The 109,682-nt window shown below is 70.7% G+C and carries 114 protein-coding genes and 2 tRNA genes (2 of these 116 only partly in view); 65 read left to right on the top strand and 51 right to left on the bottom strand.

The window, feature by feature from the left end:
• Nucleotides 1-839, top strand: partial view of a PP2C family protein-serine/threonine phosphatase gene (locus ABIA36_RS06735; RefSeq protein WP_369961511.1) — the 3' portion only. Its footprint begins 337 nt before the window's first position; 839 of the gene's 1,176 nt are visible here — the last part of the coding sequence; the start codon falls outside the window, past its left edge; the stop codon is at nt 837-839.
• Between the two features lie 25 nt (nt 840-864).
• Here ABIA36_RS06735 and pgm read toward each other — a convergent pair whose 3' ends face one another.
• Complete coding sequence (gene pgm, locus ABIA36_RS06730) at nt 865-2,484, bottom strand: phosphoglucomutase (alpha-D-glucose-1,6-bisphosphate-dependent) (RefSeq protein WP_369961510.1); 1,620 nt, start codon at nt 2,482-2,484, stop codon at nt 865-867.
• Between the two features lie 89 nt (nt 2,485-2,573).
• Here pgm and pheA point away from each other — a divergent pair, with 89 nt between their 5' ends.
• Complete coding sequence (gene pheA, locus ABIA36_RS06725; protein WP_369961509.1) at nt 2,574-3,566, top strand: prephenate dehydratase; 993 nt, start codon at nt 2,574-2,576, stop codon at nt 3,564-3,566.
• 28 nt (nt 3,567-3,594) lie between these two features.
• Nucleotides 3,595-4,263 (top strand): hypothetical protein, encoded by a 669-nt coding sequence (locus tag ABIA36_RS06720; RefSeq protein ID WP_369961508.1) that lies wholly within the window; start codon nt 3,595-3,597, stop codon nt 4,261-4,263.
• 34 nt (nt 4,264-4,297) lie between these two features.
• Here ABIA36_RS06720 and ABIA36_RS06715 read toward each other — a convergent pair whose 3' ends face one another.
• Nucleotides 4,298-5,284 (bottom strand): diacylglycerol kinase family protein, encoded by a 987-nt coding sequence (locus ABIA36_RS06715; RefSeq protein ID WP_369961507.1) that lies wholly within the window; start codon nt 5,282-5,284, stop codon nt 4,298-4,300.
• 35 nt (nt 5,285-5,319) lie between these two features.
• Between ABIA36_RS06715 and serS the strand changes: the two genes are divergently transcribed.
• From serS to ABIA36_RS06680, 7 genes are all read left to right on the top strand, one after another.
• A complete protein-coding gene (gene serS / locus ABIA36_RS06710; protein WP_369961506.1) occupies nt 5,320-6,585 on the top strand; it encodes a serine--tRNA ligase in 1,266 nt (421 codons plus the stop codon).
• Nucleotides 6,582-7,394, top strand: a complete 813-nt coding sequence (locus ABIA36_RS06705; RefSeq protein WP_369961505.1) for an HAD family hydrolase — start codon at nt 6,582-6,584, stop codon at nt 7,392-7,394. The genes serS and ABIA36_RS06705 overlap by 4 nt, the downstream gene beginning before the upstream one ends.
• A gap of 106 nt (nt 7,395-7,500) precedes the next feature.
• Nucleotides 7,501-8,790 carry an LCP family protein gene (locus ABIA36_RS06700; protein WP_369961504.1) on the top strand — a complete coding sequence of 430 codons (1,290 nt, stop codon included), beginning with the start codon at nt 7,501-7,503 and terminating at the stop codon, nt 8,788-8,790.
• Nucleotides 8,791-8,977: 187 nt separating this feature from the next.
• A complete protein-coding gene (locus tag ABIA36_RS06695) occupies nt 8,978-10,249 on the top strand; it encodes an MFS transporter (RefSeq protein WP_369961503.1) in 1,272 nt (423 codons plus the stop codon).
• Nucleotides 10,250-10,514: 265 nt separating this feature from the next.
• On the top strand, nt 10,515-11,096 hold the full coding sequence (locus tag ABIA36_RS06690) for a hypothetical protein (RefSeq protein ID WP_369961502.1): 582 nt from the start codon (nt 10,515-10,517) through the stop codon (nt 11,094-11,096).
• Between the two features lie 76 nt (nt 11,097-11,172).
• On the top strand, nt 11,173-11,613 hold the full coding sequence (locus tag ABIA36_RS06685; protein WP_369961501.1) for an HTH domain-containing protein: 441 nt from the start codon (nt 11,173-11,175) through the stop codon (nt 11,611-11,613).
• A 112-nt stretch (nt 11,614-11,725) separates the two neighbouring features.
• Nucleotides 11,726-11,810: transfer RNA gene (locus tag ABIA36_RS06680), tRNA-Ser, on the top strand.
• A 50-nt stretch (nt 11,811-11,860) separates the two neighbouring features.
• Here the strand turns inward: ABIA36_RS06680 and ABIA36_RS06675 are convergent.
• Nucleotides 11,861-13,138 (bottom strand): PucR family transcriptional regulator, encoded by a 1,278-nt coding sequence (locus ABIA36_RS06675; protein ID WP_369961500.1) that lies wholly within the window; start codon nt 13,136-13,138, stop codon nt 11,861-11,863.
• Nucleotides 13,139-13,298: 160 nt separating this feature from the next.
• Here ABIA36_RS06675 and ABIA36_RS06670 point away from each other — a divergent pair, with 160 nt between their 5' ends.
• Nucleotides 13,299-13,904 (top strand): DUF1269 domain-containing protein, encoded by a 606-nt coding sequence (locus ABIA36_RS06670; protein ID WP_369961499.1) that lies wholly within the window; start codon nt 13,299-13,301, stop codon nt 13,902-13,904.
• Between the two features lie 53 nt (nt 13,905-13,957).
• On the opposite strand, the gene ABIA36_RS06665 is transcribed toward ABIA36_RS06670, so the two are convergent.
• Complete coding sequence (locus tag ABIA36_RS06665) at nt 13,958-14,665, bottom strand: GntR family transcriptional regulator (RefSeq protein WP_369961498.1); 708 nt, start codon at nt 14,663-14,665, stop codon at nt 13,958-13,960.
• 133 nt (nt 14,666-14,798) lie between these two features.
• Between ABIA36_RS06665 and ABIA36_RS06660 the strand changes: the two genes are divergently transcribed.
• The 5 genes from ABIA36_RS06660 to ABIA36_RS06640 are packed head-to-tail and all read left to right on the top strand — an operon-like array spanning nt 14,799 to nt 20,422.
• A complete protein-coding gene (locus ABIA36_RS06660; protein WP_369961497.1) occupies nt 14,799-15,515 on the top strand; it encodes a VOC family protein in 717 nt (238 codons plus the stop codon).
• A gap of 3 nt (nt 15,516-15,518) precedes the next feature.
• Entirely contained in the window at nt 15,519-16,364 is an 846-nt protein-coding gene (locus ABIA36_RS06655) for a fumarylacetoacetate hydrolase family protein (RefSeq protein WP_369961496.1), read from the top strand.
• Nucleotides 16,361-18,274 (top strand): acyl-CoA synthetase, encoded by a 1,914-nt coding sequence (locus ABIA36_RS06650; protein WP_369961495.1) that lies wholly within the window; start codon nt 16,361-16,363, stop codon nt 18,272-18,274. Before ABIA36_RS06655 ends, ABIA36_RS06650 begins: the two co-directional genes overlap by 4 nt.
• Complete coding sequence (locus tag ABIA36_RS06645; RefSeq protein ID WP_369961494.1) at nt 18,274-19,836, top strand: bifunctional 3-(3-hydroxy-phenyl)propionate/3-hydroxycinnamic acid hydroxylase; 1,563 nt, start codon at nt 18,274-18,276, stop codon at nt 19,834-19,836. Before ABIA36_RS06650 ends, ABIA36_RS06645 begins: the two co-directional genes overlap by 1 nt.
• Nucleotides 19,829-20,422: an NADPH-dependent FMN reductase gene (locus tag ABIA36_RS06640; RefSeq protein WP_369961493.1), complete on the top strand. Its 594-nt coding sequence runs from the start codon at nt 19,829-19,831 to the stop codon at nt 20,420-20,422. The genes ABIA36_RS06645 and ABIA36_RS06640 overlap by 8 nt, the downstream gene beginning before the upstream one ends.
• A 15-nt stretch (nt 20,423-20,437) precedes the next feature.
• On the opposite strand, the gene ABIA36_RS06635 is transcribed toward ABIA36_RS06640, so the two are convergent.
• The 3 genes from ABIA36_RS06635 to ABIA36_RS06625 form a co-directional block, all read right to left on the bottom strand.
• A complete protein-coding gene (locus ABIA36_RS06635) occupies nt 20,438-21,811 on the bottom strand; it encodes an FAD-binding oxidoreductase (protein WP_369961492.1) in 1,374 nt (457 codons plus the stop codon).
• Nucleotides 21,812-21,940: 129 nt separating this feature from the next.
• Nucleotides 21,941-22,819, bottom strand: a complete 879-nt coding sequence (locus ABIA36_RS06630; protein WP_369961491.1) for an aldo/keto reductase — start codon at nt 22,817-22,819, stop codon at nt 21,941-21,943.
• Between the two features lie 58 nt (nt 22,820-22,877).
• Nucleotides 22,878-24,110 carry an MFS transporter gene (locus ABIA36_RS06625; protein ID WP_369961490.1) on the bottom strand — a complete coding sequence of 411 codons (1,233 nt, stop codon included), beginning with the start codon at nt 24,108-24,110 and terminating at the stop codon, nt 22,878-22,880.
• A gap of 94 nt (nt 24,111-24,204) precedes the next feature.
• On the opposite strand from ABIA36_RS06625, the gene ABIA36_RS06620 reads away from it, so the two are divergent.
• The 3 genes from ABIA36_RS06620 to ABIA36_RS06610 all read left to right on the top strand — a co-directional run bounded on the left by ABIA36_RS06620 (nt 24,205) and on the right by ABIA36_RS06610 (nt 26,312).
• Nucleotides 24,205-24,774 carry a TetR/AcrR family transcriptional regulator gene (locus ABIA36_RS06620; RefSeq protein WP_369961489.1) on the top strand — a complete coding sequence of 190 codons (570 nt, stop codon included), beginning with the start codon at nt 24,205-24,207 and terminating at the stop codon, nt 24,772-24,774.
• Between the two features lie 205 nt (nt 24,775-24,979).
• Nucleotides 24,980-25,135 (top strand): hypothetical protein, encoded by a 156-nt coding sequence (locus ABIA36_RS06615; protein ID WP_369961488.1) that lies wholly within the window; start codon nt 24,980-24,982, stop codon nt 25,133-25,135.
• A gap of 64 nt (nt 25,136-25,199) precedes the next feature.
• Complete coding sequence (locus tag ABIA36_RS06610; RefSeq protein ID WP_369961487.1) at nt 25,200-26,312, top strand: 5-methyltetrahydropteroyltriglutamate--homocysteine S-methyltransferase; 1,113 nt, start codon at nt 25,200-25,202, stop codon at nt 26,310-26,312.
• Nucleotides 26,313-26,450: 138 nt separating this feature from the next.
• On the opposite strand, the gene ABIA36_RS06605 is transcribed toward ABIA36_RS06610, so the two are convergent.
• A complete protein-coding gene (locus ABIA36_RS06605; RefSeq protein ID WP_369961485.1) occupies nt 26,451-26,876 on the bottom strand; it encodes an Hsp20/alpha crystallin family protein in 426 nt (141 codons plus the stop codon).
• 410 nt (nt 26,877-27,286) lie between these two features.
• On the opposite strand from ABIA36_RS06605, the gene ABIA36_RS06600 reads away from it, so the two are divergent.
• The 8 genes from ABIA36_RS06600 (at nt 27,287) to ABIA36_RS06565 (ending at nt 35,540) form a co-directional block, all read left to right on the top strand.
• Nucleotides 27,287-27,574 carry a MerR family transcriptional regulator gene (locus ABIA36_RS06600; RefSeq protein WP_369961484.1) on the top strand — a complete coding sequence of 96 codons (288 nt, stop codon included), beginning with the start codon at nt 27,287-27,289 and terminating at the stop codon, nt 27,572-27,574.
• Between the two features lie 89 nt (nt 27,575-27,663).
• On the top strand, nt 27,664-28,671 hold the full coding sequence (locus ABIA36_RS06595) for a LacI family DNA-binding transcriptional regulator (protein WP_369961483.1): 1,008 nt from the start codon (nt 27,664-27,666) through the stop codon (nt 28,669-28,671).
• A 267-nt stretch (nt 28,672-28,938) separates the two neighbouring features.
• Nucleotides 28,939-30,093 (top strand): substrate-binding domain-containing protein, encoded by a 1,155-nt coding sequence (locus ABIA36_RS06590; RefSeq protein ID WP_369961482.1) that lies wholly within the window; start codon nt 28,939-28,941, stop codon nt 30,091-30,093.
• A gap of 53 nt (nt 30,094-30,146) precedes the next feature.
• Nucleotides 30,147-31,661: a sugar ABC transporter ATP-binding protein gene (locus ABIA36_RS06585; RefSeq protein WP_369961481.1), complete on the top strand. Its 1,515-nt coding sequence runs from the start codon at nt 30,147-30,149 to the stop codon at nt 31,659-31,661.
• On the top strand, nt 31,658-32,638 hold the full coding sequence (locus ABIA36_RS06580; RefSeq protein WP_369961480.1) for an ABC transporter permease: 981 nt from the start codon (nt 31,658-31,660) through the stop codon (nt 32,636-32,638). The genes ABIA36_RS06585 and ABIA36_RS06580 overlap by 4 nt, the downstream gene beginning before the upstream one ends.
• 26 nt (nt 32,639-32,664) lie before the next feature.
• Nucleotides 32,665-33,486, top strand: coding sequence for a sugar phosphate isomerase/epimerase family protein (locus ABIA36_RS06575; RefSeq protein ID WP_369961479.1), 822 nt, complete (start codon nt 32,665-32,667; stop codon nt 33,484-33,486).
• 42 nt (nt 33,487-33,528) lie between these two features.
• Nucleotides 33,529-34,698, top strand: a complete 1,170-nt coding sequence (locus ABIA36_RS06570) for a Gfo/Idh/MocA family protein (RefSeq protein ID WP_369961478.1) — start codon at nt 33,529-33,531, stop codon at nt 34,696-34,698.
• Between the two features lie 89 nt (nt 34,699-34,787).
• Nucleotides 34,788-35,540, top strand: a complete 753-nt coding sequence (locus ABIA36_RS06565) for an NAD(P)-dependent oxidoreductase (protein WP_369961477.1) — start codon at nt 34,788-34,790, stop codon at nt 35,538-35,540.
• 3 nt (nt 35,541-35,543) lie between these two features.
• Here the strand turns inward: ABIA36_RS06565 and ABIA36_RS06560 are convergent, their stop codons facing one another.
• The gene (locus ABIA36_RS06560; RefSeq protein WP_369962088.1) at nt 35,544-36,518 is read right to left on the bottom strand and encodes an RNA polymerase subunit sigma-70; all 975 of its coding nucleotides are present in this window, start codon (nt 36,516-36,518) and stop codon (nt 35,544-35,546) included.
• A gap of 175 nt (nt 36,519-36,693) precedes the next feature.
• Here ABIA36_RS06560 and ABIA36_RS06555 point away from each other — a divergent pair, with 175 nt between their 5' ends.
• Entirely contained in the window at nt 36,694-37,140 is a 447-nt protein-coding gene (locus tag ABIA36_RS06555; RefSeq protein WP_369961476.1) for an SRPBCC domain-containing protein, read from the top strand.
• 13 nt (nt 37,141-37,153) lie between these two features.
• On the opposite strand, the gene ABIA36_RS06550 is transcribed toward ABIA36_RS06555, so the two are convergent.
• Nucleotides 37,154-38,002, bottom strand: coding sequence for a lipase family alpha/beta hydrolase (locus ABIA36_RS06550; RefSeq protein ID WP_369961475.1), 849 nt, complete (start codon nt 38,000-38,002; stop codon nt 37,154-37,156).
• A 217-nt stretch (nt 38,003-38,219) separates the two neighbouring features.
• Here ABIA36_RS06550 and ABIA36_RS06545 point away from each other — a divergent pair, with 217 nt between their 5' ends.
• Both ABIA36_RS06545 and ABIA36_RS06540 read left to right on the top strand, forming a co-directional pair.
• Nucleotides 38,220-38,588 carry an ArsR/SmtB family transcription factor gene (locus ABIA36_RS06545; RefSeq protein ID WP_369961474.1) on the top strand — a complete coding sequence of 123 codons (369 nt, stop codon included), beginning with the start codon at nt 38,220-38,222 and terminating at the stop codon, nt 38,586-38,588.
• Nucleotides 38,585-39,085 (top strand): SRPBCC domain-containing protein, encoded by a 501-nt coding sequence (locus ABIA36_RS06540; protein ID WP_369961473.1) that lies wholly within the window; start codon nt 38,585-38,587, stop codon nt 39,083-39,085. The genes ABIA36_RS06545 and ABIA36_RS06540 overlap by 4 nt, the downstream gene beginning before the upstream one ends.
• A 59-nt stretch (nt 39,086-39,144) precedes the next feature.
• On the opposite strand, the gene ABIA36_RS06535 is transcribed toward ABIA36_RS06540, so the two are convergent.
• The 5 genes from ABIA36_RS06535 to ABIA36_RS06515 all read right to left on the bottom strand — a co-directional run bounded on the left by ABIA36_RS06535 (nt 39,145) and on the right by ABIA36_RS06515 (nt 43,661).
• Nucleotides 39,145-40,278, bottom strand: coding sequence for an alkaline phosphatase family protein (locus ABIA36_RS06535; protein ID WP_369961472.1), 1,134 nt, complete (start codon nt 40,276-40,278; stop codon nt 39,145-39,147).
• On the bottom strand, nt 40,275-41,546 hold the full coding sequence (locus tag ABIA36_RS06530; RefSeq protein WP_369961471.1) for an alkaline phosphatase family protein: 1,272 nt from the start codon (nt 41,544-41,546) through the stop codon (nt 40,275-40,277). Before ABIA36_RS06530 ends, ABIA36_RS06535 begins: the two co-directional genes overlap by 4 nt.
• Nucleotides 41,547-41,668: 122 nt before the next feature.
• Nucleotides 41,669-41,875 carry a hypothetical protein gene (locus ABIA36_RS06525; protein WP_369961470.1) on the bottom strand — a complete coding sequence of 69 codons (207 nt, stop codon included), beginning with the start codon at nt 41,873-41,875 and terminating at the stop codon, nt 41,669-41,671.
• Between the two features lie 64 nt (nt 41,876-41,939).
• The gene (gene ligD, locus ABIA36_RS06520; protein WP_369961469.1) at nt 41,940-43,178 is read right to left on the bottom strand and encodes a non-homologous end-joining DNA ligase; all 1,239 of its coding nucleotides are present in this window, start codon (nt 43,176-43,178) and stop codon (nt 41,940-41,942) included.
• Between the two features lie 51 nt (nt 43,179-43,229).
• Nucleotides 43,230-43,661: a VOC family protein gene (locus ABIA36_RS06515; protein WP_369961468.1), complete on the bottom strand. Its 432-nt coding sequence runs from the start codon at nt 43,659-43,661 to the stop codon at nt 43,230-43,232.
• Nucleotides 43,662-43,753: 92 nt separating this feature from the next.
• Here ABIA36_RS06515 and ABIA36_RS06510 point away from each other — a divergent pair, with 92 nt between their 5' ends.
• The 5 genes from ABIA36_RS06510 to ABIA36_RS06490 all read left to right on the top strand — a co-directional run bounded on the left by ABIA36_RS06510 (nt 43,754) and on the right by ABIA36_RS06490 (nt 48,308).
• Nucleotides 43,754-44,353: a class I SAM-dependent methyltransferase gene (locus ABIA36_RS06510; protein WP_369961467.1), complete on the top strand. Its 600-nt coding sequence runs from the start codon at nt 43,754-43,756 to the stop codon at nt 44,351-44,353.
• Between the two features lie 137 nt (nt 44,354-44,490).
• Nucleotides 44,491-46,122 carry a Re/Si-specific NAD(P)(+) transhydrogenase subunit alpha gene (locus ABIA36_RS06505; RefSeq protein ID WP_369961466.1) on the top strand — a complete coding sequence of 544 codons (1,632 nt, stop codon included), beginning with the start codon at nt 44,491-44,493 and terminating at the stop codon, nt 46,120-46,122.
• A 50-nt stretch (nt 46,123-46,172) separates the two neighbouring features.
• Nucleotides 46,173-47,495: a Re/Si-specific NAD(P)(+) transhydrogenase subunit beta gene (gene pntB, locus ABIA36_RS06500; protein ID WP_369962087.1), complete on the top strand. Its 1,323-nt coding sequence runs from the start codon at nt 46,173-46,175 to the stop codon at nt 47,493-47,495.
• Nucleotides 47,496-47,519: 24 nt separating this feature from the next.
• Complete coding sequence (locus ABIA36_RS06495) at nt 47,520-48,146, top strand: DUF2510 domain-containing protein (RefSeq protein ID WP_369961465.1); 627 nt, start codon at nt 47,520-47,522, stop codon at nt 48,144-48,146.
• A gap of 70 nt (nt 48,147-48,216) precedes the next feature.
• A tRNA-Ser gene (locus tag ABIA36_RS06490) sits at nt 48,217-48,308 on the top strand.
• A 49-nt stretch (nt 48,309-48,357) separates the two neighbouring features.
• On the opposite strand, the gene ABIA36_RS06485 is transcribed toward ABIA36_RS06490, so the two are convergent.
• Nucleotides 48,358-49,713 (bottom strand): DUF1214 domain-containing protein, encoded by a 1,356-nt coding sequence (locus ABIA36_RS06485; protein WP_369961464.1) that lies wholly within the window; start codon nt 49,711-49,713, stop codon nt 48,358-48,360.
• 208 nt (nt 49,714-49,921) lie between these two features.
• Between ABIA36_RS06485 and ABIA36_RS06480 the strand changes: the two genes are divergently transcribed.
• Both ABIA36_RS06480 and ABIA36_RS06475 read left to right on the top strand, forming a co-directional pair.
• Complete coding sequence (locus ABIA36_RS06480) at nt 49,922-50,905, top strand: MBL fold metallo-hydrolase (RefSeq protein ID WP_369961463.1); 984 nt, start codon at nt 49,922-49,924, stop codon at nt 50,903-50,905.
• Nucleotides 50,902-52,299: a GH1 family beta-glucosidase gene (locus ABIA36_RS06475; protein ID WP_369961462.1), complete on the top strand. Its 1,398-nt coding sequence runs from the start codon at nt 50,902-50,904 to the stop codon at nt 52,297-52,299. Before ABIA36_RS06480 ends, ABIA36_RS06475 begins: the two co-directional genes overlap by 4 nt.
• A 181-nt stretch (nt 52,300-52,480) precedes the next feature.
• Here ABIA36_RS06475 and ABIA36_RS06470 read toward each other — a convergent pair whose 3' ends face one another.
• Together ABIA36_RS06470 and ABIA36_RS06465 are read right to left on the bottom strand one after the other, a co-directional pair.
• On the bottom strand, nt 52,481-53,596 hold the full coding sequence (locus ABIA36_RS06470; RefSeq protein WP_369961461.1) for a chitinase: 1,116 nt from the start codon (nt 53,594-53,596) through the stop codon (nt 52,481-52,483).
• A gap of 162 nt (nt 53,597-53,758) precedes the next feature.
• On the bottom strand, nt 53,759-54,586 hold the full coding sequence (locus ABIA36_RS06465; RefSeq protein ID WP_369961460.1) for an SDR family oxidoreductase: 828 nt from the start codon (nt 54,584-54,586) through the stop codon (nt 53,759-53,761).
• 109 nt (nt 54,587-54,695) lie between these two features.
• Here ABIA36_RS06465 and ABIA36_RS06460 point away from each other — a divergent pair, with 109 nt between their 5' ends.
• Entirely contained in the window at nt 54,696-54,989 is a 294-nt protein-coding gene (locus ABIA36_RS06460; RefSeq protein ID WP_369961459.1) for a putative quinol monooxygenase, read from the top strand.
• A gap of 33 nt (nt 54,990-55,022) precedes the next feature.
• On the opposite strand, the gene ABIA36_RS06455 is transcribed toward ABIA36_RS06460, so the two are convergent.
• Entirely contained in the window at nt 55,023-55,733 is a 711-nt protein-coding gene (locus ABIA36_RS06455; protein ID WP_369961458.1) for an SDR family NAD(P)-dependent oxidoreductase, read from the bottom strand.
• Nucleotides 55,734-55,763: 30 nt separating this feature from the next.
• Nucleotides 55,764-57,158, bottom strand: coding sequence for an NAD(P)-binding protein (locus ABIA36_RS06450; protein WP_369961457.1), 1,395 nt, complete (start codon nt 57,156-57,158; stop codon nt 55,764-55,766).
• Between the two features lie 213 nt (nt 57,159-57,371).
• Between ABIA36_RS06450 and ABIA36_RS06445 the strand changes: the two genes are divergently transcribed.
• Nucleotides 57,372-58,757, top strand: a complete 1,386-nt coding sequence (locus ABIA36_RS06445) for an Nramp family divalent metal transporter (RefSeq protein ID WP_369961456.1) — start codon at nt 57,372-57,374, stop codon at nt 58,755-58,757.
• Nucleotides 58,758-58,811: 54 nt separating this feature from the next.
• Here the strand turns inward: ABIA36_RS06445 and ABIA36_RS06440 are convergent, their stop codons facing one another.
• Nucleotides 58,812-59,408 (bottom strand): TetR family transcriptional regulator, encoded by a 597-nt coding sequence (locus ABIA36_RS06440; protein WP_369961455.1) that lies wholly within the window; start codon nt 59,406-59,408, stop codon nt 58,812-58,814.
• 270 nt (nt 59,409-59,678) lie between these two features.
• On the opposite strand from ABIA36_RS06440, the gene ABIA36_RS06435 reads away from it, so the two are divergent.
• Complete coding sequence (locus ABIA36_RS06435; protein WP_369961454.1) at nt 59,679-60,107, top strand: hypothetical protein; 429 nt, start codon at nt 59,679-59,681, stop codon at nt 60,105-60,107.
• Nucleotides 60,104-60,874: a hypothetical protein gene (locus ABIA36_RS06430; protein ID WP_369961453.1), complete on the top strand. Its 771-nt coding sequence runs from the start codon at nt 60,104-60,106 to the stop codon at nt 60,872-60,874. Before ABIA36_RS06435 ends, ABIA36_RS06430 begins: the two co-directional genes overlap by 4 nt.
• Nucleotides 60,875-60,933: 59 nt before the next feature.
• Here the strand turns inward: ABIA36_RS06430 and ABIA36_RS06425 are convergent, their stop codons facing one another.
• The 4 genes from ABIA36_RS06425 to ABIA36_RS06410 all read right to left on the bottom strand — a co-directional run bounded on the left by ABIA36_RS06425 (nt 60,934) and on the right by ABIA36_RS06410 (nt 63,087).
• The gene (locus ABIA36_RS06425) at nt 60,934-61,254 is read right to left on the bottom strand and encodes an ATP-dependent DNA ligase (protein ID WP_369961451.1); all 321 of its coding nucleotides are present in this window, start codon (nt 61,252-61,254) and stop codon (nt 60,934-60,936) included.
• A gap of 130 nt (nt 61,255-61,384) precedes the next feature.
• The gene (locus ABIA36_RS06420; RefSeq protein ID WP_369961450.1) at nt 61,385-61,531 is read right to left on the bottom strand and encodes a hypothetical protein; all 147 of its coding nucleotides are present in this window, start codon (nt 61,529-61,531) and stop codon (nt 61,385-61,387) included.
• Nucleotides 61,532-61,602: 71 nt separating this feature from the next.
• Complete coding sequence (locus ABIA36_RS06415) at nt 61,603-62,697, bottom strand: fatty acid desaturase (protein ID WP_369961449.1); 1,095 nt, start codon at nt 62,695-62,697, stop codon at nt 61,603-61,605.
• Nucleotides 62,698-62,880: 183 nt separating this feature from the next.
• Nucleotides 62,881-63,087, bottom strand: coding sequence for a cold-shock protein (locus ABIA36_RS06410; protein WP_369961448.1), 207 nt, complete (start codon nt 63,085-63,087; stop codon nt 62,881-62,883).
• Nucleotides 63,088-63,760: 673 nt separating this feature from the next.
• Here ABIA36_RS06410 and ABIA36_RS06405 point away from each other — a divergent pair.
• The gene (locus tag ABIA36_RS06405; protein ID WP_369961447.1) at nt 63,761-64,009 is read left to right on the top strand and encodes a hypothetical protein; all 249 of its coding nucleotides are present in this window, start codon (nt 63,761-63,763) and stop codon (nt 64,007-64,009) included.
• 23 nt (nt 64,010-64,032) lie between these two features.
• On the opposite strand, the gene ABIA36_RS06400 is transcribed toward ABIA36_RS06405, so the two are convergent.
• The gene (locus tag ABIA36_RS06400; protein ID WP_369961446.1) at nt 64,033-65,511 is read right to left on the bottom strand and encodes a PQQ-binding-like beta-propeller repeat protein; all 1,479 of its coding nucleotides are present in this window, start codon (nt 65,509-65,511) and stop codon (nt 64,033-64,035) included.
• Nucleotides 65,512-65,565: 54 nt separating this feature from the next.
• Between ABIA36_RS06400 and ABIA36_RS06395 the strand changes: the two genes are divergently transcribed.
• Nucleotides 65,566-66,207, top strand: coding sequence for an NADPH-dependent F420 reductase (locus ABIA36_RS06395; RefSeq protein WP_369961445.1), 642 nt, complete (start codon nt 65,566-65,568; stop codon nt 66,205-66,207).
• Between the two features lie 22 nt (nt 66,208-66,229).
• Here the strand turns inward: ABIA36_RS06395 and ABIA36_RS06390 are convergent, their stop codons facing one another.
• The 3 genes from ABIA36_RS06390 to ABIA36_RS06380 form a co-directional block, all read right to left on the bottom strand.
• Nucleotides 66,230-66,523: a DUF2277 domain-containing protein gene (locus tag ABIA36_RS06390; RefSeq protein WP_369961444.1), complete on the bottom strand. Its 294-nt coding sequence runs from the start codon at nt 66,521-66,523 to the stop codon at nt 66,230-66,232.
• Between the two features lie 244 nt (nt 66,524-66,767).
• Entirely contained in the window at nt 66,768-67,253 is a 486-nt protein-coding gene (locus ABIA36_RS06385; RefSeq protein ID WP_369961443.1) for an FBP domain-containing protein, read from the bottom strand.
• A gap of 434 nt (nt 67,254-67,687) precedes the next feature.
• A complete protein-coding gene (locus ABIA36_RS06380; protein WP_369961442.1) occupies nt 67,688-68,134 on the bottom strand; it encodes a hypothetical protein in 447 nt (148 codons plus the stop codon).
• A gap of 107 nt (nt 68,135-68,241) precedes the next feature.
• Here ABIA36_RS06380 and ABIA36_RS06375 point away from each other — a divergent pair, with 107 nt between their 5' ends.
• The 3 genes from ABIA36_RS06375 to ABIA36_RS06365 are packed head-to-tail and all read left to right on the top strand — an operon-like array spanning nt 68,242 to nt 70,965.
• The gene (locus ABIA36_RS06375) at nt 68,242-69,801 is read left to right on the top strand and encodes a phospholipase D family protein (protein ID WP_369961441.1); all 1,560 of its coding nucleotides are present in this window, start codon (nt 68,242-68,244) and stop codon (nt 69,799-69,801) included.
• 56 nt (nt 69,802-69,857) lie between these two features.
• On the top strand, nt 69,858-70,373 hold the full coding sequence (locus ABIA36_RS06370) for a GNAT family N-acetyltransferase (RefSeq protein ID WP_369961440.1): 516 nt from the start codon (nt 69,858-69,860) through the stop codon (nt 70,371-70,373).
• Between the two features lie 31 nt (nt 70,374-70,404).
• Nucleotides 70,405-70,965: a GNAT family N-acetyltransferase gene (locus ABIA36_RS06365; protein WP_369961439.1), complete on the top strand. Its 561-nt coding sequence runs from the start codon at nt 70,405-70,407 to the stop codon at nt 70,963-70,965.
• A gap of 40 nt (nt 70,966-71,005) precedes the next feature.
• Here ABIA36_RS06365 and ABIA36_RS06360 read toward each other — a convergent pair whose 3' ends face one another.
• From ABIA36_RS06360 to ABIA36_RS06340, 5 genes are all read right to left on the bottom strand, one after another.
• Nucleotides 71,006-71,737, bottom strand: coding sequence for a hypothetical protein (locus tag ABIA36_RS06360; RefSeq protein ID WP_369961438.1), 732 nt, complete (start codon nt 71,735-71,737; stop codon nt 71,006-71,008).
• Nucleotides 71,738-71,842: 105 nt separating this feature from the next.
• On the bottom strand, nt 71,843-72,529 hold the full coding sequence (locus tag ABIA36_RS06355) for an SDR family oxidoreductase (RefSeq protein ID WP_369961437.1): 687 nt from the start codon (nt 72,527-72,529) through the stop codon (nt 71,843-71,845).
• A 9-nt stretch (nt 72,530-72,538) separates the two neighbouring features.
• Nucleotides 72,539-73,231: a GntR family transcriptional regulator gene (locus ABIA36_RS06350; protein ID WP_369961436.1), complete on the bottom strand. Its 693-nt coding sequence runs from the start codon at nt 73,229-73,231 to the stop codon at nt 72,539-72,541.
• Nucleotides 73,231-73,923 (bottom strand): GntR family transcriptional regulator, encoded by a 693-nt coding sequence (locus ABIA36_RS06345; protein WP_369961435.1) that lies wholly within the window; start codon nt 73,921-73,923, stop codon nt 73,231-73,233. Before ABIA36_RS06345 ends, ABIA36_RS06350 begins: the two co-directional genes overlap by 1 nt.
• A 339-nt stretch (nt 73,924-74,262) precedes the next feature.
• Nucleotides 74,263-74,406: a hypothetical protein gene (locus ABIA36_RS06340; protein ID WP_369961434.1), complete on the bottom strand. Its 144-nt coding sequence runs from the start codon at nt 74,404-74,406 to the stop codon at nt 74,263-74,265.
• A gap of 48 nt (nt 74,407-74,454) precedes the next feature.
• Here ABIA36_RS06340 and ABIA36_RS06335 point away from each other — a divergent pair, with 48 nt between their 5' ends.
• Nucleotides 74,455-75,258 (top strand): thioesterase family protein, encoded by an 804-nt coding sequence (locus ABIA36_RS06335; protein WP_369961433.1) that lies wholly within the window; start codon nt 74,455-74,457, stop codon nt 75,256-75,258.
• Between the two features lie 7 nt (nt 75,259-75,265).
• On the opposite strand, the gene ABIA36_RS06330 is transcribed toward ABIA36_RS06335, so the two are convergent.
• Nucleotides 75,266-75,952, bottom strand: a complete 687-nt coding sequence (locus ABIA36_RS06330; protein WP_369961432.1) for a hypothetical protein — start codon at nt 75,950-75,952, stop codon at nt 75,266-75,268.
• Nucleotides 75,953-76,148: 196 nt separating this feature from the next.
• Here ABIA36_RS06330 and ABIA36_RS06325 point away from each other — a divergent pair, with 196 nt between their 5' ends.
• Together ABIA36_RS06325 and ABIA36_RS06320 are read left to right on the top strand one after the other, a co-directional pair.
• On the top strand, nt 76,149-76,583 hold the full coding sequence (locus tag ABIA36_RS06325) for a VOC family protein (protein ID WP_369961431.1): 435 nt from the start codon (nt 76,149-76,151) through the stop codon (nt 76,581-76,583).
• A 6-nt stretch (nt 76,584-76,589) separates the two neighbouring features.
• A complete protein-coding gene (locus ABIA36_RS06320) occupies nt 76,590-77,231 on the top strand; it encodes a winged helix-turn-helix transcriptional regulator (RefSeq protein WP_369961430.1) in 642 nt (213 codons plus the stop codon).
• Nucleotides 77,232-77,253: 22 nt separating this feature from the next.
• Here the strand turns inward: ABIA36_RS06320 and ABIA36_RS06315 are convergent, their stop codons facing one another.
• From ABIA36_RS06315 to ABIA36_RS06300, 4 genes are all read right to left on the bottom strand, one after another.
• Nucleotides 77,254-77,790 carry a dihydrofolate reductase family protein gene (locus tag ABIA36_RS06315; RefSeq protein ID WP_369961429.1) on the bottom strand — a complete coding sequence of 179 codons (537 nt, stop codon included), beginning with the start codon at nt 77,788-77,790 and terminating at the stop codon, nt 77,254-77,256.
• A gap of 73 nt (nt 77,791-77,863) precedes the next feature.
• The gene (locus tag ABIA36_RS06310) at nt 77,864-78,025 is read right to left on the bottom strand and encodes a hypothetical protein (RefSeq protein ID WP_369961428.1); all 162 of its coding nucleotides are present in this window, start codon (nt 78,023-78,025) and stop codon (nt 77,864-77,866) included.
• A gap of 87 nt (nt 78,026-78,112) precedes the next feature.
• A complete protein-coding gene (locus ABIA36_RS06305) occupies nt 78,113-78,895 on the bottom strand; it encodes an alpha/beta fold hydrolase (protein ID WP_369961427.1) in 783 nt (260 codons plus the stop codon).
• A 96-nt stretch (nt 78,896-78,991) separates the two neighbouring features.
• Complete coding sequence (locus ABIA36_RS06300) at nt 78,992-79,354, bottom strand: hypothetical protein (RefSeq protein WP_369961426.1); 363 nt, start codon at nt 79,352-79,354, stop codon at nt 78,992-78,994.
• 173 nt (nt 79,355-79,527) lie between these two features.
• Here ABIA36_RS06300 and ABIA36_RS06295 point away from each other — a divergent pair, with 173 nt between their 5' ends.
• Entirely contained in the window at nt 79,528-80,733 is a 1,206-nt protein-coding gene (locus tag ABIA36_RS06295) for an MFS transporter (protein WP_369961425.1), read from the top strand.
• 8 nt (nt 80,734-80,741) lie between these two features.
• Here ABIA36_RS06295 and ABIA36_RS06290 read toward each other — a convergent pair whose 3' ends face one another.
• The 7 genes from ABIA36_RS06290 to ABIA36_RS06260 are packed head-to-tail and all read right to left on the bottom strand — an operon-like array spanning nt 80,742 to nt 87,341.
• Nucleotides 80,742-82,370, bottom strand: a complete 1,629-nt coding sequence (locus ABIA36_RS06290) for a CDP-alcohol phosphatidyltransferase (protein WP_369961424.1) — start codon at nt 82,368-82,370, stop codon at nt 80,742-80,744.
• Complete coding sequence (locus tag ABIA36_RS06285; protein WP_369961423.1) at nt 82,367-83,062, bottom strand: RibD family protein; 696 nt, start codon at nt 83,060-83,062, stop codon at nt 82,367-82,369. Before ABIA36_RS06285 ends, ABIA36_RS06290 begins: the two co-directional genes overlap by 4 nt.
• Complete coding sequence (locus ABIA36_RS06280) at nt 83,059-84,048, bottom strand: lysylphosphatidylglycerol synthase transmembrane domain-containing protein (RefSeq protein ID WP_369962086.1); 990 nt, start codon at nt 84,046-84,048, stop codon at nt 83,059-83,061. The genes ABIA36_RS06285 and ABIA36_RS06280 overlap by 4 nt, the downstream gene beginning before the upstream one ends.
• Nucleotides 84,045-84,905: an SAM-dependent methyltransferase gene (locus ABIA36_RS06275; protein ID WP_369961422.1), complete on the bottom strand. Its 861-nt coding sequence runs from the start codon at nt 84,903-84,905 to the stop codon at nt 84,045-84,047. The genes ABIA36_RS06280 and ABIA36_RS06275 overlap by 4 nt, the downstream gene beginning before the upstream one ends.
• The gene (locus tag ABIA36_RS06270; protein ID WP_369961421.1) at nt 84,902-85,993 is read right to left on the bottom strand and encodes a glycosyltransferase family 4 protein; all 1,092 of its coding nucleotides are present in this window, start codon (nt 85,991-85,993) and stop codon (nt 84,902-84,904) included. The genes ABIA36_RS06275 and ABIA36_RS06270 overlap by 4 nt, the downstream gene beginning before the upstream one ends.
• Nucleotides 85,966-86,364, bottom strand: a complete 399-nt coding sequence (locus tag ABIA36_RS06265; protein ID WP_369961420.1) for a 6-pyruvoyl tetrahydropterin synthase family protein — start codon at nt 86,362-86,364, stop codon at nt 85,966-85,968. The genes ABIA36_RS06270 and ABIA36_RS06265 overlap by 28 nt, the downstream gene beginning before the upstream one ends.
• A complete protein-coding gene (locus tag ABIA36_RS06260) occupies nt 86,364-87,341 on the bottom strand; it encodes a zinc-binding alcohol dehydrogenase (RefSeq protein WP_369961419.1) in 978 nt (325 codons plus the stop codon). The genes ABIA36_RS06265 and ABIA36_RS06260 overlap by 1 nt, the downstream gene beginning before the upstream one ends.
• A 124-nt stretch (nt 87,342-87,465) precedes the next feature.
• On the opposite strand from ABIA36_RS06260, the gene ABIA36_RS06255 reads away from it, so the two are divergent.
• The 4 genes from ABIA36_RS06255 to ABIA36_RS06240 all read left to right on the top strand — a co-directional run bounded on the left by ABIA36_RS06255 (nt 87,466) and on the right by ABIA36_RS06240 (nt 91,009).
• A complete protein-coding gene (locus ABIA36_RS06255; protein WP_369961418.1) occupies nt 87,466-88,188 on the top strand; it encodes a CDP-alcohol phosphatidyltransferase family protein in 723 nt (240 codons plus the stop codon).
• 135 nt (nt 88,189-88,323) lie between these two features.
• Complete coding sequence (locus ABIA36_RS06250; protein WP_369961417.1) at nt 88,324-89,577, top strand: ATP-binding protein; 1,254 nt, start codon at nt 88,324-88,326, stop codon at nt 89,575-89,577.
• 30 nt (nt 89,578-89,607) lie between these two features.
• Nucleotides 89,608-90,387, top strand: coding sequence for an MBL fold metallo-hydrolase (locus tag ABIA36_RS06245; protein ID WP_369961416.1), 780 nt, complete (start codon nt 89,608-89,610; stop codon nt 90,385-90,387).
• Nucleotides 90,388-90,445: 58 nt separating this feature from the next.
• The gene (locus tag ABIA36_RS06240) at nt 90,446-91,009 is read left to right on the top strand and encodes a YbhB/YbcL family Raf kinase inhibitor-like protein (RefSeq protein WP_369961415.1); all 564 of its coding nucleotides are present in this window, start codon (nt 90,446-90,448) and stop codon (nt 91,007-91,009) included.
• Nucleotides 91,010-91,058: 49 nt separating this feature from the next.
• Here the strand turns inward: ABIA36_RS06240 and ABIA36_RS06235 are convergent, their stop codons facing one another.
• Nucleotides 91,059-93,938 (bottom strand): alkaline phosphatase family protein, encoded by a 2,880-nt coding sequence (locus ABIA36_RS06235; protein WP_369961414.1) that lies wholly within the window; start codon nt 93,936-93,938, stop codon nt 91,059-91,061.
• 273 nt (nt 93,939-94,211) lie between these two features.
• Here ABIA36_RS06235 and ABIA36_RS06230 point away from each other — a divergent pair, with 273 nt between their 5' ends.
• Nucleotides 94,212-94,427 (top strand): hypothetical protein, encoded by a 216-nt coding sequence (locus ABIA36_RS06230; protein ID WP_369961413.1) that lies wholly within the window; start codon nt 94,212-94,214, stop codon nt 94,425-94,427.
• Between the two features lie 18 nt (nt 94,428-94,445).
• Here the strand turns inward: ABIA36_RS06230 and ABIA36_RS06225 are convergent, their stop codons facing one another.
• Nucleotides 94,446-95,000 carry a hypothetical protein gene (locus tag ABIA36_RS06225; protein ID WP_369961412.1) on the bottom strand — a complete coding sequence of 185 codons (555 nt, stop codon included), beginning with the start codon at nt 94,998-95,000 and terminating at the stop codon, nt 94,446-94,448.
• Between the two features lie 189 nt (nt 95,001-95,189).
• Here ABIA36_RS06225 and ABIA36_RS06220 point away from each other — a divergent pair, with 189 nt between their 5' ends.
• From ABIA36_RS06220 to ABIA36_RS06210, 3 genes are all read left to right on the top strand, one after another.
• On the top strand, nt 95,190-98,210 hold the full coding sequence (locus tag ABIA36_RS06220; RefSeq protein WP_369961411.1) for an FAD-binding and (Fe-S)-binding domain-containing protein: 3,021 nt from the start codon (nt 95,190-95,192) through the stop codon (nt 98,208-98,210).
• An 85-nt stretch (nt 98,211-98,295) separates the two neighbouring features.
• The gene (locus ABIA36_RS06215) at nt 98,296-99,213 is read left to right on the top strand and encodes an ABC transporter ATP-binding protein (protein WP_369961410.1); all 918 of its coding nucleotides are present in this window, start codon (nt 98,296-98,298) and stop codon (nt 99,211-99,213) included.
• Nucleotides 99,210-100,022 (top strand): ABC transporter permease, encoded by an 813-nt coding sequence (locus ABIA36_RS06210; RefSeq protein ID WP_369961409.1) that lies wholly within the window; start codon nt 99,210-99,212, stop codon nt 100,020-100,022. The genes ABIA36_RS06215 and ABIA36_RS06210 overlap by 4 nt, the downstream gene beginning before the upstream one ends.
• Before the next feature lie 9 nt (nt 100,023-100,031).
• Here the strand turns inward: ABIA36_RS06210 and ABIA36_RS06205 are convergent, their stop codons facing one another.
• Nucleotides 100,032-100,889 carry a sulfurtransferase gene (locus ABIA36_RS06205; protein ID WP_369961408.1) on the bottom strand — a complete coding sequence of 286 codons (858 nt, stop codon included), beginning with the start codon at nt 100,887-100,889 and terminating at the stop codon, nt 100,032-100,034.
• A gap of 17 nt (nt 100,890-100,906) precedes the next feature.
• Complete coding sequence (locus tag ABIA36_RS06200) at nt 100,907-101,065, bottom strand: DUF1059 domain-containing protein (RefSeq protein WP_369961407.1); 159 nt, start codon at nt 101,063-101,065, stop codon at nt 100,907-100,909.
• Between the two features lie 49 nt (nt 101,066-101,114).
• On the opposite strand from ABIA36_RS06200, the gene ABIA36_RS06195 reads away from it, so the two are divergent.
• Complete coding sequence (locus ABIA36_RS06195) at nt 101,115-101,870, top strand: BTAD domain-containing putative transcriptional regulator (RefSeq protein ID WP_369961406.1); 756 nt, start codon at nt 101,115-101,117, stop codon at nt 101,868-101,870.
• A gap of 12 nt (nt 101,871-101,882) precedes the next feature.
• Here the strand turns inward: ABIA36_RS06195 and ABIA36_RS06190 are convergent, their stop codons facing one another.
• Nucleotides 101,883-102,914, bottom strand: coding sequence for an NAD-dependent epimerase/dehydratase family protein (locus ABIA36_RS06190; RefSeq protein WP_369961405.1), 1,032 nt, complete (start codon nt 102,912-102,914; stop codon nt 101,883-101,885).
• A 134-nt stretch (nt 102,915-103,048) separates the two neighbouring features.
• Between ABIA36_RS06190 and ABIA36_RS06185 the strand changes: the two genes are divergently transcribed.
• The 6 genes from ABIA36_RS06185 to iolD all read left to right on the top strand — a co-directional run.
• Complete coding sequence (locus ABIA36_RS06185; protein WP_369961404.1) at nt 103,049-103,924, top strand: helix-turn-helix domain-containing protein; 876 nt, start codon at nt 103,049-103,051, stop codon at nt 103,922-103,924.
• A 253-nt stretch (nt 103,925-104,177) separates the two neighbouring features.
• Nucleotides 104,178-105,140: a 5-dehydro-2-deoxygluconokinase gene (gene iolC, locus ABIA36_RS06180; protein WP_369962085.1), complete on the top strand. Its 963-nt coding sequence runs from the start codon at nt 104,178-104,180 to the stop codon at nt 105,138-105,140.
• Complete coding sequence (locus ABIA36_RS06175; protein ID WP_369961403.1) at nt 105,127-106,047, top strand: class I fructose-bisphosphate aldolase; 921 nt, start codon at nt 105,127-105,129, stop codon at nt 106,045-106,047. Before iolC ends, ABIA36_RS06175 begins: the two co-directional genes overlap by 14 nt.
• 43 nt (nt 106,048-106,090) lie before the next feature.
• The gene (locus ABIA36_RS06170; RefSeq protein WP_369961402.1) at nt 106,091-107,656 is read left to right on the top strand and encodes a CoA-acylating methylmalonate-semialdehyde dehydrogenase; all 1,566 of its coding nucleotides are present in this window, start codon (nt 106,091-106,093) and stop codon (nt 107,654-107,656) included.
• Between the two features lie 12 nt (nt 107,657-107,668).
• Nucleotides 107,669-108,676, top strand: a complete 1,008-nt coding sequence (gene iolB / locus ABIA36_RS06165) for a 5-deoxy-glucuronate isomerase (protein ID WP_369961401.1) — start codon at nt 107,669-107,671, stop codon at nt 108,674-108,676.
• An 11-nt stretch (nt 108,677-108,687) separates the two neighbouring features.
• A protein-coding gene (iolD, locus tag ABIA36_RS06160) for a 3D-(3,5/4)-trihydroxycyclohexane-1,2-dione acylhydrolase (decyclizing) (protein ID WP_369962084.1) crosses the window boundary here: on the top strand, nt 108,688-109,682 show its 5' portion. The gene runs 925 nt beyond the window's last position; only the first 995 of its 1,920 coding nucleotides appear in the window; the start codon lies at nt 108,688-108,690; its stop codon lies off the right edge, out of view.

Raw genomic sequence — 109,682 nt, 5'->3', positions numbered from 1 at the left:
TCTACGCGGGCGAACCGCTGCACGCCCCGGGCGGGGAGGCCGTGGGCACCCTGTGCGTGCTCGACACCGAGCCGCGCACCCTCAGTCCCGAGCAGGAGCGCGTGCTGCGCGACCTCGCCGACTGGGTGCAGGACGAGCTCAACCGCGACGACGAGCTCGACCGGGCGGCGATCGCGCAGAAGGGCCTCCTCCCGCGCCGCAAGCCCCGGGCGCCCGGGTTCGACGTCGCGGCGGCCTGCGAGCCGTCGCACGGGGTGTCCGGCGACTTCTACGACTGGTACGACGTCGGCGACGACTTCTGCGTCACGGTCGGCGACGTGATGGGCAAGGGGCTGGCCGCGGCGATCGTCGGCGCGTCCGTGCGCACGGCCCTGCGCAGCGCGATGGACTTCGCCGACCTCCAGGACTCGGTCGACGCCGCGTCGCGTCTGGTCGAGGAGGACCTCGACCAGCTCGCCACCGTCGTCACCCTCTTCCACGCCAAGGTGCACGCGGACGGCGCGGTCGACTACGTCGACGCCGGTCACGGCCTCGCGGTGATCGTCCGGGACCGGGGGTCACTCGAACGGCTGCAGGGCGGCGCCGTCCCGCTCGGCCTTCCGACGCCGGAGCCGCGGCTCCCCGAGCGTGTGATGCTCGGCCCCGGCGACGCCCTGGTCTGCGTGAGCGACGGCGTCGTGGACGCGCTCGGCGGCGACAGGGCCTTCCCGGTGCTGGAGGCGATCGTGCGGGGCAACGCCACTCCGGGCGGCGCGGTCTCCCGCATCCTCAGCGCCGCGCGCCGCGGAGTGCCGATCGACGACCTGACCGCGGTGATCGTCCGCCGCAGCCAGCGGTGAGCCGCGTGCCCGTGGGCGGCGCGGGTCAGCCGCCGAGGGCGTCGCCCACGATGCGCTTGGCCTCCTCCTGCACCTCGCGGAGGTTCTCCTCGCCGGCGAAGCTCTCCGCGTAGATCTTGTAGACGTTCTCGGTGCCGCTCGGGCGGGCCGCGAACCAGGCGGTGGCCGTCTGCACCTTCACGCCGCCGAGGGCTGCGTCGTTGCCGGGCGCGCGGCTCAGCTTGGCGATGATCGGCTCGCCGGCGAGCTCGGTCGCCGCGATCGCGTCGCCGTCGAGCTTGCCGAGGGCGGCCTTCTGCTCGGGGCTGGCCGGGGCGTCCACCCGCTGGTAGACCGGGTCGCCGAACCGCTCGGTCAGCTCGCGGTAGAGCTGGGAGGGCGACTTGCCGGTCACGGCGCGGATCTCGCTGGCGAGCAGGGCCAGCAGGATGCCGTCCTTGTCGGTCGTCCAGGCCGAGCCGTCGAAACGTAGGAAGCTCGCGCCGGCGCTCTCCTCGCCGCCGAAGCCGACCGAGCCGTCGATCAGGCCGGGGACGAACCACTTGAAGCCGACCGGGACCTCCCACAGCCGCCGGCCGAGCGACTCCGCCACCCGGTCGATGATGGAGGACGACACGAGCGTCTTGCCGACCGCGGCGTCCTTCCGCCAGCCGGTGCGCGTGGTGAACAGGTAGTCGATGGCCACCGCGAGGTAGTGGTTCGGGTTCATCAGACCGCCGTCGGGCGTCACGATGCCGTGGCGGTCGGCGTCGGCGTCGTTGCCGGTGAGGATGTCGAAGTCGCCGCTGCGCGCCACGACCGAGGCCATCGCGGACGGGCTCGACGGGTCCATCCGGATCTTGCCGTCCCAGTCGAGCGTCATGAAGCCCCAGGCCGGGTCGACCTCCGGGTTCACCACCGTCAGGTCGAGGTCGTACCGGTCGGCGATCGCCTGCCAGTAGTGCACGCTCGCGCCGCCGAGCGGGTCGGCGCCGATGCGGATGCCGCTCTCCTTGATCGCCTTCACGTCGATGATGTTCTCGAGGTCCGCGACGTAGTTTCCGCGGAAGTCGTAGGTTTCGACGCCGCTCGGCTCGGACATCCGCACGTCGCGCAGGCCGTCCGCGATGATCTCGTTGGCGCGCTTGGCGATCCAGCTCGTCGCGTCGGTGTCCGCGGGGCCGCCGTGCGGCGGGTTGTACTTGAAGCCGCCGTCGCGCGGCGGGTTGTGGCTCGGAGTGACGACGATGCCGTCGGCCTGGTCGGGGTGACCGGCCTTGTTGTAGGCGATGATCGCGTGCGAGACGGCGGGTGTCGGCACCCAGTCGTCGAACTCGTCCACGAGCACGCGCACCTCGTTGCCGACCAGCACGGCCAGCGCGGTGGTGGTGGCGAACTCGCTGAGCAGGTGGGTGTCGGCGCCGATGAACAGCGGGCCGGTGATGCCCTGCGCGTTGCGGTACTCCACGATCGCCTGCGTGGTCGCCGCGATGTGGTCCTCGTTGAAGGCGGTGTCGAGCGCCGACCCGCGGTGCCCGGAGGTGCCGAACACCACGCGCTGCTCCGGGATGCTCACGTCGGGCTTCAGCTCGTAGTACGCGCGCCGCAGGGCGTCGACGTCGATGAGGTCGGAGGGCTGCGCGGGGGTGCCTGCTCGTTCGTCCATGCGACTACTCTTCCACGACGGCGGGGAACGGGCGAGGGCCGGGCCTCCGGCTCGCCGGTGGGCTCGTGCGCCTCTATAAGCTAAGGGCCATGTCCTCCGCCCCTGCCGACCCCACCGCCGAGCTGCCCGCGTCCGTGGACGAGGTCTACAGCTTCCTCGGGCCGTCCGGCACGTTCACGGAGGCCGCGCTCGCGCAGGTCCCCGAGGCCCGCGGCAAGAGCTGGCGGGCCGTCAACAACGTGGGGGAGGCGCTCGCCGACGTGGTCGCCGGCCGCAGCGTCGCCGCGATGATCGCGATCGAGAACTCCATCGAGGGCGGAGTCTCCGTCGCCCAGGACGCGCTCGCGACCGTCCCGGGCCTCCGGATCGTGGGCGAGTACCTCGTGCCCGTGAACTTCGTGCTCGTCGCCCGGCCCGGGACGACCCTGGCGGACGTGCGCACGATCAACGCGCACCCCGTCGCCTACGCGCAGTGCCACCAGTGGCTGGACGCGAACCTCCCGGCGCACGGCCACCTGCCCGCGTCCAGCAACGTCGCCGCCGCTGCCTCCCTGTTCGACGGGAGCACGGCGGACGCCGCCATCGCGCCTCCCGGGATCGTCGACCACCACGACGTGGCCGTGCTCGCCGAGAACATCGGCGACAACCCGAACGCCGTCACCCGGTTCGTCCTGGTCAGCACCTCCCGCAGCGTGCCGGAGCCGACCGGGGCGGACAAGACCAGCCTGATCGCCGAGCTGCCAGACGACCGACCCGGATCGCTGCTCGACCTGCTGGAGCAGTTCTCCACCCGCGGGATCAACCTGAGCCTCATCGAGTCGCGGCCCATCGGCGACGCCCTCGGCCGCTACCGGTTCGTCATCGACGCGGACGGCCACATCCACGACGAGCGGGTCGCGGACGCCCTGCTCGGCCTCCGCCGTTTCAGCCCGTCGGTGATCTTCCTCGGCTCGTACCCGCGGGCGGACGGGGTGCGCGTCGACTTCGACCAGCGCTACCGCGACGAGGTGTTCACCGAGGCGCGCGAATGGCTCGACACCCTGGTGGACGACCACGGTGCCGCTCTGAGCGACCGCGGGTAAGCTGCGCAGCAGGGAGCGCTCCCATCCGATGCCGCTCCCATCCGATGCGCGGGAGGTCGGGATGATCGTGGACGACGACCAGAAGGACGCCGCGCGCGGCATCGACCCCCGCTACGACCCGCAGTTCCAGCGCGGCTACCGTCCGCAGCCCGGCGAGCGGGCCAAGACGCGCCTGCGCGCCGCGCCGGCGCCGTCGGTCGCGACCGACGAGGGCGACGACGAGCGCGACGACGAGCGGCGGAGGCCGGTCGAGGCGGCCTCGCTGAGCATCGCGCCGGTCGACGTGCCGCGGGTGACCCCGGCGGCGGAGCCTCCCGTGCAGGCCGAGCCCGGCGTCGACCGCGCGTACGCGGTCCCCGCGTCCGCTTCTGCCGCGAGCATCCTCGACCGGCTCGACCTCTCACCCAGGCGCAACCCGGTGATACTCGCCCTCTGGCTGGTGTCCGGCGGCTTCGTGGTGCTGGGCGTCGTGCTCTACTCGGTCTCGGTGAGCCTGTCGTACACCGGCTCGACGCCGTCGACCGACGTCGGCTCGCTCGTGATCTCGCAGCTCGGCTGGATGCTCGCCGGCCCGCTGATCACGGTCGGGCTGCTCACGCTGGTGGCGCTGCTGTTCCTCACGGCGCTCGCCGGACGCGGCTCGAAGCGGGCATACTCGGAGCCCACCAGCGACCTCCCCGACGAACGCACCCGCTGAGCCTCGTCTTTCGTCACGAATGTCGCGCGGGCCGTTACCGCGGGACGCGGACGCGCAGGCCCTGCGGGTCGAGCCCGATCTCGAGCGCGATGACCTCGCCGAAGCCGTCGCCGTCCAGCTCGAACGGCTCCGGCTCGTCCAGCACGACCGTCACCGTCGCGCCGCGCAGGTAGCTGAGCCGGGTGCGGATCGCCTTGTCGGTGAAGCGGATGATCCGCCTCCCGAGCGCGCTTCGGTGCAGCACGCGGTTCTCCCAGGTGACCTTGCGCCAGATCGTCAGCCAGCCGAACACCGTCACGGGCTGCAGGATCGCGATGTCGATCAGGCCGTCGTCCACCTCGCTGTCGGGGATGAGCTGCATGTTCCCCGGGAGGCTGCCGCAGTTCGCGAACAGGATGGTGCTGACGTGCGCGGTGCGCTCCGGATCGTCGTCGATCCCGAACCGGAGCCGGACCTTGCGCGAGCGCGGCCACGACCGGAAGGCCGACTCCACGTAGGCGAGCCAGCCGAACCGGCGCTTGAGCTCCGGGCGGGTGGTCTCGATCATCCGAGCGTCGAAGCCCACGCCTGCCATGACGAGGAAGGCGTGCTCACTGCGGCTCCCGTCGTGCCGCTCTGCGGTGACCAGCCCGATGTCGATGCGGCGGGTGACACCGTCGAACGCGACGGCGACCGCCTCCTCCACGCCGGTGAACGGGACGCCGATGTTGCGGGCGAGGAGGTTGCCGGTGCCGCCGGGGAGCAGACCGAGCGTCGCGTCCTGGTCGCGCAGCGCCTCCGCGACCGCGCGGACCGTGCCGTCGCCTCCCGCGGCGAGCACGAGGGTCGCGCCGCGTTCCAGCGCCTGCCGGGTCTGGCCCTGGCCGCCGTCCTCCGGAGTCGTCTCCAGCCAGAGCAACTCGATGTCGCCCTCCTGGGCCGCGCGCGCCTCCACCGCCGCCCGCACCCGCGGCACGTCCACCCGCACGGGGTTGTAGACGACGGCGACCGTCGTGCCGCTCGTCCCCTCCCGATCGTCCACGGGTTCACGCTACTGGACGGCGATAAGCTGGGGCAGTGATCGATCCCGTCCTTCTGCGCGAGAACCCCGATGTCGTCCGACGTTCCCAGGAGGCCCGCGGCGACTCCGTCCAGCTCGTCGATGAGGCCCTGCAGGCCGACATCGAGCGCCGGGCTGCGATCACGGCGTTCGAGGAACTGCGCGCGGAGCAGAACGCGTTCGGCAAGCAGGTCGCGCAGGCGCCGAAGGACGAGAAGCAGGCGCTCGTCGCCCAGGCGCAGGCGCTCGCCGGCCGGGTGAAGGAGGCGCAGCAGGCCGCCAACACCGCCGAGGCGCACTTCAATGCGGTGCTGCGGCGCATCGGCAACCCGATCGTGGACGGCGTCCCGAGCGGCGGCGAGGACGACTTCATCGTGCTGAAGGAGGTCGGCGGCGTCCCGGAGTTCGACTTCGAGCCGCGCGACCACCTGGAGCTCGGCGAACTGCTCGGCGCGATCGACATGGCCCGCGGCGCCAAGGTCGCCGGGGCCCGGTTCTCGTTCCTGCGCGGCATCGGCGCGCGGCTCGAGATCGCGCTGATGAACATGGCGCTCGACAAGGCGTTGGCCAACGGCTTCGTGCCGATGATCACGCCCACCTTGGTGAAGCCGGAGGTGATGCAGGGCACCGGCTTCCTGGGCTCGCACGCCGACGAGGTGTACCACCTGGCCGACGACGACCTCTACCTCACCGGCACCAGCGAGGTCGCGCTCGCCGGCTACCACTCCGACGAGATCCTCGACGTGTCCGAGCCGCTGCGCTACGCCGGCTGGTCCACCTGCTACCGGCGCGAGGCCGGCTCGGCGGGCAAGGACACCCGCGGCATCATCCGGGTGCACCAGTTCAACAAGCTGGAGATGTTCGTCTACACCCTCCCGGAGAACGCCGAGGCCGAGCACGCCCGGCTGCTCGCCTGGCAGGAGGAGATGATGCAGGCCCTCGGGCTCAGCTACCGCGTCATCGACACCGCCGCGGGCGACCTCGGGTCGAGCGCCGCGCGCAAGTACGACGTGGAGGCGTGGATCCCGACGCAGGGCCGCTACCGCGAGCTGACGTCGACCTCCAACTGCACGACCTTCCAGGCCCGCCGCCTGGAGATCCGCTACCGCACCGAGTCGGGCAAGACCGCGCCGGTCGCGACCCTGAACGGCACGCTCGCGACGACCCGCTGGCTGGTCGCCATCCTGGAGACCCACCAGCGTGCCGACGGGTCGGTGCTGGTCCCGGAGGCGCTGCGGCCCTACCTGGGCGGCCTCGAGGTCCTGGAGCCGATCGCCCAGTGAGCACCGTGGCCGGGAGCGACCGCCTGCTGATCGCGCTCGACGTGGACGGCACCCTCATCCATGAGGACGAGTCCGTCGGCGACGCCGTGCTGGCCGCCGTCACGCGCGTCCGGGAGGCCGGGCACGAGGTGATGCTGGCCACCGGCCGGAGCTGGGAGACCGCGCGGCCGATCCACGAGAAGTTCGGGTTGACCAGCAAGTTCGTGGTGTGCGCCAACGGCGCGCTGACGATGATGCGGGACGAAACCGTCGAGGGCGGTTACCGGCGCGAGTTCATCGAGACCTTCGACCCGACCGAGGTGCTGCGCACCATCCGGCCGCACCTGCCGTCCGGCAGCTTCATGGTCGAGGATCCGACCGGCTTCCGCCGCTACACCGAGGGCATGACCGATTGGGAGCTGGTGAACGCCGAGCAGGTCGACTTCGACGAGCTCACCGAGCATCCCGCGACCCGCGTCGTCGTCGTGTCGCCGCAGCACGACGAGGAGGAGTTCCTCGCCATCGTGGAGCGGATGGGCCTCCAGCGGGTGAGCTACTCGATCGGCTGGACCGCGTGGCTGGACATCTCACCGGACGGCGTGAACAAGGCGACGGCGATGGAGCGGGTGCGGCACGCGCTCGACATCCCGGCGGCCCGGCTGGTCGCCGTGGGCGACGGCCGCAACGACCTCGAACTGCTGGAGTGGGCCGGGGCCGAGGGGCGGAGCGCCGCGATGGGGCAGGCCCCGGACGAGGTCAAGGCCGTCGCGACCGAGGTCACCGGAACGGTGTCAGACGACGGCCTCGCGGCGCTGCTCGACTCGCTCTGACCGGGCCTTTCTCCGCCCAGAGCATTTCCAGCCGGCTGTGTCAGACTTGGGAATGGTGTGTGCCCTCTCAGGCGCCGCCCTGACGACGTCCGACGAGAGGGAGTGAATGGACGAGTTGCCCACCCGCGCCCAGACGCGAGCACAGGAGAAGTCGGCCGGCCCTTCGGTGGCACGGCACGGACGCCTCAAGCGGCATAACCCGTTCACGACCATTGCGGCCCTCCTCGTCGGCCTGCTCGCCGTCGTGGGCGTCAGCACGGCCGGCGTCGCGGCGTACGCGACGTACGACGTGGCCTCCAGCCTCAAGCCCGCGGTCAAGCTCGTGGACGCGAAGGGCAAGGTCGTCACGCCCGGCATCGGCGCGATGGACGGTGCGTTCAACGTCCTCCTCGCCGGCTCCGACTCCGGCGGCGGCAACAAGACCTACGGCGACCGCGGCGAGAACCTCAACGACGTGACGATGCTGCTGCACGTGTCGGCCGACCACAAGAACGCCACCGTCGTCAGCTTCCCGCGCGACATGTACGTCCCCATCCCGTCCTGCCCGGACGGCAAGGGCGGCAGCTACGACGCGATGAGCCGCCAGAAGATCAACAACACGCTCAGCTACGGCGGGCTGGCCTGCACCGTGCTCACGGTCGAGAAGCTGACCGGACTGGACATCCCGTACGCGGGTGTCATCCAGTTCGACGGCGTGATCGAGATGTCCAACGCCGTCGGAGGCGTGAACGTCTGCGTCGCGGGCGACATCAAGGACCCGTACACCGGCCTCGACGTGAAGGCCGGCGAGAACACCCTCCAGGGCGCGCCGGCGCTGGCGTTCCTCCGCACCCGGCACGGCGTGGGCGACGGATCGGACCTCGGCCGGATCAGCAACCAGCAGGTCTTCCTCTCCTCGCTCGTCCGCACCATCAAGAGCGCCGACACGCTCGCGAACCCGGTGAAGGTGTACGCGCTGGCCAAGGCCGCGACGAGCAACATCTCGCTGTCGGAGAGCCTCAACAACCCGACCACCATCGCCTCGATGGCCATGGCGCTGAAGAACGTCGACGTCCCGAAGGTCGTCTTCGTGCAGTACCCGAACCACTACGAGGGCGACGGTGTGGCTCCGACCAAGGATGCCGCAAGCACCCTGATGACGGCCCTCCAGAACGACAAGCCCGTCACCCTGACCGGTGACACCGGCGTCGGCTCGGAGGCGGCGCCCGGCACGGCGACGCAGGCCCCGGCGGCGCCCTCCGCGCCGGCGACGCAGGCTCCCGCGGCTCCGGCAGCTCCGGCTCCGACCGGCACCTCGAGCGCGGCCCCGGGCGACGGCTCGTCCGTGCAGCTCCCGTCCGACGTGCACGGCCAGACGGCCGCGCAGGTCACCTGCTCGAAGCCGTTCCAGGACTGACCAGGGACACGGCAGCGCTCGCGTGCGCCTGGCGGGAATGATCCGCCGTGGTGCACACTTGAATCCGGCGGAGGCTCGCCCCTCCGCTCACAGTTCCATCGTGTAACTACCTCGCGCCGGCTCGCCCGGCGGACCAAGGCGGCACTTGAAGCCCGCGGTCCGCCGCGGTGATGACAGAAGGCCAGGCATGACACGACCAGACACGACGTCGTCGGACGTCGCCCGCGAGCCCGAACGCGCGACCACCTTGCTGCGCGCCGCCGGCTTCTCCTACTTCCCCGTCGCGCTGCTGGCGCGCCTCCCGTACGCCATGATGGTCGTCGGCGTGCTGACCCTCGTCGTCTCCGCCCGCGGCGAACTGTCGCTCGGCGGCCTGACCTCCGCGATGGTGGGCCTCGGCACCGCCATCTTCGGCCCGCTGATCGGCGCCGCGGCGGATCGGATCGGCCAGCGCGGCGTCGTGCTGGTCGCCGGCATCGCGAACAGCATCGCGCTGCTCGCGATCGCGTGGGTGGTCTTCAGCCCGGCGCCGGACGCGCTCGTGCTGCTCGTCGCGTTCCTGATCGGCGCGACCGCCCCGCAGGTGTCGCCGATGTCGCGCAGCCGCCTGGTCGGGATCATCGCCAGCCGCCTCCCCGGCGACCGTCACGCCGCGGTGCTCAACGGGACGATGGCGTACGAGTCGGCCGCCGACGAGGTCGTGTTCGTCTTCGGCCCGTTCATCGTCGGCCTCCTCGCGACCACGCTGAACCCGGCCGCCCCGATCATCGGCGCCGCCGTGCTCACCGTGCTCTTCGTGACCGCGTTCGCCCTGCACCGCAGCGGCTCCTTCCGCCCGACCGCGGCGGACGGCCTCCCGGTGCGGCAGGCTCCCGCGCGCGAGCTGTTCCGTCCCGGCCTGGCCGCCGTCACTGTCGGCGTGCTCGGGATGGGCCTGTTCTTCGGCTCGATGCTGACCGCGCTGACCTCGTTCCTGTCGGACTTCGGCCACCCAGAGCAGGCCGGCCTGGTCTACGGCGTGATGGGCGTCGGCTCAGCCGCTCTCGCGCTCGGCGTGGCCTGGTTCCCGCTCCGGTTCGCGCTGCGCTGGCGCTGGCTGACGTTCGCCGGCATCCTGGTGCTGTCGACGGCCGCGCTGCCGTTCGCGACCACGGTGCCCGGGATGATCCTGGTACTGCTGGTCGCGGGCTTCGGCGTCGGCCCCACCCTCGTGACGCAATACAGCTTCGGCGCCGAACGCAGCCCGGTCGGCCGCTCGGCGACGGTGATGACGATCCTCGGCTCCGCCGTGATCGTCGGCCAGTCGGCGTCCTCGGCGCTGGTCGGCGCGCTGGCGCAGAGCGCGGGGACGCACGCGGCGATGCTCGCGCCGGTCGCGTCGGCCCTGGTGGTGTTGGCGGCGGGGGTGGCGAACGTGTTCATCACCGGCCGCCGACCGTCGCCCGCCCGCGTTCGCTAGGCCTCACGTTGAGGAACTGACGGCAATCGATCGGGAGCTGCGCTAACAAGTCCGAGCTTCCTTCGGGCCGCGTTTGCAATCGGGCCTCCCTCGGCAATGGGGCTCGCCGCGAAGACGACGCATGACCGCCGGGGTGATCTTCGCGCGGTTGTCGATTGCTCTATTCGTGCGTTCTCGAACTCCAGTTGCGCGCAAAGCGAAGTGCAGACGTGAGGCGTTTGATATAACGCTTCAGATGACAACGAGGTCAGAAAGGTGGCTGCACATGCGCTTCAAAAAGATCATTGAGTTTGTCGGAGAGTGGAATCGCCCGATCGACCGGGCCAAGCCAAAGAAGCTGCGTTCAAGGCTGGCGGCAGGGGTTGCGTTCGCGCTCCTGGCTTCCTGCCTCTCGTTGGGGGCTGCAGCGCCCGCAGCCACCGCGGCCACCTCAGAAGCGGACGCGTACGAGCTCACTGTCGACGGCCACGTGACGACGATCGCCGAGGGTGAGACTGTGGTCTACGGTATGGAGGCCGTCAACTCGCCGACGCTCAGCCAGCGCTCTCCCCGGACGGTCTATCCGGGGAATGCGGGGACTCTCACTGTCACGGCCTCCGCCGGGGTCTACTACTTCAGTGTTGCGATGTCCGTCCCCGCCACCAACTTCGTCGGGAACTTCAGCATCACCGACCTCACCAGCGGGTTCAGTGGCGGATCGACCCTCGAGCTGGTGTTCTCAGGAAGCGTTCCAACGAGCAAGCTTCGCGGCCACCGGTACTCCGGTACTCTCTCGGGAACGGCCTTCTTCATGGGAGCCGCCGTTGCCAAGACAGTTCCGAACAACACGCTTTACACGTATCCCTGAGGTCGCTTCCGCATGACGGCTGGACGGCTTCAGCGCCGCCGGCCTTCATGCGTGGAAAAACAAGAAAGCCACTGGAATGACATCTCAGCCATTCGATGTCGCGGACGAGCTGCGGTCTCTTATCGCCCAGGGCTCGATCTCCGTCGACGCATTGCACGCTGTCACGGGGATCCGACCAGATGATTTGCAGTCGTTCCTCGGCGAGAACGGGGGAACTGGACTCACGACGGACCCGCAATCGCTCACGGTTGATCAGGGTGCCCGTCTGGCTCTGCTCGCAGCACAGTTGACAGAGGGCATGCGAATCGGAAGCAATGAACGTCTCAAGGCGATATTCGAGTCTTTGACAGTCGAGTGCCGCCTCTCCCCGCAGAACCTCACGCAGTTGACGGGAGTTCCTGTCGAGGACATCGAGAGTGTTCTCCGCGATCCACGGACAGTTCCCGTCGAGAAGCGCTACGCGCTCGCGATCACGGGAGCGTACCTTGTCAACGCGTTCAACCAGGCTCGCGGATAGGGGCGGCTGGGTGGTCTAAAGGATGGTTGTGGCGGCGCGTGTTCATCACCGGCCGCCGACCGGCGCCCGCCCGCGTTCGCTAGAATCGGTCGACGCCGGTACGCCGGCGCCGGGAGGGCTGTCCGAGCGGCCGATGGAGCCAGTCTTGAAAACTGGTGGGCAGAAATGTCTCGTGGGTTCGAATCCCACGCCCTCCGCCGTGATCAAGGTCGCTGGACCCTGGTGAATTACCGGTCCGCCCGGGCGACTACGTCGCCGCAGACCCGAGCGACGATCCCAGGTCGGCGAGCATCAGCGCCGCCTGGGTTTCGGCGGACCGCTCGGTGATGGGGTGCCCGAGAAGCGTCTGGATGCGTTCCAGTCGGTGGATCAGTGTGTTGCGGTGCAGGTACAGGCGCTCGGCAGCCGGAGCGATCCGCATCTTCGTGTCGAAGAAGGCGCGGAGCGTAGCGCGCATGTCCGCCATCTCCGGGGTGTCGCCGGCGAGTTCGCCGAGCGCGTGCTCGACGAACCAGCGGGCGCGCTCCTCGTTCCGGCTGAGGAGGATCGCGAGCGCCGCATCGCCGTAGCAGAGGCCGCCGGGCGCGCCCACGCGGGCGGCGAGGTCCAGCGCGTCGGACGCCTCCAGGAAGGTCCGGCGGAAGCCGGCGGTTCCCGGATGCGGTTCGCCGACGCCCACCAGCAGTGGTGCCGGAACGTGCAGATCCTCCACCGCCGGCCTCCGCGGCGGACGCTCGGCGGTGACCCAGATGTGGACGGTGCCGGCGGTCGTCTCGTAGCGGAGCATCCGGTCGGTGCCGGCGAAGCGGGCGAACCCCTGGATCACGCCTTCCAGTACGCGCCGTTCGACGGTGCCCCCGGGAGGTGAACCGATCGCGCACCCGAGGTGCCAGCCGAGCAGCCGGATGCGCAGCAGCCGCGTCGCCGACTCCACGTCCACCGGCGCGGCCGCCACCAGCGATTCGACCGTGCTCCGGATGCGCACCTGCTCGGCCTGGTAGACGCGGCGGCGCTCCTCGACGATTGCCTCGGTCGCGGCGCCGATCCAGGCGTCCATCGTGGCGCCCACCGACGTCGCGAGTTCCGGGACGACGCCGACGCCCTCCTGGCCGAGGCGGACGGCGGCGTCGATGAGCAGCGACAGCCACTCGTGCTGCACGGTGCGCAGCGCCTCCGTGATGTCGGACAACGGGACGTCCCGGCTGACGACGTCTTCGGCGAGGTCGTGATGGATCGCCTCCCTCGCGGCGGGAAGCTCCTCGTGGCCGGCGAGCCCGAGCAGCGTGGCGATCAGGACGTGCTGCGCGAACGACCGGATGACCGGCCAGGGTGCGAGGGCGTCCTGGATCTGCGCGTGGAGCGCGGATAGGGACTTCTCCGTCGCGCCGGCCACCCACCGGGCCGCCCCGTCACCCAGGCGCGTCCGCAGGCGATCCGCCTCGGGTCCGGCGAGCGGCGCAGGCCCGGGATCGCCCTCCCAGTCCAGCGACGCGATGACGCGCGCCACGGAGTCTGCAGCGGACACGCGGTCAGCTTAAGCCCGGGAGGGCACAGTGCACAGCGGCGTCCCGAACGCTGCGACAGACCGCACGATGACCCGGGAGCGCCGCCGGCGGAGTCTTGATGTGTCGGGCGAACGCCCGCGAATCCATACGAATATCGATGTGATCTGGAGGTCACTTTTCATGCAGGAGAACAATGTCATCGCCGTCTCGTTCGAGGACCCGCGCAACGCGTATCAGGCACTCAGCGAGCTGAAGGCAGCGGCCCTCGAGGGACGCGTCGACGTGCTCGCCGCGAGCATCGTCACGCGCGACGGGCAGGGCCGACTGGCCACCGTGGACGGAGAAGACATCGCGGGCGGCGCGGCCACCGTGGGCGGCAGCCTCGTGGGGCTGACCATCGGCGTCATCGGCGGTCCGATCGGGATGCTGTTCGGCTGGACCACCGGTCTGCTGGTCGGCGGGGCGTACGACGTCCGCCGGACGGACGATTCGGAGAGCGTCCTCGGCGAGATCAGCCGCTTCATCCCGGTGGGCGGCACGGCCATCGTCGCGCAGGTCAAGGAGTACGCCGTCGAGGTCGTCGACGAGCTGATGAAGCGGCTGGGCGGCACCGTTTACCGCCGCTCCACCGAGGTCGTGCAGGCCGAGCTCGACGCTGCTCGGGACGCGTACCGCGAGGCGCAGAAGGCCGCCGACCGGGTGGTGCGCGAGGAGCGCAAGGCCGCCCGTCACGAGAAGGCCGAGGAGCGCAAGGCGCACGTCAAGGAGAAGCTGCACGTCGGCTGACCCGCAGGCAGATCGGGCCACCGAGCCGCCTTCCGGCGCGCGCGGTGGCCCGATCACCGCGGGCCCGGCGCCGGCGCCCCGTCGATCTCGAGGCGCTCGACGATCGGCTGGATCAGTTCGGCCGTCGTGCGCAGGTGCGTCTCGAGTAGCGCGACCGCAGCATCCGCGTCCCTCGCCAGCGCGAGTTCGAGCATGCGACGGTGCTCGCCGGGCACATCCCGTGCGCCGCCGATCGATGCTTCGGTCGAGAGCTGCCGGTAGAGCTCGGCGCTGTCCCGGAGCGAGCCGGCGATGCCGATCAGCCGTGGACTGCCGCACGCCGCGATCAGCGCGGCGTGGAAGCGGGCATGCGCCGCGCTCCATTCTTCGGACGTGCCCCGTTCGCCCTCATCGAGGACGGGCGCTCGCTCGAGCAGGTGGTGGGCGGCGAGCACCCCGGCCTCCCACTCGGCGTCGCCCTCGGCGATGGCGCGACGGAGGGCTTCGCATTCGATCATGACCCGGAGATCGGTGAGGTCGTCGAGGTCGGACTTCGAAACGGCCTGAACACGGAACCCGGCGTTGGGAGTCAGCGTGACCAGACCCTGCTCCGAGAGTCGGAGCAGCGCCTCCCGCACCACTGAGACGCTGGTGCCGAACTGCTGAGAGAGAGCGACCAGGCGCAACGGCGAACCCGGCGGGAAACGGCCGGCCAGCAGATCCCTGCGCAAGACCTCGATCAGCTGGACGCCGAGCGTCTCCGTATTCGTCTGCCGTGGCATGGATCCTCCCGGCAAGTATCCTCGCACACTTCAGGCATATGCGATCAAAACCAAATTTACGACAATTCTTGACATTTCGAAAATAGCGATGAAGGATGCATCCATCACTTCACCGTCGAAGAGGAGAAACACCATGACTGAGATCCGCGCGACTGATCCCTCCAGCTGGAAGACCGGTCCGATCACCCCGCCGCTCCTGCACCACGCGACGTTCATGACGCTGGACGTGAACGCGATGGTCGAGTTCTACGAGCTCGTGTGCGGGATGCACCCCGTCTACTACGGCCACGATGCCGCGTGGCTCACCAACGACCTCGCGAACCACCGGATCGCTCTTCTCAAGCTGCCCGGCACGGTCCCGCCGATCAACAAGCCGCACAGCGCAGGCCTTCATCACACGGCCTTCGAGTACGCGACCTTCGATCAGTGGCTGGACAACTATGAGCGACTGGCCGCGATCGGACTCGAGCCGCACATCTGCTTCGATCACGGGATGACGATGTCGATGTACTACGCGGATCCTGACGGCAACGGCGTCGAGATCCAGGTCGACAACTTCCGTGACTGGGGGATGTCGAAGGAGTGGATGTGGGCCTCCCAGGAGTTCGCCGCCGACTACATCGGCGCCCCGTTCGACCCCGCCAAGCTGGTGGAGGCGCGCAGGGCCGGGCTCAGCCCCGACGAGATCCACGAGCGCACCTATGCTCGCCAGTACGTCCCGGAAGGCTACGTCCCTGTCCTGACGTTCCCCGACCCGTGGCCGGATCGGATCGCCGCCGACCCGACCCTCCTCGACGGGGTGCCGGCGCCCGACGCCGCACCGGAGCACGTCCTCGAACCGCAGGGCTGAACCATGCGTATCGCAAACCGCCTCGGCCGCGCGGTGCTGCTGCGCGACGGCCTCGCCTTCGACCTCGCCACCGTCAGTGACGGGGCGTTCGGACCGGACCCCATGACGCCGTATCGCGATTGGGAGGCCTTCGTCGCGGCCGCCCCGTCGTTCGCGCTGACCGACGGTGAGCCGTTCCTGCCGGAGGAGCTGGGGCCGCCCGTTCCGGCCCCGTCGCAGGTCTTCGCCATCGGACTGAACTATCGCGATCACGCGGCGGAGGCGAACCTCGACCTCCCCTCCGACCTGATCGTCTTCACCAAGTTCGCGTCCAGTCTGGCCGGCCCGAACGCTGCCGTCGCGCTGCCGTCGGAGCACGTCGACTACGAGACGGAACTGGTGGTCGTCATCGGACGGCGCGCCCACCGGATCGCAGCTACCGAGGGGTGGGATGCGGTGGCCGGCCTCTGCGTCGGACAGGACTTCAGCGATCGCGGCGTTCAACTGCGGGGGCCTGCGCCGCAGTTCAGCCTGGGCAAGTCCTTCCCGGGATTCGGACCGTTCGGGCCGGCGGTCGTGACTCTCGACGAGGTGTCCGACCGCGACTCGCTCGGTGTCCGTGCGACGCTGTCCCGCAGCGGTGCCGACCCGATCCCCCTGCAGGACGGCAACACACGGGACCTCATCTTCGACGTCCCGCGCATCATCGCCGACCTCTCGCAGGTGGTCGAACTCGCGCCGGGGGACCTGATCTTCACGGGGACGCCGGCCGGGGTCGGTGCAACGCGGGGCCTCTTCCTCCGTGAGGGCGACGTCGTCCACAGCGAGATCGACGGTCTCGGGCGCCTCGAGAACAGCTTCACGTCATGACCACGACCGAGTCCCTCCCTCGCCTGGCCGACGCCGCCGACCTGGCGGCCATCGAGGCCATCCCCCTGGCCGAGCGGAACATCCCGGCGACGACGTGGGAGATCGTGACGGAGGCCGCCGCACGGTTCCCCGCAGCGGCGGCGTCCACCTGGGTGCCCGATCCGTCCCGGTTCACGGAGGCCGTCACCGTCAGCTTCGAGGAACTGCGGAGTCAGGCGATCCGGTCTGCGAACGTGTTCGTCGGCCTGGGGGTCGGCCGCACGGATGCGGTCACCTTCCTCTCTCCGAACGTCAGCACGCTGCTGTCTGCGATGCTCGGCGCCCAGGCGGCCGGGATCGCCGCCCCGGTGAACGCGGCTTTCGACGTTCACCGGATCGCCCGACTCACGGGGCTGACCGAGTCGCGTGTGCTCGTCGCCGCGGGGCCGGAACTCGACGCCGACCGGTGGGAGACGACGCTGCAGTCGGCGCAGCGGTTGGGCGTGCGCACGATCCTCGCGCTGCGGCCCGACGGTGTCTCCGCATCCCGTCCCGTTCTGGGGTCGCGGCGCGGCGTCTCGGTCTCGTACCTCGAAGAGGCCATGACCTGGGTCCACGACGACGACCTCGCCTGCCCCCCTCCTGCGCCGACGGATCTCAGCGCCTACTTCCACACGGGCGGCACCACGGGCGCGCCGAAGATCGCCGCGCACACTCACGCGAACGAGGCCGTGATGGCGTGGAGCATCGCGACAGCGGGCGCTCTCGGCACCGATTCGAGCATCCTCGCCGGTTTGCCGTTGTTCCACGTGAACGCGCTTCTCGTCACGGGCCTGGCCCCGATCGTCGCCGGCGCACGAAGCGTCTGGCCGAGCCCGCTGGGCTGGCGCGACCCCGCACTGTACGCGGTTTTCTGGCGGCTGGTCGAGCGCTACGGGGTCACCGCGATGAGTGCGGTGCCCACCGTGTACGCGACCCTCGCGGACATGCCTGTGAATGCCGACATCTCGTCGCTGCGCACCCCGATCGTCGGTGCGGCACCGCTGCCTCCCCTGGTCGCCGCGGGGTTCGCCGCGCGCACGGGGCTCGAGCTGCGCGAAGGATACGGGTTGACGGAGGCGGGCTGCGCCTCATCGCTGACCCTGCCGGAACGCGCGCGACCGGGCTCGGTCGGTCAGCGGCTCCCTTACCAGCGGGTTGCCGCCGCACGAGTCGTGCGGGAGGCGCCCGGCGGAGGTGCGGACGAATCCTGCGCGGACGGCGCGCTGGAGCTGCTTCCGCCGGGATCGCCGGGGGAACTGGTCATCGCCGGCCCGACGGTCTTCGCGGGCTACCTGAGGAAGTCCGCCGGCGTCCGCTCGCTCGACACCACGTCGATCGTCGACGGCTGGCTGCGCACCGGCGATCTCGGTTCGGTCGCGGAGGACGGCACGATCAGCATCCAGGGTCGCAGCAAGGACCTCATCATCCGGGGCGGCCACAACATCGACCCCCGCGTCATCGAGGATGCGCTTCTGGCGCATCCGGCCGTGACCGCGGCGGCCGCGATCGGACGACCGGACCGCCGCAGCGGCGAAGTGCCCGTCGCCTTCGTCTCGCTTGCCGAGGGCGCCGACGTCGACGGGGACGCGCTCCGCGAATGGGCGACGGCCCGCATCGACGAGCCCGCCGCGCGACCCCGGAACGTCACCGTCCTTCCGCGACTCCCGCTCACCGCGGTCGGGAAGCCGTCGAAGGTCGAACTCCGCGCGGTCGTCGTCGCCGAGGTCGCGCACGAGGAGCTCGAACGCGCCGGCCGCACGGATGTGCGCGTCGCAGTCAGGCAGACCGACGCCGGGCTGGTCGTGGAGTTGGGCGGATCACCCGCCTCCATCGCCGCCGCGCGGACGATCCTGGGCGGCTACGCCCTCGCTCTGACCGAGGCCGGCTGATGGTCGCCGGGCGCGACTACGACGTGGTGGTGGTCGGCGGCGGCCCCACGGGGCTGGCCCTCGCCATCCTGCTCGCCGGCCAGGGCGTCAGCACCGCCGTCGTCGAAGCGCATCAGTCGATCTACCCGCTCCCGCGGGCGGTCCATCTCGACGCCGAGGTCTACCGCATTCTGCACTCCCTGGGGGTCGGGACGGGCTTCGCCGCCATCAGCCGCCCCGCCGCCGGCCTGCGGCTGGTGGACGGGCGTCACCGGCGGCTCGCGCAGTTCGATCGGCTCGACGTGGCCGGCGCGCTTCCGGAGGCCAACCTGTTCGACCAGCCGGACCTCGAGGCACTGCTGCGTGCGCGCGCGGAGGCCGTGGAACTGATCGACCTGATGCTCGGCGTCGCCGTCTGCGACCTCGCCTCCGGGCCCGCCGGTGTGACCGTCATGACCACCGACCGGCGCACCGGCGAGGAGGCGACCCTGCGTGCCCTCTACGTCGTCGGAGCCGACGGAGCCAACAGCACCGTGCGGGACCTGCTCGAGATCCCCGTCGACAACCTGGGCTTCGCGCAGCGCTGGCTGGTCGTCGATGTGCGCGTCGACCGCGAGCTGGACGCGTGGGGCGGTGTGCACCAGATCTGCGACGTCGACCGGCCGGGCACCTTCATGCGGGTCGGCGCCGACCGCTACCGCTGGGAGTTCCGGCTTCTCGACGGTGAATCCGCCGCCCGGTTCTCGTCGATCCCTGCGCTCCGCGAGCTCGTCGACCGCTGGCTCCGCGACCTCCCCGACAGCGAGGTGCACGTCGTTCGCATCGCCGAGTACATGTTCAAGGCACAAGTGGCACGGCAGTGGAGGGAGGGCCGCGTGCTGCTCGCCGGCGACGCCGCCCACCTGACACCGCCCTTCATCGGTCAAGGGCTCGGGTCCGGGCTGCGCGACTCGATGAACCTCGCGTGGAAGCTGGCGCGGGTCGTCACGGGTCGAAGCGAGGACTCCCTGCTCAGCACCTATGAGACCGAGCGCAAACCGCACGCCGTGGCCCTCATCCGGAAGGCCATGATGATCGGCCGGGTTATGACCGGACGTGAGCCGTCGTCCGTGCTCGGCCGTCGCGTCGCCATGCCGATCGCCTCACGTATCCCGTCCCTCGAGCAGCGCCTCCTCAGCAGTACCTCGCCGGCACTGGCAGCCGGGGACGCGATCGACGCGACCACGCCGAAGCGGCTGCGCGGCACCATCCTCCCGCCCGTGCGGGTGAGGGACCCGCGGACGGGCGAAGTCCGGTCGATCGACGAGGTGCTCCCCTCGGACTTCGCCGTCATCTCGCGCGTCGATCTCGTCTCCGGGGTCGAGGCGGGCGCGGTGAACCTGCGTGTCGACCAGTCCAGCTCTGTCGCCGGTGAGCGCGAGCTCGCGGCATGGCTGTCGAAGAGCCGGTGCGACTGGGCGGTCGTCCGGCCGGACCGGGTGATCTCGAGGGCGGCCCGGGGAAACCATCCCGGTCAGGTCGGCGTCGAGGCGTCTGACCGCAGCGTGTCGGCCGAAACCGAAGAGGAGAAAGACCATGCCTGACATCAAGATCGCCGTAATTCTCGGCAGCACTCGCCCCGGTCGCAACGGAGCCGGCGTAGCCCGGTGGGTGATGGAGCAGTCGGCGGATCGCGAGGCGATCTACGAGCTCGTCGATCTTGCCGACTACCCGCTTCCGCACCTGGATGAACCGGCATTGCCGAGTTCGGGGGCTTACGCGAACGACCACACCAAGGAGTGGGCGCGGAAGATCGCCGACTACGACGGCTACATCTTCGTCAGCCCGGAGTACAACCACTCCACTTCCGGCGTGCTCAAGAACGCCCTCGACTACCTCTACGCGGAGTGGAACAACAAGGCCGCCGCGTTCGTCAGCTATGGCAGCCTCGGGGGCGCCCGCGCCATCGAGCACCTGCGCGGGGTGGCGAGTGCCCTTCAGCTCGCGCATGTGCGCCAGCAGTTGAGCTTCAGCCTGTTCTCCGACTTCGAGAACTTCCGAACCTTCAAGCCCGGTCCGCAGCACGCGAAGGCCGTCCAGACACTGTTCGACGAACTCGAGGCATGGACCGCCGGCTTGCAGTATGTCCGTACGCAACTGCTCCACAAGTACGAGGAAGCCGCAGCGTAACGCACGTGCGGAGGGTCAGCCCGGTTTGATGTTCTGGTTCACGTGGAAGAGGTTTCCGGGGTCGTACTTCTTCTTGACGGCGACCAACCGGTCGTAGTTGACCCCGTAGTTTTCCCGGATCCTGTCCTGGTCGTCACCGTCCATGAAGTTGATGTAGCCGCCCGGCGCGGAGTACGGGCGCAACGCCGCCGCGTAGTCCCGGACCCAGCCGACGTTCGCCGCGTTGTCTGCCGGGTCGTTCCACATGCAGGCGATCACCGGAGCGAAATTGACGTCGCGGTAGACGAACGCGGTGTCCGTCTTCCCGACGCGGTGCACAGCGCCGTCGATCGGGTACAGGTGGACGGAGGTCTGCACGCTGGGCACCTTGCTGCCGTACTCGAGGTGGACGGCGATGACGTCGTCGGTGAGCTCGGCGAGGAAGTTCGCTTTCCAGTAGGCCTGCATCCCTTTGGGCAGGAGCGGGTCGAACGCGCCGTTGAGGGCCGGGTACGGCATGGGGCCGACCAGCGAGCCCGCCACGGGGGCGACGTCGAGGAACGGCTGCCAGCGGGCCTCGCCTTCGGCAGGGTCACCGGTCCACATGCCTATGACCACGCAGACCGGTTTGCCGTGCCATTCCTCGGGAAGGAAGGGCACGGGCGGTCCCTGGTGGAAACCGAGGAAGGCTCCGAACTCCTCGGGGGCCGAGGCGATGTAGTCGCGGTAGAACTTGGCCACGGTCTCGGCATGCTCGATGCCGTAGATGATGATCGCGGCATGGACCATGTCCACGGGATGAAGCCGGTACTCGAGCGATGTCACCACCCCGAAGTTGCCGCCGCCTCCCCTCAACGCCCAGAAGAGGTCCTCGTTCTGGGCCTCGCTCGCCTTCACGAACGAGCCGTCGGCGAGGACGACGTCTGCGGACAGCAGGTTGTCGCAGGACAGCCCGTATTTGCGGGAGAGGTAGCCGATGCCGCCACCGAGAGTCAGACCGGAGATCCCGGTGGACCCGACGATGCCGCCCGTGGTGGCCAGACCGAACGCGTGGGTCGCGTGGTTGAAGTCCGCCCAGGTGGTCCCTGCCTCGGCGCGGGCCGTGCCGGCTTCCGGGTCGACGCGGACACCGGTGCGGTCGACGAAGTCGATGACCAGGGCGCGGTCCCAGGTGCCGAAGCCGGGGGCGCTGTGGCCGCCGCCGCGGATCGCCAGGGGGAGGGAGTTGTCGCGCGCGAAGTTCACGCTGGCGATGACGTCCGCGACCTGCGCCACACGGACGACACCGGCCGGGTGTCTGTCGATCATCCCGTTGTACACGGCCCTGGCGGAGTCGTAGTCGGGATCACTGGGTGTGATGAGTTGCCCGCGGAGCTGTTCACGCAGTCCGTCGAGCGGTGTTCCGTTCATGGGTGTACCGCCGATTCTTTCGCAAGACCGGATCCGCCCCCCCGTCACGCCCCCACGTATCCGACGGCTGGGCGTTATGGCATCAGGCCTACACCCGGGCCTACGGCAGGGGCAAGAGGATGCGAGGGGTCAGGTCGAGGCCGGCCAGGCCGAGCCCGCGGCGCGCCATGCTGCGTCGATCGCCGCGAGCGTCGGCGGGTCGAGGGGGCCCTGTGCGGCAGCCGCGATGTTCTCCCGCAGGTGGGCCAGCTTGGCGGTGCCGGCGATGGCGGTGTGCACGCCGGGCGCGTACGCGGTGAACCGGAGGGCGAGGTCGGCCCACGGCGTGGTGCCGGGGTCGAGGTCGAGGGCCTGGAGGCGCTCCCAGTAGAGCTCCGCGTAGTGGCCGGTCGGCCGGTCGGGGAACCTCCACGGCGCGTTCGCGATCGGGCGCTTGGCGATGACGCCCTGTTCGAGGTGCCGGCCGAGGACGTTCCGGAGGTTCCACTGATCGACGATGTTGACGCTGGCCTCGATGGCGCCGAAGCGTCCGGACCCCACCGCGAACGCGAGGGCCTCGTTGTCGCCGCTGTACCCCGCGACGCCGACCTTGCCGGCCGCGACGGCCTGGTCGAGGGTGTCCTGCAGGTCTCCGCGCTGGAGGACGTCGAGGGGGCACGAGTGCAGGAAGAAGATGTCGAGTCGCTCGGAACGGGTCAGCTCCAGTGACCGTTCGATGCTCCGGAGGATGCTGCCCGGCGACCAGTCCCGATGCCCGTCGATCTTCGCCCCGCCCTTGGTGGAGAGGACGAATTCGTCCCGGCGGTGCCCGAGGTGCCGTCCGATGCGTTCCTCGCTCAGGCCGTAGCTCGCGGCGGTGTCGATGAGTGTCACACCGAGATCGAGGGCTCCGTTGAGCACCTCGGCCGCGTCGTGTTCTGTGACGTCGCTCTCGCCGATCTGACCGGCGCCGAGCCCCACGATCGACACCTCGAACCCGGTGCTCCCGAACGGGCGTTGCTCCACCACTTCTGTGCTCCTCGCGTTGGCGTCGACCCGCACCAGCCTAGACCGCAGCCACCTGCCGTCAGGAGGAGGTCGACCCGAGCACGGCCCGCAGCGAGCCGGTCGAGGTGGCGACAGCAACGCGGCGCGTTCGGGCCGGTCGGAGGTTGGCGATGAGCGCGGGGATCGCTGCCGCCACGAGCGCCGCGCCGTAGACGAGGGTCGTCGTCTTCAGTCCGACGACGGTCGTGAGCGCGCCTGCGGCGACGGCCGGGACGCTGAACCCGAGGTAGCAGATGACGTAGACCGCCGAGAACATGCCGGCGCGCTCGTGGGGTTCGGCGAGCGGGAGGGTGACCCGCAGCGCTCCGGAGTAGCCGCTGCCGAAACCGCAGCCGGCCACCATCGTCCCGGCGAAGTAGAGGAGCACCGAGCCGGAGACCACCGCGAGTGCGGTGACCGAGACGCCGGTGACGAGGCAGGTGACCCCGACGAGCATGGTCGTCCGGTCGGACCACCGTCGCGCTGCGAAGACGGCGATCGCGGCCGGGAAGAACAGGGCGAACAGCGCGAGACCGCCGATGATGACCGCCGGATCGTGGGTGAGGGAACGAACGATCGACGGTCCGAGGGACAGGTAGAACCCGCCGAGCGCCCACGTCGCGGCGCCGACCGGCATCGCCGTGGCGACCGTCTTCACCGCAGCGGCAGGGATCCGGAGTCGCGGGACGAGCGATCGGGGCGTCCACGGCAGCGTTCCCCCGGTCTGCGGATGGAGGGCGAGCGGGATCCCCAGCACCACCAGCAGCGCTGCGATCGTCAGATAGACGACCTGCGCGGGTGCGGGGGCGAACCCGACCAGCAGGGACGATCCGATCGCCCCGCTCGAGAGTCCGATCGGTGAGGCGAGGCTGTTGAGCAGCGATCCGGCCGGACGATCCGGGTTCTCGAACGCCATGAGTGCGGCCCCGGCAGCGCTCATGGTCGCCCCGGTCGCCACCCCCTGGATCACCCGGGCGGCGATGAGGGCCGCGGGGGAGGCTGCGCCTGCGAAGAAGAGCATCGCAGCGATCTCGAGGACGATCGCCGCGATGAGCACCGGCCGCGTGCCGAGGTGATCGGCGAGGGAACCCGTGATCAGCAGGGTGACGAGGATGGCGGCCGCATAGACGGCGAAGACCGCGGTGACGGCGATCGGCCCGAGCCCCCACTCGTGGGCGTACCGCGCGTACAGCGGGGAGGGGGCTGCGGAGCCCCCGATGAAGACGACCAGCACCGCAGCGTGCAACCAGAATGCCGCGTGACGGCGTCTCATCGGGACCTCGATTCCTTAAAGCGAAAAGTATGCTTTAACACTACTCCCTTAACGCATACTTTGCGCGTTAGGGCGCGAACTCTAGAATCGACGCATGGCCACCGCACCGACAGCCCGCCCGGGAGGCCGCAGCGCGCGCATCCAACTGGCGGTGCACTCGGCCGTGACCGAGCTCCTCGAGGAGAACGGCGGGGACCGGACCGCCCTCTCCATTCCGGAGATCGCCAAGCGGGCCGGCGTCAACACGAGCACCATCTATCGCCGGTGGCGCGACCTGCAGGGACTGCTGGCCGCGGTCGCGTCGAACTCCCTCGCCCTCGAGCAGGTGGAGGACACCGGAACGCTCGAGGGAGACCTCCTCGCCTGGTTCGTGCCGTACGTCGAGGAGTTCTCCACCGAACTCGGGCGGCAGGTCCTGCGCGACATGGTCGCCGACAAGGACGTGACCACCGACTACTTCGAGATCCTGCGGCGGCACATCGAGGAGATCCGGTCGCGGGCGATCGAGCGAGGCGAGGCGCCTCCGGCGACCGAGCGGGTCGTCGATGTGGTCGTGGCCCCGGTGATCTACCGGATCCTCTTCACGCACGCGGACGAGGAGCAGCTCGACGTCCGGGACAAGATCGATCGGCTCATCGGAGAGATCGCCGACTCGGGGGAGTGAGTGCAGCATTCGTGGCGACGACGACCAACGCATCGGGGCGCGTCGCCAACCGACGCGGCTGAGCCGGCGGCGACCCCACATCGGGCGCCACCAGTTCTAGGTATTTCGGGCGCCCTTCGCCGGACCGGATACTGATTCTGTTCCAAACGCATTGAAACGAAGACGCCAAACGCGCCGACCCCCGTCGCAGAAAGCCGACCCCGAAATGCCGACCACAGAGACCATCGTCGCCGACCCGTCCCCGAACCTCGTCACAGACTGTTGCGGGTTCTTCGAGGCCCCGCACGCTCACGTCTGGGAGTACACGAACGGGCACCTGGTGTGCGCGTTCTGCGACGAGAAGCGGGCATTCACGCCGTAAGACGACCCCGCTGCCGCGTTCGGGACCGACGCCCGAGCGGGAACCGATCGGCTAGCCTCGTGCCATGCCAACTCTGCCGTTCCGCGCCGACATCGTCGGCAGCTTCCTCCGTCCGCCCGAGCTCGCCAGGGCTCGAAATGAGTTCGCCTCCGGCGCGATCGATCGGGACGGGCTGCGTGCGGTCGAGGACGCGGCGATCCGGGAGCTCGTGCTCAGTGAGGCGGAGGCGGGCCTCCCGGTCGCGACGGACGGCGAGTTCCGTCGCGCCTGGTGGCACTTCGACTTCTTCGGGCTGCTCGACGGCGTCGAGGTCGTCGAGCTCGATCACGGCATCCAGTTCCAGGGCGTGCAGACCAAGCCCCGCGGCCTCGAAGTGACGGGGAGGATCGGGTTCGGCGACGACCATCCGTTCCTGGAGCACTTCCGGTCGCTGAAAGCGCTCGTCGAAGGCACCACAGGGGCCGTCCCCAAGTTCACCATCCCGGCTCCCACCGTCCTCGACTTCCGGCTGGAGCCCGGCCACATCTCGCCGTCGGCGTACGGCGGGCGCGACGAGCTCGTGGACGACCTCGTCGGCGCCTACCGCGACGCCCTCCGGGCGTTCTACGACGCCGGCGCACGGTACCTGCAGTTCGACGACACCGCCTGGGCGTACCTCTGCTCGGACGCGGAACTCGCCAAGGCGCGCGAGCGGGGCATCGAGACGGACGGCATCGCCGAACGGTACTCGGCGATGCTGAACCGGATCCTCGACGGCAAACCGGACGACCTGACGGTCACCACGCACGTCTGCCGCGGAAACTTCCGGTCGACGTGGATCTCGTCCGGCGGCTACGAGCCGGTCGCGGAGCAACTCCTCGGCAACACGCACTTCGACGGGTACTTCCTCGAATACGACAGCGAGCGCGCGGGTGGATTCGAGCCGCTCCGCTTCCTGCCCGAGGGGGACAAGCGGGTCGTGCTCGGCCTCATCACGTCGAAGACCGGCGCGCTGGAGGACCCGGACGTGATCAAGCGACGGATCGACCAGGCGGCCGAGTTCGCGCCCCTCGACCAGCTCGCGCTCAGCCCGCAGTGCGGCTTCGCCTCCACCGAGGAGGGGAACCTGCTGACCCGGGACGAGCAGTGGGCGAAGGTGCGCGAGGTCGTGGACATCGCCGCCGAAGTCTGGGGCTGAGCCCAGGCTCGCACACACGCGAAAGGGCGGTCGCCGAATGGGCGACCGCCCAGTGTGTTTGTGGGCGAGCGAGGCGCGCCGCCCGCATCATGCGGTCCGGCCTGCACCGGCGTGGAGCCCGCTCGCCGGGCCGCCCGTTCAGGCGGTGACGGCCTTGTGGTGCTCCGAAGCGGATCCCACGCTGACCTTGCGCGGCTTCGCCCGCTCGGCGATCGGGATCAGGACGCTGAGCACGCCGTTGTCGTAGCTCGCGCTGATGCCGTCGGTGTCGACGTCGTCGCCGATCGTGAACTGGCGCAGGTAGCTGCCGAACGGCCGCTCCTGGAGGAGCCACCGGCTGTTCTGGCGCTCGCCCGCGGACCGCTGGGCGCGGATGCTGAGCAGGTGGCCGTCGAGGTCGATGTCGATGGATCCGGGGTCGATGCCCGGGAGGTCCGCGTTGAGCAGGTACTTGTCGCCCTCACGCGACAGGTCCACCGGCATCATGCGGGGCTGGCGGCTCGTGTCGAAGACGCTCTGCGCGATCCTGTCGAGCTGGCTGAAAGGATCGAACGACATGGCCATGGGTGTGAACTCCTTTCATCGTGGTGTGCGTATCCGTGTGCGTTCCCGCCGGTCGCGCGCCGGCGGGTCCCGGGCGACCGCCCGGAGGTGCGCGGCGGGCTCGCTCCGTAGCGGGCGCGGGAGTCGACGCGTCCCGCGGGGCCACGCGGATGTCGAGGCGCGGGGTCCCGAGGCGCCGACGCGGACGGGAGGCTCCAAGCCGGTACGGGCGACGAGCGCGGCGAATTCGGCCTCGAGCCATTCCGTGTCGGAGCAGATCAGGTCTGCGAACCCTGCCGTCGCCGTCTCGATCGCCGTCTGCATCTCGGAGCCTCCCATCCTGCTAGCCAATGAGATTACCTACAGCGCCTGATGTAGATTTAATACACCCATCGCTTGACAAATCTTCCGATTAACAGGAAACTTTGAGGATGACGGACCGGTCCGGGAGCCTTCCCCTCTACAGCATCGCTGTGGCGGCGCAGCTCGCGGAGCTCCCGGCGGCGACGCTCCGTCTGTACGAGGAGAAGGGTCTGGTCACCCCCGCCCGTACCGAGGGCGGGACCCGCCGCTACAGCGACGACGACATCGCCGCGATCCGTCAGGTGGCCGTGCTGCAGGGCGACGGGATCAACCTCGCCGGTGTCGGGCGGGTGCTCGAACTGCAGGCCGAGAACGCCGAGCTCCGCCGCCGCCTCGACCCGGACGACCTCGGCTAGCCACGAAGCCGACCGTCGCGATCGATCCGGCGTCCACGGCCGCGGCGGGGATAGAGTCCCTGTGAACCCCGCCCGACGATTGGAGCCCTGTGCCGACGCGAAAGCCCTCCATCACGGATGTCGCGCGGCTCGCCGGGGTCTCGTACCAGACCGTCTCGCGGGTGATCAACGACGCCCCCGATGTGAATGCGGAGACGCGGGCGCGGATCCGGGAGATCATCGTCGAGATCGGCTACCGGCGCAACCGCTCGGCGGCCGCCCTCGTCACCAACCGGTCGACCTCCATCGGGATCGTGACCGACGGCTCGCCGCGGTTCGGTCCGGTCGGGACGCTGCTCTCGCTGGAGCGCGAGGCCCGAGCGCGCGGCTACGTCGTCACGGTCGTCGCCGCCGACGAACCGTACGAGCTCTCGATCCAGGCGGCGTTCGACACCCTCGATGAGATCGGCGTCGACGGGATCATCGTCATCGCTCCGCGGCTGTCGATGGCCGAAGCGACGCGGACGGCTGCCGTCCGGGTCCCCGTCGAGATGATCGCCGCGGGCGCGTCCGGCACGCCGAAGGTCTTCACCTATTCCGAAGACCAGGAGCTGGGGGCCCGCATGGCGACCCAGCACTTGATCGACCTCGGCCACACCGACATCGCGCACATCGCCGGCTCGATGGACTGGTTCGACGGGCGCGTGCGCAAGCGCGGCTGGGAGGCCGCGCTGGCCGGCGCGGGCCTGCGCCCCGGGCTCTGCCTGGAGGGCGACTGGAGCCCCAAGTGGGCGTACGAGGTGGGCCTGCGTCTCATCGAGGAGGGACGGGTCCCGTCCGCCGTCTTCGCCGTGAGCGACCACACGGCGCTCGGGCTGATCCGCGCGTTCTCCGAGAACGGGGTTCGCGTGCCGGAGGACGTGAGCATCGTCGGCTTCGACGACCTGGAGGGGTCGGACTACTTCCTGCCGCCGTTGACCACGGTCCGGCAGGACTTCCCTGCGCTCGCGCGCGGCACGATGGAGGTCCTCCTCGGCGCCGTCGAGGGCCGCGACGTGGACCGCACGCCGAGTGTCCCGACCCTGGTGGTGCGCGACAGCGCGATCCGCGCGTCCTGACGGGCGTTACGCTCCTCGATTCCTAGCTTGACAAATAGTTCCGTGAACGTTCACGATAGAGGCGCCGACGGAGTTCGACGGACCGACGCCGGCGAAGTCCAGGAGATCGACCAGCCCCGACGTCAGTGACGACTGTCCAGGGGGCGCACCACGACCTCCGGACGAAGCTCGCCACCGGCGTGCGCTCGATCGCGGCCCCCACTGCGCGCGCGGACGCTGGCCATCGATGCACCACATCCATCGCAATCCAGAAAGGACTGGAGAAGCATGCTCCGAAAAACAGCATTGATCGCAGCGGCAGCCGCACTCGTATTCGCGGTCGCCGGTTGCAGCTCCACGACGAGTTCCAGCGGCAGCCAGGACTCCGCCGCCTCCCAGAAGGCCGAGAAGGCGCTTGAGAAAGTGGCCGGCCAGGTCTTCAGCAAGGGCCCGAACGGCGAGGACCCGTCGCCGGCCTCCTCTGCCGACCTGTCCGCCGACGAGATCGCCAAGGTGAAGGGGCTCGGCGCGACGGCGGCGATCGTCATGCACTACGGCGGCAACGACTGGGCGACCGCGCAGATCGCCGGCCTCAAGAGCGAGTTCGGCAAGCTCGGCATCAAGGTCATCGCGACCACGGACGCCGACTTCAAGCCGGACAAGCAGGTCTCCGACCTCGAGACCGTCCTCGCGCAGAAGCCGAGCATCATCGTCTCCATCCCGACCGACCCGGTGGCGACCGCCTCCGCGTACAAGGCCGCGGCGGCGTCGGGCGCGAAGCTCGTGTTCATGGACAACGTCCCGCAGGGCCTCACGGCCGGCAAGGACTACGTCTCGGTCGTCTCCGCCGACAACTACGGCAACGGCGTCGTGTCGGCGCACGAACTGGCGAAGGCGCTCGGAGGCAAAGGCACCATCGGCACGATCTTCCACCAGGCCGACTTCTTCGTGACCAAGCAGCGCTACCAGGGCTTCAAGGACACGATCACCAAGGACTACCCGGGCATCAAGATCGTCGAGGAGAAGGGCATCGCCGGTCCCGACTTCGCCGGAGACGCCCAGGCCGCGGCCAACGCCATGCTCAGCAAGCACCCGGACCTCTCCGGCATCTGGGGCGTCTGGGACGTCCCCGCCGAGGGCGTGATGGCAGCGGCCCGCGCGTCCGGCCGCACCGACCTCAAGATCGCGACGGAGGACCTCGGCAAGAACGTCGCCATCGCCCTCGCGAAGAACCAGCTCATCGTCGGGCTCGGTGCGCAGGTGCCGTTCGACCAGGGAGTGACGGAAGCGCGGCTCGGCGCCGGAGCCCTGATCGGCAAGAGCGCCCCGGCCTACATCGCCCTGAGCGCCCTGCCGGTCGACCACTCCAACGTGCTCGACGCGTGGAAGAAGGTCTACCACCAGGACCCGCCGCAGGACCTGAAGGACTCGTACAAGAAGTAGGCGAGCCGGCCGGGAGCGCCCACCGCGCTCCCGGCCGATCGAAAGGCGCATCCATGACCACACCGAACAACGCGGTTCAGCTGCAGGGCATCTCGAAAGCCTTCAGCGGGGTCGTCGTCCTCGACGATGTCGACTTCGACGTGCGGCCCGGCGAGGTGCACGCGCTCGCCGGCGGCAACGGGGCCGGCAAGTCGACGCTGATGAAGATCCTGCAGGGCGTGTACCAGGCCGATGCCGGCGACATCCTCATCGACGGCGTCCCGGCCTCGATCGACTCCATCCACGCCGCGAAGGCCGCCGGTATCGGCATGGTCTTCCAGGAGTTCAGCCTGGTTCCCAGCCTGACCGTCGCACGCAACATGCTGCTGGGCGCCGAGCCGCTGACCCGGCTGGGGTTCATCGACGAACGCGCCCTCGTCCGGAAGGCGGAGGAGGTCTTCGCCGGGATGGGCGTCGACATCGACCCGCGGGCCGAGGTGGGGCGGCTGGGAACCGCGTACTGGCAGCTCACCGAGATCGCCAAGGCGCTGTCGCAGAACGCGCGCGTCCTCATCATGGACGAGCCCACCGCGAGCCTCGCCCGCCACGAGACGGAGGCGCTGTTCGAGCTGATCGGGCGGCTGAAGGCCCGTGGCATCTCGATCATCTACATCTCGCACCGGATGGACGAGGTCTACCGCATCGCGGATCGCATCACCGTGCTCCGGGATGGGCGGCGCCTGTTCACCCAGCGGCTGAGCGACGTCAGCCCGGAGGACATCGTCGAAGGCATCGTCGGCCGCCGGATGGAGGGCCAGCTCGCCTACCGGGAGCGGGAGGCCGTCGCGCAGGACGGTCCGCCGCTGCTGGAGGTGCGCGGACTCACCGCGGGCGACCGGGTGCGCGAGGCCTCCTTCACCCTCCGGCGCGGAGAGATCCTCGGACTCGCCGGCCTGATGGGCAGCGGGAGGACCGAGCTCGCCCGCGCGCTGTTCGGCATCGACCGCGCCACCGGCGGCGAGGTGCTGGTGAAGGGCAAGCGGGTCGCCCTCTCCTCGCCGAAGCGGGCCATCGCCGCGGGCCTGGCCCTCGTCCCGGAGGATCGCCGCGAGCAAGGTCTCGTCCTCGACCACTCGGTGCGGGAGAACCTCCTGCTGCCGCTGCTCGACGAGGTGCGCCGGGGTCCGCTCCTCAGCACGGCGGAGAGCCGGAGCCTGTCCACCTCCCTCATCGAGCGGCTGCGGATCAAGGTCGCCCACCCGAACCGGCCGGTCCGGCTGCTCTCGGGAGGCAACCAGCAGAAGGTGGTGATCGCCAAGTGGCTCGGAACCGACCCCGACGTGCTCATCCTCGACGAGCCCACCGCCGGTGTCGACATCGGCACGAAGAGCGAGATCCTCGACCGCGTGCGCGACCTGGCCGCGGCCGGCAAGGCCGTGATCGTCATCTCGTCCGAATACCCCGAACTCCTCGCGGTCAGCGACCGCATCCTGATCATCCGGGAGGGGGCGATCGTCCGCGAGCTCCCGCGCCGGGACATCCCCGACGAGGAGACCCTCGAACTCGCAGTACAAGGAGTCCAGAAATGAACCAACCGGCAACGCTCGACGCCCCCACCCGGCGCACCGCTTTGGCAGCGGCCGTCAAGAGCTGGGACTGGCGGCGCTACGTCATCTACATCGGCTTCGTGGTCGTCTTCCTCTTCTTCGCGGTCCTGCTCCACGACCAGGGGTTCCTCTCGCCGAACAACCTGCTCAACATCTTCCGGCAGACCTCGACCATCACGATCATCGCCGTCGGCATGACCTACGTCATCGCCGCCGCCCAGATCGACCTCAGCGTCGGGTCGACCGCCGGCCTCGCCAGCGTCGTCACGGCGCTGGGCATCTCGGCCTGGGGCCCGGTGCCCGGCATCCTGTGCGGTCTCGCCGTGGGCGCGGTCGTCGGCTCCATCAACGGCGCGCTCGTGAGCATGCTGGGCATCCCGTCGTTCCTGGTCACGCTCGGGATGCTGGGGATCGCCGTCGGCACGGCGCAGTGGATTACCGCCTCCGCGCCCATCCCGATCCTCGACGACACCTACAACACGATCTTCGGCTCTGGGAACATCGGACCGATACCGGGGCTGATCCTGTGGTCGGGCGTCTTCGTCGCGGTCGGAGCGGTCGTGCTCGCGCGGACCAAGTTCGGCCGGCAGGTGCTGGCGACCGGCGGCAACCGCATCGCCGCCGACTTCACCGGCATCAACACGAAGCGGATCACCTTCCAGGTGCTGCTCCTCTCTGGCCTGGTGGCCAGCGTCGCCGGAATGCTCTACGCCGGCCGCCTGCAGTCGGGGCGGTTCCAGTGGGGGACCGGCGACGAGCTCTCGGCCATCGCCGCGGTGATCCTCGGCGGCACCAGCCTGTTCGGCGGCAGCGGCACCGTGATCGGCACGCTGTTCGGCTCGCTGCTGATCGGCCTGATCAACAACGGGCTCATCCTCGCCGGCCTCGACAGCAGTCAGCAGCAGGTCGTCCGCGGCGGGATCATCATCCTCGCCGTCGCCCTGGCCCGCAAGAAGTAACGAACACCCACCAGAAAGGGCACACAATGCGACTCGGTTACTGCTCCATCACCTGGGGCGGCGTCGTCGGCCATCCGACCGGCGTGACCAGCGTCAAAGACCTCTTCTACCTCACCCACGGCGACATGCGCCGGGCGATCGAGGACATCGGAGCGGCGGGATACGAGGGCGTCGAGATGTTCGACGGCAACCTCGTCGAGTTCGCCGACCGGCCGGGGGAGCTCACCGGGCACCTCCGCGAGGCCGGCCTGGAGCTCGTCAGCGTCTACAGCGGGGCCAACTTCATCTACCCGGACATCCTGCCGGACGAGCTCGACCGGATCCGGCGCTCGGCGGAGCTCGCCGCGCGCTTCGGCGCCGAACGGCTTGTCATCGGCGGCGGCGCGCGCCGGGCGGCCGGGACGACCGACGACGACTACGCGCGGCTGGCCGACGCGCTCGACCAGGTCGCGGACATCGCGGAGAGCCGCGGGCTCGCCGCCAGTTACCACCCCCACCTGTCGACCATCGTGGAGAGCCCGGCCGAGCTCGACCGGCTGCTGCCGAACACGCGCATCGGCTTCTGCCCCGATGTCGCGCACCTCGCGGCCGGCGGAGGCGACCCGGCCGCGATCATCCGCGCCTACGGCGACCGCATCAATCACGTCCATCTCAAGGACCTGACCCGCGCGTCGGTGGCCTTCCAGCCGCTGGGCCGCGGGGAACTCGACCTGGCCGGCATCGTCGCCGCGCTGCGGGAGACCGGCTACGACGGCTGGCTGATGGTCGAGCTGGACGACTTCGACGGCGACCCGAAGGACGCCGCCCGACTGAGCAGACAGGCCCTGCGCGGCATTCTCGCCGCCTGACCCCCGCAGCATCCGACCACCTTGGAAAGGAAACACAACACAATGCAGCAGCTCAACGTGGGATTGATCGGCGGCGGCTTCATGGGCAAGGCCCACTCGCTCGCGTACGCGGCGATGCCGATGTTCTTCTGGCCGGCGCCCGCCCTCCCCATCCGGCACACCATCGCCGAAGCGACCGACGAACTGGCCGCCGAAGCCGCACGCCGATTCGGCTTCGAGCGCTCGACCTCCGACTGGAGGAGCGTCGTCGACGACCCGGACATCCACGTGGTCGACATCGCCACGCCCAACCACCTTCACGCCGAGATCGCGATCGCCGCGGCGCAGGCCGGCAAGCACATCATCAGTGAGAAGCCGCTCGCCCGCACCTCCGGTGAGGCCAAGGCGATGTACGACGCGGTCACCGCCGCCGGGGTGGTCAACATGGTCGCCTTCAACTACCGCCGCACGCCGGCTATCGCGCTGGCGAGGAAGTTCATCGAGGAGGGTGCGATCGGCCGCATCCTCAGCTTCCGCGGCACCTACCTCCAGGACTGGAGCGCCGACCCCGACTCGCCGCTGTCGTGGCGATTCCAGAAGTCGATCGCCGGCTCCGGCGCGCTCGGCGACATCGCCACGCATGTCATCGACATCGCCCGGTACCTCGTGGGCGAGTTCGGTTCGGTCAGCGCGATGATGGAGACCTGGATCCCCGAGCGCCCCCTCCAGACCGGAGGCGCCGACAGCTTAGGGACCTCCCGCGGCGGTGCGGGGCCCCGCGGCGCCGTCGACGTGGACGACCAGGTGATGACCATGATCCGCTTCCAGAACGGCGCGATCGGCTCTATCGAGGCGACTCGCAACGGGTACGGGCGGAACAACTACATCACGTTCGAGATCCACGGGACCGAGGGCAGCATCGTCTTCAACTACGAGCGCCGCGACGAACTGCAGGTCTGCTTCGCCTCCGATGGGGGAGACCGTCGCGGTTTCCGCACCATCTACACCGGTCCGGCCCACCCCAACGGCGAAGCGCTGTGGCCGATCCCGGCCCTGGGAATCGGCTACGGCGAGACGAAGATCATCGAGGCCCACGACTTCTTCACCGCGATCGCCACCGGCACGGCCGTCAGCCCGAACTTCGCCGACGGCTACACGACGGCGCTCATCGACGACGCGATCGTGCAGTCGGCCGAGACCGGGCTGTGGGTGGAGGTGCCGGGGATCGGCTGAAGCGTCCTCCGCGCGCCCGGCCGCGATCGACCAGGGAGGCGACCTCGCCCCCCTGGTCTTAGCATCGACGCAGACGAAGGAGTGACGGCGTGACCTCGGAACGAGCATCGGACGACCCAGGCGCGGGGAACCTCCGGCTGACGGTCTTCGGGGCCAACGGCGGAACCGGCCGGGCGCTGGTCGAGCACGCTCTGGCCGCGGGGCATCGGGTGACCGCCGTCACCCGGCATCCCGAGCAGTTCCCTCAGCGACACGAGCGATTGGTCGTGTTCGCGGGCGATGCGACGGTCCCCGCCGACGTCGGTGCGGCGATCGACGGCGCGGACGCGGTCCTCTCAGCACTCGGCGTGCCGTACAGCCGTGAACCGATCACGCTGTACTCGCGAAGCGCCGAGTGCATAGCGGAGGCGATGAGACGACTCGGGGTGAGCCGTCTCATCGCCGTGTCCTCCGCCGCCGTCGACCCGGACGGCTTCCCGGCGAAGAACCTCGGGGATCGTCTGATCGGCCAGTACCTGATCGGACCGGTGATCCATCGGCTCGGGCGCACGATGTATGCGGACATGCTCCGCATGGAGCGCATCGTCCGCGACAGCGACCTCGGCTGGACCATCCTGCGGCCGCCGGCCCTGTTCGACGCGGACGCGGCCGGTCGGACAGCGGTCTCGCTCGAACCGCTGGCGCACCGATTCGTCTCCCGGCGCGACCTCGGCGCGGTCATGCTGCGGGAGGTCACCGAGACCGAGTACGTCGGAAAGATCCTCTACGTGTACTCGGTCGACGGTCGCCCGAGTCTCGCGCGGACGATCTGGGAGGACGGGATCCGGAGGAAGAACGCGTAAGGCTCACTCCTCCAGCCGCCGCGGCAACCCCAGCCAGGCGCCGGCCCCCGGGTCGAAGTGCGTCACCTCGCTCACCCGCCCGCCGGTGACCCCCACCACCAGGACTCCCACCAGGTGCAGCCCTCCCGACACCGGGGCGCTCACGTACTCGCCCCACGCCGGCTGCCCGTTCGCGCCCGTCGGCACCATCCGTTGGATCGTCCGCCGGTGGCCGGTCATCGGCCCGAAGAACGCGGCCGCCGCGTCGGGACCGTGGTATTCGAAGGGCAGCGGAGGCATCCGGACCCAGACGTCGTCCGTCATCAGGGCGACCATGTCTTCGACCGCGCCGGAGGTGAAGGCGGTGACGAAGCGCTCCAGCAGCTCCGGGTCCGGGTCGATCGGGTCGAGCGCGAGCGGCGCCTCCGCCAGCGCGGCCCTCGCGCGCTTCAGTGAGCCGTTCAGGGAGTCGACCGTGACGTCCAGGAGGTCAGCGGCCTCCGCCGCCGGGTAGCCGAGCACGTCGCGGAGGATGAGGGCCGCGCGCTGGGAGGGGGGCAGCAGCTGCAGCGCGCGGGTGAAGGCCAGGGTGATGGCCTCGCGAGACTCGTAGCGGGCCTCCGGGCCGGGCGCGGAGTCGGGCAGGCCGTCGAGGAGCGAGTCCGGGTACGGCTCCAGCCAGGACACCTCGCCGAGGGCGGTCGGGCGCGCGACGGGAGGCTCCGCCTCGAGCGGGCGGCGGCGTCCGGCGCGGAGTATGTTGAGGCACCGGTTCGTCGCGATGCGGTACAGCCAGGTGCGCAGCGACGAGCGGCCCTCGAATCCCGGTAGCCCGAGCCAGGCGCTGAGGAGGGTGTCCTGCACGGCGTCCTCGGCGTCCTGCACCGAGCCGAGCATCCGGTAGCAGTGCACGTGCAGCTCGTGGCGGTGCGGCTCGGTGAGCGCGTCGAAGGCGGCGTGGTCGCCGTCGAGCGCCGCCTGCAGCAGATCCTGGTCCATGGTCACCGTGCCCTCCCGGCGATCCGATTCTGGTCGTCCGCCTCTCCTGTGTCGACACCGCGGAGGCCGCGAACCGGTCGCGGAAGGCGTGACCACTTTCCGACCCGGCCGGCGTCTACCCGGGTGAATCGATGAGTGCGCGGGCCAGAGGCCCGCGCTGCGAACGGAGGACACCATGACCGCACAGACCGCTACCGACTACACGACCACCCTCGACCTCGACCGCAGCCCGGGCGACGTCACCGTCGCCATCGCCGACGTCGGCCGCTGGTGGCTCGGCGACGTCACCGGCGACGCCGATCGGGTGGGCGCCGAGTTCACCTACCGCTACCGCGACCTCCACGACAGCACGCAGCGTGTCACCGAGTTCGAGCCCGGGCGCCGCATCGTCTGGGACGTGATCGACAGCGAGCTCGCTTTCGTGGACGAGCCCGACCCGTGGACCGGCACGCGGATCGTGTTCGACCTGCGGCCGCGCGGCGCCGGGACCCGCCTGACCTTCACGCACGAGGGCCTCACGCCGGCGAAGGAGTGCTACGACGCGTGCTCCGCGGGCTGGGACCACTTCGTCGTCGGCAGCCTGCGCCGGTTCGTGGAGACCGGCGCAGGCGTGCCGCTGTGACGGAGGACTCCGATCACCCCAGGCAGTTCGGCTGGTAGGCCGGGTCGGCGGGGCCCTTCGGCACGCTCAGCGCCTCCAGCACGAGCTGCTGCACGACCGGGTCGTTGGGGGTCTGGTCGTGCTCGATCGGGTCGGCGGGACACTTGTTCTGGATGACGATGTTGGTGACCTGCGACGGCGACCCGCTCAGCGCCTGGCTCTGGTACGGCGTCACCACCTCGTCGTGGGTGGTCGAGATGACGGTGTAGCTCGGTCCCTTCACGGTGTCGCCGATCGAGTTCAGCTTCTGCAGGAACGCCGAGCCGGCGGTCTGGTCGGCGCACGCCGGGCACGCCGTCGGGGAGGCGCTGGTCAGAGCGGGCAGACCGTCGGGGCCAGGGACGATCACGCCGTGGGTGCCGTGGTTGGACGGTGCGATGCCGATGAGCTGGTGCACCTTCGCGGCTCCGCCGAGGAAGCCCAGGTAGTAGCGCGGCATCATGCCGCCCTGGCTGTGCCCGACGAGGTCGACCTGCTTCGCCTTGGTCGCGGCGAGCACGGCATCCACGAACGGCGAGAGCTGCTGCGCGGACTGGGCGATCGGGCCGGACGCGTCCACGCCGTTGTACTGGCCGTAGTCCAGGGCGAACACGCAGTAGCCCGCCTGCTTGAGCACGGGGGACATGGTGGACCAGTTCTTCGCCATGCTCTCGAAGGTCCCCGGCACCAGGATCACCGGGTAGGGGTGGGCGGCCGAGGGCACGCACGACCAGTCGTTGGCGCCGGGGGGAGAGACGGGGTCCGCCTGGGCGGGCAGGGCGATCGCCAACGACCCGAGGGCCGCCGCGGCGGCGGTGACGAGCAGCTTCTTCAGTAACGACATCGGTACCTCTTCCTGTGCGCCCGGGGATGAGGACTCGGGGTGGTCCCATCACGGACGCGAGTGATGACGCGACACGGTAGACGCCGTGGTGGCAGGGTCAAGCGGCTCGCAGGGCTCCGGAAGCTTCCCCCCAGGTGTTCTCCAGGCGTGGAGCGAACGGGAACGAACTTGTAATTCGTGATTGCCTTAATTAAGCAAACACTGTAATGTGGATCCCGTGACCACGACCCCCACCACCGCCTTCGCCGCGCTGGCCGACCCCACTCGGGCGGCCATCGTCGACCTCCTCGCCCGACGCGGCGAGCTGGCGGCGGGGGAGATCGGCGCGGAGTTCCCGAGCAGCGCGTCCGCCATCTCCCAGCACCTGAAGGTGTTGCGCGAGGCGGGCCTGGTGACCGTGGAGAAGCGGGCGCAGCAGCGGGTCTACCGGCTCGACGCCGCGGCGCTCGCCGGGGTGGAGGGCTGGCTGGCCGACCGCGCCCGGCAGTGGAACGCGCGGATGGACAAGCTGGCCGCGCACATCGAGAAGACACGAGCCGATACGACAGAAGCCGATACGACGAAAGACAGGGGAGAACTCTCATGAACGAGACGACGGACATCGTGGTGCGGCGCATCCTGAATGCCCCGGTGGCCACGGTGTGGCGGCTGTGGACCGACCCCGAGCTGGTCACCGAATGGTGGGGGCCCGAGGATTACACGTCGCCGTCCGCGCAGGTCGACCTGCACGAGGGCGGCTCCTACCTGTTCGCCATGCAGGCGCCGGACTACCAGGGCGGCGCCGTGAGCTTCACCGGCGGCGTCTACACAGCGATCGTTCCGCTGGAGCGACTCGAGTTCACGCAGAGCATCACGGACGAGGAGGGCGTGCCGCTGCCCGACGACCAGCTCCCGGAGGGCTTCACGCAGGGCATCCGCACCGTCGTCGAGTTCGCCGACGTCAATGGGCTCACCGAGCTCACGATCACCGAGAGCGGCTGGTCGCGCAGCCTGATGTCGGTGTTCGCGTACGCGGGCATGCACCAGTCCCTCGACAAGCTGACGACGGACGTGCTGCGCCGGCTGACCGCCGCGGGCGTCTGAGGGAGACGCCGGTCGCGTCCTGCAGCCTGGGGGGAGCTGCAGGACGTGACCGGCCTCGCTCAGTTGCGGTAGTTGTACACGTCCAGCCCGAAGCGGTTGAGCCCCGGCGTCGCGGCGTAGCCGAGGTAGGGCAGCCCGAAGGTGTCCTCGATGCTCGCGAGCAGGCTGTAGTGGTTGTACGGGGTCGTCGACCAGGTGCCGCCCTTGACGAACGGCGACAGCACGAGCGCGCCGACCCGGCCGCCGCCGAGGCCCGAGATGCCGGGGAGCGGGGAGTTCGGCCCCGGACCCTCGTTGCAGCAGCTCGACGCGTCCGACTGCGGTCCGTCGGACTCGTCGAAGGTGATGACGAGCACGCCGTCCTGCTTGAACGCGGGCGATGAGGTGATCTTCGGCACCCACTGCTTCAGCCACGGGTCAGCACTGGCGAGGCCGCCGGGCCTCCCGTCGACGCACGGCGCGTCGTGGCCGTCGTCGCACAGGTTCGGGGTGATCAGGGCGAAGTTCGGCGTGGTCGCGACCGACGCGAGGTCGGTGGGCAGCCGCGAGAGGTCGACGTCGTTCTTCGCGCAGTCCGCCGATCCCGTGATGCTCTGGAAGTACACGAAGGGGTTGTGGCGGGCGGCGTACTCGTCGCCGACCTTCGCCTTCTGCGTGTCGTCGACGGCGCCGAGGGCGGGATGCCGGCAGGGCGTCCCCATGTCCTCCATATACCCCTTCCAGGTGCGGCCGGAGGCGGTGAGCTGGTCGGCCACCGTCTTCACGGTCGACGGGAAGACGCAGCCGTCGCCGACCGCCTGACCCGGTGACGCGGTCCCGGTGCCGACGAATGGGGAGTAGTTCTGGCAGTCGGCCTGCATCTGCGGGTTGGGGCCCTGGCCGGAGATCTCGGCGGCGTAGTTCGGCTGGGAGTTGTGCGCCGTCCCGTAATAGGAGTCCAGCAGCACACCCTGACTGCGCAGAGTGGTCGACAGGTACGGCGCCGCGGAGCCGGGGCCCCAGGTCTCGTCGTAGCCCTTGTTCTCGAGGTTGATCACGAAGACGTGCTTCGCGCCGGGAAGATACGAACCCGTGGTGGCGGCGTTCACCGTCGCCGTGGCCGCCGGCAGCGCGACGGATGCGACGCCGAGCACGGCGGCGGCCGCGACGGCGAGGCCCGCGACGAGGCGCGTGCGTGTGTTTCCGATGGTCACGGGAGAGTCCACCCTTCTGCGACGGCCTTCTGTTTGAGCGGCGCCCACTCCTCGGCGGCGGGCGGACCCACTGGCGCGCACGCCGGGCCGGCGACGAACGGCGGCACGGTGTACGCGGGCGCGGCCGGGTTGGGCGCCGACGCGAAGTCGAGGACCTCCGCGATGTTCCGTGCCCCGGCGTCGCGCGGTGTGAGGGCGGGGAGGCCGAACCTCCACTCGATCGCCTTCAGCACCGACGTGTGGTCGTAGGTGCCGTGCGCAACGTAGCCGCGCCGGGCCCGCGGCGACACGACCAGGGACGGCACGCGGAAACCGCGCTGGCCGGTGCCGGCCGCGGGTGTCGCGTCGGGGGCCGTGCCCGGAACCACGTGGTCGAAGAAGCCGCCCCACTCGTCGTAGTTGACCACGAGCAGGGTCCTGGCCCAGTTCGGCGACGTCGTGACCGCGTGGTAGATCTCGTTGAGGAACAGCTCGCCGCTCCGCAGGTCGGCGTGCGGGTGATCGTCGCCGGACGTGCCGGACGCCTCGTCCTCGAAGCGCGGGTCCACGAACGACACGGCCGGAAGCGAGCCGCTCGCGCAGTCCGAGAGGAAGTCGGCGTACGGGTGCGAGACGCCGAGGTACTTCGAGCCCCAGAGCGCCAGGAACGGGACGTCGCTGAAGTAGTACTTCCCGCTGACCCCGGCCGCCGCGAGCGAGTCCCAGATGGTCGGCATCGTCGCCGTCGCCGTCGAGTTGTGGAGGCGGTCGGTCTGCGCGGCGTGCATGTAGAAGCGGTTCGGGTAAGTCTCGGCGAGCGTGGCGGCGAAGTACTGGTCGCACACCGTCCACTGCGGGCCGGCCTGGCCCCAGAAGCCGAGGTCGGCCTGTGCGTAGTAGCCGATCGAGAAGTCGTCGTTCTCGCCGGCCTTCAGCCAGCCGTCGCACTTGCCGCCGTTGAGCTGGATGCGGCCGCCCTCGTAGGAGTGGTCGGGGTCGGGGTGCCCGCAGCCCTGGAAGTCGGCCAGGTGGTGGGGGGTGTGCGGGAAGCCGTACCGGCCGATGTAGCGGAGCCCGCTCGGCAGCCCGGTCGCGCCGGGCATCCAGCCGACGAGGTGGTCGAAGGACCGGTTCTCCATCATGACGACCACGATGTGGTCGATGCCGGAGGCCGCAGGAGCCGGCAGCGGCGCCACGGGGGCGGCTGTTGTGCCCGCTGTCGCGGCGTTCGCGGCGAAGGCGGTGCCCGCCGCGAGGGCGCCGGCCGTCAGGCCGCCTGCCAGGGTCAAGAAGTGTCTGCGATCGACGTCCACGTCTGGACACGGAACCACGGGAGGGCGCGAAACGCACCCCGTTCGGGGGAGGTGAAACCGGATGTTGACCGCGCGGTCACCCGGCCGTCACCTGTTGTTCACCCGGTGCGCCGGGGACGCCTCCGCGCGATCCCGATCACGATCAGCACCACTCCGACCACGAGAAGGACGACGCCGACGATCCCCCAGAACGACGACCCGCTCATCACGGATCCGCCGAGCACGTCGGTGCCCTGCAGCGTCCACACCAGACCGATCGCGGCGAGGAGGATGCCGGGGACGAGAAACGGCCAACTGCGCTTCATGGGGATCAGATTACGGGGTGATCGCCCGGACTTGAATGACCGATCGGCTCAGGGCTGTCCGGCGTCACGGCCGCCCCGGCCACTCCCGCCCCGCCCACGGGTCGTAGTCGGCCACCAGCGCGCCCTGCTCCGGCCGGTCGCCCTCCGGGACATGCTGGAGGTTGATCCGCACCCGGTACCACTGCGAGCTCGAGCCGCGCATCCCGTCGACCAGCTCGTCGGCCGGATGCAGCAGCTCGGCGGCGTCCGGATGAGCGGCCTTCCACTGCCCCAGCGCCGCCAGCGCCTCCGGTTTCGTCTTCGTGCGCGCCACCTCGATCAGCGGCAGCCGCGAGACCCGGCGCCCCGCGCCGTCGCCGGCCCGTGGCGGCTTCTCGGCGGGCCCGAGCCGCTTCGCCAGCGCGAGCAGGGAATCCAGCGAGCCGGCTGCGTCGTCGATCCCCGCGTGCCGGTCGCCGACCTCGGCGAACCTCTCCGGCACCGTCAGCACGGTGAACTCCTCGGGCCGGCGTTCGCGCACCTCGTCCCAGTCGAGCGGGGTGGAGACGCGCGCGTCCGGCAGCGGCCGGATGGAGTAGGCGGACGCCACGGTGCGATCCTTGGCGTTCTGGTTGAAGTCCACGAACACGCTCTCGCCGCGCTCCTCCTTCCACCAGCGCGCCGTCGCGAGCCCGGGCGCGCGGCTCTCCACCTCCCGCGCGAGCGTCTCCGCCGCCAGCCGCACGTCGGCGAACCCCCACTGCGGCGCGATGCGGACGAGGATGTGAAGGCCGCGCGAGCCCGACGTCTTCGGCCAGCCGACGAGTCCGTGGTCCGCCAGCACCTCCCGAGCGAGGAAGGCCACATCCACGATCTGCGACCAGTCCACACCCGGCATCGGATCGAGGTCGACACGCAGCTCGTCCGGATGGTCGAGGTCCTCCGCGCGCACCGCGTGCGGGTTGAGGTCGAGGCAGCCGAGATTGGACACCCACACGAGCCCAGCGGCATCCCGCAGCACGGCCTCCTCGGCGGAGGTGCCGCTCGCGTAGTGCAGGGTCGCGGTGTCGATGAAGTCGGGATGCCCCTCTGGCACCCGCTTCTGGAAGAACGGCTCCTGCGTGAGCCCCTTCACGAACCGCTTCAGCACCATCGGCCGCCCGCCCGCGCCCCGCAGCGCGCCGTCGGCGACGGTGAGGTAGTAGCGGGCGAGGTCGAGCTTGGTCAGTCCGGGCTCGGGGAATACCACCTTGTCGGGGTTCGAGATGCGGACGTCGTGGCCGGCGGCCTCCAGGAACGTCTCCGACTTCGACGACGGGGTCATGCCGCCACGGTAGCCGGGAGGGGCGGGTGGGGCCAGGGGCTCATCCTCACCTCACTGCAAGCAGAACTCATTCCCCTCCGGGTCGCGCATCATGATCGCGAACTCCGGGTACGGCCCCCACGAGCCGTCGAGCACCTTCTCCACCGTCGCGCCGAGTCCGACGAGCCGGTCGGCCTCCGCCTCCACCTCCTCGCGGGTGGCGTGGCGGTCGGCGGACGGCGTGATGTCGAGGTGCATCCGGTTGCGCTCGCGTTTCTCGTGGCGGTAGCGGGTGAAGTAGAAGCGCTGGTGGGTCGGGTCCTCGTCCCAGGCGACCGCGCGGGCGGCGAGGTCGTCGTCGGTGAGGCCCGCCGCGCGGAGTTCGGCCTCCTCCTCCGGTGTCAGCCACTCCGGCTCGGGGTAACCCATGACGGCCGCCCAGAACCGGGCGAGGGCCGCCGGGTCGTCGGCGTGGAAGGTGACGTTGGCGATCCGTGGGGTCATCCTCCGGAGTCTAGGGATCTGCGCGGCCCAGCGGGAGACCTCGTTTCCACGGCGGCAGCGGCGGCGGCGCGCGCGGCGGTAGGCTGCCGCGCATGACCTTCGACGCCGAGCGGGACATCGCCGCCTACGGCCGGCGCGCGGGCGGGTACGAGCGGGGGCCGCGTGGGTTCCTGCACGGCGAGATCGTGCGGCGCACCGCGGTGCTGGCGGTCTCCGTGGCCGGCGGGGGGCGCGAGCCGCGCATCCTGGACGTCGGGTGCGGCAGCGGTGCTCTGCTGCGCCTGCTCGGCGGCCTGCTGCCGGACGCGCGCCTGACCGGGGTCGACCCGGCGGCCGGGATGGTGCGGGAGGCCGCGGCCTCCACCCGCGCGGCGGTGCGGCAGGCCGCGGCGGAGGCGCTGCCGTTCGCGGACGGGGCGTTCGACCTGGTGGTCAGCTCGTCGTCGTACAGCCACTGGGAGGACAAGGCGGCCGCGCTCGCGGAGTGCCGGCGGGCGCTGGCGCCGGGCGGCGGCCTGCTGGTCGCGGACGTGTTCACGACGCGCGGGCTGCCGGTGCGGGTGTTCGGGCCGGGCGGGGCGGCCGGGAGCCGGGAGCGGGCGGATGCGGCGATCCGGGCGGCCGGCTTCGCCGCGACGTCGTGGCGGCCGCTGTTCGCGGGCGTCATCCGGGCGGTGACGGCGCACGCCTGACGCGCCCTTCCGCAGGAGGACACGTCCAGGACTCCTGCCGAAGGCCGTTCGGAAGGAGATCGAGCGCGCGTCGCGGCCGCGACTCCTTCCGCGGGGTGCGGCCTGCTAGTGTCCACTCAAAAGCCGAGGGAGGCCAGGTGTCGTACATCGGCATCGTCGCTGAACGGCCGGGCGAGGCCCGGGTCGCGTCCAGCCCGAGTTCTGTGAAGAAGCTCGTCTCCCTGGGCTACGACGTCCGCGTGGAGTCCGGCGCCGGAGCCCGGGCCGCGTTCACCGACGAGGCGTTCGCCGCCGCGGGAGCGACCATCGCCTCCCGGGCCGACGCGTGGGCCGCCGACATCGTGCTCAAGGTCGCCCCGCCGACCGAGGACGAGATCGGCCTCCTCGCCGACGGCGCCACCCTCATCGCGACCCTCAGCCCGGCCCTGCGGCCCGACCTCCTCGCCGCCCTCTCGCAGCGCGGCATCACCGCGCTCGCCCTCGACGCCGTGCCGCGCATCTCCCGCGCGCAGTCGATGGACGTGCTCAGCTCCATGGCGAACATCTCCGGGTACCGGGCCGTGGTGGAGGCCGCCCACGAGTTCGGGCGCTTCTTCACCGGGCAGGTCACCGCGGCAGGCAAGGTTCCGCCGGCGAAGGTGCTGGTCGCCGGGGCGGGCGTCGCCGGCCTCGCCGCTATCGGCGCCGCGTCGAGCATGGGCGCGATCGTCCGCGCCACCGACCCGCGTCCGGAGGTCGCCGACCAGGTGCGCTCCATCGGCGGGGAGTACCTGGCGGTGGAGGTGGCGGACGACGACCGGATGCAGTCCGCCGACGGCTACGCCAAGGCGACCAGCGAGGCCTACGACCGGCGCGCCGCGGAGATCTACTCGGAGCAGGCGCGGGACGTCGACATCGTCATCACGACCGCGCTCATCCCCGGCCGCCCCGCGCCGAAGCTGCTCACCGAGGCAGACGTCGCGAGCATGCGCCCCGGCTCGGTCATCGTGGACATGGCCGCCGCGCAGGGCGGAAATGTCGCCGGCTCGGTCGCGGGAGAGCGGGTCGTCACACCCGGCGGGGTGATCATCCTCGGCTACACCGACCTCCCGTCCCGGCTGCCGACCCAGTCGTCGCAGCTCTACGGCAACAACCTGGTCAGCCTGCTCACCCTCCTCACTCCCGGCAAGGACGGCAGACTCGTCCTCGACTTCGACGACGTCGTGCAGCGGTCGGTGACCGTCGTGCGCGACGGGGTGACCACCTGGCCGCCGCCGCCCGTGACGGTGTCCGCTGCGCCGCCTGCAGCCGCTGTCGCCGCCGCGCCGGCCGCCATGCCCGCGCCGAAGGAGCCGTGGCTGACGCCGGTGCGCAAGGCGGTGCTGACGGCTGTCGGCCTCGCGGTACTCTTCGCGCTGACCACGCTGGCACCGTATCCGCTGCCGCAGCACTTCACCGTGCTCGTGCTGGCGACCGTGATCGGGTTCTACGTGATCGGAAACGTCCATCACGCGCTGCACACGCCGCTGATGAGCGTGACCAACGCCATCTCGGGCATCATCGTCGTCGGCGCGATCGTGCAGCTGACGTCGCGCGATCCGCTCGTGCAGGCGCTCGCCGCGATCGCGGTGCTGGTGGCCTCCATCAACGTGTTCGGCGGGTTCGCGGTGACGCGGCGGATGCTGGCGATGTTCACGCGGAGCGACGCGGTCGGGCGCGACCCCTCCGGCCCGACGAGCGGTTCCGGCCCGAAGAGCGGTTCCGGCCCGAAGAGCGGGGCGAACCGGTGAGCCTCAGCGTCGCGGATGCCGCCTACCTGGTCGCGGCGGTCCTCTTCATCATGTCCCTCGCCGGCCTGTCCCGGCACGAGACCGCCCGCGGCGGTGTCGTCTACGGCATGGTCGGGATGGGGATCGCACTCGTCGCGACCATCGGCTTCCTGCTGCTGCCGACCTCCTCGATCATCCTGCTGATCGTCGCGATGGCCGTCGGCGCCGCCATCGGTCTGTGGCGCGCGCGGGTCGTGCAGATGACCGGGATGCCGCAGCTCATCGCCCTCCTGCACAGCTTCGTCGGCCTCGCAGCGGTGCTCGTCGGCTGGACGGGCCACCTATCCCATCCGGACGAGCCCGGTGCTCTCGGCGGCGTGCACAACGCGGAGGTCGTGATCGGCATCTTCATCGGCGCCGTCACACTCACCGGCTCGATCGTCGCCTACCTGAAGCTCTCCGCGCGCATCTCGTCCCGCCCGCTCGTGCTGCCGGGCAAGAACGCGCTCAACATCGGCGCGCTCGCCGTGTTCGTGGCGCTGACTGTCTGGTACGTCATCACCCCCGAGCTGTGGCTGCTGGCCGTCGTCACCCTGATCGCCCTCGCCCTCGGCGTGCACCTCGTCGCGTCCATCGGCGGCGGCGACATGCCCGTCGTGGTCTCGATGCTGAACAGCTACTCCGGCTGGGCGGCCGCCGCCTCCGGGTTCCTGCTCGACAACGACCTGCTGATCGTGACCGGCGCCCTCGTCGGCTCCTCCGGTGCCTACCTGTCGTACATCATGTGCAAGGCGATGAACCGCTCCTTCCTCTCGGTCATCGCCGGGGGCTTCGGAATCGAGGCCCCCTCCGCAGCTGTCCAGGAGCAGGGCGAGTACCAGGAGGTCACCGCCGAGCAGACGGCGGAGCTGCTGCAGAACGCGACCACCGTCGTGATCACACCCGGCTACGGGATGGCCGTCGCCCAGGCGCAGTACCCCGTCGCCGAACTCGTCCAGAAGCTCCGCGACCGCGGCGTCACCGTTCGGTTCGGCATCCACCCGGTCGCGGGGAGGCTGCCGGGCCACATGAACGTGCTGCTGGCGGAGGCCCGCGTCCCGTACGACATCGTGCTCGAGATGGACGAGATCAACGACGAGCTGTCCGACACCGACGTGGTGCTCGTGATCGGCGCCAACGACACCGTGAACCCGGCCGCCGCCGAGGACCCCGGTAGCCCCATCGCCGGCATGCCGGTGCTGCGGGTGTGGGAGGCCCGCCAGGTCGTCGTGTTCAAGCGCTCGATGGCCGCAGGCTATGCGGGTGTGCCCAACCCGTTGTTCTCTCGCGAGAACGCGCGGATGCTGTTCGGGGACGCACGCAAGGCTGTCGACGAGATCGTGGGGTACTTCTGAATGGTGGACGGTGAGACGCCCGAGGTGAGCCGCCGACTCGGGCCGGGATGGTATCCGGACCCGTTCGGCGAAGCGCAGCTGCGCTGGTGGGACGGCACGAAGTGGTGGGAGCAGGTCAGCGGCGGCGCGCCGGCCGCTCCGCCCGTGCATTACGCCGCGGACCGCCGCCCGCTGCCTCCCGAGACACCGGTGAACACGCCGTGGGTCTGGCTGGTGGTGCTGCTGCCGCTGGCGAGCACCGTCCTCTCACTGGCCACACTCGGCACCGTCACCCAGTCGCTCGCCGCGTTCTCGCATCCGGGCGCAGCGAACCTCGCGCTGCTGACCTCGCCGGGTTACCTCCTCAGCAGCCTCATCGGCTTGGTGATCTTCGGCGTGGTGGTCGTCTTCTCCTGGCTCGACTACCGGACCCTGGAGCGCCGCGGCGTCGACCGCCCGTTCCACTGGGCCTGGTCGTTCCTGGCGTGGCCGGTCTACACGATCGGCCGCGCGGTGATCGTGCGCCGCGTCGCGGGCGGGAGGGGAACGGGGGTGCTCTGGGCATCGATTGCCGTGCTGGTCCTCTCGATCGCCGCCGGCGTCGCCGCATCGCTCATCGTGGCCTCGGCGGTCCTCCAGACCGTCCACCCGGTCCCGGGCGCCGGCGCCTGAGCGCCCGGTGTCCGGCCGGGCGCGGAACGTCCGTTATGATGGCTGTCGTGCGTCCGCCCGCGGACGCTCAGGAGACGTCGCATAGTCAGGCCTAGTGCACCACCCTGCTAAGGTGGAGTCCCCGTAAGGGGACCGAGGGTTCAAATCCCTCCGTCTCCGCCACTAAATTTGCTGCACCACTTCGCCGCTTCGCTGTTTCGGCTCGGGTCCTCTATTGCAACGAGACTGAGGGCGGGGCCCAGCTTCCATCGCGGATGGCATCCTCCGGCCAGTACGCCCGGAGGTAAAGCGAGAAGGGGCCGTCCGGCGCCGGGAGCCAATTGGCGAGTTCAGCGGCGTTCTCGGGGCGGATTCCGCCGGCGAGGAGAGTGAGAGAGCCGTCCGGAGCAACGGTGAGCGTCGTGTTCTTGGTGCCGAGGGAGTAACGGCTCAGGTCGTTGGCGTGGAAGAAGTGGTGCTCGTTGTAGAGGGTGAGCGACCAGAAACCGCGGACGGGCGGCAGACCGCCGACGGGGAAGGTGATCGCGTAGCGGCGTCGGCCGTCGAGCCGGTTCCCGTCGGCGTCGAGGTCTTGGTAGAAATAGCCGGTCTCGTTCGGTGCATTGACGAAGATGTTGGCCTTGGCCATGGCTGTGCGGGCCAGGTAATCGTCGCCGAACCGTGCCCCATTGCGGACGGTGCTCCAGTGGTTTCCCACGGGAACGCCGTTATTGCGGAACTGGAACAGTCCTGCGACGAGGCCGCCGTCGGCGGCGCCAGCGGCAGCGTTCAGCCGTTCCCGGACGTGACCGTCGGTCGCCGCAGTGTCCGCGAGCTGCCGATATGTCGCGTAGACGGCCTCTTCTCCGGGACGTGGAGGCACCTCGTCAAGAACGCGGGCGAGATCGTCGGCGAAGCGAGTGGGGTCCACCCAGCGGGTTTCGGCCTCGTCCGCGTTGGCGCCCGCCGCTTTGCCGTACTGGGGCAGGGCGGTCCAGTCGGTGGACTTCATCGTGCCGTCGTACTCCTCGAGCGGGTACATCGAGATCTGAGAGAGCAATGGCAGGATGGCCGCCCTGTCCTCGGCGGTGTCGTTGAGGAACACCCGTGGGATCACGATCGCGACCGCGGTGTCGTAGCGGAAGACTGAGGCTATTCCGTCCGGGACCGCACCATCCCAGCTGGCCGGTGCGAGTAGGTAGTGGCCCGGTGCGCTGTCGTACATCGCACCGAGCTGAATGAAGGAGTCGGTGCGCTGGTCGACAGCCTGGTAGACCCAGAATCGTTCACCGAAGTCCGGCACCTGGATCACCACGGGCCCGATATCGGCGGCCGCCATTCCGAACCCGTAGGCCACATCCTGATTCGGACACGCGACGAGGCGCTCGGCAGGTTCCACGTAGTCGTGCAGCATCGCGATCCGTCCCGGGGGTGCGGCGGGGGCGATGCCCTGGAGGAGCCCCGGTGCCGGAAGCTGGTCCATCACCGTGCGCCGGTTCCTGATATTGATGAGCGGCCACGCCCACAGGTAGGCCGCGGCTCCAAAAGCGTCGATGTAGTCGTCCGTGAGAGTGAACGCCGCCGTCATGCGGTCAGCATGCGGGCGTCGGCGGGCGCCCGTCCAGATGGATCGCGGCACGAGCCCCACGAAAACGGGTCTGCGGGAAGGCTGGGACGAGTCTTCCCTTCCTGCGCTGGCGATGCGAGACTCTCCCCGATTACGTCGAGAGGGTCCTGTTCCGCAGATCCGGGTCGGGGCCGTTGCTTTGGAATGCCGACCCGTTGAGGAGCCGACGATGAGCGACACGCGAGCCGCGGACCCCGATCACGTGATGTCGCCGGGATCCGTGGCGGCCTACAGTGCTTACTACTTGCCGCACAGTGACGAGAAGCCGTCCGATGGGGCGATACGCGTCACGTTCTACGGGACCTCGACTCTCTTGTTCGACGACGGGACGACCCAGTTCCTGATCGACGCGTTCATCACGCGTCCAGACCTGGCGACCGTGATGGCGTCGCTGGAGTCGGGTGAGCCGCTCATTCAGACGGATGAAGCTGCCGTGGACTCGTGGCTCGCGCGCCCCGAGGTCGGTTCGATCGCGGCAGTGTTCCCCGCGCACTCGCACCACGACCATGCGATCGACGTGGCGTACATCGCGCGGCGCACCGGTGCGACGGTGCATGGGTCGGAATCGACGCTGAACATCGCCAGGGGCGGCGACGTACCGGAGGAACAGTTGTCCAAGTACGTCCTCGGCGCCCGTGTGCCGGTCGGCGACTTCACGGTGACGGTGCTTCCGGGGCGCCACCCCTTGAACCCGCCGCCGTTGACCGATGACCGGGATCTGACGATCGACGCCCCGCTGCGGCAGCCGGCGCGGTTCTCCGACTACGTCGAGGGGGGATCGTTCGCGTTCCTGATCGAGCATGGGTCGCATTCGATCCTCGTGCAGGTCCCGGGGTACATTATCGGCGTGCTGGACCAGGTCCGCGCGGATGTCCTCTTTCTCTCGACGGTGCCGATCGGTGCGGTGAGTGCGCGGCACACGGACACCTTCTACGACCAGATCGTCGGAAATGTCCGACCTTCGCTCGTCGTACCGGTCCACTGGGACGACTTCCTGCAGCCGGTCTCGGCCGATCTGCCGACACTGGGCGGGGACGTGCCGGCGAAGTTCGACTACCTCATCGAACGGTTGAACCGCGATGGGATCCGCTTCGGGATCATGCAGGGCAACCAGAGCGTCACGCTCTTCGACCAGGATGGCAAACTCGCATGACCGCTACGGGCGAGCGGTCCTTCCCGGAGGGGTTCTGGTGGGGTGTGGCGACGTCCGCATATCAGATCGAGGGTGCCTGGGACGAGGACGGCAAGGGTCCGTCAATCTGGGACACCTACGCGCATGTGCCAGGCAACATCCGCAACGGCGACACGGGAGACGTCGGCAACGACCATTACCACCGGTATCGCGAGGACGTCGCGTTGATGTCGTCCCTCGGTGCGGGAGCCTACCGGTTTTCGATCTCGTGGCCGCGGATCTTCCCCGAAGGTACGGGGCGCCCGAATGAGAAAGGTCTCGGCTTCTACGACCGCCTCCTTGTCGAACTCCTGGCCGCGGGTATCGAACCATTCGCCACGCTGTACCACTGGGACCTGCCCGAGGCGCTTCAGGTCGCCCACGGAGGCTGGCAGTCCATGAACACCGTCCACGCGTTCGCCGACTATGCCGGGTTCGTCGCATCACGATTCTCGGACCGCGTCCGCCACTTCTTCACCCTCAACGAGTTCCACTCCTTCGTCGATATGGGCCACCGTGGCGTGCGTGCCGAGGTCGGCGGAGGGAAGACGGTCCGCCTTGCTCTCGCCCCGGGGCTCGAACTGAGTGACGCGGACCTCAACCAGGTGCGCCATCACAGCGTCCTGGCACACGGTTTGGCGACCCGCGCGATCCGGGAACGCGCACGGGCGGGGACAAAGGTGGGATTCGCGGAGAACATCGGCACGGCGGTGCCGATCATCGACACACCCGAGCATGTCTCTGCCGCGGAGGCGGCGACGAGAGACCTGAACGCGGCCTACATGACGGTGATGCTCGAAGGTGCGTATCCGGATTCGTATCTCGCGGAGGCCGGTTCGGCTGCTCCTCGCTTCACCGACGAAGAGCTCGAGACCATCTCTACCCCATTGGATTTCGTCGGTATCAATGTCTACCGTCCGTCCGCATACGTGGAACCGTCAGAGGATTCGCGTGGGTATCGCACGCTCCCTGTCAGCGCATCCCACCCCACGATGGGCTCATCGTGGCATCTGCTCGACCCCGCCGTCATGTACTGGGCGCCCCGCCTCACCACGTCGCTGTGGGACCCGGAATCGATCTTCATCACCGAGAACGGCTGCGCCGCCGCCGACGTACCCGCAGCAGACGGCCGTGTCTACGACACCGATCGGGTGATGTTCCTGCGTGCGTGCCTCACCGAGTTGCAACGCTCGGTCGCCGGCGGAGCGCCTGTCGACGGCTATTTCCATTGGAGCGCCCAGGACAACCTCGAGTGGGGCGACGGCTTCGGGACCCGCTTCGGGCTGGTCTACGTCGACTTTCGCACCCTCGAACGAACCCCGAAACTGAGCGCGGACTGGTTCCGGCATGCGGCTCAACGCAACGCGGTCGTCTGAGCGGCAGCCGAAGGAGCGCCGTCAGAGTTCAAATCCCTTCCGTCTCCGCCAATAAGTGTGCTGGTCAGGCAGTTTTCTTCGACCGAAATCGCCAGGCGAGATCGGCCGACGGCGCCCGCGGCGAGCGGGCACCGTCGGCCGTCAGCCCGGCTTACGCCGGTACGCCAGCCGGCTCCGCTCCCTACCACCAGCTCGTGAACCGCGCGAAGGCCTTCGAGAATGCCCACGGCGACTGGACCACGCCCGAGCAGTTGTTGGCGCCTTTGACCCCCGGGCACGAGCCGTTGTCGCGCTGCAGGGCCCAGAAGCTCAATTCGTTGATGTGCTTGGCGGCCGCCCACTGCACCAGCGGCGAGGCCTGGGCGACAGTGAAGGTCTCCTGCGGTCCGAAGTCGTCGATCCCGTTCATCTGGATGATGCCGACCTTGTGCCAGAGGGCCGCGTCCGTCGCGTCGGGGGCGATGGTCGCTCGCAGCTGGTCGACCAGGCCGGCCGCTGCCGTCTCCGCGTCGGTCAGCATGTCGTGGGTGAGGCCGTCCCAGTAGTCGAAGGTCATGATGTTGACCCCGTCGATCGGAGCGTTGTACTTCGCAGCCGACTGGAGGAGGGCGACGCCGGTGGCTCCCAGCCCGTGCGGCGTGGACGGCAGTGTGTAGGCGATCGAGAGGGGATGGTGCTGCGCGGCCGCCCATGCCTTCAGCTCGACGATCGCCTGGTTGCGGCGGTCGATGCCGGCCGGGTTGCTGAGCGAATCGGCTTCGATGTCGAAGTCGAGCCGCTGCACTTTGTAGGTCGTGATGACGTTCTCGTAGGCCAGCGCGATCTTGTGGACGTCGGTGCAGCTGTCGGCGATCTCGGTGCTCGTCGTGTCGGCCGAGTATCCGCCGAAGGACGGGATGACATCGCCGCCATGCAGTCGGATGCGATCGATCGCGTCACCGAATGTGCTCGCAGCGACCGGGGTGGCCGTGTTGCCTGCCCAGTAGAGCGTGCACGACCCGGCGGCCTCGGTCTGCAGGAACGCCAGAGACAGCACCTTGGATCCCGACTGCTTCGAGATGTCCGCGAGGTCGCTCACCGCGGTGACGTCGACGTACGGAGCCGAGAAGTGCCGAGGCAAGGGGAGGGCAGGAAGGATGAAGGGCGAATGGGTACCGCCGACCTCGCTGGAGCCGCCGGCGCCGGTGCCCGGCCCGGCGGCGGGCGGTGTGGTCGCGGCCGCGGGTAGCGCGGTGGTCGCGAGGCAGAGCGCAGCCCCGAGCAGTCCGGCGGCGAGTGTGGAGATGGCGCGTTTCATGTACGGCTCCTCGTTGACGATGAGTGCAACGACCCCCTTCGCGCACCCATGAGCGAATCTCACATTAGTTAGTAAGGTTAACTAACAAACGGAATGTAGCAGCAGGACGGGTACCCCCACAAGAGGTGGCGCGCGCTGGTGGCGGAAGACCAGGAGGCCGGGTCAGTCTGTTGCGACTACCGAGTAGGCGACGTCCTTCGCAGCGTCGTGCTCGTCGAGCCGGGCGACGAGCGATGCTCTGACGTCCTGCCAGGTGTCCGACCCCAGCGGCAGGCGGAGCGCGGTGGAGCCGGAGTCGACGTGCGCGATGATCGCGGCGGTCAACTTGGCCGGGTCGTTCGGCAGTGGGAGGGCGCCGTCTGCAACCGCACGACGGACGTCGCCCGCGGGAGTCGAGTCGTAGGCGTCCATGACGGGTGCGCGGTCGAGCCCTGCCCCGAAACCCGTCGGCGTCGCGCCGGGCTCCACGATCGTCACGGTGATGCCGAACGGCGCGACCTCGGCGGCGAGGGTCTGGGCGAAGCCCTCGATCCCCCACTTGGAGGCGTGATAGTAGCTGAAATTCGGGTACGTGGTCTGCCCGCCGGCGGTCGAGACCTGCACGATGCGGCCGGCGCCTTGGGCGCGGAGGTGCGGAAGCGCTGCCCGCACGACGCGGATCGAGCCCAGCAGGTTGGTGTCGACGACGCGTTCGATCTGCTCGTCGGACGCCTCCTCCACGGAGGCGAAGACGCCGTACCCCGCGTTGTTGACGACCACGTCGATCGTGCCGAGCTCGGCGAACGCGCGGTCGACGACCGCGCGGACCTCTGCGCCGTCGGTGACGTCGAGGCGGGCGACCCAGAGCTGATCGCCGTACCGGGCCCGCAGGTCGTCGAGTTGCTCGGGACGGCGGAGGGTGGCTGCGACGCGGTCCCCTCGGGCGAGCAGTTGTTCGGTGAGGAGCCGGCCGAAGCCGGTGGACGTTCCTGTGATGAACCAGGTGGTCATGGTGCCCTTCCGTCGTCGGGTGTCTCTCTACGGCAGCAGAATGCTACGACTGGCCACCGCTAGCCTCCTGAGCGCTGACGAGCCTCGTCCGAGTGCTAGCGTCGCCCGCATGACTGTGACCTCGCTCCTGGACATGCGCTTTGCGGCCGACCACCTCGCGGACGGGCCGCGCGCACTGCTCGACATCCTCGCCGACACGCGGGCGTTCGAGGGCTGCCTCGCCGTGCAGGTCGTCACGGACGTCACCGACCCCGCCCACGTGGTCGCGGTCGAGCACTGGGAGTCGCTCGAGCATGACGAGGCCTACCGTGCCTGGCGCGCTGGCCCCGGCGCTTCGGGCCTCGGCGACTACTTGGCCGGCCCACCGACGCTGACACGGTTCACCGACGGCGTCTCGCTCTGACTCGTGATGCCGTCGGGGTTCTCGCGAGACGCGTCACCACGGCACCCGCTCCCCATGCCGGAAGAAGCCGCCGCGCGGCCCGTCGTCCGGTAGCTGCGCGGCCCACACGACGCTCGCCGCCCCCACGGAAACGGGATGAGCCCCCATCGCCTCGGCGCCGGGATAGGTCGCCGTGAGTCCCGGGCACACGGCGTTGACGAGTATCGGTGTGCCTTCCAGCTCGGCGGCGAGCGTGCTGGTGAGGGCCAACTGCGCCGCCTTGCTGATGCCATAGCTCGCCGCCCTGCCCCCGCGTGTGGCCAGCCCGAAGAGGGGATCGTCGTGCGAACCGGCGCCGCTGGCCACGTTGACGATCCGCGGATGCTCGCTGCGGCGCAGCACGGGCAGGAGCGCTTGGACGAGCGCCCACACGGCGAAGAGGTTCGTCTCCATGACGCCGCGGGCGGCGCCGAGGTCGGCGCCCGTGGCGGTCTCGGTCCAGTCGACGTACGCCGCTGCGTTGTTGATCAGGACGTCCAGACGGTCGAGCTGGGCGGCCAGGCGCTGGATGGCCTCGGGGTCGTCGACGTGCAGTGACAGGCCGCGATGTCCGGACCCCTCCAGGCCGGCGACGACCTCGTCCACGGCGTGGTGGTCCCGGCCGGTCACCAGCACGGTGTGGCCCGCCGCGGCGAGCTGACGGCACACCTCGGCGCCGATGCCGTGAGTGGCGCCGGTGACCAGGGTGACGGGAGAGGCTGGCATAGTGACACCTTCTTTCAGACGGACAGAGCTCTACGACGAACGCAGTTCCACCAGCCGGTGCAGGTTCGCGATCGCGGGCTCGAGGGCGGCGCGATAGCGTGCCACGTTGCCGGCGAGCTCGGGGCGGGACCGCTGCTCCCTGAGTCCGCGCGAGATGTTCGTCCTGGCCGCGTCCATCCACTGCGCGATGTCGTGCTCTCGCGCCCACAGGACGTCGGCCTGCCACGCGATGAGGGTGCCGCGGATCCAATCGGCGGGGATGTTCGGCTGACGGTTGGGCGGGCACAGCCGGTTCTTGACCGCGATGTCGGATCGGGTCGCCTCCACGTAGCCGATCAGTGCCGAGTTGAACGGCGTGAGGCCGATCCGCATCGACTGCAGCCGGATCCGCCCCTGGCTGAAGATCGGGACCTCCGGCGCAGGGTTGAGGCCGCCCGCCGCGGCGTAGACGTGCAGGGTTCCCGGCGTCGTGGGGATCGAGCCCTGTTCCAGCCGGATGGCATCGGCTTCGATTCGACGCACCCGGCCCAGGCGGACGACCTCATCGACCCGTCGAAGCTGCTCGATCTCGGCGGTGCTGGCAGTCGGGCTCCGGAACATCGTCGGTGCCACGCTCGGGTCGACGCGCAGTAGCTGCTCCGTGCTCTCCAAACGGTCGATGAGCTCGGTCTGCGAACCGGCCTCCGCGCAGGCCTCCGCCTGCAGCGCGAGACCGTCGAACAGCGTGGGGAGCAGTTCGCCGCCCTGGGTGAACCGGCGATTCAGATACCAGGCTTCGCGCGGCTTGATCCAGCGGATGAGCGTCGGCGGGACGTCGTTCTGCAGCAGGTAGAGGATCGCATCCGCCGCCGTCTTGCCTGCGCCGACGATCGTGTACCCGTCCGGGGGTTCCTCCTGGTGGGCCAGCTCGTTCACCGGTGCACATCGGACCTCGTCGTCCACCCCGAAAGCGGGAGGGCTCGTGGCGGGAACACGTGGCTCGAGGTAGGCCGCGTCGACGACGGCCCGGCGGACGGCGACGTCGAACCGATCGCCGGTCAGACGGGAGACGAACTCCCCGCGGCCGAGGTAGTCGCACTGCGGGAAGAAGCGGACCCGGCCAAAGGCGAGGAGTCGCTCGTTCATGGCCCGCTCGTAGTACGCGCAGATCTCCCGCCCCGACGCGCGCTCGTACATCCCGGCGTTGAGGCCGGTCGTGTCGATCGCGTCGGTGCCGAGGGGCAGCGAGTTGACGCCGTAGTACGCGGAGGGCTGGTGCAGTCGGATGAAGGGGTAGCTGTCGTTCCAGTGGCCGCCGGCCGCGAAGCGTCGATCGACCAGGACCACGTCGGCGTCGGAGGCCGCGATCAGCGCGTCCGCGAACGCCATTCCCGACGCACCGGCGCCGACGACCAGGTAGTCGGCCTCCAGAATCCTGCTCGCCATCGCTGCCGTCCTCTGCACGATCCGGGAGCCAGCACCCGGTCGAACGCTTGATCGAGTACTGCAAGGATGCCCCCGGCGATGGCGGCGCAACCAGCCCCCCGCCCCGGAAAACGGTCACCCTCCGCCGCCCGACTTCTCTTAGAAACTTCACAGTGATGAGGGCACTGAAGGTTCGCGCGCGTACGTTGTGCGGCAGATCACGGAAGGACAGCGATGGAGAACGGTTCGTTCACGCAGGAACAGCCACCGCAGGAGGTGCCACCGGAGCTCGACGCAGGGACCTCCGATCAGCCGGGCCAGGAAGGGACACGAAAAGGTCCCCTGGCCCGGTTCTTCGGTGTCCTCGGGCCGGGCCTGGTGACGGGGGCTGCCGACGACGACCCTTCCGGGATTGCGACGTACTCGCAGGCCGGAGCGTCGTACGGCAACAGCATGCTGTGGACAGTGCCGCTCACGCTCCCGCTGATGATGGCGGTGCAGGAGATCTGCGACCGGATGGCGCTCGCCTCGGGCGACAGCCTCGGCCGGCTGATCCGGCGCCACTTCGGTCGCGGCTTCCGGATCGCGATCGGTGTACTGCTCGTGTTCCTGATCGTGGCGAACGTCCTCAACATCGCGGCGGATCTGAACGCGATCGGCGAAGGCATGAACCTGCTCCACCTGGGGGCGCCGGCGGTGTGGAGCGTCGTCGCGGGCGTGGTGATCGCCGCGGCGGTCACCGGAGGGTCTTTCGCGATGATCGGCCGCGTCTTCAAGTGGCTGTGCATGGTGCTGCTGGTCTACGTCGGCGTCCTGTTCGTGTCGCACGTGAACTGGGCGGACGTCGCCCGGGGGCTCGTGGGCGTCGGGATGAAACCGACACCGGCCGCGCTCGGGCTGGTCGTGGGCGTCTTGGGCACCACGATCAGTCCGTACATGTTCTTCTGGCAGTCGGCGCAACGCATCGAGGAGTTGCGCGCGGAGGATCGCGGCGGGGACCACGCGCCCGCGCTCGATGAGCGTCCCCGTTCCGAGGCGAAGCGACGGCTCCGCAACGGGCGGCTGGACGTGTTCACCGGGATGGCGTTCAGCGTGCTCATCATGTTCGCGATCATCGCCTCCTCGGCGGCCACCCTCGGCGCGCACCACACGGCGATCACCAGCGCGGCCGACGCTGCCAAAGCGCTTCAGCCGATCGCCGGGGACTACGCGGGGATGCTGTTCGCGCTGGGCTTCGTCGGCTCCGGAGTGCTCGCCATCCCGGTGCTCGCCGCATCCGGCGCGGCAGGTTTGGCCGGCCTGCTGAACAAGGACTGGGGACTCGACCGCAGCCCCCGCCGGGCGCCGCTGTTCTACGTCCTCCTGGCGCTCGGAATCATCGTCGGGACGATCCTCGCCGTCGTCGACAAGAACCCCATCAACCTGCTGGTGCTCTCGGCGATCGTGAACGGGATCGCCGCCGGGCCCTTCCTGATCGTGCTGATGCTGATCTCCCGCAACCGCACCATCATGGGGGAGCATGTCAACGGTCGGCTGGCCAACACGATGGGCTGGATCGCCACGGTAATCATGTGCGTCGCCGGCGCCTACGGCGTCTGGTTCACGGTCGCAGGGGGGTAGCGAGGGGGAGCAGGGGTAGCGGGAGGTAGCAGGGAAAAAGGTCTGCTCGGTTCGCTAGCCCGCCCCTCCCGTGCGCAGTCCGGGCGTGACGAGCCTCCAGAGCGCCTCGAGCTCGGCGTCGACCTGCTCTTCCGTCGCGGAGTCGATGGCCACAGAGAGCACGCCGAAGAGGCAGTTGACGATCGTCTTGGCGGCCCGCGCGCGATCGAGGGTGTCCGGTGCGTCGCCGTCGGTCACCGCTTCGTCCAGGAAGGGGACGAAGCGCTGCGCCCACACGTCGTACGGGTTCACGCCCTGCGGAACGAGGCGGAGCTCCTGGCTGAGTCTCATCGCGGCGCGCGTGCGGATGTTGGTCGCCATCGTGCGCGTCACCCGCCAGGCGAGCAGCCGCATCCCGGAGAGGCCGCGGCCGCCCTGGTCCCGCACATCCTGCACGAGTGCCGGCCACGCGTCGAATCGCCCGGACAGAACGGCGTCCGCCATCGCCTTCTTCGACTCGAAGTGGAAGTAGACGGCTCCCTTGGTGAAGCCGGTCGCGGCGATGATCCGATCCAGCCGGGCCCCGCTGAATCCGTAGCGGGCGAATTCGGTGGCGGCGGCGTCGAGGATGGCCTCCCGGGTCTCGGTCGCCTGCCGAGTGCGTTCTGCCATTCGACGAGCCTTCCTCGACAGGAGCGTGGACCGCTCCGCTGAAGGATATCGCGAGCGGGACGCACTCCGCGGAGAGCGGCCCTCGCCAGAACGTCCCGATCGTGGGTTGCTTGCGGACCGAACGTCCGATATCGTTCGAGCACCGCTAACAGGGCTTTTGGTATGTTGGCGAATGCATTGCCGGGCTCTGAGCGAGGGGGCGACTCACAAGTGACGGACGTGCGATGGCGAGGGCGGCGCGGGGGCGCCGCCCTCGCCGCTCTGGCGCTGATGTCGGTGCTGGGCATGGCGGGTTGCGCCGGTGTGACGGACGCACCCGCGGCGAAGCCCAGCACCGCAACGACTCCCACGCTCGATCCCGGCTCTCCGAACCTCTCGATCCGCCGCGATTTCGTACTCAGCGACGGTTCGACGGCACCGGGCTGCCTGACCCTGACGGTGAAGACCGACCCCTCGGGCACGCCAGAGACGGCCGGCCATCTCGCGGCGGCGCGGGCGATCCTCGCCGACCCGCGCTGGAAGACCGAGCCCGTCTCGCTGAGCGAGCTGCCGGCGGCGGACCTCAGCAGGATGAAGGCGCGCGGGGAGACCGAGGCCGTCATCCTCGCCGGCCTGCTCAAGGACCACATCCAGTCGGCCATTCAGCGGGCGGGCGTGTCTGAGGGGATCGCAACGTCCGGATTCGTCGGTTGCCGATGACTGGCCGGACGCGCGCGCGACTCATCGCCGTGGGGATCGCGACGCTGCTGATGGCCGCGGCCACGGCCGGTTGCACGTCGGCGCCGCCGGCGCACTCCGCCAGCCCGACGATCTCGACCGCCGGCTGGCCGACCGCGCAGCTCTCCCACACGGGGCGCACCTCGCCGACGTTGATCGTCCCGACCGGCGCTCGCTCGCTCCACCTCGACTTCACCTGCACCTACGGTCTGTACTCCGTGGGGCCGAGCGCTGCCATGGACCGGCGCCAGGGAACCTGCGGGGGCGTGCAGAGCTTCGACTTCGACGTCCACGCCGTCGCGCCGGGCACGCGGCTGGCCGTCGACCTCGTCGTGCCCGATGACACCCGGCTCGCCGCGACGCTGAACTTCAGCACGGCGCCCTTCGTGCCCGACCGCGTGACGGCGAAGCAGTGCGCCGCCCTCAGCGCGATCCAGGAGGCGTACTGGAACGCCGATCAGGGCCACGACCATGGCGATGTGTCCGACGAGCAGTGGACTCAGCTGACGGCGACGGCGAAGACCGAGATCGCCTCGCTGGCCGCGCAGGCGAAGGCGAGACCGTCATCGGCGGGTCTGCTGGGCACCGTCGTCCCGCCCATCGCCGACTGGCTGACCGGGGCGGGAGACCACCCGGGCGGTGTCGTGCACGCGCCCCTGGGAGACTTCACGGCGGCCGAGGCCCTCGCGGGCCAGATCTGCACGGCCAACGGAACGTCGATGGTCATCCACTCGAAGTACGGCGGCTGAGCGCGAGACGCGAGCCGCCCGGCGGTCTTAGCGCCTCTCCGCGCGTACCGCGCACCCGCTCACGCGGGCACGAGTGCCCGCAGCGGCGCCCGTTCCTCCGCTTCGATGACGAGTCCACGGGAGCTCTCGGCGGATTCCGCGAGCAGTGCGAGCCAGTCCCTGTTGAGGGCCGGGCTGCGGGAGCCGTCGAAGTGGAAGCGCAGGTTGCTGGACGGGTGCAGCCAGATGCTGGTGCGTCCACCGCCTACGGCGTCCAGGTCTTTCCACGACATCGCGAAGCTCTGGCCGTGGCGGAGCTTGTTGACGATGACGATGTGCAGGTGCGCGAGAGTTCGATCTTCGAACTGGTACTCGTGGTTCTCGTAGCTGAGGTAGCCCATGGTGTTGCCCTCCTTGGTATGTCCGGAAGGGGGCAAAGAATCGGTGCCAAACGAGGCTTCACGTCAACCGGAGGGTGTCTGCCCAGTCTGACCCATGCGACCGGCTTAAGCGAACGGACGCAGGCGATTGTCAGGCGTGCAGGAGCGCGCTGTCGACGATCGCGAACTGTTCCGCCTCTTCGGCGGCGGCTTCGGCCTCGGCGAGTTCGAAGTACACGCCGAGCACCTCAGGGGTGATCTCATGCGGCACGACGACCGCGTAAACCGGAACTTCCACTCCTTCAGCGTCCTCTCACAGAGCCATAGCGCAGGCGCTTGACAGCCGGCCCCGAGTGGGCAGGGGGTCGCTCATGCTCGGCGGTAGCGTTGCGCCGCCGGGCAGTCGAACGGGTCGCGGGCGGCGAGCCCGACCCGGTTGAGGTAGCGGACGACGATCCGGTACGAGTTCACGAGACCGGTCTCCGTGTAGGGGATGTCGTGGGCGGCGCAGTGCTCCCGGACGAGTTCGCGGGCCCGGCGCAGGTGCGGCCGCGGCATGCTGGGGAAGAGGTGGTGCTCGATCTGGTGGTTGAGGCCGCCCATGAAGACGCTCATCGTCCAACCGCCGCGGATGTTGCGGGAGGTCAGCACCTGCTTGTTCAGGAAGTCGACCCGGGCGCCGGCGGGAAGCAGCGGCATGCCCTTGTGGTTGGGGGCGAAGGAGGCGCCCATGTAGACGCCGAACACGGCGAGTTGCACGCCGAGGAAGGCGAACGCCATGCCGACCGGCAGCATCAGGAACACGATCGTGATGTAGATCGAGAGGCGCAGGCCGATGGCGACCAGCTCGCTGCGACGGCGTTCGACCGGCCCGCGCGCGAGCAGCGACCGGATGGACGTGACGTGGAGGTTGACGCCCTCCAGCAGGAGCAGCGGGAAGAACAGGTAGCCCTGACGGCGGGTGATCGCCGCGAGGAGGCCGCGCTGGCGAGCGGCGTCTTCGACCGTGAACGAGATCGTGTCGAAGGCGATGTCGGGGTCTTTGCCCTCGGTGTTCGGGTTGGCGTGGTGGCGCGTGTGCTTCGTCATCCACCACTGGTAGCTCATGCCGACCAGCCAGGTCGCGATGAGTCGCCCGGCCCGGTCGTTGGTCGGGCCGGAGGCGAACACCTGACGGTGGGAGGCCTCGTGACCGAGGAACGCGAACTGGGTGAAGATCAGCCCCAGCGCCGCGGCGATGAGGAGCTGGAACCAGGAGTCCCCGAGAAGCACGAACCCGGCGGCCGCGGCGATCAACCCGACCGTGAGCACGGCGAACATCCCGATGTAGAAGCCGCGCCGGCGTTCCAGGAGGCCTTCGCTGCGGACCCGCCCGAGCAGCTCGTTGTAGGTGCTGGTGACGGGGGCGCGGGTCTCCGCGCGTGGCCTGGTCTTGAGGACCGGCCCGAGAGTGGATGCGGTCATGCTTTCCTCCGCTGTGTCAGGACGACTTCCCAGCCGAGGGTGTGGGCGGACGCCCGAGATGCCGCAAGCGTAGGCGCGCTGGCTGAGTGTTCGTCGGTGCCCCGCTGTGGAAACGGTGCCCGGTCTTGCGACCGGGCACCGCTGTGAAACGGTGCCCGGTCTCGCGACCGGGCACCGCATCGTTCAGGCCTGGCGGATGTTCGCAGCCTGCGGACCCTTGGGGCCCTGTGCGAGGTCGTATTCGACCTTCTGGTTCTCGTCGAGGTTGCGGTAGCCGCCGTTGGAGGCGATCTCGCTGTAGTGGGCGAAGACGTCGGCGCTGCCGTCATCCGGGGCGATGAAACCGTAGCCCTTTTCCGAGTTGAACCATTTGACGGTGCCAGTGGGCATCTTTTCTTCCTTCATTATTCTTTGTGAGCCGTAAGGACGGCTCCTGTCGCCGCGCCCGAATCGGCGCGGACGGTGGTGGGCGCCGCGTGGAACGCGGTGCGGTGGGGTGCGCCGGAGGAGGGTCTCCGCCTCGGCGAGCGTCGGCGCGGTGCCGACGGTGCGGGAACAGTCGTCGAGCACGCGGAAGAGTCCGTCGTGGAGCTCGGCGATACCCGCGTACTCGTCGTGCGCGGTGGCGACCCAGACGGTGTCGTCTGCCTGGCGCCAGGTGAGTGCGGCCGGGGGCCGCGCAGTACTGATGATGGTGAGTCCTTTCGCCTCTAACGAGGCGGGGGTGATGCCGCGGCGACGCTGCTGCGGTGGAGAAGATCGGTATCGGTCATGGGTTGATTCTGCGCGCCTGGGTCAGTTGGTGAAAGGCGGCCCCGCACGCGACACCCGGATGGGAAGGACCGGTTTCTGATGCGGGACCGTCTCGGTCACACGATCAAAAACGCGTGATCACGTCCGACGGAAGGGACGAATCCCCCGGGTCGGACTCAGACCACCATACACGGCGAACCCGTGAACGGAGCAGGGAGGTTCGATCGGCACGTGCGAGCGGCCCACGCAAGGCTGGTAATCGAGCGCCGCGCGCGTACCGTCTCGTTCAACCAGAGGGAGGCGGCGCGGGGTGCTCGTTCTCTTCAGGGTCGACAACATCTTCTACCGGCCGATCGGCGACGTGCCGACCACGAAGGCCGCCATCGTGGCAGCCGCGCGCGCCGGGGGCGGGTTCGTGTCCTTCCTGTCTCCCACGGGGGTCAGCGACATCTTCATCACGGTGGCCACAGCGATCCGGATCGAACTCGTCGAGGAGGAATCACCCGGCGAACCGCACCCGGACGAGGACGGTTCGTCGTTCGACCTCGGCGATCTCTGATCGGCGTGCTGATGCCGGGTCGTTCACCCGCCGCCGCGGAACGCCGCCACCCCCGAGTCGGTGCCCACCAGCAGCAGCCCGAGCCCGGTGCTCGGGCTCACGAAGTGCGGCACCGAGTCGCCCACCGCCTGCCGTTGGAGCAGCGCGCCGGTCGTCGCGTCGAACTGGCTCACCGTTCCGTCCGGGTATTCGACCGCCCACAGCGTCCCGCCGATGACGACGGGCGCGCCGTTCGCGCCGGAGAGGCGCTGGCCCCGCCGGGCGGAGGCGAGGTCGACCGTCTGGATTCCTCCGCCGCTGCACGGGACGAACAGGCGGTTCGTCGCCACGAAGTAGGCGGCGCCGCCGTCGGGGTCGCTGCCGCAGAGGCCGCCGATGCTCGCGACTTCTGACAGATCGGACTGGCGGAGGACGAAGCCGACGTCCGTCTTCCCCGCGACGAACAGCAGGCCACCGGGCAGCAGCACCGGGTTGCCCGTGCCGAGGTCGTCGTCGCCGCCCGCCCCGTGATCCTTGAAGGCGGCGAGCGGCTTCAGGTCCGGCGACAGCTTGACCACGCTCTCCGCGTACTGGACGGGGTCGGGGCCGCCGGCCGCCGGGTCCGGGTTGGAGTTGCCCGTCGACACGTAGATGTTCCCGGCCGCGTCGACCGCGGGCGCGCCGCCGCCCTGCCAGATGGCGCCGCCCTGGCCGTCCGCCGCGGCCTCGAACGAGACGAGCGCGGGCGCGCCGGTCTCGTTCACCCCCACGACCCACCCGTGGTAGGCGCCGCAGTCGCCGTAGTTGCCGCCAAAGGAGACGTAGACGCGGCCGTTCGCCACCACCAGCGACGCCCGCTGGAGCAGGTGGACGGGGTCCTCGCCGGCGGGGAGCGGCGGGTCGACCGCCTCCGAGAGCACGACCTGTCCCGTGGCGACGCTGAAGCCCTCCAGCCGGTGCTGGACCGCTCCTCCACCGGTGCTCACCTCGCCGACGACGTAGACGGTCCCGGTCGCCGGGTCCACCGCCGGCGTGCTGGTAATCCCGAGCGGGTCGATGTCGCCGCAGCCCGCGACCGAGCCGACGTCCGTCAGCGGCGCGCCCAGGGAGGCCGACCAGACGACGGCGCCGGCGGGATCGAGCGCGACCACCCGATTCGTCTCCGTCGCCGCGATCACCCGGCCGTCCGCGACGACCGGCTGGCCGAACACCGCACCGCCGAGGTCGGCCGACCAGGCGCGTACGAGCGAGGCGAGCGGCGCCCCGGCGGCCACCGCCCCGGTGCGCTCCGGGCCGGCATGGTAGGAGGACCACGCCGTGACGCCGGGCACCGGGACGGCGACCGGGGTCGAGGGGCCGGTCGGCGTGGGACGGGACGGCGACGGTGTGCTCGACGCGCGGGAGGTCGTGGGCGACGGCGGCGCGGAGGCCGTGCATCCGGCGAGCAGCAGCAGACCACCCAGCGCGACCGCGCCGAGGCGGGCGCGCGTGCGGATTGTCGACCCCCGCGTCGCGCGGTGCATGGCGCCAGCGTATGCCTCCCGGAATTCTCCGGGGCCTCGCCGGTTGCACCCAGCATGACGAACGTAGGAATCATCGGAGCAGGCCACATCGGCCAGGCACTCGCCCGCACCTTCATCCAGCACGGCTACACGGTCACGATCGCGAACTCGCGCGGGCCGGAGACGCTCGCGGAACTGGTCGCGGAGCTCGGCCCGTCGGCCACCGCGGCGACGGCGGCGGAGGCCGGCGCGGCGGGCGACTTCGCCGTGGTCACCGTCCCGCTGCGGAACTACCGGGACCTCCCCGTGGAGCCGCTGGCGGCCAAGATCGTGATCGACACCAACAACTACTACTTCGAGCGGGACGGTCACATCGCCGAGCTCGACGACGGGACCGCGACCACCTCGGGCCTAGTGCAGTCCCACCTGCACCGCTCCCGCGTGGCCAAGGGCTTCAACCACATCGCCGCACGCGACATCCCGACCACCGGCGCGCCGGCCGGGACCGAGAACCGCCGCGCGCTCGCCACGGCGAGCGACCACGAGGACGCCGCGGCGCTCGTGACCTCGATCTACGACCAGTTCGGCTTCGACACCGTGCACGTCGGCCCGCTCTCCGAGAGCTGGCGCGTGGAGCGCGACCGCCCCGCCTACGTGGTGCGGCAGAACCGTGAGGAGCTGGAGGCCAACGTGGCCAGGGCGCCGCGCACGGTCTGAGGCCGACCCGATCCGGGCGGCGTCACACCGCCGTCCGGATCCGCACCTCCCGCTCCATCCGCTTCTCGTGCCGCGCGCGCCCCTTCAGGGCCTCGGCCTCGCGGCTCTTGGGTGGTGCGGTGGTGACGAGCTGGTCGAGCATGCGGCGCGTGGCCTCCGCGATCTCGTCGATCGCCTGGTCGAAGGCGGCCGCGTTCGCGCGGGAGGGGCGCGTGGATCCGCTCACTTTACGGACGAACTGGAGGGCGGCCTCCCGGACCTCGTCGTCCGTCGTAGGGGGTTCGAAGTTGTGGAGGCAGCGGATGTTCCGGCACATGCCGAGACGATACCGCCATTCAATCCCGGGCGTTATGCGTCTTCTCAGGTTGAATGGCGGAAGATTTCCCGGTTACCCCCACAGCACGATAGGACCACCCATGAGCTCGCTCCGCGACCACATCGAGCGCACCCTCCCCGAGACCGACCTCGGCGTCGCCGCCGACGCCGACACCCTCACGAACACCGGCGCCATCACGCTTCCGTAGCACTGACGGCGTTCGCGAGGCCGCGGCCTCCCGGTGTCAGCCCTCCGCGACGCGACGCACGAACGTCGTGACGTGCTCCCGGAGCGCCTCGATGCGCTGCTGTCGCGCCGCCTCCACGTCGAAGCCGACGTACGCGAGCGGCGGCCGCCTGCGGACGTTCGCCGAGCATTCGAAGCCCGCGCAGACGAGTGTGCCCAGGGTGTTGCCGTTGCGGCCCGCCGCGCCCGCGCGCTTCGCGATGAAGAGGACGACCTCGTTGGGCAGGTGCACGTCCTCGCACCACGAGCACTGCGGACGGGCGCGGACGCCGCCATCGGCCTTCCGCACGAGGACGCCGACGAGCTCACCGTCGACCTCCGCGATCACGTAGCCCTGGTTCGGGTTCTTGCGGTCGCGCCAGCCGAGGTAGTCGAGGTCGTCCCAGCGCGTGTTCGCCAGGTCGGGGAGGGTGAGCTCCTTGCGCTCGCGCTGGGAGGCGTTCACGAAGGAGGAGCGGAGCTGCTGTTCGTTCAGGGGAAGCATGGAGGGATGTCCTGTCTGTTGTGCGGACTGCGGGACGCTGGGGACGACGACCGGTCCGTTGTGATGGGGGTGCCGGCTGGGCCTGCGCGGAACTGCGGAGGTCGCCGCACGGGTGCGCCCGGGTATGCATGGGCGCGAGCGGGCGCAGACGCAAGCGGGCACAGGCGCGAGCGGGCGCAGCCGCAAGCGGGCACAGGCGCGAGCGGGCACAGCCGCGAGCGAGAGCTCACGCCGGATACGCCGCGAAGCGGGCGCGCGGGATCACGGGAAGGGGCAGGGCTATCTCACGCCGGCGAGGAGAACGCCGACGACCTCCAGACGCCCGACGGGCTGAGACACGATGAGCCGATCCACCCGGGTAGTCTACGACACGCCCGGGATGACGCGGACGTGAGTCCATCGCGGGGGATGGCCGCCCGGGTGAGCGCGGCCCGCTACACCCGCGGGGCGGTCCTGATCCCGTAGGACGCGAAGAACGTGGCGCCGTACAGGGCGGCTGCGACGAGGAACCCGACCGCCATCACGTACGACGCCCACTCGTTGCCGGTGGCGATCGTGCCGACGCCGGCGAGGAACGTGATGATGATGACCACGAGCCCCCACACCGCCGCACGCTGGCCGACGCCGGCCTTCCGGGCGGCGAGGAGCACCCGGACGCTGACGGCGACCAGGCCGATCGCGACCAGGATGTGCAGGATGACGATGATCGTGTCGACGACGATCGCGAAGGTGCCCTTCGGCTCGCCGATAAGGTTGGCGGCCATCCCGAGCAGGAACTGGAGGGCCAGGGCGGACAGCGCCTCCCGCGAGCGGCGGCGCAGGGCGTCGGTCGGGCTCGGGGACGAGCTCGGTGCGGCGGACGGTGCGGCGGATTCGGACATGGGCTCCCCTGCCTCGAGGTGCGGCGGCTCGGACGGGACCATTGTGCTCCCGCGAGCCGCGCCCGGTACAGGGCCGACAGGATCGCGGCCCGCGTAGAGTACGTAGCGTGTCGAGCGATGCCCCCGAATGGTTCCTGAGTCGGGCCGAGCGGGGGAACCCCGCATCCGCCGTGCAGGCCGGCCCCTCCGGGTCGGCGTCCTGGTCGGAGGGGAACCTGGTCCGGCCTCTCGTCCACGGTGCGACCTACTTCGCGCGGCTGCACGAGGAGCTGTCGGCGCTGGAGCCGGGCGACCGGGTGTTCTTCACCGACTGGCGCGGCGATAAGGACGAGCTGCTGCTGCCGGGCGGCCCGGCGATCGGCGAACTGCTGGCCGACATCGCGCGCACGGGTGTCGAGGTGCGCGGCCTGGTGTGGCGTTCCCACGGGGAGCGCATCCAGGGGCGGATGAGCGGCTTGTCGAACGCGCTGCTCGGCCGCGAGATCAACGACGCCGGCGGTGAGGTCCTGCTCGACCAGCGGGTGCGCGCCTTCGGGTCGCACCATCAGAAGCTTTTCGTCATCCGGCACACGAACGACCCGGCGCGGGACGTCGCGTTCGTCGGCGGAATCGACCTCTGCCACAGCAGGCGGGACGACCTCCGGCACGCGGGGGACCCGCAAGCGCTGGAGATCGACCCGCGGTACGGCGAGCGGCCGCCCTGGCACGATGCCGCACTCGAACTGCGCGGGCCCGTGGTCGCCGACCTGCTGGACACGTTCTCCGAACGCTGGAACGACCCGCACCCGCTGGACCACCGCAACCCGTACCGGATGCTCGTCCAGCGTCTGGCGGATATGCCCCGGCACCCGAAGCCGCTGCCGGAGGCGGCCCCTCCGCCCCCGGTCGCGGGCGCGCACGCCGTCCAGGTGCTGAGGACGTACGCCCCGAAACGGCAGCCGTTCCCGTTCGCTCCGCACGGGGAGCGCAGCATCGCGCGCGCCTACCTCAAGGCCTTCGCCCGTGCCCGCTCCTTCATCTACATCGAGGACCAGTACCTGTGGTCGAGGGAGGTCGTCGCGGGAATCGCGAAGGCGCTGAGGTCGAACTCCGAGCTGCGGGTGATCGTCGTGGTGCCGCGGTATCCGGACGACGACAACGGGATCGCGGGTCCGCCCGGGCGACTCGGTCAGCATCGGGCCGTCTCGCTGCTCCGGCGCGCGGCGCCCGACCGGGTCGGCGTCTTCGACCTCGAGAACGAAGCGGGCACTCCGATCTACGTGCACGCGAAGGTCTGCATCGTCGACGACACGTGGATGACGTGCGGCTCCGACAACTTCAACCTGCGTTCCTGGACCTCCGACAGCGAACTCACCTGCGCCATCGTCGGAGAGGGGATCGCGCGCGACCTCCGCACGCAGCTCTGGGCCGAGCACCTCGGTCTGGACCGCGATGACCCGCGGCTCCAGGACGCCGCCGACGGGCTGGCGCTGTGGACGGAGAGCAGCGACGCGCTCGACGCCTGGCACCGCTCTGGTCAAAGGTCGTCCCGGCCGCGCGGTCAGGCGCGGCGCCACCGCATCGAACCGGTGACGTGGCTGCAGCGCGTCTGGGCGGAACCGCTCTACAGGATCGTCGTGGACCCCGACTCGCGGCCGCGCCGCCTGCGGCGGACCGGACGCTTCTAGGCGCGCGTTCGCGCCTTCCCCACGCGTCGTCGGCGCCCCGCGAGTAGTGTCGCGGCGTGAACGTTGACCGAGTGCGGCTGCAACCGTGGACCGAGGCCGACCTGGCGGTCGAGCTGAGGAACAACGCCGAGGACATGACGACGTTCCTGGGCGGCCCGCAGGCGGAGGAGGTCGTCCGCGGACGTCACGAGCGGTTCCTCCGCGGGCAGGCGGACGGGACCATCTCGCCGTTCACCGTCCGGTCGGACGCGGTGGACGAGCCGGTCGGCGCGGCGGCCTACTGGCAGATCGAGCATCATGGCGAAGCCGTGTACGAGTGTGGCTGGTTCATCTTCGTGCCGTTCCAGCGGCGCGGGTACGCGCAGGCGGCCGTGCGGCTCCTGCTCGAACATGCGGCCTCGCGGGGCGACCGCGACACGATGCTCGCCTTCCCACGCGTCGACAACGCCGCCTCGAACGCCCTCGCCCGCTCCGCGGGTTTCGTGAACACCGGAGTCGAGGATTCCGAGTACCCGAAGGGCGTGCCGATCACGGTCAACGCGTGGGCGTTCGACCTGCGCGCGCTGCGCTGACGCGTTCGCCGCCCCCTGTAGCGTGTCCCTCATGTTCTCGAAGACCCTCGCCTCCGGCGCCGAACTCCGCCCCCTCGAGCCCTGGATGGCGGAGGAGTTCGCCGCGCACCTGGACCGCGCCCGGGAGCACATCCGTCCGTGGGTCGGCCCGTCGTTCGTGACCGAGGACGTCGCGGGCGCACGCGCGACACTCGGCCGGTACGCCGAGCGCGCGGCCCGGGAGGGCGCGGGCATCTACGGCATCTGGGCCGACGGCACGCTCGTGGGCGGCGTCATGTTCGTGGAGTTCGTGCCGGCGACGGGCGGCTTCGAGGTGGGCTGCTGGCTGGAGCCGGCCGCCGAAGGCCACGGGCACATCACGAGCGCCGTGCGCGAACTGCTCGCCTACGCGTTCGACGAGCGCGGCATGCACCGCGCCGAATGGCGCTGCCGAAGCGACAACGACCGCAGTTCGGCCGTCGCCCGCCGCCTCGGGATGACGCTGGAGGGCGTGCTCCGCGAGGCGTGGCCGGTGGGCGACGTGTTCCACGACAAGCAACTGTGGTCGCTGCTCGCGTCCGAGTGGGAGGTCGCCGCCGCCGTCGAGGTGTGACGGCCCGGTCAGCAGCACTCCGCTCTCACCGGCCTTCCCCCTACTTCTTCACCGCCTCCCGCACCGCCTTCGCGTCGGCCTGGGCCTTCTTCACGGCCGCGCGCGCGGACGCCAGCGACGACTTCGCCGACGACAGCGCTGAGTGGTTGGCGTCGTAGGAGGTCGGGGTCACGGCCAGTGCCGCGGCGGCGACGCCGCTGGCGTCGTGGGATGCGGTGGAGAGCTGGGCGCTCATGTCGCTGAGGTCGGACTGCAGGGCGGAGGTGGACTTCGCCTTGTCCTTGCCCGACAGCAGGGTGGCGAGCGTGGACTGCTCCTTCGTGAGCTTGGGGAGCGTGGTGCCGGTCAGGCGGTCGGCGTCGGATGCGAGGCGCGCCTGGGGGAGGGCGACGGCGTCGACGCGGTAGGAGGTGAAGACCTTCTTGAGGTCGGCGGCGGCTTGGGTGGTCGTGGTGTCGGCGGCGATGGCCGAGGCCGAGGACTTCATTCCGGCGAGGTCGGTGTTGAGCGTCGCGAGGATCGTGGACTTGTCGCTGGAGGTCAGGGATGTGTCGGCGTTCACCTTCGTGATCGCGGCGGTGAGCTTGGTCTCGCGGTCGCTGGTCGCCTTCGCGCCCGCGGCCTGGAGCTGCGCGAGCGTCTTGGGGGCGTGCGAAGCGGTCGGAGTCGGGGTCGGCGTGGCGGTGTCGGCGAAGGCCGGGCCGCCGATGAGGGCCGCGCACGCCATTCCCGCGGTCGCCGCCGTGAAGATGCCGATGGATCGTCTGGACATGGTTCTCCCGTCAGAGGTGAGCAGCCGGGGGTTGTTCCGGCTGACTCCAGCCTCGTCGGGGAATGTTCGGGGATCGTAAAGGGCGGGTTCGGGATCAGTACGCGATCAGCGCCGCCGCACCGGGCGCACGGTCAGCGCCTCCACCATCCCGGTGCTCGGCAGGTCCACCGCCACGCGCACGGTCGCGGCGACCATCTCCGGGGTGATCGTGTACGCGGCGTCGTACTCGTGCCCTTCGCGGGCGACGAGCGCGCGCTGCATGTCGGTGTCGACCCGCCCGGGGTGGATGCTCGTGACGCGGACGCCGTTGGGGCGCTCCTCCTCCCTCAGCGCGTCGGTGAGGGCGCGCAGGGCGAACTTCGAGCCGGAGTAGACCCCGCCGCCCGCTCCGCTGCTCAGTCCCGACCCGCTGTTGATGGCCACGACCAGGCCGCCCGCCGCCCGCAGCGCCGGGAGGGTCGCCCGCAGCAGCGCCGCGACGGCGAACACGTTGACTTCGAACACGCGCCGCCAGGTCGCGTCGTCCGTCGAGGCGATCGTGCCGCCGTCCTCCACGCCCGCGGACAGCACGAGCACGTCGAGCCGCTCCGGGATGGCCGGCAGCGCGTCGCCGGTCAGGTCGGCGACGAACGGCTCGGCCGACGGCAGCTCCGCCACGACCGACGCGACGGCGGCGGCATCCCGGCCGCCGACCACGATGTGGTGGGTGCTGCCCAGCTCGACGGCGATCGCCCGGCCGATGCCGCGCGATGCTCCGGCGACGAGGGCGACGGGACGGGAGTTCTGAGCCATGCCCCGAGCCTAGGCCGGGGGGGGCCCGGCGGCGGCATCGCGGTCTCCGCGCGCGCCCCGCATCCGAAAGATCCTCTTGGTCGCCTCGATGGCCCGCTCGTCGTCCCCGGCTCGCAGCGCCGCGGACAGGTCCGTGTAGCCCTGTGCCCACTCCTCCAGGTCCGCCTCGAGCGCCCGATAGGTGACGGTGACGTGGTAGCTGAGCGACGGCCCGGTCTGCGTGACGAGCTCGACGAACACCGCGTTCGGGCAGGCCTGCACAAGCGATCCGAAGTACGCCTGGGCGGCCTTCGCGATGGAGGGGATGTCGCCGCGCCGATGTTGTGCCGCGACGTCGCCGGCGAGCGCCGCGAGACGCGTCCGGTCCTCGCCGGTCAGGTGCGGCAGGGTCAGGATGGTCGCCCCGGTCACGAGCACGCCGATCGTCTGGAGGGTGTCGAGCGCCTCCTCGGGACGGGGGGCGATGACGGCGGAGTGCGATTGCGGCGCCGTCTCGACCAGCCCTTCCAGGCTGAGCGTGTGCAGCGCCTGCCGGATCGGTGTGCCCGAGACGCCGAGCCAGCCGCGCAGCGCGGCCTCGTCCAGGCGCTCGCCGGGAAGGAGCACGCCGGAGAGGATGGCCTCCTTGAGCTGCGTGTAGACCCGCTCGCGCAGGAGCTCGCGAGGGCCGGTGGTCTTCTCGGGGGAGTGCGGGATCGGCATCAGGCGTCTCCCTTTTCGGTGGGTCGCTCGGCCCCGGTGATTCGCAGGGCATCGATCCGGAAGATCTCCCGCTCGGCCGCGTCTACGCCGTGCCTGTCCGCCGCCGCGAGCGCCGAGCGCAGGTTCGCATACGACTGCGCCGCCTCCGGCCAGTCGATCCCGAGAGCGCGGTACGCGACGCCGACGTAGAACGCGCGGGCGGCGAGCGTCCGCTCGGAAAGCCGGAGCAGCACGCGGTTCGGGCACAGTGCCATCAGTCGTCCGTAATAGCGCTGGGAGCCCGCGATCGACGCCTCGAGGTCGGCGGCCTCCAGCGCGACGATCAAGCGGTCGACGTCCGCGACCAGGGCCTCCCGGTCGGCGTCGGTCAGGCTGTCGAGAGTGAGGTCGAGCACCCCGAGGACGAACACGCCGATGGTCTGCAGGTGCAGCACGGCGTCCTCCGCCCGCGGCTCGACCACGCGGGTGTAGGACTGGGCGGCGATCTCCACGAAGCCCTCGACCGTCAGAGCGTGGAGGGCCTGGCGGATCGGCGTCCTCGACATCCCGAGCCAGGCCTGCAGTTCGGCGTCGTCCAGCCGTTCGCCGGGACGGATCGTCCCGTCGAGGATCGCCGACTTCAGCGACGCGTACGCGCGATCGCGCGCCAGTACGCGCGCCTGCCGGACCTCCGGCGCCCCCGGAACGGGCATGTGCCCCACCACCTTCTCCCGCGCATGACGCGCGGCCCTCCGGTCTGATCGTACCGACCCGCGAGGGCTGTGCGGAACTAGAGCCTGGACTAAAGTTCCAATCTCGACGTATACTCCCGGCAGGAGGACGATTCCGACGGTTTCCCCCCAGGGAGGGCCCGCCCCCCCCGTGGGCCCTCCGCCCGACGGGCTCCTGCATTTTCGGGTGCAGGGCGCCCGTCGAGGGGTCCTGCGTTTCGGGTACGCAGGACCCCTCACTTCCTGTCGTCGCGATGTCGGTGGTCGCCGCGTCGGCCTGGACCGTGTACGCGCTGCAGGGGCACGCCGGCTGACGGCGGCCTAGCCCGGCTCCTCCTCCGACTCCAGCGTCTCGTCGGCGTCCACCTCGGTGTCGTCGGTCTCCGTCGCGTCGATCGCGGCCTCCGCCTGCGCCCGCTGCTGGGCTTCGGCGGCGGCCTCCCGCTCGCGTTCGTGTCTGCTCATACGCCCTAGTGTCGCTCGGGAGGCCCTCCTGCGCCTACGTTGGGGAGGATGAATGCCGACACCTCCGTCCCCGCCGCCTACTTCGTCCAGAAGAGCGAGAACGTCTTCACCCCCACCCCGCACGCCGGCGGCGCGTGGGCGGACGACGAGATGCACTTCAGCCCGCTGGGCGGTCTGATCACGCACGCGATCCTCCGCCACGCCGCGAACCCCGGCGGCCCGGCACTCCAGCTCGCCCGGATCAGCTTCGACATCCTCGGCTTCCTGGCGCTGGACGAGGTCGAGCTGTCGGTGGAGACGATCCGCCCGGGCCGCACGATCGAGCTGGTGGAGGCGACCGCCGTCATCCACGGCCGCACCGCGGTCAAGGCGCGCGCGTGGCTGCTGTCGTCGTTCGACACCGCCGAGGTCGCCGGTGGCGCCGCCGGGCCGCTGCCGTCGCCCGAGACGGCGACGCCGTGGTCGATGATGGACGCGTGGCAGGGCGGCTACGTGGCCTCCCTCGACACCCGCGCCGTCCACTCCCCGGAGGCCGGCCGCGCGACGGTCTGGCTGTCGACGGGCTGCGAGCTCATCGAAGGCGTCGTGGTCGACCCGGTCACGGCGTGGATCACGCTGGTCGACACGGCCAACGGGGTGGCCGTGCGCGAGCACCCCACCCGGTGGATGTTCCCCAACGTCGACCTCACCATCCACCTCCACCGGGCGCCGTCCGGCGAGTGGCTCGGGCTCGACACGGAGGTGGTGTTCGGCACGACGGGGCTCGGGATCACGCGATCGGTGCTGCACGACCGCGACGGGGCGGTGGGGTTCGCGGAGCAGGCGCTGACGGTGCGGCGGTTGACGGAGTAGGGGGCGTCTAGATGACGCAGCTTCCGGAGGCGACGACCGCCCGCTGCCGGGCGAAAGCGTCGTCGATCCGGTGGCTTCGCGCGATGTAACGCGAGACGTCGCCGTCGATAAAGCTCGCGCACTGGACGATCTTGTCGCGCATGCTCGTCAGATTCATGTTGTAGATCGGCTCGTGGTGCGCGATCCGGTTGCGGAACTTCCTGATGCCGTCGAGCTGAGCATGGAGCTCCTTGCGGCTCGCTCCGCCCAGATTCGCGAACGCGTGCCTCAGCCGCGGCTGCCAGAGGGCGGTCTCGTAGCTGAAGAGCCGATCACGAGGGACGCCTGGTCCGGTGAGGCCGACCCAGAATCCGAAGGTGGACGCACCGACCACCTCGTCAGGGGTGGGCTCGTGTCCCGTTCGAGAGAAGAGGCGATTGATCGTCGCTTGCAGGCCCGCCGCCTCCCGGTGTGCCAGATTGACGCCGTCGTACCACCAGGCGTCGGAACGCCCCGAGCGCAAGGCATCGTGGATGCGGTTCCGCAGCATGACCTCGAGCACGCCGATCGGCCCCCAGAAGGCGGATGAGATTTCGATGTTCCAGGCGTAGAGCCGGATCGCCATCTGGCGACGGCCGTCGTAGCGGTTGAGATACCGGCGGAATCGCGGCTCGCTCAGGGATGCGGCGAAGGCCGGAATCGTGTGCGGATCCATCGCTTGACCCTATGAGACGCAAGAAGCCCCGGGAGTCCGATCAGATCGAATAGTCCCGGGGCGCAACAGGGTCAAACCTACCACGAGGCTGCTGAGGGACTCCCGTCGCGTTTCTCGAACTCACCCCTTGACTAACCCACTTGTTTTTTGCAAGTATCGACCTCGACAAGACCGGACCACGAAAAGGGAGACCACGATGTCCATGATGTTCGTCAACCTGCCGGTGACCGACCTGGAGCGCGCCAAGGCGTTCTACGAGGCCGTCGGGTTCACCATCAACCCGCTCTTCACCGACCACAACGCCGCGTGCGTCGTCGTCGACGAGGACCACAACTACTTCATGATCGTCACGCGCGAGTTCTTCCAGACCTTCTCCGACCGCCCGGTCGGCGAGCCGTCGAAGACCGTGTCCGCGTCGACCGCGATCATGCTCGACAGCCGCGAGCTCGTCGACGCGACTGTGGCCGACGGGATCGCCGCGGGCGGCGTGGAGGAGCGTCCCGCCGCCGACTACGGCTTCATGTACCAGCGGCAGCTCGCCGACCCGGACGGCAACATCCTCGAGTTCGGCTGGATGGACCCCGTCGCGGCGCAGCAGGGTCCCGAGGCGTACCTGAGCCAGCAGGCCTGAGGGCCGATGGTCGCACGCGACTACGGGCAGTACGACGGGATCACCCAGGCCCTGGAGCTGGTGGGGGAGCGCTGGGCCCTGCTGATCGTCCGCGACCTGCTCGTCGGGCCGCGCCGCTACGGCGAGCTCGCGGCGGGGCTCCCGCGCATCCCGAGCAACATCCTGGCGGCGCGGCTCAAGGAGCTGCAGGCGGCCGGCATCATCCGCCGGGCGCCGCGCTCCCGCATCGTCCTCTACGAGCTCACCCCGTACGGGCGGGAGCTCGAACCGGTCGTGCTCGCGCTCGGCGCCTGGGGTTTCAAGGCGCTGGGGGAACCGCGGGCTGAGCAGATCATCACCCCGGACGCCATGACCATCTCGCTGCGCACCGCGTTCCGGCCGCAGGTCGCCGCCGAGCTCCCGGCGACGGCCTACGGCGCGCGGTTCGGGGACGACGGCCTCCTTATCCGTGTGGCGGGGCCGCAACTGGCCGTGACCCGCGGCGACGGGCCGGCCGACCTGGCGTTCGCGAGCGGGCCGGACATCCGGCGGCTCATCTCCGGCGAGCTCACGCCGGATGACGCCATCGACGCCGGCGTGGTGGAGGTGCTCGAAGGCCCCCGCACGCTGCTCACCCGCTTCGCCGCCACCTTCCACCTCGCCGCGTGACCCCTCGGCGGGTCGGGGCGGGTCAGCGGAGGACGCGGTAGCCGGCGAGCAGATAGCCGGTGGACGACACCGCGGAGGAGATCGTCTCGAACCGCTGCGCAGGGACGCCCTCCAGCAGACGCCGGCCGCCGTCCGCGACCGCGGGCGCGATCACGAGCCGCAGCTCGTCCACGACGCCGCCGGCGAGCAGCGCCCGGGCGACCGAGATGCTGGCGTGCACGCCGATGTCCCCACCGTCGCCCTCCTTGAGCCGCCGCGCGAACTCCACGACGTCGCCCTCGATCGCCGACGCCCCCGGCCACGCGGGCTCGAGCGGCGCCGACGTCGCGACGTGCTTGGTCACCGAGTTGATGAAGTCCGAGAACGGCTGGATGTCGCTGTTCGGCCAGTACCGCGACCACTCGTCGAAGCTGCGGCGACCGAGGATGACGTCGTCCTGGGTCGCGATCACGGCGCCGAGGTTCGCGTCCATGTCCTCGTCCCAGTCCGGGATGAAGGCGTCCGGACCCTCCGCCACGCCGTCGAGGGAGACGAGTTCGTAGACCACGATCTTCCGCATGCGACGAACCTAGCCCCGAACCCCGGAGGGGGCGAGGCCGAACCGCGCGGCTCCGACCGCTGGTGCGATCGTGTCAGGCCGCGCGACGCGTGCGCCGGCGCGTACCCCGCCGGGCGGTGGCGAGCTGGGCGACCGGCGCCGTGGCGGACACCGCCCACGCTTCGACCCTGACCAGCGGCACGCAGGCGCGCTCGCGCATCCATACGGCGGTGCGGGTCAACGGTGGGCGGCTCACGTCGTGAGACGGTATCCGGACAGGCGCGGCGAGTCAACCGATTCGGCCGCTATTCGCCCGGCTCGTCACCTGCTGGTCGCTCTCTGTTCACCCGAGGAACGCCTCCACCCGCTCGGGCCAGGTGTCCGCGTCGGCGGCGGTCTCGGCGACGAACAGCTCCGAACCCGGGATCAGCCCGTGCAGCCGCTCGGCGGTCGACAGCGGGTGGCCGGGATCCCCGGCCCACGGAAGCAGCAGCACCGGCATCCGCAGCGTCGCGATCAGCTCCGGGCTCGGCAGGTCGGACAGCGCCGCACCGCGCAGCACGGCGGGCGCGGTGGCGGCCTGCAACTGCGGCGCCGGGGCGACGCCGCGCTCGGCCAGCACGGGCGGCACGGTCAGTGTGGAGGCCGCCATCAGGTCCATGAGCGCGTCCCAGCCCTGCGCCTCCAGCAGGTCGGCCATCTGCCGGTAGATCCCGGCCTGGGCGGCGCGCGTCTCCCACGCGGTCGGCGGCAGGCCGAGCACGAGGCGGCGGAAGCGCTCGGGATGCCGCACGGCCGCGGTGAGGATCGTGCCGGTCCCCATCGAGATGCCCACGGCGTCCACCGGCTCGGTCTGGCCCACAGCGTCGAGCACGGCCAGCAGGTCGTCGGCGAGCGCCGTCCAGCGGTAGCGTTCGGGATCGTCCGGTCCGGCCGAGCGGCCGTGGCCCGCGGCGTCGTAGCGGACGAGGCGGCGGCCGCGCGCCGCGAGCGGACGCAGGTCGAGCAGCTCCAGGTCGGCCTCACGGCTGGCGGTGAGGCCGTGCGCCTGCAGCACGGTGGGGCCGTCGCCTGTCACGTCGTAGCTCAGGGTGGCGTCGGCTCGGGTGAGGGTCAGGTCGGCCATGTCGCTCCATTCCGGTGCGCGTCGACGGGGAGGGCGCGCGTCGGTGGCGATGGTAGTCCCGGGGCGATGGTAGTCCGGGGAGCGGCGGAGGCGCCCTCACGCCACCCGCGGCCTCCGGAACGCGACCCCCGACGTGATGGCCAGCACCACGATGCCGATCGCCTCGATGATGACGGTCTCCGGGACGAGGGTGAACGTCCACACCTCCCGGATGCCGAAGAGGCCGACGGTCAGCGCGAGCAGCAGGGAGGCCAGGCTGGCGATCACGAACAGCAGGCTGAGCGTGGTGGCGAGCCGCAGCCACGCGCCGCGCAGCACCAGCATCCCGATCGCCAGCACGATGGCCGCGATGGAGTTGAGGACGAACAGCACGCCCAGCAGGCCGCCGACACCGTCGAAGATCAGGAACAGGTGGATCCCGCCGATCAGCACGAGCACGATCGCGCTCAGGATGCGCATCAGCCACAAGGACCCCTGACTGCTGTGAATGCCTTGGCTGCTCTGAATGCTGTGGTTGCTCATGGCACTCCCCGCTTCCGTCTCCTGGCCTCCACCGCTGAAGGCCTCACGGGGAACACGAACGGGGCTCGGTATCGGTTCAATTCGGGCGGCGCAGGGCTAGCATCGCAACCATGCCTCACGCGTCGGACTGGAGCCCCGGCACGGTGCGCGAGGCGGCGGGCGGCCTCGTCGCGCTGACGTTGGCCACCTTCCTCGCGGTGACGACCGAGATGCTGCCGGTCGGGTTGCTGCCGGCGATCGGGAGCGACATGGGGGTGTCCGACTCGGTCACCGGCCTGCTGGTCACCGTCTACGCGTTCATGGTCGCCGTGCTGGCGGTGCCGCTGACGCTGTCGACCTCCCGGTTCTCGCGAAAGGGACTGCTCCAGGCGACCCTCGTGGCGTACACCGTGAGCAACCTCGTCGCCGCGGTCGCGCCGGACTTCGGCGTGCTGGCGGCGGGACGCGCGTTCGGCGGGATCGCGCACGCGCTGTTCTTCTCGGTCAGCATCGGGTACGCGTCCCGGCTGGTGGCTCCCGCCTTCACCGGACGGGCGCTCGCGCTGGTCACCGCCGGAGCCGCGGCCGGGTTCGTGCTGGGGGTGCCGTTGTCGACCTCCCTCGGCACGGCGCTCGGCTGGCGTGCGGCGTTCGGGGTGCTCGCCGGGGTGTGCGCGATCACGGTCGTCGTCGTCGCGGCGCTGCTGCCGGCGGTCCGAGGAGGCGGCACCGGGCATACGGGGGAGGGCGCCGGCGCTCGCCGCGTGCGGCTCGGGATCGTGTCGACCACGAACGCCGTCGTCTACCTGGGGCAGTTCACCGTCTACACGTTCGTTTCGGTGATCCTGCTCGCGACCGGGCTCCCGGCCGCGGGTGTCGGCCCGGTGCTGCTCGGGATCGGCGCGGTCGGGCTCCTCGGGACCTGGTTCGCCGCGGCCACCCTCGACCGGCGGCCGCGGGCGACCGTGCTGACGCTGCTCGGGGCGGTGACGGTCGGACTGGTCGGGGTCGGGATCGCGTTCCCGGCGCTCGCCGGGGTGCTGGCGGCGGCAGTGCTGTGGGGCGCGGGTTTCGGCGGTGTGGCGTCGGTGTTCCAGACGGCGGCGATCCGCACCCGCGGTGCGACCCCGGAGGTCATCGGCGCGCTCGTCAACTCGACCGCCAACATCGGGATCGGCGGGGGCGCGGCGGTCGGCGCAGCCGTGCTCGCCGGGCCGGGGCTCGGGTGGCTGCCGTTCGCGGGGGCGGCGCTGGTGGTCGGGGGGCTCGTCGTCATCCTGGTGGCGCGCCGCTCCTTCCCCGCGTCCCCGAGGCGTGACGCGATCCGTGACGAATGACGCGGCGCTCAGGGGCCGTAGGCGGTCAGGAAGCGGTCGCGGAAGGCGTCCATGCGCCACACGGGTGCGGTGGCGGACGGCAGCAGCCCGGGCTGCCAGCCCCACGACGCGATCCGCTGGGTGACGGCCGGGTCCTTGGCGATGATGCTGATCGGGACGTCGTGGTTCGCGCCCGGCCCGCTGACGATCGTCGCCGGCTGGTGGTCGCCGAGCACGACGAGCACGAGGTTCGGGTCGTCGAAGGTGGTCAGGAACGAGGTCAGCGCGCCCATCGTGTACTGGATCGACTCACCGTAGAGCTGCTGGACGTGCCGCGGGTCCTGCCACACCACGCTCGGCGGGAGGCCCTCCGCCGGCTGCGGGTCGTAGACCGAGCCGTCGCCGAGCTGGTCCCAGGGCAGCAGCTTCGGCAGTGGTGTCCACGGGGTGTGCGACGAGACGAGGTCGATCTCCGCCATCAGGGGCTGGTGCGGCACGGTGAGCTCGTGCTGCTGGAAGTACGCCCAGGTGTACTGATCGGGCACCTGCGCGTAGCTGAAGATCGGGCCCTTGTAGCCGACATTCGTGGCGTTGAGCTCCTGCTCGTAGTGGTAGAACGAGGTCCCGACCGGCCACGGCGCCGAGTCCGACGGCACGTCGCTGACGGTCCGCCAGCCCGCTTTGCGGAAGGCGGCGGCGAGCGTGAACCGGGTGCCGGCGGTGACCTGGTCGTAGCGCCGCTGGGAGTCGATCCACAGCCCGCTCTGCAGCGTCGAGTGGGCGAGCCAGCTGATGCCGCCGAAGGTGGACGAGGTCAGGAACGCGCTGCGCTCGGTGTAGCCGTGCGCCGCGAGGGCGGCGTTCCCGCTGCGGAGGACGGCGTCCACCCCCGGCGAGAAGGAGGTGCCCTGCACGGCCACCTGCCCGTAGCTCTCCACGAAGGCGATGACGACGTCCTTGCCCTTCAGCCCGGTGAGCAGGTCCGAGGCCGGGAGCGCCGCGTACGGGTCGCTGGCCGCCGCGCGGTCGAGGACCGCTTGGTCGTGGGCGGCGACCTGCACCTGGTCGACGGAGGAGGCCGCGGCCGAGAGGCCGTCCGCCGCGGCGACCGGCTCACCGGCCACGAGTTGCACGCCGACGAGCGCGAGGACCAGCCAGCCGGCTGTGACGGCGGACGCCGCGATCAGGCTCGGCCGGCGCCGCCGGGTGAGGACGCGCGCCAGGCGCAGCAGCGCCGCGGCGATCGCGACGACGGCCGCGACCGCGAGCACGCCGACGAGCGCCAGGATGCCGATCGCTCCCGGGGTCCCGGTGGAGTCGCGGACCACGCCGTAGCCGTCCACTAGCTCAGACCAGCCCGACACCACGTCGAACGGCCGGCCGACCGTAGCCACGAACACGCGGTCGAGCGCGGCGATGATCGCCGCGAGCACGAGCAGCAGGGCCACGAGCACCGCCAGGGTGCGGCGTGCCCACCGCCACGGGAGCAGGATCATGGCCGCCAGGGCAAGGATGCACTCGAGGGGGACGCGCAGCAGGGCGAGCGCCGAGTCGGAGGCGATCAGGCCGGGTGCGAGGGAGGCGAGGAAGACGATGAGGGCCGCGAGGACGGTCGCGACGACCCGCCAGACGCTGCGGTCCCGGTGCGGGCGGGTCACGGGAAGCCCCCGAACCGGTCCGACAGTGCGTAGCGAAGCAGCACGACATCCCCGATCGGGCGCGCCTCGACGAGAGCCGCACGGCTGTCGCTCGTCCACGGGTAGGCGCCCTCGCCGACGAACCGCGGCGCGTTCTCGTCCCCGACGAAGAACGGCGCCACGGCGAGATGCAGCTCGTCGGCCAACCCGTTCGCGAGGAACTGCGTCAGCGTGCGGCCCCCGCCCTCCACCATCACGCGCCGCACGCCGCGCTCGCCGAGGTCGGCGAGCAGGTCGGTCATCCGCACGTCGTCGCCGAGCGGCACGACGGTGGCGGCCTCGCCGAGGAGGTCGGCGAGCCGGGCGTGCCGGTGGCGCGGGCAGTAGACGAGCTTGAGGGTGTCGCCGAGGGTGAAGAAGTTCGCGCCGGGGTCGAGGTCGCCCGTCGAGGTCACCGTCGCCTTCCAGGGCGTGCGGCACTTCCCGGCGGCCTCCCGGCGGTCCTGGCGCTCGGCGCTGCGGACCAGCAGCCGCGGGTTGTCGCGGCGCACGGTGCGGGCACCGACGAGGATGACGTCGTGCCGCGCGCGGACGTCGTCGACCCGGTCGAAGTCGGCGGCATTCGAGAGCGCGAGCTTGGGCGGCCGCGCGGTGTCGAGGTAGCCGTCGAGGGAGACGGCGCAGCTCACGGTCACATACGGTCGGTCGGTCATGCCCGCATCCTCCTCCTCGTCAGCACGGCCGCGGACTGCACGACGAGCGCCGCCGGGGCGAAGCACACGAACGCCAGCACGCCGTACAGCGTCGCCGCCGAGAGGCCGGCCGCCGCGCCGAAACCCGCCATCGCGAACGCCCACCCGGCCGCGCCCTCGCGCGGACCCCAGCCGCCGAGGGTGAAGGGGAGGGAGGCCGCGATCAGCACCACCATCCCGAGGGCGAGCAGGCGAAGCGGCGGCACGTCCGCGCCGACGGCGACGGCCGCGATCGCGAACGTGCCGAGGTGGCAGGCGCAGACGATCACGGACGCGATGACCGCCCGGACGCTGACCGACACCGAGCCGAGGCCCTCTCGGACCTCCCGCCACTCGTGCGCCAGCGCCCGCCGGACCCGCCGGCTCGCGAATGCGGTGGCCGCGCCGCCGACGACCACGGCCGTGAGGACGACGCCCAGCGCCGGCAGCAGGACGCCCTCGAACTCCATCCCGACGACGGCGAGGACGACGACAGCGAGCGTGACCTGCACCGCCTGGCCGAGCAGCCGCTCCAGCGCGACGGCCCGGGCTGCGGCGCCGAGCCGGTCGGCGCGTCGGCCGTGGTCGACCGCGCGCTGGACGTCGCCGACCACGCCGCCCGGCAGCACCGTGTTCACGAACTGGGAGCGGTAGTACGCCCCGATCGCCGTGGACCAGCGGAGGCCGACGCCGAGCCGGCCGGCGATCAGCCGCCAGCGCCACGCGGCCGCGACCGTGGCGAGCGCGGTGAGGGCGAACGCGGCGGCCACCGTGGGTCCGTCGAGGCTGAGGAGCCCGCGGAGGAAGGGGCCCGTGCCGACGCGGGCGACGATCGCGATCAGGATGGCGACGGGAATGAGCGTGCGGAGGGTGATCCGCACCCACGGGCGACCGAGCGCACGGCGCAGTCCGTGCGACACCGCCGTCGGCGTCGGCGCCGCCTCCGCTGCGCTCAGCCGGACGGTCATCTCGGCCACGCCAGGACATCGAGGTGGTACACGACCGCGGACAGCCCGCCGTTTCGCTGCTGGCCACCGCGCAGCTCCCGATAGGCGACGGCCTGATCCAGCAGCGAGCGGTCGCGGTCGACTTGTGCCTGCTCCGCTGCCGCATCGACCCAGCCGTCGAACCACTCGCCCAGCAGCCGCGGGTCGCGACGGTCCAGCCGCCACGTCGTCAGCGCCGTGCGGACGTGCCAGCCGGCGCGCGCGAAGAGCCCGCGCACGATCGGCGCGCCGAACCGCCCGAGCAGACGGCGACCGTCGACCTCCCGGCGCTGGTGCTCGTTGAAGGCGCGGGCGAAGCGGATGTCGCGCGGGTCCCAGGGGCGCACCTCCACATCCCCGGTCACGCTGAGGGGCAGGAACACGGGAGCGCCGACGCCGACGCACGCATCCACGACCGCGTGCGCCTCCGGCGCGGTCACGACGTCGAGGAGGGCGGAGGCGGTCACCAGGTCGGCGCCGGCGAGGTCGGCGGCCGTGAGCCCGTCGAGCGGGGTGACGCGGGCGTCGACCGCGATCGGACGCCCGGCTCGGTCGTGGGGAGGTGCGGCGCCGACCGCCCGCGCGGTGAGGCCGGCGTTCCAGTCGTGGAGGACCCAGTTCTGCGGTCCGGGGAGCTGCGGAGCGAGCCAGCGCATCATCGAGCCGGTTCCGCTACCGAGGTCGTGGACGGTGAGAGCGCGGGTGCGCGCCGGGAGGTCGCCGGCCGCGCCTGCCGCGAGTCCCGCCGCCAGGTGCGCGAGCCGCCGCGAGCGCGCGCGGGCGTCCTCCGCCTCGCGCAGCGCGAGCCAGTCGGCGCTGACCTCCAGCACTCCGCTCACGATGGCACCGCCTCGGTGCGCAGCCCCTCGACCGCGGCCTCCCGCAGGGCGGACGCGACCACCGCGATCGTGTCCTCCCAGCGCCGCCCTGCCTCCCGCGCCTCCAGCGCGGCCGCTTTCAGCGCGTCCCGTCGCGCCGGGTTCGCCCACCACTGCTGCAGCACCACCCGCAGCGCCCACGCGTCGTCCGGCGGCACGATCATCGCCGCGTCCGCCCGCGCGATCGCCTCGGGGATGCCGCCCACGCCGGTCGCGAGCACCGGGACCCCGTGCGCGAGCGCCTCCGCGAGGGCCATCCCGTAGCTCTCGCTGCGCGACGGAAGGACCACGAGGTCTGCCTGGGCGTACGCCTTCGAGAGCGCGTGCGGTTCGAGGACGCCCGCGAACCGGATCCGGCCGGCGAGGCCCGCCGCGTCGATCACGGCCGTCAGGGCGGCGACGAAATCGGGGTCCACCTCCAGCGAACCGACGAGCGTGCAGGTCCAGCCGTCGCGGTCGGCGAGGCCGGCGAGGGCGCGCAGCAGAAGGTCCTGGCCCTTGTGCGGGGCGATGGCGGCGACGCACAGCAGGCGGCCGCCGCCCGAGGAGGCCACCGTCGCGGGGGCCGGGTCGACGCCCGGGTGGGCGACCACGATCCGGTGCGGGTCGGCGGCGTCCTGCTCGAGGAGCTGGGAGCGGGTCCACGCGCTCGTCGCGACGATCCGGCGGGCGGAGCGCAAGGCGGCCAGGACGCGGTCGCCGAGCGCGCCGTCGCCGACCATGCCGTCAGCCGGCGCCGCGACCATGTGCGCCAGCACCACGATCCGCAGCCGCGACCGGTGCGCGACCAGCGCCTGCGGCTCCCGCGACACCAGCAGTCCGTCGACCAGCGCGAGCGCGCCCTCCGGCAGCGCGGCCAGCGCGCGGGCCGTCCAGCCCGTGCCGCGGCCCGTGACCAGCATCATGTGCACGGCCCATCCCTCGGCCCGGAGGCCGTCGCGGACGCGCTGGTCGTAGCGGTTGCCCCCGCTCACCTGCATGGGGTCGTCGATGCTGTCCGGCACCACGAAGAACACGTCGCTCACAGTGGCCTCGAATAGCTCGCCCACGCGATGTGGGACTCGTGGAGGGTGACGGCGACGGAGGTCAGCCCGGTGTCACGGCCGAGCGAGCCGTCGGCCGCGGCGGCGGCGAGCCGGTCGGCGATCGCCCGGCAGAGCACCTCCGTGGTGGTGTTCATCCCGGCGAACGCGGGCTCCTCGTCCAGGTTGCGATAGGTGAGCGAGCGGGTGATCTCCGCGAGCGCGGCGGTCGCGCGGCCGATATCGACCACCACGCCGTCCGCGTCCAGCTCGTCGGCGCCGAAGGTCGCGTCCACGACGAAGGTCGCGCCGTGCAGTCGCTGGGCGGGCCCGAACGCCTCGCCGGTGAAGCTGTGGGCGACCATGAGGTGGTCGCGAACCGTGACCGTGAACGGCATCAGGCGTCCCTCCAATCGATGCTGTGGCAGAGCTCGGCGCCGGGATCGGAGGCGAGCCTTGCGAGGACCTCCGGCAACTCCCGCCACGACGACGTGCCGGTCAGCAGGGCGTCGAACGCCGGGTCGCGCAGCAGGTCGAGCGCGAGGGCCAGCCGGTCGGTCGTGCTGCGCCGGTCGTGGCGGCGCGCCGCCACCTCGCCGACCTGGCTCGACCGGAGGGTGAGCCGGCGGGAGTGGAAGTCCTCCCCGAGCATCAGCGTGACCGGACGATCGCCGAACCAGCTCGCCTCGATCACCTCGCCCCCGGCGACGACGGTCTCGAGTGCGAGCCGCAGCCCCGCCTCCGATCCACTGGTGTGGATGACGAGGTCCTGGTCGCGCGGCGCGTCGGCGGGCTCGCCGAAGGCCACGCCCAGCCGCTCGGCGACCTCCCGCCGCGACGGGTCGACGTCGACCAGCGTCACCTCCACGCCCGGGATGCCGTGCGCGAGCCGCGCGACGCAGCAGCCGATCATCCCGGCGCCGATCACCGCGATCCGGTCGCCGAGGAGCGGAGCGGCATCCCACAGCACGTTGACCGCGGTCTCCACCGCCCCCGCGAGCACGGCGCGCTCGGCGGGCACGCCCTCCGGGACCGGGAACACGGCCGCCGCCGGGACGACGAACGCCGACTGGTGCGGGAACAGCGTGAACACGGTGCGCCCGACCAGCTCGTCGGGCCCCCGCTCGACCACGCCGACGTTCAGGTAGCCGTACTTGACCGGCGCGGGGAAGTCGCCCTCCTGCCACGGCGCCCGCATCAGCGCGTACTGGCTCGGCGGCACCCGGCCTCCGAACACGGTCGCCTCGGTCCCGCGGCTCACCCCCGTGCGCAGCGTGCGGACGAGCACCTCCCCGTCGCGGGGCTCGCGCAGCGGCCCGGACCGCAGGGCGCCCACGCCGGGTTCCATGACCCAGAAGGCGGTGGCTTCGAGCACGTCCAGCTCCTCTCGCGGCGGCCCCTCGTGGATTCGGACCTCTGTGAACCATCCGCGCACACCCTGCGTGTTAAGGCAAGATGCGGCAGCGCACGGTGCCGTTCCCCAGAGACACGAGGCTCACGTGAAAAGGGTTCAACTCGCAGCGGTCGGCTGGGCCGGCGCGGGCCTCGCGCTCGTCCTCCTCCTCGGGCTGCTCTCCGTCGAGTGGCGGATGACGCCGCTCCCCGCGTCGGGCTGGGCGGCGGCCGCGGCCTACCTCCTGGTGTCCAACGTCCTCCTGGTCCGCGGCCTCCAGCGCCGCCGAACGGAACGCTTCGGTCCCGCCAACATCGTCACCTCGATGCGCTCCACGCTGGTCGGGCTGATCACGGGACTGGTGGTGGCGTCGTTCAGCGCGGCCGTGCCCGTCCCGCTGCTGGTCGGCCTGGTGGCCCCGGCCCTCGCGCTCGACGCGGTCGACGGCTGGGTGGCGCGGCGCACGGGAAGCACGAGCGAACTCGGCGCCCGGTTCGACATGGAGGTGGACGCCTTCCTGCTGCTGGTGCTCAGCGTCTTCGTGGCGCCGGCGCTCGGGAGCTGGGTGCTCGCGATCGGCGGCCTGCGGTACGCGTTCGTCGTGGCGGGGTGGCTGCTGCCGTGGCTGCGTGCTCCGTTGCCGTACCGGTACTGGCGGAAGGTGGTCACGGCGTACGCCGGGGTGGCGCTCGCCGTGGCGTGCACGGGGGTGCTCCCGGGGGTGAGCGTGGTGCTGGTGGCGGGGGCGCTGGTGCTGCTGGTGGAGTCGTTCGGGCGGGATGTGGTGTGGCTGAAGCGGGAGCGGGGGAGGGTGCGCGTCGGACGGTAGGGCGGCGGTGGCCGTTTCTACGATCCGCGACTCGCCATTTCTACGATGAGGTGGTGGCCATTTCTACGATCAGACGGTGGCCATTTCTACGATCGGACTCCGGCCATTTCTACGATCGACTGTTAGTGTGGTGGCGTGGCCCTGATCGATCGGAACGTCTTCTCCTTCGCGGACTCCGTTGCCAGGGCCTTCCCTGCCCTCGTCATCCAGGGGGCCCGTCAGGTGGGCAAGAGCACGTTGGCGGGCCAGCTCGCGCGCGGCAAGAACGCACAGGTTCTCACCCTCGACGACGAACAGACGCGGGCTGCGGCAGTCGAGGATCCAACGGGTTTCGTCGAGCAGAACTCTGACGGATTGCTGGTGATCGACGAGATCCAGCGTCACCCCGAACTCACGCTCGCCGTCAAGGCGTCGATCGACCGCAACAGGCGCCCTGGTCGCTTCATCCTGACCGGTTCCAGCGACCTTCTCCGCTCTCGGCGTGCGACGGACAGTCTCGCCGGTCGCGCGGTGTCGGTCTCGCTGAGGTCGTTCTCGCAGGGTGAGCTCCGCGGAAAACGCGAGGACTTCGTGCGGGGGGTGCTCGACGGCGGTCTCCAAGTGGACCTGACATCGGAGGCGACCCGCGATGACTATGCGCACATGGTCGTCTCGGGCGGATATCCGAATGCCTACGATCAGACAGCACGGTTGCGCAGCATCTGGCTCGACGGCTACGTGGATCGTCTCGTCCGTCGCGACGCCCGCGAGCTGATCAACATCACGGACCCGATGCGGTTGAAGAGTCTTCTGCGTCTTATAGCGGCCAATCAGTCCGGCGAACTGGTCAAGGCACGCTTCGCTCAGGACGCCGCCATCCCGCCCACGTCGATCGCTTCGTACCTGGACACGCTGGAAATGCTGTTCCTCGTGGACCTGCTGCCGCCGTGGACACCCAATCTCACATCGCGCGAGACGGGACGCTCGAAGGCGACCATTTCCGACTCCGGCTTGGCCGCGCGCTTGGCGCGCGTGACCGAAGCTCAGCTCACTCCCGTCGACGGGACGGCGCAGCACTTCGGCGGCTTGATGGAGGGTTTCGTCGTCGGCGAATTGCTGAAGCAGCAAGCGTGGTCCGATGAGGAGTTCGAGCTCTTCCACTATCGAACCAAGAGTGGTGTCGAAGTCGACATCGTGGTGGAACTCCCCGACGGGAGGGTTCTGGCCATCGAAGTGAAATCCGGCAGTACGTTCAAGACCGACCACTTCAGCGGGCTCCGTTACCTGCGAGACCGGCTTGGTGACCGGTTCATCGCCGGGATCGTTCTCAACACCGGCCAGACGGGATACCGGTATTCCGAGAGGCTGTGGGGCCTTCCCGTTGCTTCGCTGTGGGAGCTCCCGGCCTGACCGACCCCGCCACGTTTCTACGATGGAGTCGTGACCACTCCCGCAACCACCCCCACCCCCTGCCGCCCCCGCGTCCTCTCGCTCGGCGGCCCCAGCCTCCTCATCGAGTTCGGAGGCGCGCGCTTCGTCGTCGACCCGACGTTCGATCGCGCGGGGGAGTACCCGGTCGGCTCCCGCGTCCTCACCAAGACCACCGACGCCCGCCTCCAGCCCGACGAGCTGGGGTCCGTCGACGCGGTGCTGCTCTCGCACGACCAGCACCCGGACAACCTCGACCGCGGCGGCCGCGCGTACCTGCGCACCGTGCCGCTCGTCGTCACCACGCCGCTCGCGGCCGGTCGGCTCGACGCCGCCTGCCGGGGGTTCGAGCCGTGGGATTCCGTCGTGGTCGGCGGGGTGACCGTCACCGCCGTCCCCGCCCAGCACGGGCCGGACGGCACGGAGGCCGCCACCGGTCCGGTGACCGGTTTCGTCCTGGAGGCGGAGGGCTCGCCCACCCTCTACATCTCCGGGGACAACGCCTCGCTCCGCCTCGTGGCCGAGATCGCCGAACATTTCCCCGCGATCGAGCTGGCGGTCCTGTTCGCCGGCGCCGCGAGCACGCCCCTGGTCGACGGCTTCCTCACGCTCACCAGCGCGGAGGCGGCGGAGGCCGCGCGGATCCTGGGCCGGCCCCGCGTGCTCCCCGCGCACGCCGAGGGCTGGGCGCACTTCACCGAGGGCACGGACGACTACGTCGCTGCCTTCGCCGCGGCTGGCCTCGGCGACCTCCTCCTGGACAGCACACCAGGGACCTGGGCGTCGATCTGATCCGCGTCCTCTAGGCTGACCATCCCACCCCCTCCCACCCCTGTCGAAAGGCCCTCACATGCCGAACCCCATCGGACGGGCACTCCGCGATCGGCGTGCCGGGCACGACAAGGTCGTCTGGCTGCGGGACGGGCTGCAGGCTCCCGAGTCGTTCGTGCTGACGAGCCCGGCCTTCGCCGACGGCGCGCCCATCCCCGCGCAGTATCGCGGCCGCCTGTTCGGGCAGGATCTGTCTCCCGCGCTCGAGTGGACGCCGCCGCCCGTGGCGACCGAGGAGCTGGTGCTGGTCGTGGAGGATCCGGACGCCCCGCGGGCGACGCCGGCGATCCACACCATCGTGCGCGGCATCGACCCGTCGCTCGGCGGCCTGCCGGAGGGCGGCCTGGCGCGGAAGGGCGCAGCGCCCGGCATCGCCTACGGACGCGGGTCGCTCGGCTCCCGCGGCTGGCACGGGCCGATGCCGGTGCCGTCGCACGGGCCGCACTCCTACGTCTTCCAGCTCTTCGCCGTGGACCGACGGCTCGACCTCCCGGCCTCGTTCGGGCTGGAGGACGTCGTGCGCGCGATGAGCGGTCACGTCATCGGCCGGGCGCGGCTCGACGGGACCTACGAGAACCCCTAGGACGCACGAACGCCCCCGCCCGCAAGGGCAGGGGCGTCCGCGTCGACGGCTACTGGTCGTCGTGGTTCGTCGACCCCGGGGCGATGCCCGGCACGTCGTTCGGACCGTAGATCTTCGCGTCTCCCGGGTAGGGCGACGTCCAGTGCTTGGTCTGGTACCAGGTGTAGCGGTTCATCAGCAGCGGGTTGTCGTAGTCCGGGATGGCCGGGTGGCCCGGCGTTCCGGTGAAGTGCTGCTTTCCTGCCCACTTCTGCCACTCGGCGGCGACCGACTGCTCGGAGGCCGGCACAGCGGCGTCCTTCGCGGCCTGGGCGTTCACACTGTCGGCTGCCGCTCCGGTCTTGCCGAGGGTGTCGTAGCCGCAGGCGGGCTTGGTCGCGACGCCCTCCGTCAGCGGGACCTGGTTGGGGACCGCGGTGTACGGCGCCAGGTCCGGCTTGTTCGTGAACGCGTCCAGCATCGGCGTCGCCGCGGCGATCTTCTGGTTGAGCGGCTGCGCGCCGAGGATCTGCTCGATCGTGCGGACCATGCTGATCTGCGAGTAGTACGTGCTCACGGTCTTGCCGTGCACGGCGTACGGGCTGATCACCTGGATGGGCGCACGGTGGCCGTCGACGTGGTCGGCGGAGTCCTGGCTGTCGTCCTCCGCGACGAAGATCGCGGAGTCCTTCCAGTACTGGGAGTGCGAGATCTCGTCGACGATCTTGCCGAGGGCGAGGTCGTTGTCGGCGACCATCGCCTTCGGGTCCGCGGTGCCTCCGGTGTGGTCACTGGAGAGCCACACCATGTTGAAGTTGGACGGACCGTTCTTCTCGAAGTCCTGCTTCCAGGTCTCGTACCGGTAGATGTCCGGAACGGCGAGGTCGAACGGCGCCGCGTTCGGGTCGGAGATCGCGTTCAGCGAGGGGATGACCGAACCCGCGTTCCACTTGATGGACGGGTCGAACAGCTGAGCGGGCGAGCCGCCGGCCATGGTGCTCGTGGCCGCGCAGTAGTACTGCTGCCAGGTCGCGCCGGCCGGCTTGCCCTCGCCGTACTCGAACTCGCCGTAGTTCTTCGCGCTCTTCCCGGCGGACTGCACCGAGTTCCACAGGAAGCCGCTGCGCTGGTGGCCCAGCACGTCCTCCTCCGTGTCGTAGGAGCGGACGTACTCGCCGGCGCTGGTCTGGGTATAGGCGGTGTTGTCGCCCTGCATCAGCCAGTTGTGGCCCTCGGCCGAGTTCGTGCCGATGTCGTAGGTGTTGTCGTACAGGCCGAACTGGGAGGCGAGGGAGTGCTGGTTCGGCGTCACCGTCTGCCCGAACTGGGTCAGCGAGGGGTCGCCGTTGCCCTGCTTCATGTCGCCGTAGAGCTGGTCGTAGCCGCGGTTCTCCTTGACGACGAGGAACACGTGCTTGATCGGCGACGGGTCGCCCAGGCGCTTCGGGATGACCGATGCAGCGTTCTCGCTCCGGTCGCCCTCGGCCTGCTTGAGCGAGTTCTCGGTCCAGCCGTTCTGCGCGAACACCTGCTCCGTGGCCTTCTGGATCTGCTTGTCGCTCGGGAGCACGAACTTCGTGAGCGACGCGGTGGTCGAGTGCGTCCCGTGCCCGGTCACCACCGGCACTCCCGCGCCCTTGTTGTTGGTGATCCCGGGCCCGCGGGCGTCGATTCCGCGCGTGTTCGTGACCACGATCGAACCGTTCACCGCCGCGACGTTCTCGGGGTAGTAGTCGGTCGGCAGGAGCCCGATGAGGGCGGCCGGGTCGCGCGGGTCGGCGGTGTTGACCTTGTAGACGGCGATCGCGTTCGCGTTGCCCAGGGAGACCAGGAGGTGGTCGCCCTGCAGCGTGACGGCGGTCGGCTGGTACCCGGTCTTCGACGACGCCCACGGCTGGGTCGCGATCGTCTGGACGACGGCGCCGGAGCGCGTGTCGATCACCGAGACGGAGTCGCTGTTCGTGTTGACGACGTACAGGGTGGTGCCGCTGAGGTGCATGGACGTCGGGTGGAGCTGGACGTCGATGGAGCCGACCGCGGCCGACGGGTTCGCCGTGTCGATGACGCTGACGGTGCCGGTGGTCGACGTGCCGAGGGTGGTGTCGGCGGGGACCTGCGTGCCGTACGACCCCATCGTGGTCTCACCGGGGAGGGCGTAGCGGCCACCTTCGTTGGCCACATAGAGCTTGCTGCCGACGAACGTCAGCTGACGCGGGGCGATGCCGACCGGGAGGGTCTGCTTGATCGTGCCGGCTACCGGGTCGATGGCGACGACCGTGTTCTGGCCGTTGACCGCCGCGTAGAGGGTCGAGCCGTCGGGCGAGAACGTCATCCCCGCCGTCAGCGCCTTCTGGCCGGCGGCGGAGTTCGGGATGGCGATCGTGGTGCCGGCGCCGAGCGAGCCGTCCGCGTTGAACGGGTAGCGCACGACACCGGTCGCGACCGGCTCGAACAGGAACTTGCCGTCGGGGGAGAAGACCGGGCCCTCCTGGCCGACCGTGCCGTCCGCGATCGGGAGGTACTTCATCGAGCCGTAGCCCGCGTTGGAGGCCGCGGTCGCGAACGTCGACGCCGTGAGCGTGCCCGCCGCCGCGACCGGCTTGTAGCTGTTGAGGTCGAAGACCTGCAGGTCGACCGAGCGGTCGGTGCTGGTACCGACGAGGTAGTGGCCGTCCGGGCTGACGGTCGAGCCCATCAGCTTGCCGAACGGCGTCATCAGGCGGTTCCCTGCCGGCTGGAGAAGCTGGTCGGACGAGATCTGCTCGCCGCCGGCGTACTGGGTGCCGACCTGCTGGTTGCCGAAGGCGAGGGTGGAGGCGGTGGCGATGCCGCCGCCGAGGACGGCGAGCGCGCAGGTCGCCGCGGTGACCGCGAGGACGCGCTGCCGCGGCGTGAGGGCCGCGAAACGGCGCCTGCCGGATTTCAGGCGCCGGGGGATGTTGCGAGGCATGGGGGCGAGACCTTTCCCGAATGTGGAGGAGCGAGAAGACGCAGGACCTCAAAGAGAGGTCACAGGAAAGACACTGCTGTGCCCCTCGTCGGGGGGTCAACCAAACGGTTTATGAATGCGCGGTTACGCGGGCGGCCGCCGCCGGGCGTGTCAGCGGCCGGCATCCCTGGCCGGCCGCGGGATGTGCAGGTGAACGCGGGCGGGGCGGTGGGCGCGTCGTCTGTCCGGACTCTCAGGATGTCCGCCCGGCCCGGTCGGTGGGACGATGGCGGCATGGACAATCTGGAGACCGCCGAAGACGCCATCCGCAGGGCGCGCTCGAGCCTCGCGTCGGCCGCGTCGGCCGGGACCGCGGGCGCTGCCTGGGTCGAGCCCCTCCGGCTCGCACTCGACGCGATCGAGAGCGCCGTCGCCGAGCTCAGCGAGCTGCGCGACCCGCCGCTGGAGAGCTCGGGAGAGACCGGCCCGGACTCCTCCTACATCCGGTAGTCGCTCCTCCTCCCTCCGCTAACCGCCGAGCGCCGCGACGACCGCCTGCGCGCTGCCCCAGTACTGCGCGTAGTAGCCCGGATCGGCGTTGACCTGAACCGCGTGCGCGGCCTCGGTGGGCGTCATCGACTGCCAGCCGAGGAGGCGCACCAGCTTGCGGAAGAAGTTGGTCGCCGCGGTGTACGGGTCCATCCGGTCGGCGAGGGTGCCCCAGGCTCCGTTGTCGCGTTGCTGGAAGAGCCCGCGGCTGTCCGGGCCTGCCGCGTCGCCGTAGTCGAGGTTGCGGAGGCCGGACTCGCCGATCGCCGTCATCACTCCGATCGTCTCGCCGTACGGGCCGACGCCCTGGTCGCGCGCGGCCGCGAGGATGGTGGCCGCCATGGCGAGCTCTGGCTCGCAGAATCCGGCGACCGGGCCCTTCGGCACTGCCCGCCCGGCCACCGTGGAGGCCGTGGCGTCGGCGCACGGGGGAGGTGCGGAGGTCGCCGGCTCGATCGTGAGCCGGGTGGCGGCGAAGAGGCCGCCGGCGACCACGAGGGTGGCGACGAGGAGGGCGATCACCGCCTTGCGCATCGCGCACCTCCCCTCCCGGACCACGCACCCGGTCCACGCACTCGGACCACCCACCCTAGGAGCGCGTCCTTTGCGCCCCCTGAACACCTCCTGGCCGGTCTCTGCGCGAGCGGGCCGGCTACCTCTCGCGCAGCGCGCCGTCGGTGGGTACCGTGGCCCTCGCGCCGGAACCATCAGGGGGGCACGACCATGACCATCACCTCCAGCGGCATCGACATCCGCACGCTCGCCGGCGCGCTCGCCGACCGGGTCGACGGGGAGGTGCGCTTCGACGACGGCAGCCGTGCGGCGTACTCGACCGACGCCTCCAACTACCGGCAGGTGCCGATCGGCGTCGTCATCCCGCGCACGGTGGAGGCGGCCGTGGAGGCCGTCGCCGTCTGTCGAGAGTTCTCAGCCCCCGTCTTCAGCCGCGGCGGCGGCACGAGCCTCGCCGGCGAGTGCACCAACCACGGCATCGTCATCGACTGGAGCAAGTACTGCAACCGGGTGCTCTCGGTCGACCCGGACGCGCGCGTGGCGGTCGTGGAGCCCGGCATCGTGCTCGACGACCTGAACGCGGTGCTCGCTCCGCACGGGCTCCAGTTCGGCCCGAAGCCGGCGACCCACTCGCACTGCACCATCGGCGGGATGATCGGCAACAATTCGTGCGGCTCCAGCGCGCAGGCGTACGGCAAGACGGTCGACAACGTGCGCCGGCTGGAGGTGTTGACCTACGAGGGCGACCGGTTCTGGGCGGGGCCGACCTCCCCGGCGGGGTTCGAGCGCATCCGGAGCGCCGGCGGCCGGGTCGCCGAGCTGTACACCGCCCTGCGCGACCTCGCTGAGGAGGACGGCGACCTGATCCGCGAGCGCTACCCGCGCATCCCGCGCCGGGTCTCCGGCTACAACCTCGACTCGCTGCTGCCGGAGGCCGGCTTCGATGTGGGCGGGGCGCTGGTCGGCTCCGAGTCGACCCTGGTCACGGTGCTGCGCGCGGAGCTGGACCTGGTGCCGCTTCCACCGGCGCGCACCTTCCTGGTCGTCGGCTTCCCGAGCATCGAGGACGCCGCCGACGCCGCCCCGACGATCGCCGGGCACGACCCGCTGACCATCGAGGGCATGGACGGCGTGCTGGTGACCGACCAGAGGACGAAGCGGCAGCACGTCGAGGCCCTCGACCTGCTGCCCGAGGGCGACGCCTGGCTCGTCTGCGAGTTCGGCGGCGACACCCGGGCCGCGTCCGATGCGAAGGCGGACCGCGCGGTCGCGGCTCTGAGCGAGCGGGAGGTCGTGCCGGAGCACCGCATCTTCGACGACCCCGCGCACCAGAAGGAGATCCTGGAGGTGCGCGAGGCCGGGCTCGGCGCGACCGCGTGGATCCCCGGCAGGCCCGACACCTGGGAGGGCTGGGAGGACGCCGCCGTGCCACCCGAGCGCCTCGGCGACTACCTACGCGACTTCCGCGACCTCCTCGACGAGTTCGGCTACGAGAACGTCTCCCGCTACGGCCACTTCGGCCAGGGCTGCGTGCACTGCCGCATCCCCTTCGACCTCGTCACCGAGGAGGGGATCGCGCACTACCGGGCGTTCATCGAGCGCGGCGCCGAGCTGGTCGCGCAGTACGGCGGGTCGCTGTCCGGCGAGCACGGCGACGGCCAGGCGCGCGGCGCGTTGCTGCCGATCATGTTCGGCGAGGAGGTGGTCCGGCTGTTCGAGCGGGTCAAGGCGCTGTTCGACCCGCACGACCGGATGAACCCGGGCAAGGTCGTGCACCCGTACCTCCCCACGGAGAACCTCCGCCTCGGCGTCGGCTACGGCCCGAAGGTCGACGTGGAGCTGCACTTCTCCTACCCGAAGGATCGCGGGCAGTTCGACCGCGCGGCGCTGCGCTGCGTGGGCGTCGGCAACTGCCGCAGCCACAGCGGCAACGTGATGTGCCCCTCCTTCCGCGCCACCAACGAGGAGGAGCATTCCACGCGCGGTCGCTCTCGCCTCCTGTTCGAGATGCTGGAGGGCCAGTACCGCGAGAGCCCGATCGTCGACGGCTGGCGGTCCACCGAGGTGAAGGACGCGCTCGACCTCTGCCTGTCGTGCAAGGGCTGCAAGACCGACTGCCCGGTGAACGTCGACATGGCGACCTACAAGGCGGAGTTCCTGTCGCACCACTATGCCGGGAGGCTGCGCCCGGCCGCCCACTACACGATGGGCTGGCTGCCGCTCTGGGCGCGGCTGGCGAGCGTTGCCCCGTCGCTCGTGAACCGGCTCGCCCGTGTCCCCGGGGTGGCGCGCGTGGCGAAGCGGCTCGGGGGCGTGGAGCCCGACCGTCCAGTGCCGCGGTTCGCGCCGCAGCGCTTCACCGACTGGTTCGCCGAGCGCCCGCCCGCGCCTCCCGCACCGCTCGGCGACGTGATGATCTGGCCGGACACCTTCACCGACAACTTCCATCCCTCCATCGGGCGCGCGGCGGTCGCCGTACTGGAGGACGCCGGCTACCGCGTCGTCCTGCCGCCCGGGCACCTGTGCTGCGGCCTGACCTGGATCTCGACCGGCCAGCTCGCGACGGCGGGACGGATGCTCGCGCACACCGCCGCTGCGCTGGCCGAGGCGCTCGGCGACGCGGTACCTCTGGTGGGGCTGGAGCCGAGTTGCCTCGCGGTGTTCCGCTCCGACGCTCCGGAGCTGCTGCCGGACGACCCGAACGTGGCCGTCGTCGCCGAGCGGGCGACCTCCTTCGCCGAACTGCTGCGGCGAACGCCCGAGTGGTCGCCCCCGCACGTCGGCGGCAGCGCGGTCGTGCAGCCGCACTGCCATCAGCACGCGGTCGGCGGCTTCACGGCGGACCAGGCCATCCTCGACGCGGCCGGCATCGTCACCACGACCGTGGAGGGCTGCTGCGGTCTCGCCGGCAACTTCGGTTTCGAGGCCGGTCACCTGGACGTCTCCGCGGCCGCCGCCGAGCACGCGCTGCTGCCGGCTCTCCGCGAGGCGGCCGCCGATGCGCGCGTCATCGCGGACGGGTTCAGTTGCCGCACGCAGGTGGAGCAGCTCGACGACACGCTCGGCGAGGGTCAGCGGCCGCTTCACCTCGCCGAGGTGCTCGCGCTGCAGCTCGGCGCTCGCCGTGGCGTCCCGGTGCGCGTCGACCGCCCGGGCCGCGCCGCGGAGCGCGTCCCGGCCGCGGCGGTCGAACGCGCGCTGGCCTCCGACCGGGTGAGGCAGCGCTCCTGACCGCGTCTCGGCCGTCATCGTCCGCATTCGCGCACCGGGCAGCAGGATGCTGCGCACCGCGCTCCGGGCGCGGGATGATTGCCCCATGAGTTCACGTCCTCCCGCCGTGGTCGTGCGCGGCCTCCGCAAGTCGTACGGGTCGTTCGAGGCGTTGCGCGGTGTCGACTTCGAGATCGCCGACGGCGAGACGTTCGCCCTGCTCGGGCCGAACGGCGCCGGCAAGAGCACGACCATCGAGATCCTGGAGGGCTACCGCGACCGCTCCGGCGGCGAGGCAAGCGTGCTCGGGGCCGACCCCGGCAAGGCGGGCACCGCGTGGAAGGCGCGGCTCGGGATCGTGCTGCAGTCCGGCGCGGAGGCCGCCAACGTGACAGTCCGCGAGCAGCTCACCCAGTTCGCGCGCTACTACCCGCGCAGCCGCGACGTCGAGGAGGTGATCGCCGCGGTCGGGCTCGAGGAGAAGGCGAAGGTCCGCATCCGCAACCTGTCCGGCGGTCAGCGCCGGCGGCTGGATGTCGCCCTCGGCGTGATCGGCCGGCCGGAGCTGCTGTTCCTCGACGAGCCGACGACCGGGTTCGACCCGGAGGCCCGGCGGCAGTTCTGGGAGCTGGTCCGCACGCTCAAACGGGAAGGGACGACCATCCTGCTCACCACCCACTACCTGGACGAGGCCGCCCAGCTCAGCGACCGGGCCGCGGTGATCGCGCACGGCGCGCTGCTCGACATCGGCGCGGTGGACGCGATCGGCGGGTCGGCGGCGCGCGTCCCCATCGTCCGCTGGCGCGATGCGACCGGCGCCCTGCACGAGGAGCGCACCGACGCGCCGGGCGCGCTGGTCGCCCGGCTCGCCGCCGAGGCCGGTGGCGAGCCGCGCGACCTGGAGGTCATCCGCCCGAGCCTGGAGGACATCTACCTCGCCCTGGTGCGGGAGGCCGACGAGCGGGCAGCGACGAGCGGAGCGGCGCCCGGCGGCGTGGCCTCCGGCGAGGAGGTGGCGGCGTGACGTCGGTCGCCCTGGGCTGGGCCCGCATCCGTTACGAGGTGCTCGTGTACTTCCGCCAGGCGGACACGATCTTCTTCACGTTCCTCTTCCCGGTGGTCATGCTCGGGATCTTCTCCGTCGCGTTCCAGGGCCTCGGCAAGGTCGGCGCCGCCCCGGACGGCAGCGGGGGCATCAGCCAGGCCGCCTACTACCTGCCCGGCATGATCGCCGCCGGCATCCTCCTGAGCGGTGTGCAGAACCTCGCCGTCGACATCGCGATGGAGAAGAGCGACGGGACGCTGAAGCGCCTGGGCGGGACGCCGCTGCCGGTGGTCTCGTACTTCCTCGGCAAGATGGGTCAGGTCATCGCGACCAGCATCCTCCAGATCGCACTCCTCCTGTTCGTCGCGCGCGTTCTGTTCGGGGTGGCGCTGCCGACCGACCCGCAGTCCTGGCTGCGCTTCGCCTGGATCTATGCGCTCGGCATCGTCACGTCGGCCGTGCTGGGCATCGCGCTCTCCGCGGTGCCGCGCACGGGCAAGAGCGCGACGGCGGTCATCATCCCGATCGTGCTGGTGCTGCAGTTCATCTCGGGCGTCTACCTGGCGTTCACCCTGCTGCCGACCTGGCTGCAGAACGTCGCCAGCCTGTTCCCGCTCAAGTGGATCGCGCAGGGGATGCGCAGCGTGTTCCTGCCCGCCGCCTTCGAGGCGAAGGAGCCGAGCGGGAGCTGGCAGCTCGGCTGGATCGCGGTGGTGCTGCTGATCTGGCTGGTGGCGGGGCTGGTCGCGTGCCGGCTGTCCTTCCGGTGGATCCGGAAGGACAGCTAGCCCGCTGGCTCACTCGATGGGCGTGTCCGGGTCGTGCCCCCACTCCGCCCAGGACCCGTCGTAGACGCGCGCGTTCGCGTGCCCGAGCAGGTAGCGCAGCGCGAACCACTCCGCCGAGCCGCGGTTGCCGATCGTGCAGTAGGTGATGACGTCCGCGGCGGGGTCGACCGCGGCGAACATGGCCGCCAGCGTGTCGCGGTCGCGGAACCGGCCGCGCTCGTCGAAGACGCCCGCGGCGTCCACGTTCACCGCGGACGGGACATGGCCCGCGCGACCTCCCGGCTCGGGAGTCCCCGACGGCCAGAAGCGCTCGCCGGTGTACTCGGCGGCGCTGCGGGCGTCCACGATGGTGGTGCCGGGACGCCCCATCGCCGCGCGCACGTCGGCGGCGGTCGCCCGGATCGAGTCGTCCGGAGCGGGCAGCGGGTACACGGTCTGCGCCACCTCGGGTGTCTCGGTCGTGAAGGGACGGCCGGCCTCCTGCCAGACCGTACGCGACGTGTCGAGGATCCGCACGTCCGCGTGCCGGTAGAGCTTCATCAGCCAGAAGCCGAGCGACGGGGCGTAGCCGTAGAGGACGACCGTCGTGTCCGGGGCGATGCCGGAGCGTTCGAAGAGCGTGCGGATCGCGTCGTCGCCGACCGGCCGGTAGTCGGGCCCCTTGAGGTCGGCGTACGGGTTCCAGAGCACCGCGCCGGGGAGGTGGCCCGACGTGTAGGCGGTGGCGTTGACGTCCACCTCGATCACGCGGACATCGGGGTCCGCGAGGTGGGATTCGAGCCAGTCCGGGCCAACGACGGGGACGTGGTCGAGGGGAGCAGCGTCGCGCACATCGCGCGCAGCCGCTCTCGTGGTGGTGGAGCTCATGGTGGCCTCCTTGCGGCTCACTCCAACTGGATCCAGCCGAGCAGGTCCTCCCGCCCGACTGCCTGGAAGAGGGCAGGATGGTCGGACCGCATGTGGGCGCTGATGTCGTCGACGACCTCGGCGTCGGTCTCGCCGCGGGCGATGTAGCCGCATTCGCACCGGATGATCCTGGTCATCTCGTCCTCCCTCATAGTTCTACGCAGGGCCCGTTGGCAGAATGTTGGCATGACCTTGGCGTCCGGTGGAGTCCGGGTGCAGCTCTGCGGGACCCTGCACCTCGAGCGTGCTGGTGAGCGGCTGGAGGACGGCCTCCCCGGCCGCCAGGGGCGGCTGCTGTTCGCGTACCTCGTCCTCAACCGGCACCGCCCGTGCACCCGCGAGGAGCTGGCCGAGGCGGTCTGGCCGGGCGCGGTCGACGTCCACGGCGCCGGGTTGAACCCGCTGGTGTCCAAGCTGCGGCGGCTGCTCGGCGCCGACGCGCTGGAGGGGCGGTCCGCGGTGCGGCTGGAGCTGGGGGAGGACGCGCACGTCGACGTGGAGTGGGCGGAGCAGGCCGTGCACCGGGCTGAGTCGCAGGTCGCCCTCGGGCACTGGGCGGCGGCCTGGGGCCCGGCGATCGGCGCGATGCTGGTGGCCCAGCGGGAGTTCCTGCCCGGCGAGGACGCCGGCTGGATCGAGGACGAGCGGCGCGCGCTCGCCGACATCCTGGTGCGCGCGCTGGAGGCCTACGGGGTTGCGAGCCTGGAGATGGGCGGCACGGAGCTTCCCGCGGCCGTGCGCGCGGGCCGCCGCTTGGTGGCTCTCGCGCCGTTGCGGGAGACCGGCTACCAGGTGCTGATGCGGGCGCTGCGGCGGCAGGGCGACGTCGGGGCGGCGGTCGCGGTGTACGGGGACCTGCGCGCGCTGCTGCGCGACGACCTCGGTGTCTCGCCGAGCCCCGCCACGCAGCAGCTCTACGCCGCACTCCTCGCGGACCCGTGAACGCCCTCGACGTCAGGCCCGGCCGCTGGCGAGCATGCTCTCGGCGGCGGCGGTCACGGCCTCCTGCCACGGCCGCGGGGCGAACCCGAGCACGCGCCGCGCCTTCTCGGTCGACACCTTCTTCCGGTAGCCGAGCTCGGCCGCCATCGGCCGCATCCCGGGATTCGCCTCCGCCGCCGCACGCACGGCCTCATCCGGGAGCAGGGCCGTCGCCGGGGGCACCCGGACCGCGCGCTCGCCGAATTCGGCTCGCAGCGCCGCGCCGACGTCCGCGAGCGGCACCGCGTCCTCCTGCGACGCGAGCAGGAAGCGCTCGCCGGCCGCGCCCTCCGCGGTGATCGCGCCGACGTGGGCTGCGGCGACGTCGCGCACGTCCACGAACGGGACGGCGAAGTCCGGATACGCGGCCAGCTCGCCGGTCAGCACGCGCCGCACCAGGTGGTTGGCGCCCGACATGCCGGTTCCGATCAGCGGCCCGACGACCGCGACCGGGAGCATCGTGACGAGCTCGGTGGGGCCGCCGTCGAGCAGTTCCCACGCCGCGCGCTCGGCGAGCACCTTGCTGCGCCCGTAGGCGTCCATCCCCGGCCCGTCGAGCGGCGACCAGTCGGCCTCCGTGAACGCGCGGTCGAGCGGCGGATGCCCGAACCCGACGGCGTGGAAGGCGGAGGTCAGCACGACGCGCGGCACTCCCGCGTCCCGGGCGGCGCGGAGCACCCGCAGCGTGCCCTCGCGTGCCGGAACGATCACGTCGTCCTCGTCGTCGACCGGTCCCAGGTGGACGGGGGAGGCGACGTGCAGGACCGCGTCGACGCCGTCCACCGCTTCCGCCCAGCCGGCGTCCTCCAGGAGGTCGGCCGCCACGAAGCGCAGTGCGTCGCCGTCCGTCATCCCGGCCTCGGCCAGCGCGGCGCGTGCGGCCGCCTCGCGGTCGAGCGAGCGGATGGTGGCGCGGACCTCGTGGCCGCTGCCGAGGAGCTGGAGGATGATGTGCCCGGCGATGAAGCCGGAGCCGCCGGTGACGAGGATGCGCTGGTCGGCCATGCTCGGTCCTTTCAGTAGGTCGTGTGCTGACCGTTCGATGCTTCCCCTCAGGCGTGACTCCATCCAGCTCCCTGTCCACACTGGTAGTGCGAGGGACAGCCGGGATGACGCGCCCGCGGCGTAGCGTTGACCGCATGAGCGACGAGCCCGACGGCCCAGGCAACCTCCTGGGCGAGTTCCTCCGCGCCCGCCGCGAGCTGGTCGCGCCGGAGAGCGTCGGCATCCCCGCGCTCGGCACGCGCCGGGTCCCCGGCCTGCGCCGCGAGGAGGTCGCGATGCTCTCCGGCATCAGCGCCGAGTACTACCTGCGGCTGGAGCAGGGCCGCGACCGCAACCCGTCCGGGCAGGTGCTCCGGTCGATCGCGCGCGTGCTGCAGCTCGACGACGAGGCGACCGCCTATCTGCTGGGCCTCCCGGACAGCGGGAGGACGCCGCGACGACCGCGCCGGTCGCGCGCGGAGACGCTGCCCGAGAGTCTGGCCGCCCTGGTGCCTCAGCTCCCGTTCCCGGCTTTTGTGGAGGGCCGCTACCTCGACGTCCTCGCCGCGAACGCGCTCGCGACCGCGCTGTCGCCGCGCCTGGTCCCCGGACGCAACCGGATGCGCGACGTCTTCCTCGACCCCGCCGAGCAGGCGCTGTTCCCCGACTGGGAGGCCGCGTCCGCCGTGCTCCTCGCGGGCTTCCGTCGCTCGGTCGGCGCCGACGCGGACGACGCGCGCGTGGTCGAGCTGGTCGGGGAGCTGTCGATCGCGAGCCCGACCTTCCGCCGGCTGTGGAGCAGGCACGATGTCCGCGAACGCCAGGGCGCGACGTTCGCCTTCCAGCATCCCCAGGTCGGCCCGGTCACCGTGCACCGCGAGAAGCTGCAGGTCACCGGCACCGACGGCATCGTCCTCGTGCTCTATCACGCCGCCACCGAGGCGGACGCGGAGAAGCTGCGCCTGCTCGGCGCGCTGGCCGACACGACGGACACGGCGCCGGAGACGACGACGGAGCGCTCGACAGCGTAAGGTGGGGAGGTCCGGGGGGACTCGCCTATCGGGGCGACTTGTCTGGTTCGATTTCCAGAGTCCTCCACCATTCGTCTCACGTCACGCGCGCCCGCGGCCTCCCGAGCCGCCGCGCGACCTCGCAGAACAGGCTCTCTTCGGCCTCGGCCGTTCGCGCTTTCCTCTTGTCGGAAACCTTGTCAGTTTGATAGAACATAAGGTGTAGGCTTTGGCGAGCGAGAACGGCACGACCCCGACGAAGGAGTTCCACGACATGACGAGCGAGACCTTCGATCTGATCACGATCGGGCGCATCGGTGTCGACCTCTACCCCCTGCAAGACGGTGTCGGCCTCGAGGATGTCGAGACCTTCGGCAAGTTCCTCGGCGGCAGTGCGACCAACGTGTCGATCGCCGCTGCGCGCCACGGCCTCCGCTCGGCGGTGGTCACCGCAACGGGCGACGACCCGTTCGGCCGTTACGCGCGCCGAGAGCTGCGCCGGCTCGGCGTCGACGACCGGTTCGTCGGCACGGTCGACGCCCTCAAGACCCCGGTGACGTTCTGCGAGATCTTCCCGCCGGACCACTTCCCGCTGTACTTCTACCGCGACCCGCTCGCGCCCGATCTGGCCATCACGGCGAAGGATCTCGACCTCGACGCGATCCGCAGCGCCCGCATCTACTGGTCCACCGTCACCGGCCTCTCCCGCGACCCGAGCCGCACCGCGCACCACGTGGCCTGGGAGGCCAGGGGGCGGCAGCCGCTGACCGTCCTCGACCTCGACTACCGGCCCATGTTCTGGCCGAGCGCGGAGGCGGCCACGGCCGAGGTGGAGCGCGCGCTCGGCCACGTCACGGTCGCCGTCGGCAACCGCGAGGAGTGCGAGATCGCCGTCGGTGAAAGCGATCCCGTGCGCGCGGCCGACGCCCTCCTGGAGCGCGGCGTCGAGCTGGCCGTGGTCAAGCAGGGCCCGCGCGGCGTCCTCGCCAAGACGCGCGAGGAGACCGTGGAGGTGCCGCCCTACCCCGTGGAGGTGGTCAATGGCCTCGGCGCCGGCGACGGCTTCGGCGGCGCGCTCTGCCACGGCCTGTTGCAGGACTGGTCGCTGGAGCGGGTCATCCGGTTCGCCAACGTCGCCGGAGCCATCGTGGCCACGCGCCGCGAGTGCTCCACCGCCATGCCGTCGACCGCCGAGGTCGAGTCCGCGCTGAAGGAGCTCCAGAATGTCCCCAGCTAGCCTGATCGCCGGTTCCGCTCCCCTCATCGACGCCGCCGCCTTCGATCGCCTCCGCGCCCGGCGCCATGCCAGCCCGGACGACGTCGCGACGGTGCTCGCCACCCGCGCCCGGCGCCCCCTGGTCCGCGACGACGGCCGCCTCTTCATCGTCGCCGCCGACCACCCGGCCCGCGGCGCCCTCGGCGTCGGCGACGATCCCGTCGCGATGGCCGACCGCTACGAGCTCCTGCAGCGGCTCGCGCTCGCGCTGTCGCGCCCGGGCGTGGACGGCGTGCTCGGCACCCCCGACATCATCGAAGACCTGGCGCTGCTCGGCGCCCTCGACGACAAGATCGCCGTCGGCTCGATGAACCGCGGCGGCCTGCGCGGCGCCGTCTTCGAGATGGACGACCGGTACACCGGCTACGACGTCGACGCGATGGTGGACGACGGGGTGGACGCGGCCAAGCTGCTCGTCCGGATCAACCTGGAGGACGCCGCCACGGCGCGCACGCTGGAGGCCACCGCGCACGCGGTGACCGCGGCCGCCCGTGCGCGGCTCCCGATCCTCCTCGAGCCGTTCATGAGCCGGTGGGACGACGGCCGGGTCGTCAACGACCTCACGACGGACGCCGTCATCCAGTCGGTGGCCATCGCCTCGGGCCTCGGCGCCTCGTCGGCGTACACCTGGCTCAAGCTGCCGGTCGTGGCCGAGATGGAGCGCGTCCTGGCGGCGACCACGCTGCCCACGCTCCTGCTCGGTGGCGACACCGACGCAGCGCCGGAGGAGACCTTCGCGTCCTGGGAGGCCGCACTGACGCTCCCGGGCGTGCACGGCCTCGTCGTCGGGCGTACGCTCCTCTACCCGAAGGACGGGGACGTCGGCCGCGCCGTCGACATCGCCGCCTCCCTCGTCCACGGCCGCTGATCCGGCCCGCTCACCGCACGCAGTACCGCGAAGGAAGACGATCATGACCAGCACCGACACCACTGCCGCCCCCGCCGCCGCGGGCGAGCTGCCGACGATCCCGCACTGGATCGACGGGGCCGAGCGGCCCTCCACGAGCGGCCGCACCGCTCCGGTCTTCAACCCGGCGCTCGGCGTCGCGACCGCGAACGTCGCCCTCGCCGACCAGGCCGAGGTCGACGAGGCGATCGCCTCGGCGCAACGCGGTTTCGAGGAGTGGGGCCGGTACTCGATCGCCAAGCGGCAGTCGGTGCTGTTCGCCTTCCGCGAGCTGCTGAACGCGCGCAAGGGCGAGCTGGCGGCCATCATCACGGCCGAGCACGGCAAGGTGCTCTCCGATGCGATGGGGGAGATCCTGCGCGGCCAGGAGGTCGTGGAGCTGGCGACCGGGTTCCCGCACCTCATCAAGGGCGCCTACTCGGAGAACGCCTCGACCGGCGTCGACGTGTACTCGCTCAAGCAGCCGCTCGGCGTCGTGGGCATCATCTCGCCGTTCAACTTCCCCGCGATGGTGCCGATGTGGTTCTTCCCCGTCGCGATCGCAGCCGGCAACGCCGTGGTCCTCAAGCCCAGCGAGAAGGACCCCTCGGCTGCACTGTGGCTGGCCGCGCTGTGGAAGGAGGCCGGGCTGCCGGACGGTGTCTTCACCGTGCTGCAGGGCGACAAGCTCGCGGTCGACGGCCTCCTCAACAGCCCGGTCGTCCAGTCCATCTCGTTCGTCGGCTCGACCCCGATCGCGCAGTACATCTACGAGACCGCGTCGAAGAACGGCAAGCGCGTCCAAGCGCTCGGCGGCGCGAAGAACCACATGCTGGTGCTGCCGGACGCCGACCTCGACCTGGTCGCCGACCAGGCGGTCAACGCGGGCTACGGCGCGGCGGGGGAGCGCTGCATGGCGGTCTCCGTGGTGCTGGCCGTCGAGCCCGTCGCGGACGACCTGATCGTTAAGATCACCGAGCGCATCGGTCGGCTCCGAATCGGGGACGGCGCGGGCGACGGCCAGGGCGAGCCCGACATGGGGCCGCTGATCACCGGCGTGCACCGCGACAAGGTGTCCGGGTACGTCGACATCGCTGAGGCCGACGGCGCGGACATCGTCGTCGACGGTCGCGGCTTCACGGTCGAGGGCCGCGAGGACGGCTTCTTCTTCGGCCCGACCCTCATCGACAACATCCCGATCACCTCCGCCGCCTACCGCGAGGAGATCTTCGGCCCGGTGCTGTCCGTGGTGCGCGTGCAGACCTTCCAGGAGGGCCTGGACCTCATCAACTCGGGGCAGTTCGGCAACGGCACCGCGATCTTCACGAACGACGGCGGCGCGGCCCGGCGGTTCCAGAACGAGGTGCAGGTCGGGATGATCGGCATCAACGTCCCCATCCCGGTCCCGGTCGCGTATCACTCGTTCGGCGGCTGGAAGGCGTCGCTGTTCGGCGACGCGAAGGCGTACGGCGTGCACGGCTTCGACTTCTTCACCCGCGAGAAGGCGATCACCAGCCGCTGGCTCGACCCGGCCACGCGCCACCAGTCCGAACACAGCGGTATCAACCTCGGCTTCCCGCAGAACACCTGAGGATCGGCGGACATGGCGAAGCACAACGAATGGTTCTTTCCGCGAGGCGCGCTGAGCGACGGCTCGTGGGAGTCCGTGGTCGACGGCTCCCTCGACGGCTGGCAGCACACCGGCCTGCGCGTCGCTGAGCTCGCGGGCAACACGGTCGAGCTGCCGGCGGCCGACGTCGAGCGCATCGTGATCCCCCTTGCCGGCTCGTTCGCGGTCGGGCACGAGGGGCGGACGACGCACCTCGCCGGCCGGTCCAGCGTCTTCGACGGGCCGACGGATGTGGTCTACGTCGGCGCCGGCAACGCGCTGACGGTCGACGGCTTCGGCCGGGTCGCCGTGGCTGAGGCGCCGACGCGGGAGCGCAAGCCGTCGGCCTACATCGCTCAGGGCGAGGTTCCGGTAGAGCTGCGCGGCGCCGGCCGGGATACTCGCCAGGTGCACAATTTCGGCACGCCCGATGCTCTGGACGCCGCCGCGCTGATCGTCTGCGAGGTCATCACGCCCGCCGGCAACTGGTCGTCGCATCCCGCACACAAGCACGACGAGGACGTGCCCGGCCACGAGTCCCGGCTCGAGGAGATCTACTACTTCGAGGCCGCGCCGGTCCCCGGCGCGGATGCACCGCCCACCGCGGACGCCTTCGGCAGCTTCGCCACCTACCGCTCGGCGGCCGGCGACATCGAGACCAACGCCCTCGTGCGCACGGGCGACATCGCCCTGGTGCCGTTCGGCTACCACGGTCCTGCGGTCGCGGCGCCGGAGTACGACCTCTACTACCTCAACGTCATGGCCGGCCCGGGCGACGAGCGCGCCTGGCTCATCAGCGACGACCCGCGTCAGGCCTGGCTGCGGAGCACGTGGGAGGGTGCGGAGCAGGACCCCCGCCTCCCGTACGCGACGAACACGGCCGCCAGCAACGCCGCCGCGACCGCCGCTTCCGCCGCTATCAACGCCGCGACACCCACTCCCGCCGCTACCAACGCCGCGACACCCACTCCCGCCGCCGCCACCGAAGGAGCCGCCCGATGACGACCCGCGCGATGACCACCCGGCGGATGACCGTGGCCCAGGCGCTGGTCGAGTTCCTCGCCAACCAGTGGACCGTCGACGGCGACGTTCGCGAGCGCACCATCCCCGGGATGCTCGGCATCTTCGGCCACGGCAACGTCGCCGGCATCGGCCAGGCGCTCAAGCAGGCGAACGTCCAGGATCCGGCGCTGATGCCCTACTACCAGGCGCGCAACGAGCAGGCGATGGTGCACCAGGCGGTCGGCTTCGCGCGCAGCCACCGCCGCCGGGCCACGCTCGCCTCCGCGGCCTCGGTCGGGCCGGGCGCCGCCAACATGATCACCGGCGCCGCGCTCGCGACGGCGAACCGGCTCCCGGCGCTGCTGCTGCCGTCCGACACCTTCGCGACCCGGGTGGCCGATCCCGTGCTGCAGCAGTTGGAGCATCCCCACGACCTCGGCATCCAGGTGACGGACGCGTTCCGTCCGGTGTCGCGGTTCTTCGACCGGGTGCAGCGGCCCGAGCAGCTCTTCTCGATCGCGCTCGCGGCGATGCGGGTGCTCACCGATCCGGCCGAGACCGGCGCGGTCACCATCGCGCTGCCGGAGGACGTGCAGGCCGAGGCGCTCGACGTGCCGGAGGAGTTCCTCGCGCCGCGCGAGTGGCGCATCCGTCGTCCCGCCGCGGAGGGCTGGGCGCTGTCCGCGGCGGTCGACGCGATCCGCAGCGCCCAGCGTCCGGTGATCGTGGCCGGCGGCGGGGTGCTGTACTCGGGTGCGGAGGACGTGCTGCGCGCGTTCGTGGAGGCGACCGGCATCCCGGTCGGCACCACCCAGGCCGGCGGCGGCTCGCTCAACTGGGACCACCCGCAGTACCTCGGCGGCGTCGGAGCGACCGGCACCACCGCCGCCAACCGGGTCACCGGGGAGGCCGACCTCGTGATCGGCGTTGGCACCCGCTACAGCGACTTCACCACCGCCAGCCGCACGGTCTTCCAGAACCCGGACGTGCGCTTCGTGAACGTCAA

Source organism: Leifsonia sp. EB34 (genome assembly GCF_041260585.1).
Taxonomy (GTDB): domain Bacteria; phylum Actinomycetota; class Actinomycetes; order Actinomycetales; family Microbacteriaceae; genus Leifsonia.
Note: the sequence above shows the minus strand (reverse complement) of the source record. Positions and strands in the feature narration are given on the sequence as shown.

Coding starts and splice junctions, on each gene's coding strand:
- pgm (WP_369961510.1), bottom strand. CDS start 2,484: ATGGACGAACGAGCAGGCACCCCCGCGCAGCCCTCCGACCTCATCGAC.
- pheA (WP_369961509.1), top strand. CDS start 2,574: ATGTCCTCCGCCCCTGCCGACCCCACCGCCGAGCTGCCCGCGTCCGTG.
- ABIA36_RS06720 (WP_369961508.1), top strand. CDS start 3,595: ATGCCGCTCCCATCCGATGCGCGGGAGGTCGGGATGATCGTGGACGAC.
- ABIA36_RS06700 (WP_369961504.1), top strand. CDS start 7,501: ATGGACGAGTTGCCCACCCGCGCCCAGACGCGAGCACAGGAGAAGTCG.
- ABIA36_RS06695 (WP_369961503.1), top strand. CDS start 8,978: ATGACACGACCAGACACGACGTCGTCGGACGTCGCCCGCGAGCCCGAA.
- ABIA36_RS06690 (WP_369961502.1), top strand. CDS start 10,515: ATGCGCTTCAAAAAGATCATTGAGTTTGTCGGAGAGTGGAATCGCCCG.
- ABIA36_RS06685 (WP_369961501.1), top strand. CDS start 11,173: ATGACATCTCAGCCATTCGATGTCGCGGACGAGCTGCGGTCTCTTATC.
- ABIA36_RS06670 (WP_369961499.1), top strand. CDS start 13,299: ATGCAGGAGAACAATGTCATCGCCGTCTCGTTCGAGGACCCGCGCAAC.
- ABIA36_RS06665 (WP_369961498.1), bottom strand. CDS start 14,665: ATGCCACGGCAGACGAATACGGAGACGCTCGGCGTCCAGCTGATCGAG.
- ABIA36_RS06660 (WP_369961497.1), top strand. CDS start 14,799: ATGACTGAGATCCGCGCGACTGATCCCTCCAGCTGGAAGACCGGTCCG.
- ABIA36_RS06655 (WP_369961496.1), top strand. CDS start 15,519: ATGCGTATCGCAAACCGCCTCGGCCGCGCGGTGCTGCTGCGCGACGGC.
- ABIA36_RS06650 (WP_369961495.1), top strand. CDS start 16,361: ATGACCACGACCGAGTCCCTCCCTCGCCTGGCCGACGCCGCCGACCTG.
- ABIA36_RS06645 (WP_369961494.1), top strand. CDS start 18,274: ATGGTCGCCGGGCGCGACTACGACGTGGTGGTGGTCGGCGGCGGCCCC.
- ABIA36_RS06640 (WP_369961493.1), top strand. CDS start 19,829: ATGCCTGACATCAAGATCGCCGTAATTCTCGGCAGCACTCGCCCCGGT.
- ABIA36_RS06635 (WP_369961492.1), bottom strand. CDS start 21,811: ATGAACGGAACACCGCTCGACGGACTGCGTGAACAGCTCCGCGGGCAA.
- ABIA36_RS06625 (WP_369961490.1), bottom strand. CDS start 24,110: ATGAGACGCCGTCACGCGGCATTCTGGTTGCACGCTGCGGTGCTGGTC.
- ABIA36_RS06620 (WP_369961489.1), top strand. CDS start 24,205: ATGGCCACCGCACCGACAGCCCGCCCGGGAGGCCGCAGCGCGCGCATC.
- ABIA36_RS06615 (WP_369961488.1), top strand. CDS start 24,980: ATGCCGACCACAGAGACCATCGTCGCCGACCCGTCCCCGAACCTCGTC.
- ABIA36_RS06610 (WP_369961487.1), top strand. CDS start 25,200: ATGCCAACTCTGCCGTTCCGCGCCGACATCGTCGGCAGCTTCCTCCGT.
- ABIA36_RS06605 (WP_369961485.1), bottom strand. CDS start 26,876: ATGGCCATGTCGTTCGATCCTTTCAGCCAGCTCGACAGGATCGCGCAG.
- ABIA36_RS06600 (WP_369961484.1), top strand. CDS start 27,287: ATGACGGACCGGTCCGGGAGCCTTCCCCTCTACAGCATCGCTGTGGCG.
- ABIA36_RS06590 (WP_369961482.1), top strand. CDS start 28,939: ATGCTCCGAAAAACAGCATTGATCGCAGCGGCAGCCGCACTCGTATTC.
- ABIA36_RS06585 (WP_369961481.1), top strand. CDS start 30,147: ATGACCACACCGAACAACGCGGTTCAGCTGCAGGGCATCTCGAAAGCC.
- ABIA36_RS06580 (WP_369961480.1), top strand. CDS start 31,658: ATGAACCAACCGGCAACGCTCGACGCCCCCACCCGGCGCACCGCTTTG.
- ABIA36_RS06575 (WP_369961479.1), top strand. CDS start 32,665: ATGCGACTCGGTTACTGCTCCATCACCTGGGGCGGCGTCGTCGGCCAT.
- ABIA36_RS06570 (WP_369961478.1), top strand. CDS start 33,529: ATGCAGCAGCTCAACGTGGGATTGATCGGCGGCGGCTTCATGGGCAAG.
- ABIA36_RS06560 (WP_369962088.1), bottom strand. CDS start 36,518: ATGGACCAGGATCTGCTGCAGGCGGCGCTCGACGGCGACCACGCCGCC.
- ABIA36_RS06555 (WP_369961476.1), top strand. CDS start 36,694: ATGACCGCACAGACCGCTACCGACTACACGACCACCCTCGACCTCGAC.
- ABIA36_RS06550 (WP_369961475.1), bottom strand. CDS start 38,002: ATGTCGTTACTGAAGAAGCTGCTCGTCACCGCCGCCGCGGCGGCCCTC.
- ABIA36_RS06540 (WP_369961473.1), top strand. CDS start 38,585: ATGAACGAGACGACGGACATCGTGGTGCGGCGCATCCTGAATGCCCCG.
- ABIA36_RS06525 (WP_369961470.1), bottom strand. CDS start 41,875: ATGAAGCGCAGTTGGCCGTTTCTCGTCCCCGGCATCCTCCTCGCCGCG.
- ligD (WP_369961469.1), bottom strand. CDS start 43,178: ATGACCCCGTCGTCGAAGTCGGAGACGTTCCTGGAGGCCGCCGGCCAC.
- ABIA36_RS06515 (WP_369961468.1), bottom strand. CDS start 43,661: ATGACCCCACGGATCGCCAACGTCACCTTCCACGCCGACGACCCGGCG.
- ABIA36_RS06510 (WP_369961467.1), top strand. CDS start 43,754: ATGACCTTCGACGCCGAGCGGGACATCGCCGCCTACGGCCGGCGCGCG.
- pntB (WP_369962087.1), top strand. CDS start 46,173: ATGTCCCTCGCCGGCCTGTCCCGGCACGAGACCGCCCGCGGCGGTGTC.
- ABIA36_RS06485 (WP_369961464.1), bottom strand. CDS start 49,713: ATGACGGCGGCGTTCACTCTCACGGACGACTACATCGACGCTTTTGGA.
- ABIA36_RS06480 (WP_369961463.1), top strand. CDS start 49,922: ATGAGCGACACGCGAGCCGCGGACCCCGATCACGTGATGTCGCCGGGA.
- ABIA36_RS06475 (WP_369961462.1), top strand. CDS start 50,902: ATGACCGCTACGGGCGAGCGGTCCTTCCCGGAGGGGTTCTGGTGGGGT.
- ABIA36_RS06470 (WP_369961461.1), bottom strand. CDS start 53,596: ATGAAACGCGCCATCTCCACACTCGCCGCCGGACTGCTCGGGGCTGCG.
- ABIA36_RS06465 (WP_369961460.1), bottom strand. CDS start 54,586: ATGACCACCTGGTTCATCACAGGAACGTCCACCGGCTTCGGCCGGCTC.
- ABIA36_RS06460 (WP_369961459.1), top strand. CDS start 54,696: ATGACTGTGACCTCGCTCCTGGACATGCGCTTTGCGGCCGACCACCTC.
- ABIA36_RS06455 (WP_369961458.1), bottom strand. CDS start 55,733: ATGCCAGCCTCTCCCGTCACCCTGGTCACCGGCGCCACTCACGGCATC.
- ABIA36_RS06450 (WP_369961457.1), bottom strand. CDS start 57,158: ATGGCGAGCAGGATTCTGGAGGCCGACTACCTGGTCGTCGGCGCCGGT.
- ABIA36_RS06445 (WP_369961456.1), top strand. CDS start 57,372: ATGGAGAACGGTTCGTTCACGCAGGAACAGCCACCGCAGGAGGTGCCA.
- ABIA36_RS06440 (WP_369961455.1), bottom strand. CDS start 59,408: ATGGCAGAACGCACTCGGCAGGCGACCGAGACCCGGGAGGCCATCCTC.
- ABIA36_RS06435 (WP_369961454.1), top strand. CDS start 59,679: ATGTCGGTGCTGGGCATGGCGGGTTGCGCCGGTGTGACGGACGCACCC.
- ABIA36_RS06430 (WP_369961453.1), top strand. CDS start 60,104: ATGACTGGCCGGACGCGCGCGCGACTCATCGCCGTGGGGATCGCGACG.
- ABIA36_RS06425 (WP_369961451.1), bottom strand. CDS start 61,254: ATGGGCTACCTCAGCTACGAGAACCACGAGTACCAGTTCGAAGATCGA.
- ABIA36_RS06415 (WP_369961449.1), bottom strand. CDS start 62,697: ATGACCGCATCCACTCTCGGGCCGGTCCTCAAGACCAGGCCACGCGCG.
- ABIA36_RS06410 (WP_369961448.1), bottom strand. CDS start 63,087: ATGCCCACTGGCACCGTCAAATGGTTCAACTCGGAAAAGGGCTACGGT.
- ABIA36_RS06400 (WP_369961446.1), bottom strand. CDS start 65,511: ATGCACCGCGCGACGCGGGGGTCGACAATCCGCACGCGCGCCCGCCTC.
- ABIA36_RS06395 (WP_369961445.1), top strand. CDS start 65,566: ATGACGAACGTAGGAATCATCGGAGCAGGCCACATCGGCCAGGCACTC.
- ABIA36_RS06390 (WP_369961444.1), bottom strand. CDS start 66,523: ATGTGCCGGAACATCCGCTGCCTCCACAACTTCGAACCCCCTACGACG.
- ABIA36_RS06385 (WP_369961443.1), bottom strand. CDS start 67,253: ATGCTTCCCCTGAACGAACAGCAGCTCCGCTCCTCCTTCGTGAACGCC.
- ABIA36_RS06380 (WP_369961442.1), bottom strand. CDS start 68,134: ATGTCCGAATCCGCCGCACCGTCCGCCGCACCGAGCTCGTCCCCGAGC.
- ABIA36_RS06365 (WP_369961439.1), top strand. CDS start 70,405: ATGTTCTCGAAGACCCTCGCCTCCGGCGCCGAACTCCGCCCCCTCGAG.
- ABIA36_RS06360 (WP_369961438.1), bottom strand. CDS start 71,737: ATGTCCAGACGATCCATCGGCATCTTCACGGCGGCGACCGCGGGAATG.
- ABIA36_RS06355 (WP_369961437.1), bottom strand. CDS start 72,529: ATGGCTCAGAACTCCCGTCCCGTCGCCCTCGTCGCCGGAGCATCGCGC.
- ABIA36_RS06350 (WP_369961436.1), bottom strand. CDS start 73,231: ATGCCGATCCCGCACTCCCCCGAGAAGACCACCGGCCCTCGCGAGCTC.
- ABIA36_RS06345 (WP_369961435.1), bottom strand. CDS start 73,923: ATGCCCGTTCCGGGGGCGCCGGAGGTCCGGCAGGCGCGCGTACTGGCG.
- ABIA36_RS06340 (WP_369961434.1), bottom strand. CDS start 74,406: ATGAGCAGACACGAACGCGAGCGGGAGGCCGCCGCCGAAGCCCAGCAG.
- ABIA36_RS06335 (WP_369961433.1), top strand. CDS start 74,455: ATGAATGCCGACACCTCCGTCCCCGCCGCCTACTTCGTCCAGAAGAGC.
- ABIA36_RS06330 (WP_369961432.1), bottom strand. CDS start 75,952: ATGGATCCGCACACGATTCCGGCCTTCGCCGCATCCCTGAGCGAGCCG.
- ABIA36_RS06325 (WP_369961431.1), top strand. CDS start 76,149: ATGTCCATGATGTTCGTCAACCTGCCGGTGACCGACCTGGAGCGCGCC.
- ABIA36_RS06320 (WP_369961430.1), top strand. CDS start 76,590: ATGGTCGCACGCGACTACGGGCAGTACGACGGGATCACCCAGGCCCTG.
- ABIA36_RS06315 (WP_369961429.1), bottom strand. CDS start 77,790: ATGCGGAAGATCGTGGTCTACGAACTCGTCTCCCTCGACGGCGTGGCG.
- ABIA36_RS06305 (WP_369961427.1), bottom strand. CDS start 78,895: ATGGCCGACCTGACCCTCACCCGAGCCGACGCCACCCTGAGCTACGAC.
- ABIA36_RS06300 (WP_369961426.1), bottom strand. CDS start 79,354: ATGCGCATCCTGAGCGCGATCGTGCTCGTGCTGATCGGCGGGATCCAC.
- ABIA36_RS06295 (WP_369961425.1), top strand. CDS start 79,528: ATGCCTCACGCGTCGGACTGGAGCCCCGGCACGGTGCGCGAGGCGGCG.
- ABIA36_RS06285 (WP_369961423.1), bottom strand. CDS start 83,062: ATGACCGACCGACCGTATGTGACCGTGAGCTGCGCCGTCTCCCTCGAC.
- ABIA36_RS06280 (WP_369962086.1), bottom strand. CDS start 84,048: ATGACCGTCCGGCTGAGCGCAGCGGAGGCGGCGCCGACGCCGACGGCG.
- ABIA36_RS06265 (WP_369961420.1), bottom strand. CDS start 86,364: ATGCCGTTCACGGTCACGGTTCGCGACCACCTCATGGTCGCCCACAGC.
- ABIA36_RS06240 (WP_369961415.1), top strand. CDS start 90,446: ATGCCGAACCCCATCGGACGGGCACTCCGCGATCGGCGTGCCGGGCAC.
- ABIA36_RS06235 (WP_369961414.1), bottom strand. CDS start 93,938: ATGCCTCGCAACATCCCCCGGCGCCTGAAATCCGGCAGGCGCCGTTTC.
- ABIA36_RS06230 (WP_369961413.1), top strand. CDS start 94,212: ATGGACAATCTGGAGACCGCCGAAGACGCCATCCGCAGGGCGCGCTCG.
- ABIA36_RS06225 (WP_369961412.1), bottom strand. CDS start 95,000: ATGCGCAAGGCGGTGATCGCCCTCCTCGTCGCCACCCTCGTGGTCGCC.
- ABIA36_RS06220 (WP_369961411.1), top strand. CDS start 95,190: ATGACCATCACCTCCAGCGGCATCGACATCCGCACGCTCGCCGGCGCG.
- ABIA36_RS06215 (WP_369961410.1), top strand. CDS start 98,296: ATGAGTTCACGTCCTCCCGCCGTGGTCGTGCGCGGCCTCCGCAAGTCG.
- ABIA36_RS06205 (WP_369961408.1), bottom strand. CDS start 100,889: ATGAGCTCCACCACCACGAGAGCGGCTGCGCGCGATGTGCGCGACGCT.
- ABIA36_RS06200 (WP_369961407.1), bottom strand. CDS start 101,065: ATGACCAGGATCATCCGGTGCGAATGCGGCTACATCGCCCGCGGCGAG.
- ABIA36_RS06195 (WP_369961406.1), top strand. CDS start 101,115: ATGACCTTGGCGTCCGGTGGAGTCCGGGTGCAGCTCTGCGGGACCCTG.
- ABIA36_RS06190 (WP_369961405.1), bottom strand. CDS start 102,914: ATGGCCGACCAGCGCATCCTCGTCACCGGCGGCTCCGGCTTCATCGCC.
- ABIA36_RS06185 (WP_369961404.1), top strand. CDS start 103,049: ATGAGCGACGAGCCCGACGGCCCAGGCAACCTCCTGGGCGAGTTCCTC.
- iolC (WP_369962085.1), top strand. CDS start 104,178: ATGACGAGCGAGACCTTCGATCTGATCACGATCGGGCGCATCGGTGTC.
- ABIA36_RS06175 (WP_369961403.1), top strand. CDS start 105,127: ATGTCCCCAGCTAGCCTGATCGCCGGTTCCGCTCCCCTCATCGACGCC.
- ABIA36_RS06170 (WP_369961402.1), top strand. CDS start 106,091: ATGACCAGCACCGACACCACTGCCGCCCCCGCCGCCGCGGGCGAGCTG.
- iolB (WP_369961401.1), top strand. CDS start 107,669: ATGGCGAAGCACAACGAATGGTTCTTTCCGCGAGGCGCGCTGAGCGAC.